The sequence below is a fragment of the Sphingomonas colocasiae genome, from assembly GCF_019880585.1.
GTDB classification, from domain to species: Bacteria; Pseudomonadota; Alphaproteobacteria; order Sphingomonadales; family Sphingomonadaceae; genus Sphingobium_A; species Sphingobium_A colocasiae.
The window spans coordinates 168,341-280,394 of record NZ_JAINVV010000011.1 but is presented as its reverse complement, the minus strand read 5'-3'; the positions used below and the strand labels follow the sequence as shown (position 1 = coordinate 280,394).

At 65.3% G+C, this 112,054-nt stretch carries 108 protein-coding genes and 2 pseudogenes (2 of these 110 cut by a window edge); 50 read left to right on the top strand and 60 right to left on the bottom strand.

Features of this window, described 5'->3' with window-relative positions:
* The 6 genes from K7G82_RS22955 to K7G82_RS22930 all read right to left on the bottom strand — a co-directional run.
* Positions 1-891 carry the 5' portion of a tetratricopeptide repeat protein gene (locus K7G82_RS22955; RefSeq protein WP_222992284.1) on the bottom strand. 2,544 nt of this gene lie to the left of the window's left edge, so 891 of the gene's 3,435 nt are visible here — the first part of the coding sequence; the start codon lies at positions 889-891; its stop codon lies off the left edge, out of view.
* A 344-nt stretch (positions 892-1,235) separates the two neighbouring features.
* The gene (locus tag K7G82_RS22950) at positions 1,236-1,790 is read right to left on the bottom strand and encodes a hypothetical protein (protein ID WP_222992283.1); all 555 of its coding nucleotides are present in this window, start codon (positions 1,788-1,790) and stop codon (positions 1,236-1,238) included.
* Positions 1,791-2,592: 802 nt separating this feature from the next.
* A complete protein-coding gene (locus tag K7G82_RS22945; RefSeq protein WP_222992282.1) occupies positions 2,593-4,173 on the bottom strand; it encodes a sodium:solute symporter family transporter in 1,581 nt (526 codons plus the stop codon).
* A 341-nt stretch (positions 4,174-4,514) separates the two neighbouring features.
* Positions 4,515-5,777 (bottom strand): exo-beta-N-acetylmuramidase NamZ family protein, encoded by a 1,263-nt coding sequence (locus tag K7G82_RS22940; RefSeq protein ID WP_222992281.1) that lies wholly within the window; start codon positions 5,775-5,777, stop codon positions 4,515-4,517.
* Positions 5,774-7,000 carry a serine hydrolase domain-containing protein gene (locus tag K7G82_RS22935; RefSeq protein ID WP_222992280.1) on the bottom strand — a complete coding sequence of 409 codons (1,227 nt, stop codon included), beginning with the start codon at positions 6,998-7,000 and terminating at the stop codon, positions 5,774-5,776. Before K7G82_RS22935 ends, K7G82_RS22940 begins: the two co-directional genes overlap by 4 nt.
* 552 nt (positions 7,001-7,552) lie before the next feature.
* The gene (locus K7G82_RS22930; protein WP_222992279.1) at positions 7,553-8,248 is read right to left on the bottom strand and encodes a TetR/AcrR family transcriptional regulator; all 696 of its coding nucleotides are present in this window, start codon (positions 8,246-8,248) and stop codon (positions 7,553-7,555) included.
* Between the two features lie 368 nt (positions 8,249-8,616).
* Here K7G82_RS22930 and K7G82_RS22925 point away from each other — a divergent pair, with 368 nt between their 5' ends.
* The 5 genes from K7G82_RS22925 to K7G82_RS22905 all read left to right on the top strand — a co-directional run bounded on the left by K7G82_RS22925 (position 8,617) and on the right by K7G82_RS22905 (position 18,114).
* Positions 8,617-10,869: a TonB-dependent receptor gene (locus tag K7G82_RS22925; protein WP_222992278.1), complete on the top strand. Its 2,253-nt coding sequence runs from the start codon at positions 8,617-8,619 to the stop codon at positions 10,867-10,869.
* 148 nt (positions 10,870-11,017) lie between these two features.
* Complete coding sequence (locus tag K7G82_RS22920; RefSeq protein WP_222992277.1) at positions 11,018-12,787, top strand: gamma-glutamyltransferase family protein; 1,770 nt, start codon at positions 11,018-11,020, stop codon at positions 12,785-12,787.
* A complete protein-coding gene (locus tag K7G82_RS22915) occupies positions 12,787-15,231 on the top strand; it encodes a S9 family peptidase (protein WP_222992276.1) in 2,445 nt (814 codons plus the stop codon). Before K7G82_RS22920 ends, K7G82_RS22915 begins: the two co-directional genes overlap by 1 nt.
* Positions 15,232-15,256: 25 nt before the next feature.
* Positions 15,257-17,059 carry a gamma-glutamyltransferase gene (locus K7G82_RS22910; RefSeq protein WP_222992275.1) on the top strand — a complete coding sequence of 601 codons (1,803 nt, stop codon included), beginning with the start codon at positions 15,257-15,259 and terminating at the stop codon, positions 17,057-17,059.
* A 194-nt stretch (positions 17,060-17,253) separates the two neighbouring features.
* The gene (locus K7G82_RS22905) at positions 17,254-18,114 is read left to right on the top strand and encodes a dienelactone hydrolase family protein (RefSeq protein WP_222992274.1); all 861 of its coding nucleotides are present in this window, start codon (positions 17,254-17,256) and stop codon (positions 18,112-18,114) included.
* A gap of 34 nt (positions 18,115-18,148) precedes the next feature.
* On the opposite strand, the gene K7G82_RS22900 is transcribed toward K7G82_RS22905, so the two are convergent.
* Positions 18,149-18,928, bottom strand: a complete 780-nt coding sequence (locus K7G82_RS22900; RefSeq protein WP_222992273.1) for a hypothetical protein — start codon at positions 18,926-18,928, stop codon at positions 18,149-18,151.
* A gap of 189 nt (positions 18,929-19,117) precedes the next feature.
* Here K7G82_RS22900 and K7G82_RS22895 point away from each other — a divergent pair, with 189 nt between their 5' ends.
* The 3 genes from K7G82_RS22895 to K7G82_RS22885 all read left to right on the top strand — a co-directional run bounded on the left by K7G82_RS22895 (position 19,118) and on the right by K7G82_RS22885 (position 20,480).
* On the top strand, positions 19,118-19,279 hold the full coding sequence (locus K7G82_RS22895; RefSeq protein WP_222992272.1) for a hypothetical protein: 162 nt from the start codon (positions 19,118-19,120) through the stop codon (positions 19,277-19,279).
* A 62-nt stretch (positions 19,280-19,341) separates the two neighbouring features.
* Positions 19,342-19,755, top strand: coding sequence for an MbcA/ParS/Xre antitoxin family protein (locus tag K7G82_RS22890; RefSeq protein ID WP_222992271.1), 414 nt, complete (start codon positions 19,342-19,344; stop codon positions 19,753-19,755).
* A 47-nt stretch (positions 19,756-19,802) separates the two neighbouring features.
* A complete protein-coding gene (locus K7G82_RS22885; RefSeq protein ID WP_425517305.1) occupies positions 19,803-20,480 on the top strand; it encodes an RES family NAD+ phosphorylase in 678 nt (225 codons plus the stop codon).
* A gap of 138 nt (positions 20,481-20,618) precedes the next feature.
* Here K7G82_RS22885 and K7G82_RS22880 read toward each other — a convergent pair whose 3' ends face one another.
* The 4 genes from K7G82_RS22880 to K7G82_RS22865 form a co-directional block, all read right to left on the bottom strand.
* A complete protein-coding gene (locus tag K7G82_RS22880; protein WP_222992269.1) occupies positions 20,619-22,013 on the bottom strand; it encodes a hypothetical protein in 1,395 nt (464 codons plus the stop codon).
* 141 nt (positions 22,014-22,154) lie between these two features.
* Entirely contained in the window at positions 22,155-23,306 is a 1,152-nt protein-coding gene (locus K7G82_RS22875; protein WP_222992268.1) for an AAA family ATPase, read from the bottom strand.
* A gap of 43 nt (positions 23,307-23,349) precedes the next feature.
* Positions 23,350-23,979 (bottom strand): glutathione S-transferase family protein, encoded by a 630-nt coding sequence (locus K7G82_RS22870; RefSeq protein ID WP_222992267.1) that lies wholly within the window; start codon positions 23,977-23,979, stop codon positions 23,350-23,352.
* 109 nt (positions 23,980-24,088) lie between these two features.
* Entirely contained in the window at positions 24,089-25,135 is a 1,047-nt protein-coding gene (locus K7G82_RS22865) for an aspartate-semialdehyde dehydrogenase (RefSeq protein ID WP_222992266.1), read from the bottom strand.
* Positions 25,136-25,462: 327 nt separating this feature from the next.
* On the opposite strand from K7G82_RS22865, the gene K7G82_RS22860 reads away from it, so the two are divergent.
* Positions 25,463-27,865, top strand: a complete 2,403-nt coding sequence (locus K7G82_RS22860; RefSeq protein WP_222992265.1) for a serine/threonine-protein kinase — start codon at positions 25,463-25,465, stop codon at positions 27,863-27,865.
* A gap of 22 nt (positions 27,866-27,887) precedes the next feature.
* Here the strand turns inward: K7G82_RS22860 and K7G82_RS22855 are convergent, their stop codons facing one another.
* The 3 genes from K7G82_RS22855 to K7G82_RS22845 all read right to left on the bottom strand — a co-directional run bounded on the left by K7G82_RS22855 (position 27,888) and on the right by K7G82_RS22845 (position 29,434).
* A complete protein-coding gene (locus K7G82_RS22855; RefSeq protein WP_222992264.1) occupies positions 27,888-28,409 on the bottom strand; it encodes an ECF-type sigma factor in 522 nt (173 codons plus the stop codon).
* Between the two features lie 89 nt (positions 28,410-28,498).
* Positions 28,499-28,936: a hypothetical protein gene (locus tag K7G82_RS22850; protein ID WP_222992263.1), complete on the bottom strand. Its 438-nt coding sequence runs from the start codon at positions 28,934-28,936 to the stop codon at positions 28,499-28,501.
* Between the two features lie 42 nt (positions 28,937-28,978).
* Positions 28,979-29,434 carry a hypothetical protein gene (locus K7G82_RS22845; protein ID WP_222992262.1) on the bottom strand — a complete coding sequence of 152 codons (456 nt, stop codon included), beginning with the start codon at positions 29,432-29,434 and terminating at the stop codon, positions 28,979-28,981.
* 193 nt (positions 29,435-29,627) lie between these two features.
* On the opposite strand from K7G82_RS22845, the gene K7G82_RS22840 reads away from it, so the two are divergent.
* Positions 29,628-30,026, top strand: a complete 399-nt coding sequence (locus tag K7G82_RS22840; protein WP_222992261.1) for a PAN/Apple domain-containing protein — start codon at positions 29,628-29,630, stop codon at positions 30,024-30,026.
* Positions 30,019-32,133, top strand: coding sequence for a hypothetical protein (locus tag K7G82_RS22835; RefSeq protein ID WP_222992260.1), 2,115 nt, complete (start codon positions 30,019-30,021; stop codon positions 32,131-32,133). Before K7G82_RS22840 ends, K7G82_RS22835 begins: the two co-directional genes overlap by 8 nt.
* Before the next feature lie 39 nt (positions 32,134-32,172).
* Here K7G82_RS22835 and K7G82_RS22830 read toward each other — a convergent pair whose 3' ends face one another.
* A complete protein-coding gene (locus K7G82_RS22830) occupies positions 32,173-32,676 on the bottom strand; it encodes a GNAT family N-acetyltransferase (protein ID WP_222992259.1) in 504 nt (167 codons plus the stop codon).
* A gap of 49 nt (positions 32,677-32,725) precedes the next feature.
* The gene (locus tag K7G82_RS22825) at positions 32,726-34,114 is read right to left on the bottom strand and encodes a vWA domain-containing protein (protein ID WP_222992258.1); all 1,389 of its coding nucleotides are present in this window, start codon (positions 34,112-34,114) and stop codon (positions 32,726-32,728) included.
* Positions 34,115-34,285: 171 nt separating this feature from the next.
* Between K7G82_RS22825 and K7G82_RS22820 the strand changes: the two genes are divergently transcribed.
* Positions 34,286-35,086 carry a cupin domain-containing protein gene (locus K7G82_RS22820; protein WP_222992257.1) on the top strand — a complete coding sequence of 267 codons (801 nt, stop codon included), beginning with the start codon at positions 34,286-34,288 and terminating at the stop codon, positions 35,084-35,086.
* Between the two features lie 43 nt (positions 35,087-35,129).
* On the opposite strand, the gene K7G82_RS22815 is transcribed toward K7G82_RS22820, so the two are convergent.
* The gene (locus K7G82_RS22815; RefSeq protein ID WP_222992256.1) at positions 35,130-36,191 is read right to left on the bottom strand and encodes a DUF1176 domain-containing protein; all 1,062 of its coding nucleotides are present in this window, start codon (positions 36,189-36,191) and stop codon (positions 35,130-35,132) included.
* A 146-nt stretch (positions 36,192-36,337) separates the two neighbouring features.
* Here K7G82_RS22815 and K7G82_RS22810 point away from each other — a divergent pair, with 146 nt between their 5' ends.
* Together K7G82_RS22810 and K7G82_RS22805 are read left to right on the top strand one after the other, a co-directional pair.
* Positions 36,338-37,948: a serine hydrolase gene (locus tag K7G82_RS22810; protein ID WP_222992255.1), complete on the top strand. Its 1,611-nt coding sequence runs from the start codon at positions 36,338-36,340 to the stop codon at positions 37,946-37,948.
* Positions 37,949-38,103: 155 nt separating this feature from the next.
* Complete coding sequence (locus tag K7G82_RS22805; protein ID WP_222992254.1) at positions 38,104-39,783, top strand: serine hydrolase domain-containing protein; 1,680 nt, start codon at positions 38,104-38,106, stop codon at positions 39,781-39,783.
* 102 nt (positions 39,784-39,885) lie between these two features.
* On the opposite strand, the gene K7G82_RS22800 is transcribed toward K7G82_RS22805, so the two are convergent.
* Positions 39,886-41,280: an aminotransferase-like domain-containing protein gene (locus K7G82_RS22800; RefSeq protein WP_222992253.1), complete on the bottom strand. Its 1,395-nt coding sequence runs from the start codon at positions 41,278-41,280 to the stop codon at positions 39,886-39,888.
* Positions 41,281-41,400: 120 nt separating this feature from the next.
* Between K7G82_RS22800 and K7G82_RS22795 the strand changes: the two genes are divergently transcribed.
* Positions 41,401-42,261 (top strand): DMT family transporter, encoded by an 861-nt coding sequence (locus K7G82_RS22795; RefSeq protein ID WP_222992252.1) that lies wholly within the window; start codon positions 41,401-41,403, stop codon positions 42,259-42,261.
* A 294-nt stretch (positions 42,262-42,555) separates the two neighbouring features.
* Here K7G82_RS22795 and K7G82_RS22790 read toward each other — a convergent pair whose 3' ends face one another.
* From K7G82_RS22790 to K7G82_RS30090, 6 genes are all read right to left on the bottom strand, one after another.
* Positions 42,556-43,809, bottom strand: coding sequence for an SLC13 family permease (locus K7G82_RS22790; RefSeq protein ID WP_222992251.1), 1,254 nt, complete (start codon positions 43,807-43,809; stop codon positions 42,556-42,558).
* A 515-nt stretch (positions 43,810-44,324) separates the two neighbouring features.
* Positions 44,325-46,328: a serine hydrolase domain-containing protein gene (locus K7G82_RS22785; protein ID WP_222992250.1), complete on the bottom strand. Its 2,004-nt coding sequence runs from the start codon at positions 46,326-46,328 to the stop codon at positions 44,325-44,327.
* Between the two features lie 253 nt (positions 46,329-46,581).
* A complete protein-coding gene (locus K7G82_RS22780; protein WP_222992249.1) occupies positions 46,582-47,283 on the bottom strand; it encodes a helix-turn-helix domain-containing protein in 702 nt (233 codons plus the stop codon).
* A 222-nt stretch (positions 47,284-47,505) separates the two neighbouring features.
* Positions 47,506-47,760 (bottom strand): hypothetical protein, encoded by a 255-nt coding sequence (locus K7G82_RS22775; protein ID WP_222992248.1) that lies wholly within the window; start codon positions 47,758-47,760, stop codon positions 47,506-47,508.
* 94 nt (positions 47,761-47,854) lie between these two features.
* Complete coding sequence (locus K7G82_RS22770) at positions 47,855-48,325, bottom strand: MliC family protein (RefSeq protein ID WP_222992247.1); 471 nt, start codon at positions 48,323-48,325, stop codon at positions 47,855-47,857.
* A 232-nt stretch (positions 48,326-48,557) separates the two neighbouring features.
* Positions 48,558-51,446 (bottom strand): M10 family metallopeptidase C-terminal domain-containing protein, encoded by a 2,889-nt coding sequence (locus K7G82_RS30090; RefSeq protein WP_222992246.1) that lies wholly within the window; start codon positions 51,444-51,446, stop codon positions 48,558-48,560.
* A gap of 144 nt (positions 51,447-51,590) precedes the next feature.
* Between K7G82_RS30090 and K7G82_RS22760 the strand changes: the two genes are divergently transcribed.
* Complete coding sequence (locus tag K7G82_RS22760) at positions 51,591-52,283, top strand: GntR family transcriptional regulator (RefSeq protein WP_222992245.1); 693 nt, start codon at positions 51,591-51,593, stop codon at positions 52,281-52,283.
* Between the two features lie 68 nt (positions 52,284-52,351).
* Here the strand turns inward: K7G82_RS22760 and K7G82_RS22755 are convergent, their stop codons facing one another.
* Entirely contained in the window at positions 52,352-52,570 is a 219-nt protein-coding gene (locus tag K7G82_RS22755; protein WP_222992244.1) for a hypothetical protein, read from the bottom strand.
* A gap of 121 nt (positions 52,571-52,691) precedes the next feature.
* On the bottom strand, positions 52,692-53,351 hold the full coding sequence (locus K7G82_RS22750; protein ID WP_222992243.1) for a hypothetical protein: 660 nt from the start codon (positions 53,349-53,351) through the stop codon (positions 52,692-52,694).
* Between the two features lie 203 nt (positions 53,352-53,554).
* Between K7G82_RS22750 and K7G82_RS22745 the strand changes: the two genes are divergently transcribed.
* From K7G82_RS22745 to K7G82_RS22725, 5 genes are read left to right on the top strand one after another with little or no spacing between them, the layout of a single operon-like run.
* Positions 53,555-54,487 (top strand): STM4015 family protein, encoded by a 933-nt coding sequence (locus K7G82_RS22745; RefSeq protein ID WP_222992242.1) that lies wholly within the window; start codon positions 53,555-53,557, stop codon positions 54,485-54,487.
* Positions 54,488-54,502: 15 nt separating this feature from the next.
* The gene (locus K7G82_RS22740) at positions 54,503-55,678 is read left to right on the top strand and encodes an STM4014 family protein (protein WP_222992241.1); all 1,176 of its coding nucleotides are present in this window, start codon (positions 54,503-54,505) and stop codon (positions 55,676-55,678) included.
* Positions 55,675-56,514, top strand: coding sequence for an STM4013/SEN3800 family hydrolase (locus tag K7G82_RS22735; RefSeq protein ID WP_222992240.1), 840 nt, complete (start codon positions 55,675-55,677; stop codon positions 56,512-56,514). Before K7G82_RS22740 ends, K7G82_RS22735 begins: the two co-directional genes overlap by 4 nt.
* A complete protein-coding gene (locus K7G82_RS22730) occupies positions 56,511-57,824 on the top strand; it encodes an STM4012 family radical SAM protein (RefSeq protein WP_222992239.1) in 1,314 nt (437 codons plus the stop codon). Before K7G82_RS22735 ends, K7G82_RS22730 begins: the two co-directional genes overlap by 4 nt.
* Positions 57,821-58,756 carry an STM4011 family radical SAM protein gene (locus K7G82_RS22725; protein WP_222992238.1) on the top strand — a complete coding sequence of 312 codons (936 nt, stop codon included), beginning with the start codon at positions 57,821-57,823 and terminating at the stop codon, positions 58,754-58,756. The genes K7G82_RS22730 and K7G82_RS22725 overlap by 4 nt, the downstream gene beginning before the upstream one ends.
* Before the next feature lie 347 nt (positions 58,757-59,103).
* Here the strand turns inward: K7G82_RS22725 and K7G82_RS22720 are convergent, their stop codons facing one another.
* The 12 genes from K7G82_RS22720 to K7G82_RS22665 all read right to left on the bottom strand — a co-directional run bounded on the left by K7G82_RS22720 (position 59,104) and on the right by K7G82_RS22665 (position 72,054).
* Complete coding sequence (locus K7G82_RS22720) at positions 59,104-60,657, bottom strand: hypothetical protein (RefSeq protein WP_222992237.1); 1,554 nt, start codon at positions 60,655-60,657, stop codon at positions 59,104-59,106.
* 97 nt (positions 60,658-60,754) lie between these two features.
* Complete coding sequence (locus K7G82_RS22715) at positions 60,755-61,030, bottom strand: hypothetical protein (RefSeq protein WP_222992236.1); 276 nt, start codon at positions 61,028-61,030, stop codon at positions 60,755-60,757.
* Positions 61,023-62,495, bottom strand: a complete 1,473-nt coding sequence (locus K7G82_RS22710) for a radical SAM protein (protein WP_222992235.1) — start codon at positions 62,493-62,495, stop codon at positions 61,023-61,025. Before K7G82_RS22710 ends, K7G82_RS22715 begins: the two co-directional genes overlap by 8 nt.
* Positions 62,496-63,160: 665 nt before the next feature.
* The gene (locus K7G82_RS22705; RefSeq protein WP_222992234.1) at positions 63,161-63,778 is read right to left on the bottom strand and encodes a hypothetical protein; all 618 of its coding nucleotides are present in this window, start codon (positions 63,776-63,778) and stop codon (positions 63,161-63,163) included.
* 118 nt (positions 63,779-63,896) lie between these two features.
* Positions 63,897-64,640 carry an arsenical resistance protein ArsH gene (arsH, locus tag K7G82_RS22700; RefSeq protein WP_222992233.1) on the bottom strand — a complete coding sequence of 248 codons (744 nt, stop codon included), beginning with the start codon at positions 64,638-64,640 and terminating at the stop codon, positions 63,897-63,899.
* Positions 64,637-65,668: an ACR3 family arsenite efflux transporter gene (gene arsB, locus K7G82_RS22695; protein ID WP_222992232.1), complete on the bottom strand. Its 1,032-nt coding sequence runs from the start codon at positions 65,666-65,668 to the stop codon at positions 64,637-64,639. Before arsB ends, arsH begins: the two co-directional genes overlap by 4 nt.
* Positions 65,668-66,093 (bottom strand): arsenate reductase (glutaredoxin), encoded by a 426-nt coding sequence (arsC, locus tag K7G82_RS22690; protein ID WP_222992231.1) that lies wholly within the window; start codon positions 66,091-66,093, stop codon positions 65,668-65,670. Before arsC ends, arsB begins: the two co-directional genes overlap by 1 nt.
* 11 nt (positions 66,094-66,104) lie before the next feature.
* Positions 66,105-66,434 carry an ArsR/SmtB family transcription factor gene (locus K7G82_RS22685; RefSeq protein ID WP_222992230.1) on the bottom strand — a complete coding sequence of 110 codons (330 nt, stop codon included), beginning with the start codon at positions 66,432-66,434 and terminating at the stop codon, positions 66,105-66,107.
* An 82-nt stretch (positions 66,435-66,516) separates the two neighbouring features.
* Positions 66,517-67,428: a creatininase family protein gene (locus tag K7G82_RS22680; RefSeq protein WP_222992229.1), complete on the bottom strand. Its 912-nt coding sequence runs from the start codon at positions 67,426-67,428 to the stop codon at positions 66,517-66,519.
* A gap of 35 nt (positions 67,429-67,463) precedes the next feature.
* Positions 67,464-68,219 (bottom strand): DUF3471 domain-containing protein, encoded by a 756-nt coding sequence (locus tag K7G82_RS22675; protein WP_222992228.1) that lies wholly within the window; start codon positions 68,217-68,219, stop codon positions 67,464-67,466.
* Positions 68,198-69,067: a serine hydrolase domain-containing protein gene (locus tag K7G82_RS22670; protein WP_222992227.1), complete on the bottom strand. Its 870-nt coding sequence runs from the start codon at positions 69,065-69,067 to the stop codon at positions 68,198-68,200. The genes K7G82_RS22675 and K7G82_RS22670 overlap by 22 nt, the downstream gene beginning before the upstream one ends.
* 26 nt (positions 69,068-69,093) lie before the next feature.
* Positions 69,094-72,054 (bottom strand): TonB-dependent receptor domain-containing protein, encoded by a 2,961-nt coding sequence (locus K7G82_RS22665; protein ID WP_246623796.1) that lies wholly within the window; start codon positions 72,052-72,054, stop codon positions 69,094-69,096.
* A gap of 459 nt (positions 72,055-72,513) precedes the next feature.
* On the opposite strand from K7G82_RS22665, the gene K7G82_RS22660 reads away from it, so the two are divergent.
* The 3 genes from K7G82_RS22660 (at position 72,514) to K7G82_RS22650 (ending at position 76,643) form a co-directional block, all read left to right on the top strand.
* Complete coding sequence (locus K7G82_RS22660; RefSeq protein WP_222992226.1) at positions 72,514-73,086, top strand: RNA polymerase sigma factor; 573 nt, start codon at positions 72,514-72,516, stop codon at positions 73,084-73,086.
* Positions 73,083-74,051, top strand: a complete 969-nt coding sequence (locus K7G82_RS22655; protein WP_222992225.1) for a FecR family protein — start codon at positions 73,083-73,085, stop codon at positions 74,049-74,051. The genes K7G82_RS22660 and K7G82_RS22655 overlap by 4 nt, the downstream gene beginning before the upstream one ends.
* Positions 74,052-74,426: 375 nt before the next feature.
* Positions 74,427-76,643 (top strand): NACHT domain-containing protein, encoded by a 2,217-nt coding sequence (locus K7G82_RS22650; protein WP_222992224.1) that lies wholly within the window; start codon positions 74,427-74,429, stop codon positions 76,641-76,643.
* Positions 76,644-76,957: 314 nt separating this feature from the next.
* On the opposite strand, the gene K7G82_RS22645 is transcribed toward K7G82_RS22650, so the two are convergent.
* Positions 76,958-77,431, bottom strand: coding sequence for a hypothetical protein (locus K7G82_RS22645; RefSeq protein ID WP_222992223.1), 474 nt, complete (start codon positions 77,429-77,431; stop codon positions 76,958-76,960).
* Between the two features lie 450 nt (positions 77,432-77,881).
* On the opposite strand from K7G82_RS22645, the gene K7G82_RS22640 reads away from it, so the two are divergent.
* Positions 77,882-78,841 carry an alpha/beta hydrolase gene (locus tag K7G82_RS22640; protein WP_222992222.1) on the top strand — a complete coding sequence of 320 codons (960 nt, stop codon included), beginning with the start codon at positions 77,882-77,884 and terminating at the stop codon, positions 78,839-78,841.
* A 15-nt stretch (positions 78,842-78,856) separates the two neighbouring features.
* On the opposite strand, the gene K7G82_RS22635 is transcribed toward K7G82_RS22640, so the two are convergent.
* A complete protein-coding gene (locus K7G82_RS22635; protein ID WP_222992221.1) occupies positions 78,857-79,561 on the bottom strand; it encodes a YjjG family noncanonical pyrimidine nucleotidase in 705 nt (234 codons plus the stop codon).
* A gap of 109 nt (positions 79,562-79,670) precedes the next feature.
* On the opposite strand from K7G82_RS22635, the gene K7G82_RS22630 reads away from it, so the two are divergent.
* Positions 79,671-80,114: a GFA family protein gene (locus K7G82_RS22630; RefSeq protein ID WP_485118496.1), complete on the top strand. Its 444-nt coding sequence runs from the start codon at positions 79,671-79,673 to the stop codon at positions 80,112-80,114.
* 164 nt (positions 80,115-80,278) lie between these two features.
* Here K7G82_RS22630 and K7G82_RS22625 read toward each other — a convergent pair whose 3' ends face one another.
* Both K7G82_RS22625 and K7G82_RS22620 read right to left on the bottom strand, forming a co-directional pair.
* Complete coding sequence (locus K7G82_RS22625; RefSeq protein ID WP_222992219.1) at positions 80,279-80,611, bottom strand: hypothetical protein; 333 nt, start codon at positions 80,609-80,611, stop codon at positions 80,279-80,281.
* Positions 80,612-80,723: 112 nt separating this feature from the next.
* Positions 80,724-81,263, bottom strand: a complete 540-nt coding sequence (locus tag K7G82_RS22620) for a GNAT family N-acetyltransferase (protein WP_343228627.1) — start codon at positions 81,261-81,263, stop codon at positions 80,724-80,726.
* A 335-nt stretch (positions 81,264-81,598) separates the two neighbouring features.
* On the opposite strand from K7G82_RS22620, the gene K7G82_RS22615 reads away from it, so the two are divergent.
* Positions 81,599-84,376 (top strand): TonB-dependent receptor domain-containing protein, encoded by a 2,778-nt coding sequence (locus K7G82_RS22615; protein ID WP_222992218.1) that lies wholly within the window; start codon positions 81,599-81,601, stop codon positions 84,374-84,376.
* Between the two features lie 145 nt (positions 84,377-84,521).
* Here K7G82_RS22615 and K7G82_RS22610 read toward each other — a convergent pair whose 3' ends face one another.
* From K7G82_RS22610 to K7G82_RS22600, 3 genes are all read right to left on the bottom strand, one after another.
* Entirely contained in the window at positions 84,522-84,962 is a 441-nt protein-coding gene (locus K7G82_RS22610) for a hypothetical protein (RefSeq protein WP_222992217.1), read from the bottom strand.
* A 170-nt stretch (positions 84,963-85,132) separates the two neighbouring features.
* Entirely contained in the window at positions 85,133-86,035 is a 903-nt protein-coding gene (locus K7G82_RS22605; RefSeq protein WP_222992216.1) for a hypothetical protein, read from the bottom strand.
* A gap of 95 nt (positions 86,036-86,130) precedes the next feature.
* The gene (locus tag K7G82_RS22600; protein WP_222992215.1) at positions 86,131-87,330 is read right to left on the bottom strand and encodes an aminotransferase class V-fold PLP-dependent enzyme; all 1,200 of its coding nucleotides are present in this window, start codon (positions 87,328-87,330) and stop codon (positions 86,131-86,133) included.
* 346 nt (positions 87,331-87,676) lie between these two features.
* Between K7G82_RS22600 and K7G82_RS22595 the strand changes: the two genes are divergently transcribed.
* Positions 87,677-88,342, top strand: a complete 666-nt coding sequence (locus K7G82_RS22595) for a lysozyme inhibitor LprI family protein (protein ID WP_222992214.1) — start codon at positions 87,677-87,679, stop codon at positions 88,340-88,342.
* 360 nt (positions 88,343-88,702) lie between these two features.
* Here the strand turns inward: K7G82_RS22595 and K7G82_RS22590 are convergent, their stop codons facing one another.
* Positions 88,703-89,146, bottom strand: coding sequence for a helix-turn-helix domain-containing protein (locus K7G82_RS22590; RefSeq protein ID WP_222992213.1), 444 nt, complete (start codon positions 89,144-89,146; stop codon positions 88,703-88,705).
* Between the two features lie 96 nt (positions 89,147-89,242).
* On the opposite strand from K7G82_RS22590, the gene K7G82_RS22585 reads away from it, so the two are divergent.
* Genes K7G82_RS22585 through K7G82_RS22550 form a run of 8 tightly spaced genes read left to right on the top strand, consistent with a single transcriptional unit; the run spans position 89,243 to position 93,054 of the window.
* Positions 89,243-89,566 carry a hypothetical protein gene (locus tag K7G82_RS22585; RefSeq protein WP_222992212.1) on the top strand — a complete coding sequence of 108 codons (324 nt, stop codon included), beginning with the start codon at positions 89,243-89,245 and terminating at the stop codon, positions 89,564-89,566.
* Positions 89,563-89,748: a hypothetical protein gene (locus K7G82_RS22580; protein WP_222992211.1), complete on the top strand. Its 186-nt coding sequence runs from the start codon at positions 89,563-89,565 to the stop codon at positions 89,746-89,748. Before K7G82_RS22585 ends, K7G82_RS22580 begins: the two co-directional genes overlap by 4 nt.
* The gene (locus K7G82_RS22575; RefSeq protein WP_222992210.1) at positions 89,742-90,116 is read left to right on the top strand and encodes a LexA family protein; all 375 of its coding nucleotides are present in this window, start codon (positions 89,742-89,744) and stop codon (positions 90,114-90,116) included. Before K7G82_RS22580 ends, K7G82_RS22575 begins: the two co-directional genes overlap by 7 nt.
* Positions 90,113-90,352 (top strand): hypothetical protein, encoded by a 240-nt coding sequence (locus K7G82_RS22570; protein WP_222992209.1) that lies wholly within the window; start codon positions 90,113-90,115, stop codon positions 90,350-90,352. Before K7G82_RS22575 ends, K7G82_RS22570 begins: the two co-directional genes overlap by 4 nt.
* Positions 90,352-90,537 carry a hypothetical protein gene (locus K7G82_RS22565; protein WP_222992208.1) on the top strand — a complete coding sequence of 62 codons (186 nt, stop codon included), beginning with the start codon at positions 90,352-90,354 and terminating at the stop codon, positions 90,535-90,537. The genes K7G82_RS22570 and K7G82_RS22565 overlap by 1 nt, the downstream gene beginning before the upstream one ends.
* Positions 90,534-91,925, top strand: a complete 1,392-nt coding sequence (locus tag K7G82_RS22560) for a replicative DNA helicase (protein ID WP_222992207.1) — start codon at positions 90,534-90,536, stop codon at positions 91,923-91,925. The genes K7G82_RS22565 and K7G82_RS22560 overlap by 4 nt, the downstream gene beginning before the upstream one ends.
* Positions 91,922-92,695, top strand: a complete 774-nt coding sequence (locus K7G82_RS22555) for a hypothetical protein (protein WP_222992206.1) — start codon at positions 91,922-91,924, stop codon at positions 92,693-92,695. Before K7G82_RS22560 ends, K7G82_RS22555 begins: the two co-directional genes overlap by 4 nt.
* A 14-nt stretch (positions 92,696-92,709) precedes the next feature.
* Positions 92,710-93,054 (top strand): hypothetical protein, encoded by a 345-nt coding sequence (locus K7G82_RS22550; protein ID WP_222992205.1) that lies wholly within the window; start codon positions 92,710-92,712, stop codon positions 93,052-93,054.
* Between the two features lie 40 nt (positions 93,055-93,094).
* Here the strand turns inward: K7G82_RS22550 and K7G82_RS22545 are convergent, their stop codons facing one another.
* Positions 93,095-93,292 (bottom strand): hypothetical protein, encoded by a 198-nt coding sequence (locus tag K7G82_RS22545; RefSeq protein ID WP_222992204.1) that lies wholly within the window; start codon positions 93,290-93,292, stop codon positions 93,095-93,097.
* 26 nt (positions 93,293-93,318) lie between these two features.
* Positions 93,319-93,801 (bottom strand): hypothetical protein, encoded by a 483-nt coding sequence (locus tag K7G82_RS22540; protein ID WP_222992203.1) that lies wholly within the window; start codon positions 93,799-93,801, stop codon positions 93,319-93,321.
* 71 nt (positions 93,802-93,872) lie between these two features.
* On the opposite strand from K7G82_RS22540, the pseudogene K7G82_RS22535 reads away from it, so the two are divergent.
* Positions 93,873-94,202 (top strand): annotated as a pseudogene (locus K7G82_RS22535) (IS5 family transposase); the annotation flags it as partial.
* Positions 94,203-94,375: 173 nt separating this feature from the next.
* Here the strand turns inward: K7G82_RS22535 and K7G82_RS22530 are convergent.
* The 3 genes from K7G82_RS22530 to K7G82_RS22520 all read right to left on the bottom strand — a co-directional run bounded on the left by K7G82_RS22530 (position 94,376) and on the right by K7G82_RS22520 (position 96,603).
* The gene (locus K7G82_RS22530) at positions 94,376-94,705 is read right to left on the bottom strand and encodes a hypothetical protein (RefSeq protein WP_222992202.1); all 330 of its coding nucleotides are present in this window, start codon (positions 94,703-94,705) and stop codon (positions 94,376-94,378) included.
* Positions 94,706-95,026: 321 nt separating this feature from the next.
* Complete coding sequence (locus K7G82_RS22525) at positions 95,027-96,355, bottom strand: type II toxin-antitoxin system HipA family toxin (protein WP_222992201.1); 1,329 nt, start codon at positions 96,353-96,355, stop codon at positions 95,027-95,029.
* A 2-nt stretch (positions 96,356-96,357) separates the two neighbouring features.
* Positions 96,358-96,603 carry a helix-turn-helix domain-containing protein gene (locus K7G82_RS22520; RefSeq protein WP_222992200.1) on the bottom strand — a complete coding sequence of 82 codons (246 nt, stop codon included), beginning with the start codon at positions 96,601-96,603 and terminating at the stop codon, positions 96,358-96,360.
* Positions 96,604-96,839: 236 nt separating this feature from the next.
* On the opposite strand from K7G82_RS22520, the gene K7G82_RS22515 reads away from it, so the two are divergent.
* The 5 genes and pseudogenes from K7G82_RS22515 (at position 96,840) to K7G82_RS29920 (ending at position 100,062) form a co-directional block, all read left to right on the top strand.
* The gene (locus tag K7G82_RS22515; RefSeq protein ID WP_222992199.1) at positions 96,840-97,550 is read left to right on the top strand and encodes a hypothetical protein; all 711 of its coding nucleotides are present in this window, start codon (positions 96,840-96,842) and stop codon (positions 97,548-97,550) included.
* 19 nt (positions 97,551-97,569) lie between these two features.
* The gene (locus K7G82_RS22510) at positions 97,570-98,373 is read left to right on the top strand and encodes a hypothetical protein (RefSeq protein WP_222992198.1); all 804 of its coding nucleotides are present in this window, start codon (positions 97,570-97,572) and stop codon (positions 98,371-98,373) included.
* 106 nt (positions 98,374-98,479) lie between these two features.
* Positions 98,480-99,547 carry an alpha/beta hydrolase family protein gene (locus tag K7G82_RS22505; RefSeq protein WP_222992197.1) on the top strand — a complete coding sequence of 356 codons (1,068 nt, stop codon included), beginning with the start codon at positions 98,480-98,482 and terminating at the stop codon, positions 99,545-99,547.
* A gap of 124 nt (positions 99,548-99,671) precedes the next feature.
* Positions 99,672-99,884 (top strand): annotated as a pseudogene (locus tag K7G82_RS30335) (DUF4915 domain-containing protein); the annotation flags it as partial.
* A gap of 31 nt (positions 99,885-99,915) precedes the next feature.
* Positions 99,916-100,062, top strand: coding sequence for a TIGR03032 family protein (locus K7G82_RS29920; RefSeq protein WP_246623794.1), 147 nt, complete (start codon positions 99,916-99,918; stop codon positions 100,060-100,062).
* A gap of 12 nt (positions 100,063-100,074) precedes the next feature.
* Here the strand turns inward: K7G82_RS29920 and K7G82_RS29915 are convergent, their stop codons facing one another.
* From K7G82_RS29915 to K7G82_RS22490, 3 genes are all read right to left on the bottom strand, one after another.
* A complete protein-coding gene (locus tag K7G82_RS29915) occupies positions 100,075-100,467 on the bottom strand; it encodes a hypothetical protein (protein ID WP_246623793.1) in 393 nt (130 codons plus the stop codon).
* A gap of 349 nt (positions 100,468-100,816) precedes the next feature.
* Complete coding sequence (locus tag K7G82_RS22495) at positions 100,817-102,436, bottom strand: FMN-binding glutamate synthase family protein (RefSeq protein ID WP_425517304.1); 1,620 nt, start codon at positions 102,434-102,436, stop codon at positions 100,817-100,819.
* 63 nt (positions 102,437-102,499) lie between these two features.
* On the bottom strand, positions 102,500-102,739 hold the full coding sequence (locus tag K7G82_RS22490) for a hypothetical protein (RefSeq protein WP_222992194.1): 240 nt from the start codon (positions 102,737-102,739) through the stop codon (positions 102,500-102,502).
* Between the two features lie 465 nt (positions 102,740-103,204).
* Here K7G82_RS22490 and K7G82_RS22485 point away from each other — a divergent pair, with 465 nt between their 5' ends.
* The 4 genes from K7G82_RS22485 to K7G82_RS22470 all read left to right on the top strand — a co-directional run bounded on the left by K7G82_RS22485 (position 103,205) and on the right by K7G82_RS22470 (position 106,104).
* Complete coding sequence (locus K7G82_RS22485) at positions 103,205-103,711, top strand: hypothetical protein (protein WP_222992193.1); 507 nt, start codon at positions 103,205-103,207, stop codon at positions 103,709-103,711.
* 345 nt (positions 103,712-104,056) lie between these two features.
* On the top strand, positions 104,057-104,515 hold the full coding sequence (locus tag K7G82_RS22480; RefSeq protein ID WP_222992192.1) for a hypothetical protein: 459 nt from the start codon (positions 104,057-104,059) through the stop codon (positions 104,513-104,515).
* A 777-nt stretch (positions 104,516-105,292) separates the two neighbouring features.
* Positions 105,293-105,724 (top strand): hypothetical protein, encoded by a 432-nt coding sequence (locus K7G82_RS22475; protein WP_222992191.1) that lies wholly within the window; start codon positions 105,293-105,295, stop codon positions 105,722-105,724.
* A gap of 200 nt (positions 105,725-105,924) precedes the next feature.
* Complete coding sequence (locus tag K7G82_RS22470) at positions 105,925-106,104, top strand: hypothetical protein (protein ID WP_222992190.1); 180 nt, start codon at positions 105,925-105,927, stop codon at positions 106,102-106,104.
* Between the two features lie 73 nt (positions 106,105-106,177).
* On the opposite strand, the gene K7G82_RS22465 is transcribed toward K7G82_RS22470, so the two are convergent.
* Both K7G82_RS22465 and K7G82_RS22460 read right to left on the bottom strand, forming a co-directional pair.
* Complete coding sequence (locus tag K7G82_RS22465) at positions 106,178-106,639, bottom strand: hypothetical protein (RefSeq protein ID WP_222992189.1); 462 nt, start codon at positions 106,637-106,639, stop codon at positions 106,178-106,180.
* An 82-nt stretch (positions 106,640-106,721) separates the two neighbouring features.
* Positions 106,722-107,147 (bottom strand): hypothetical protein, encoded by a 426-nt coding sequence (locus tag K7G82_RS22460; protein ID WP_222992188.1) that lies wholly within the window; start codon positions 107,145-107,147, stop codon positions 106,722-106,724.
* Positions 107,148-108,039: 892 nt separating this feature from the next.
* On the opposite strand from K7G82_RS22460, the gene K7G82_RS22455 reads away from it, so the two are divergent.
* Together K7G82_RS22455 and K7G82_RS22450 are read left to right on the top strand one after the other, a co-directional pair.
* Entirely contained in the window at positions 108,040-108,336 is a 297-nt protein-coding gene (locus tag K7G82_RS22455; RefSeq protein ID WP_222992187.1) for a hypothetical protein, read from the top strand.
* Between the two features lie 208 nt (positions 108,337-108,544).
* A complete protein-coding gene (locus tag K7G82_RS22450) occupies positions 108,545-108,970 on the top strand; it encodes a hypothetical protein (protein ID WP_222992186.1) in 426 nt (141 codons plus the stop codon).
* 64 nt (positions 108,971-109,034) lie between these two features.
* On the opposite strand, the gene K7G82_RS22445 is transcribed toward K7G82_RS22450, so the two are convergent.
* A complete protein-coding gene (locus tag K7G82_RS22445) occupies positions 109,035-109,514 on the bottom strand; it encodes a hypothetical protein (RefSeq protein WP_222992185.1) in 480 nt (159 codons plus the stop codon).
* A gap of 189 nt (positions 109,515-109,703) precedes the next feature.
* Here K7G82_RS22445 and K7G82_RS22440 point away from each other — a divergent pair, with 189 nt between their 5' ends.
* Complete coding sequence (locus K7G82_RS22440) at positions 109,704-110,222, top strand: hypothetical protein (RefSeq protein ID WP_222992184.1); 519 nt, start codon at positions 109,704-109,706, stop codon at positions 110,220-110,222.
* Between the two features lie 89 nt (positions 110,223-110,311).
* Here K7G82_RS22440 and K7G82_RS22435 read toward each other — a convergent pair whose 3' ends face one another.
* From K7G82_RS22435 to K7G82_RS22425, 3 genes are all read right to left on the bottom strand, one after another.
* On the bottom strand, positions 110,312-110,641 hold the full coding sequence (locus K7G82_RS22435) for a barstar family protein (protein WP_222992183.1): 330 nt from the start codon (positions 110,639-110,641) through the stop codon (positions 110,312-110,314).
* Positions 110,642-110,713: 72 nt separating this feature from the next.
* Entirely contained in the window at positions 110,714-111,082 is a 369-nt protein-coding gene (locus K7G82_RS22430) for a hypothetical protein (RefSeq protein WP_222992182.1), read from the bottom strand.
* Positions 111,083-111,143: 61 nt separating this feature from the next.
* On the bottom strand, positions 111,144-111,380 hold the full coding sequence (locus K7G82_RS22425) for a hypothetical protein (RefSeq protein WP_222992181.1): 237 nt from the start codon (positions 111,378-111,380) through the stop codon (positions 111,144-111,146).
* Between the two features lie 263 nt (positions 111,381-111,643).
* Between K7G82_RS22425 and K7G82_RS22420 the strand changes: the two genes are divergently transcribed.
* Positions 111,644-112,054 carry the 5' portion of a glutathione S-transferase family protein gene (locus K7G82_RS22420; RefSeq protein ID WP_222992180.1) on the top strand. The gene runs 234 nt beyond the window's last position, so only the first 411 of its 645 coding nucleotides appear in the window; the start codon lies at positions 111,644-111,646; its stop codon lies off the right edge, out of view.

The following is a 112,054-nucleotide window of genomic DNA, read 5'->3' as shown; positions in this document are numbered from 1 at the left end:
CGCACCGGTTTCTAGTCGACCGAGTAACCGTGTTGATGCACCGGTTAAAATATCCGCAAGCATTTGCAGTCGGTCATCTCGGATGTGGGGGGCTAGGACTGCGACTGCTTGAGCTGCGGCGATCCGATGTTCCGCGTTCTCCCCCTTAAGGCAGGCTGTCAACTGAAGTGCGTCCAGCAAGGCAATATAACGATCAACAAGTGTTCCGCTTTCCGAAACTGCGAGGATAGCGCTTGCGTGGTCAACTGTGCGAGGCGGCATATTCAGGACATGGTATTGGGCGTATGTCCTGACGGATTCGGGCATGTTTGAAGCATTGAGCGACCGCGTCGCAGCTTGCAAATATGCTGGTGGAGTGACGTTAGGGTCGGCCCGGTGCCCCATCATGTATATAAGCCAAGATTCGAGTGTCGAGCCCGCGCCCTCAACAAGTGTGTCAATGTAGTCGCCAGATTCATTACTGCCACTACGTTGAAGTATTGAAATACGCCGGGAAATTAGCCAGAGGGAAAGTCCAAGATTGCGTTCGAGTTCATCGAGAGTCTGAAGACATTTTTTATTGTTTCCAAGGATATACGCATCGTCAAAGACGCGTTCATACTCGCAAAAACGGACAATCTGATCCGGAAAAGCAGCAGCAACATATGAAGTCCAAATGAGATCCTTCACAAACCCTTGGGGCTTGAGCCGTGATGAGCCGCGTACTTGGGCAAGCGTTTTGGGCGTGAGGCTCGGCGCGATTGCTGCCCTGAAAATCTGGTTGCTGGCGAGCTCATCGAATACGGCCTCGGGACTTGCGTCGGCTAGGCGTCCGCGCAGTTTCTGAACTGCAAGGCGCGGCCTCTTGGTATCTCCTACCGCCTTCGCGAAAAACTTGCGCCACCCTGCCATTGCGTTCGATTATCTCCGCGTTCCACGACCGAGGGGCGTGCTGCCCTCTGATTTCGTATCTTCCATTGCAATTGCAGTTGCAAAATACCAAAAAAGCTACCTCACTCGCTCGACCGACGAGTCATTTTTCGTATCTGTCATTCAATTGTAAGTTTTCTTGGGGGGGGGGCATTGCATGCATCGCCGTGATCGGCTGGTTGAGCTGCCGATGTTCGACTCTGGGCCACCATGCCTCATTCGAGCTTGAGATGCTCCCAATCGGCTATCAGGGCTATATATTTTTCAATAAAAACCGATTCTTCGTTACCTTCGAGGGGTGTTGTTTCCGGAGAGAAGAATACTCGTCAAAGAGGATCAATAATGCGCATGTCTCTTGGGTCTAATTCTGTCAAAGTTTGTTGCATAGCCCATAGGCCCAACCTTCCTCCCTCTTCGGTAAGTGCTGGTTCTTCACTGAAATATGGATATACGACGCGCGTATACTTATCTCTTACGCGTGCGTGCAGCGCATCCCGTATGCGAATTGTGCCGCCAAGATTTGCAAGTCGTAAGTTGCCATGTACGCTTTGTGGGATAATCTCGACTGGCTCGTTCGACCAGCGCAGTTTTGCAGTGAGTAAATCGAGAATACCATCCCTCAGCAATGGGTATAGACGCTTAAAACTCCCATTGGATGTCACGCGTTCAGCAGTTAGTTGAGTCAGATCACCGGTTCCAGAGATATGCTTCTTCACATCCGACCAAAATGGTAGGTAAAAATCTCCGCCTTGGCTCCTTGTTCCACCGGCGTCCTTTTTGAGATCGAGTCGGATATCATTCTTAATTATTGATCGCCTTAACGACTGATTTGCGTAGAACAGCTGTAAAGCTTTTCGAAGAGGGATATCCAGGACAGACATGCGTAGTCCACTCATCTACATTGATGCCTATTAAGCACATGGATTTTTGTGAAAAAGCAAGGGAAAGTTACGTAGGGACCTTGATTTTTGGGCGAGCCAGCGCTTCGATGCCGTGACCGTCACCTGCTCGGGAACGCACTCGGATGGAGTTGAGACTGACTCAGGGCGAGGCCACTATCAACGAACGTCTGATATGAGTAGGCGCGAGGAAATGCCCGAGCCTTCGGAATTGTTTCGTTGTAGCTTTGAAAGGGTAATGGTTCTGAAAAAATTCGAGTTCTACCGCGAGGTTGAATCTGCTCGTAACAGGAAGCCTTGCGCTGTATCGTCGAGCCAATCCGCGTCATTGGTTCTCGCAACAGACGATCATTTTCCATCGTATGGCGCCTTGCGCCGGAGAGTGCTGCCTATGGTTCTGTGACGGTAGCTGCACGCCCTTGTTCGAGGCGATCTCATCACCACAACCTTGGCATTCGTAGATGCCGTTGTCGGGCGGCGTCTCTCCAGGCTTCCAGATCTTGTCAAAATTGGCATGCTCGTTTTTGGTTAGCTTTCTGCTGTCCTTATACCAAGCCATCGAAGCCCCCGATGTAAGTCGTAAGAGAAATCTTGATTGGTACCGCTGTGGCGTCAAGTGGAGATACCTCCACAATGGTATTGTTCACCTCGTACCAAGCGAGTGCCCCCCGCGATAAGTGACGAGAAAACATAAACTAATGAACTTAGCACGGATAACGGCAAGGCCTCCGGCCCGTCGCGCCCCCCGGCCCAAATCACATCAATCCTCCACAATCAAACAAACTCACCCAGCCTCCCGTCCCCCACGCCCCACCGCCACCAGAAACGCCACCGCCGTCCCCACGCAAAGCTGGAACGGGAATGCCAGCCCTTGCAGCATCTCGGGCAGGCCCAGCGCCGCCGCGATGGCGGGTTGGAGGAGGAGCACGGTGATGAAGCCCGCGATCAGTGATGCGATCACCGATCCGGTGGTGCCGCGGCGGGTGAAGATGGCGGCGAAATAGACGCCGAGCAGGCCGGCATAGGCGAACACCATCACCTGCAGCGCGAATTCCAGCAGGCCGAGCTTGGCGTAGTGCTGCCAGTAGAATGAGAGGACGGCCACGATCAGCATCGCCAGGCCGATCACGCCCATGCCCGCGCGGCCGGCCTGGACATAATGATGTTCGGGCACGGCGGCGGCGGTGGCGCCGTTGTTGTTGGCCGCCGCCGCCCGGCGCTCGCGCCAGGGGCGGTAGAAATCCTGGATCAGCACGGAAGACATGGCGTTGAGCGCCGAATTGGTGGTGGCCACCGCCGCCGCCATGATGCCCGCCGTCACCAGCCCGCGCAGGCCCTGCGGCAGCCCCGTCAGGATATAGTGCATGAAGATGCTGATCTTCTCACCCGCGAAGGCCTGGCCCGCGCTGTTGGTGGCGCCGCCCATCAGTTCCGGCCGGTCGTAGAAGATATGGAGCAGCAGCCCGATCGTGATGAAGATCGCCACCACCGGCACCGTCGCGAAGACGGAGAGATACAGGCCGCGCGCGCCCGTCTTCGCATCCTTGCAGGCGAGCAGCCGCTGCGTCGTATCCTGGTCCAGCCCCGACGATGCGATATAGAGCAGCGCGATGCCCGTCACGATCGCCAGCAGGGAGAAGGGGCGGGAGAGGTCGGTCGAGAAATCGAACAGGCGCAATTTGTCGACGCCGCCCGGCGCATGCATCAGGCCCTGCAGGATTTCCGCATCGCTGGCCGGGATCGCGTTGCGCAGGAAGATCAGCACTGCGATCGCCGATCCTACCATGATCACGAACTGGAACAGATCGATCCACAGCACCGATCGCAGCCCGCCGACAAAGGTGGACAGGAAGCTGGCGACCACCAGCACCGCCGCCGCCACGAATATGCCGCCGGCGGTGACCGTGCCCGTCATCACCATCGCCACCGCGATCGCCGCCAGATAGACGCGCGCGCCGCCCGCCAGCACGCGGCCGAACAGGAACATGCCCCCCGTCCAGCGCGTCGCCAGCGTGCCGAAACGCATGGTCAGCAGCTCGTAAACGGTGGTGACGCGCGCCGCGTAGAAACGCGGGATCAGCACATGCGCGACGAAGATCGCGCCGATCAGCCCGCCCAGATTGGTGCCGAGATAGGTGAAATCGCCATGATAGCCGAAATCCGGCCCGCCCAGGAACGTCGCCGCCGATTGCGTGGCGGAGAGGACGGAAACGGCGGCGAGCCAGGCGGGCACGGTGCCGCCGGCCAGGAAATAATCATGCGCGGTATCGGTATGGCGCGGCATGAACACCCAGGCGCCCGCCGCCAGGAAGGCGAAATAGCCGAGGATGACGGCCCAGTCTGTCAGGCTGAACGGGAGGGACATTGTGGGCTCCTATCGGCGGGTCGTTCGGGTTCCGTCTTCGTCATCCCGGCGAAAGCCGGGATCCATGCCGGGCTGGTGTCCTGCACCGGCATCGTATGGATTCCGGCTTTCGCCGGAATGACGGGAGGGGGTTAGTGGTTGTTCCTCGGGTTCCTTGCATAGCGTTATTCGCGGTGCTTCCAACCTGTCATCCCCGCGCACGCGGGGATCCAGTTTCTTCTTCTTTTTTCTGATGCTTCACGGAAAAGCTGGATCCCCGCGTGCGCGGGGATGACAAGGGGAGGGTGCGACCGGGTGGGCGTGACGGGTGGGCGGAGGCGTGAGGCCGCATGCCGAGCCCTTCAATACAGCAGATATCGCGCACGGCGGGCCTTGAAGCGGTTGAGGGCGGGTTGCCAGGCGGCGGCGATCCTGCGGGGGTCTTCGCCGGCCTTGATCCTGTCCAGCATCGCGCGGTCGCGCAGCAGGCGGTCCACGCGGTCGATCTCGAACTTGGGGCCGTAAAGTTTCCAGAGGGCGGAGACCGCCTCCACGCCCAGCAATGGCGCGTCCAGACGGTCGCGGTCGTCCACGATCACCTCCACGCCCTCCACGCGCTGGCCGACATGGGGGAAATGCGCGTCGCCTGCGGGCACATAGACGATGGGCATGAAATGCACGCCGGCTATGGCGCGGCGGTTGAGGTGATCGGCCAGCGCGACGCCGTCGATCCAGGGCGCGCCGAAGCGGAGGAAGGAGGGTTCGCTCGGCCCCTTCACATTCACGTTGGTCCCTTCCAGCAGCGCGGTGCCGGCATAGGCGGTCGCCTGGGCGGGGCTGCGCAGATTGGGGGAGGGGTTGATCCACAACAGCCCGGTCTGATCATACCAGTCGGTGCGTTTCCAGCCGGTCATGCGGATCACCGTCAGCTTCGCGCCGATCCGGTCCTCCGCATTGAACATCGTCGCCAGCTCGCCCAGCGTCATGCCCGGGCGCATCGGCTCCGCATGCGGGGTCACGTAATTCTCCTGGCCCGGCAGCGTGACGGGGCCCTGCACCGCGACGCCGTTGATCGGGTTCGGCCGGTCGAGCAGGATCAGCTCCACGCCATGCGCGGCCGATGCCTGGAGGAAATATTTGGTGAGCGTCTGGAACGTCCAGTATCGCACGCCCACATCCTGCAGATCGATCACCACCGCATCGACGCCGGCGAGCTGGCGCGCGCCGGGGCGGCGATCGGCCGGGTTGCCGCCATACAGGCTGACGATCGGCAGGCCGCTGGCCTTGTCCACCCCATCATCGATATGTTCGACATCCAGCGCGGCATCGATGCCATGTTCGCCGCTGAACAGCTTCACCACCTTCAGCCCCGGCACCGCCGCCTCGGCATCCTGCCGCAGCACGTCGATCGTGCGCCGGCCGCGCCCGTCCACGCTGATCGGGTTCGCCAATATGCCCAGCCGCAGCCGCCCGCCATGGCGCGCCGCCACCTGCTTCAACTGCGCAAAGCGCTGATCCTGCAGCACGTCGATACCCGTCCGCACGCGCGCGGCGGCGGGGGTGGCGATCAGGGTGAGCAATACCGCCAGGATCGCGGTGAGCATGGCGGCGGGGGATAATCTCATGGCTGTGGTTCCGCCCCGTCGAGCGCGGCGAGCACCGCGCCATGGATGGCGGGGCGGGCCTGTCCGATCAGGCTGTTCTCGCGCGTCGGGTTGACGCGGTTGGTGAGCAGGATGACGAAGGCGTCGCGCGCGGGATCGATATAGATGGTGGTGCCGGTGAATCCGGTGTGCATGATCGCGCTGGGGGATGCGAGCGGCCCGGCAAAGCCGCCGCCCGTGCCCGGCATGTCCCAGCCCAATGCGCGTTTGCTGTCCGCCGGCAGGCCCTGGGCGCGGCGGAACAGGTCGACGGTGCTCTGCTTCAACAGGCGCTTGCCGCCTAGTCGCCCGCCGTTGAGCCAGAGCTGCGCGAGCCGGGCGAGATCGGCGGCGGTGGAGAACAGCCCGGCATGGCCGGCGACGCCGCCCATCAGATAGGCATTCTCGTCATGGACGACGCCGTGGACCATGGCGTGGCGCAATGTGTCGTCCTGTTCGGTGGGTGGGATGCGGCGCAATTCGGCGCGCGGCGGGCGGAATCCCGTGTCCTTCATGCCCAGCGGGCCGAAGACCTCCGCCTGCAGGAAGCGATCGAGCGGGCGGCCGGTGATGCGCTCGACGATCTCGCCCATCAGGATCAGGTTGAAATCCTGGTATTTATAGCTGGCGCCCGGCGGATCGGCGGCGGGCAGCGCGTGGATCGCCGCCAGAATGGCCGCCTTGTCCCTGGCCTTCCACCAGAAGGGATCGCCCGCCTTCAGCCCGGAACTGTGCGTGAGCAGGTGGCGGACGGTGATCGCGTCATGCCCGGCGGTGCCCGCGAATTCGGGCAGGTAGCGGGTGACGGGCGTGTCCAGATCCAGCCGGCCGCGATCGTAGAGCAGGGCGGCGGCCATCGTCGTGCCCGCCACCTTGGTGAGCGATGCGAGATCGAAGATCGCGTCCACCGGCATCGGCGGCGCGCCGGGCGAGGAATCGATGCGCCCGAACGCCTTCAGCGCGACCAGCCGGCCATGCTGCCCCACCGCCAGAACTGCACCGGGAAAGGCGCGTTCGGCGACGAACCGATCCACCTCCGCAAAGGCGCGGGAGAAGCGGGTTTCCTGGTTGGCGGTGGCGGTGGCGGGGGTTTTGTGCGCCGGCGCCTCGGCCAGGGCGGGATGGGCGAAGACCAGCAGCGCGGCGGTAGCGGCGATGAGCCAATGGGGGCGGGTGTTGGGGATGATGTTCAAACGGCCTGCCATGTCCTTATCCTCCCCGCGCGCAGCGGGGGGAGGGGGACCGCCGGCCGCAGGCCGGTGGTGGAGGGGAAATACGATGCCGTTCGCGCGTGCCGGACCGGATGGCTGCCCGTCTCTTCGGAGAATGCGGGAGAGGGGATGAACCGCATTTCCCCTCCACCATGCCGCTTCGCGCCATGGTCCCCCTCCCCATCTTCGATAGGGAGGAGAAGGGGATCGTGCCGTTTCGAATCGTCATTGCGGGGGAGCGTAGCGGCGAAGCGATCGGGTGGCCAATATCGCGCCGGCCCATGCGAACGCGCATCGCGATCCAGTCCGTCATGCCGGCGGAGGCCGGCATCTCCCGACGGACAAGGCGCGATCTGGTTGGGAGTCCCCGGCCCTTCGACCATGCTCAGGAGAGCCCTTCGCCGGGGTGACGTGGGGAGGGCAGCGATGTTTCCGCCCGTCCGTGAGGGCCGGCCTCAACACCGTTCGGGCTGAGCTTGTCGAAGCCCTGTCCTTCTTGAGCCTGGATGCGGAAGAACAAGAGCAAGGAGCCCGAACGGGTGTGGGTTACCCCGCCGCCTTCACCCGTTTCGCGCGGGGCTTTGCCGTCTTGGGCGCCTTCATGCGCGCGGCCTGTTGTTTCAGCACGCGCATCAGTTCGGCGCTGGGCTCGCGGCCGGTGAGCACCTGATAATAGACGGGGACGAGGCGGAGGCGTTCCAGCGGCTCGTCGTCGATATTGAGCGCCCAATAGCCGATCTGGTGGAAATAGGTGACGCGCGCGCGCACCAGCGCCTCGTCTCCCGAATAGCCGTCGCGCTCCAGGAATTCCTGGATCAGTTCGATCCACGCCTTGTCGACGCGCGCCACCGATGCCGCCACCTCGGCCGATCGCCGCGCCCAGGATCGCACCGCGATATCGAACAGCAGCACGCTGGCATCCTCGCCCAGCCAGATGCCGAACACTTCCACCATGCCGTCGGTCGCGCGCGCCGAACGCGCGCGCACCTGCGCGATCTCGAAATAATTGCGCGCTTCCCAATCGGTGAGCAGCGCATCCAGCAATTCGCGCCGGTCCTGGAAATGCCAGTAGAAGCTGCCGCGCGTCACGCGCATCTGGCGGGCGAGCCGATCCACCTTCACATCGTCTATGCCGCGATCGACCAGGATCTTGCGCGCGGCGGCGATCCAGTCCTCTCGGCCCAGTCGGCGGGCGGGCTTGGCGGGCTTTGCCGGTTTGTCGGCTTTTGCGGCGTCGGTCATCAGGCCGGCAGCGTTGCGCGCAAAGTGCCCGAATGTCCAGCATCCAGTGCCGCCGCCCGCCCGCCATGCCCCGAATCGCGCCGCTGCCCATGCATGTTTTCCATGCACTATCGTCTGTTTGAAGTGATTCACGTCCAAACAGTTCTGTATTTTTTTCTGTGTGTTTCAGCCATGGTCACTGTATGGAAATTTCATTTAAATAATTGAAATACAATAAATATAGTCGGGCGCATCGGGCCCGAAACCGTATATGACAAACCCCGTTGCAAATGCGCGGATTTTATATGACAGTAGTGCATGGAAAAGATGATCGCTGACGGGCCGTCCAGGCATCGCGGCGGGTTCAGGCTGGGGATTGGAACATGCAGATGAAGCGGAGTTTGATGGTTGCGTGCGCGATCGGGGCGATCGCCGGGGCGCACGGGCAGGCCTTTGCGCAAAGCGCGGAGGAGGGCGCGGACACGCCCGACGCCAACGAGATCGTCGTCACCGCCAGCAAGCGCGAGGAACGGTTGCAGGACGTGCCCGCATCGGTCACCGCGCTGGGCGCGGAGACGATCGAGACGCTCGGCATCTCCAGCTTCCGCGACTATGCCAGCCTGGTGCCCGGCCTGTCGCAGCGCGACACCGGCCAGCCCGGCGTCGGCACCATCATCATGCGCGGCCTGAATTCGGGCGCGCAGCAGACGACCAACACCGCCGGCTATTATATCGACGACGCGCCGTTCAGCGCCAGCGGCTATCTGGCGGTGAGCGCGCTGATGACGCCCGAGCCCGAATTGGCGGAGATCGAGCGGATCGAGGTGCTGAAGGGGCCGCAGGGCACATTGTACGGCGCCGGCAGCCTGGGCGGCCTGATCCGCGTCGTCACCAAAAAGCCCGATCCCACGCGTTTCTCGATGAGCGCGCGGGCCGAGGTCAGCCATGTCTCGCACGGGGAGGAAGGCTTCCTGGCGCGCGGCACCGTCAATATCCCGATCATCAAGGATGTCGCGGCGATCACCGCCACCGGCTATTATCGCCGCCTGCCGGGCTTTGTCGACAATGTCTCGACGGGCAAGCGCGACGCCAACCGCGCGACGATCAAGGGCGGCCGCGTGGCGCTGTTCGTGGAGCCCGTGGCCGATCTCACGATCAACCTGGCCGGCCAGATCCAGCAGATCGACATGGTGGGATCGAGCGGGATCAGCACCATTCCCGGCAGCTTCACCCCCGAATTCGGCGGCTATAGCTACGATCCCTTCCGCGATCTGCCCGGCAAGGTGAAATATCGCCTGATCAACGGATCGATCGATTATGCGACGGGCATCGGCAACATCACCGCATCGGCCAGCTACGCCAAATATAATGTGGCGACGCGGGCGGATTACACCAGCGCCTATATCCCGCTGGCGCGCACCACGCTGGGGCCGATTTCCAGCATCGTCTTCGGTGCGCCGATCGATACGATCCTGCCCGCCAGCTCGCGCGCGCAGGCGCTGATCAATCCGGCGGCGGAGAAATATTCGGCCGAACTGCGCTTCGCATCGAAGCGGCTGGGGCCGATCGAGTTCCTGGCCGGGCTGTTCTACACCGATGAGGACAGCGTCTATATCACGCGCGTGTCCGCGCTGAACGCGGCGGGCGCGCCGCTGCCCGCGCCGTTCCAGACGCTGATCCTGGCGACGACCACGTCGAAGTACAAGGAAATCGCGGGTTTCGGAAACCTGACCTTCTACCTGACCGACAATCTGGACGTCACCGGCGGCGTGCGTTACGCGCATAACGAGCAGACAGCGGGCACCGGCGGGCCGGGGGCGCTCAGCTTCTTCCTGCCGCGCGCAGCCTCCACCTTCGAATTCGAAGACAATGCGACGACCTGGCTGGCGACCGCGCGCTGGCGGCCGATGCGCAACCTCAGCTTCTATGCGCGCGCGGCGAGCGGCTATCGCCCCGGCGGCCCGCAGACCAATTCGGCGCCGCCGCCGGGCGCGCAGACGCTGATCCGGCCCGACGGCGTGTGGAATTACGAAATCGGCATGAAGGGATCGGCGCTGAACGGCGCGTTCAGCTTCGATATCGCCGCCTATCATATCGATTGGGACGACATCCAGCTCAACACGCTGGTCAACGGCTTCGTGCTGGGCGGCAATGCGGCGAGCGCCACGGTGGACGGGCTGGAGATGCAGCTGCAGGCGCGGCCCAATTCGCGCCTGACGATCGGCGCCAATATGGGCTATACCGACGCCAAGCTGAAATCGATCACCGCAACCGCCGCCGCCGTGCTGGGCGCGCGGGCGGGGGACCGGCTGCCGCTGACCCCGCGCTACACCGTCGCGCTGATCGCCGATCACAGCCTGCCCTTCTCCGACAGCGCGATCGGCAATGTCGGCGCCACGCTGCGTTTCCAGTCGGACATGCCGTCCACCTATCCCGCGCTCGATCCCGGCCGCACGCAGAAGCTGCCGGATATCACCACGCTCGACCTGCGCGCCGCCGTCACCTTCGACGAGCGCTACACCGCGCAGCTTCGCGTCGACAATGCGTTCGATACGCTGGGCTTCACCAATATCGACGCGGCCGGCGGCGCGGTGGTGATCCGCCCGCGCACCGTGTCGCTGGGGCTGGGGGTGAAGTTCTGATCCGCCGTTGAATTGCCGTCATTCCAGCGAAAGCTGGAATCCATGCGGTGCCGGCACGTGAACCGGAGATCGTATGGACCCCAGCTTTCGCTGGGGTGACGGGTGGGAAATGCTGAACATATCCGTCCCGGAGCTTCAGGAGAGTAGAATGGACCGCCGCCAATTCATCGCGGGCTCCGCCGTCGGCGCGGGGGCGCTGCTGGCGGCGTCGCGCGCCGCCGCCGAGAACCTGCCGCGCGCCACGCCCGATCAGATGCGCAAATATGTCCGCGATCCGGGGCCGAAGACGCCGGTTTCGAACGTGAAGGCGGCGTGCAGCACCGACAATGCGATCGTCACCGAAACGATCCTGAAGGTGATGCGCGAAGGCGGCAACGCCGTCGATGCCGCGATCGCGGGCTGCATGGTGCAGGCGACGGTCGAACCCTTCATGACCAATCACACCGGTACCGTCACCTTCCTCTATTACGAGGCGAAGAGCGGCAAGCTTTACCAGCTCGACAGCACCGGCACCTTCCCGGCCGATCTGCCGCCCTTCCGCCCGGTGCCGCCGATGCCCGGATCGGGCTATGCCGCCTATCCGCCTTCCGCCGTGATCCCGGGCTTCATGCCGGGTCTGAAGGAAATGCATGCGCGTTTCGCCAGCAGGCCCTGGGCGTCGCTGTGCGAGGATGCGATCCGCTGGGCGGAGGAGGGGCACCCCGTTTCCACCTTCGAGGTGCAGGTCAACGAATTCGGCGCCAATTTCTACAATCACTTCGCCGATGGCCGGCGTTTCTTCGCTCCCGGCGGCTTCCTGGTGAAGGTGGGCGATCTGTTCGTGAACAAGCCGCTGGCGCAGACCTTGCGCAAGGTGGCGCAGGAAGGGCCCGATCACATGATCACGGGCGAATGGGCCGATGCCTTCATCGCGCGCGGCAATGCGATGGGCTGGCGGATCGAGAAGCGCCACATGACGGCGACGCCGCCGCGCTGGATCGATCCGCTGCGCTTCGCGCACAATGAATATGAGATCGCCAGCCTTGCCCCGCCGCAGAACCAGGGGCTGCGCATCGCGATCACATTGGGCATCCTGCGCCATCTGGGCATCCGCAAGGTGCAGCCGGGATCTGCCGAGCATCTGTTCTACATGGCGCATGCGCTGCGCCATGCCATCTATCATGCCGGCTTCAGCGGCGATCCGGTGGCGGTGGCCGATTACGACACCGCGGCCCTGCTGGACGAAGCCTTCTTCGCGCATTCGGCGCGGCTGATCCGCGGCATCATGCCCAAGGTGGACCTGTCGCGCCATGTGGCGATGACGAGCGGCGCGAGTTCGCTGGGCGGCGAGGCGACGGGGGCGGGCAACCGGCTGGAGAAGCAGCCGAGCGGAAGCTGCGAACTCGCCGTCGTCGATGCCGAGGGCAATTGGGTGCAGATGATGAACACGCTGCAATCGGGCGGCATCCCCGGCGTGGTCGTCGGCGGCGTGCCGATGGTGGGCAGCCATTGCACCTTCGACCAGCCCGGCACGTCGATGATGCAGCTGCTGGCGCCCAATGCGCGGATGCGCACGGTGATGGGCAACACCATCGTGCTGAAGAACGGCCGGCCCGTGCTGTCGCTGGGATCGCCGGGCAACGTCCATTGCACGGTGCCGCAGGTGCTGACCTATGCGCTCGATTTCAACATGTCGCCCTATGACGCCTCCGATGCGCCGCGCATGCTGCCGCTGACCGACAGCAGCGAGATGGTGATCGAGGATCGTCTGTCGCCCGAAGCGCTGAAGGGGCTGGCGGCGATGGGGGTGAAGGTGCGCGCGGTCGGTGCCTATGACTATCATATGGGATCGTTCCAGATGGCCTATCGCGACGCGAAGGGCGCGCTCGGCGCCTCCGCCGATCCGCGGCGCATGGGTGTGGCGGACGGGCTGCGCTGATGCGGTCGCTCGCTTTCCTGCTGGCGCTGACCCTGCCGGGCTTGGCCCAGGCCCAGGATTCCATGACCGAGGCTTATGGGCGCGCCGCCAGGGTGCTCGACGCCAATCTGACGGGCGCGATCCGCAATGCGGAGGTGACGCCGCACTGGGCGGCCGATGGCAAGAGCTTCTGGTATCGCAGGGATGCCGGCCAGGCTCAGGAATGGCTGATCGTCGATGCGCGCACGGGCGCGCGGACGAAAGCGTTCGATGCGGCGGCGCTGCGTGCGGCCGCGCAGGCGGCGATCGGCGCGGCGACGCTGCCGGGGGTGCTGCCGGTGAGCGCGATCGATGGCGAGAGCGTGACGATCGGTCTTGCGGACGGGATCGTCACGTGTCGTTTGCCGCGACTGGAATGCAGCCGTGCCGCGCTGCCCGTCCGCGCGGCCGACGCGATCTGGTCGCCCGATGGCCGGCAGAGCGTGTTCGCGCGCGACCATAATCTGTGGCTGCGCGGTGCGGACGGGGGCGATCCGGTGGCGCTCACCACCGACGGCGTCGCCGACAATGCCTATGGCGCGCCGTCGGACATGTCGCTGTTCGCGATCCCGACGATGCGTTCCACAGCACCTCGCCCGCCGGTCGGCCTCGCCTGGTCGCCCGATGGCCGCCATCTGCTGAGCGACCGTGTCGACCAGCGCGCCGTGGCGCCGATGCCCTTTATCGAGGCGGCGCCGCTCGACGGCAGCCTGCGGCCGAAACTGTGGCAGCCGCGCATCGCGCTGCTGGGTGAGAGCGAGGCGATCAAGAGTGACCTGACCGTCTTCGACATCGCCGCGCGCACGCACCGGCGCGTGCAATTGCCGGAGGGCTGGCGCACATCGCCCAGCGTCTTCCACTGGTCCGCCGATGGGCGCCGCGCCTATGGCCTGGCATCGACGCGCGCGCAAAAGGCGATCGGCCTGGTCGAGATCGAGCTGGCGACGGGCGCGGTGCGGCTGGTGATCCAGGAAGCGACGCCGGTCTGGGGCCGGTTCAACGCCTTCATTTACAGCGCGCCCAATGTCCGCATCCTGGAGAAGACGGGCGAGGCGATCTGGTTCTCCGAGCGTGACGGCTGGGGGCAGCTTTATCTCTACGATCTCAAGAGCGGCCGGCTGAAGCGCCAGCTGACCACCGGCAAGCGCACGGTGCGCGACATCGTCGGCGTGGACGAGGCGCGGCGGCGCGTGATCTTCACCGCCGGCGGCGCCGATGACGGGGAGGATCCCTATCTTGTCCGCATCCATGCCGTGGGCCTGGATGGCGGGCGGCAGGTGCTGCTGACCCCCGAAAACGCCGTCCATGTCGCGGCGCGCGCGCCGATCGGCAATGCGATGGCGGGCTGGACGTTTCCGGGCATGACGGCGCCGGGAAGCGCGGCGAAGGCGCCGGCGGCGACCGGCGCGCTTTCGCCCGACGGCGCGATGATCGTCGAAAGCCATTCCGCGCTCGATCGCCCGCCGGTGAGCGTGCTGCGCTCGGCGATTGACGGGCGGGTGATCGCCACGCTCGAAACCGCCGATGTCTCGCAGGTCGCGGCGGCGGGCTGGCGCGCGCCGACGCGCGTGCGCACGCTGTCCGCCGATGGCAGGACGCCGATCTGGGGCACGGTCTGGTTCCCGCCCGATATGCGGCCGGGCCGCAAATATCCGGTGATCGACGCGATCTATGGCGGCCCGCAGGTGACCAACGCGCCCGCCGACTATCGCGAGGCGGTGGTGACGATGAACCCGCGTTCGCGCGCCAGCCTGGCCGAACTCGGCTTCATCGTCGTCACCATCGACGGGCGGGGCACGCCCGGCCGGTCCAAGGCGTTCAACAATGAAAGCTACGAGGATTTCGCGGCGCCCGAACTGGCCGATCATGTGGCCGGCATCCGCCAGCTCGCCGAACGATTCGGCAGCTTCGATCTCGATCGCGTCGGCATCTATGGCCACAGCTTCGGCGGCTATACCTCCGCCTATGGCATCCTGGCCTATCCCGATTTCTACAAGGTCGCGGTCTCTTCGGCCGGCCCGCTCAATTTCCAGGGCTTCTATCCGGTGGAGGGCATCTTCCCCGTGCCCGATTACGGCAATGGCCGGACGGCGCGGCCCGATGCGGGCGCGGTGCCCGCCAATTACGCGAAGCTGGACCTGATGCCGCGCGCCGCCAATCTGAAGGGCAAGCTGATGCTCGTCTATGGCGAGCATGACGAGAATGCGCTGCCCAGCGTGACGCTGCAATTCGTCGACGCGCTGATCAAGGCGAACAAGCCCTATGACCTGATGTACCTGCCCAATCAGGGCCACGGATTCTTCCGCACCAGCCCCTATTATACCCAGCGCATGTGGGATTATTTCGTCGAGCATCTGCTCGGCGCCACGCCGCCCGCCGATTTCCGCCTGCAATTCAACGCGGCGGCGCCGGCTGCTGGTTATTGAACCCCTGTTTCCAGACGAGGATAAAATGAAAGTGACGCGCCGCACCGCAATGAAGGGCCTGATCGCGACCGGAGCCGCGACCGGCCTTGCCCCGCATCTCGCCGCCGCCGCGAGCAAGGTCGATCTTTCGCCCGCGCGCTGGCCGAAGGGCGAATATGATCGCTTCATGACCGCGCAGGGCGTCGATCGCACCCGCGCGGGCGCGGCCAGGGGCACGCATGGCGCGGTGACCGTCGCCTATAACGGGCTGGCGGCGCGCGCGGGGCTGGAGGCGCTGAAACAGGGCGGCAACGCCATCGATGCGGTGATGACGGGCGCGCTGGCGCAGGTGGCGCTCACCATGGGCGCGCCGATCAGCTATTTCGGCATCATGTCTCTGGTCTATCACGAGGCGAAGACCGGCAAGACCTATACGATGAACGCCGAATGGAACACGGTGCGCGGCGAGAGCGATCCGATGTCCATCCCCGGCCAGATCGATTTCTCCAGCACGGAGGCGCTGCAGGGCAAGGGCGCGCCGAGCGGCCGCACCGCGCTGGTCGGCGGCTTCATGAAGGGGGTGGAGGCGGCGCATCGCCGCTTCGGCAAATTGCCCTTCGCCAGCCTGTTCGATCCCGCCATCCATATCGCCGAACAGGGCATGCCGGTGACGCCGCTGCTCGACAGCGTCTTCAAGTTCCGCGACAAGGATATCCGCCGCCTGCCCGAAACCCGCGCGACGCTGGTGAAGCCCGACGGCAGCGCCTATGCGCTGGGCGACAGTTTCCGCCAGCCCGCGCTCGCCAGGACGCTGCGCGCGGTGGCGCGCGACGGCGCCGACTATATGTATGGCGGGCCATGGGGCGAGCGGCTGATCAAGGCGATCCAGGCCGATGGCGGCAAGATGACGCTGGAGGATCTGAAATCCTATCGGGTGATCTGGGCCGATCCGCTGGAAGCGCCGTTGCGCGGCGGTTATTCGGTTCGCACCTCGCCCGTGCCCAATTTCGGCGGCGTATCGCTGATCGAGGCGCAGAACCTGGCCGATGCGGCGGGGCTGTGCGGCGGCGAACATTGGACGAAATCGTCCGACGCGCTGCGCAAGGCGGCGGAGATCACGCAGCTTTTCGCCATCTCCATGTTCCCGAAACAGGCGCAGGAGGCGATCTATCCGGGCATCGACTTCAGCGACGCGGCGCGCGTGACCAAGGATCATGCGGCGGCGCTGTGGAAGCAGATCGAGGGCGGCAAGACCTTCACCAAATGGAAGCGCAATTCCCCGATGCATTCGGACGACATCGTCGCGATCGACAGCGAGGGCAATATCGCCGCGATCACCCATTCGATCAATTGCGTGAACTGGGGCAAGACCGGCATCTTCGTCGACGGCATCTCGATCGGCGATCCCGCATCGTTCCAGCAGGCGATGATCGCGCGCGTCACGCCGGGCGAACGCCTGCCGGCGCCGACCGAGACGGGCGTGCTGTTCAAGGATGGGGTTCCCGTGCTGGGCTTCGCATCGATGGGCGCGGGCCTGCACCAGCGGACCTTCCAGGGACTGCTCAACTATACCTGTTTCGGCATGGACGTGGAGGAGGCGATCAACACCGCCGATTTCTATCTGCCCGCGGTCGACCCCGCGACGGGAGAAACGACGCTGACCGTGCCGGAGGGAAGGTTCGACGAAAAGGTGCTGGCCGGCACCGGCCTTGCCTGGCGCGTCATCCCGCTGGAGGAGGCGCGGCTGGGCGGCGAGGGCAAATGGGTGGCGATCAGCCGCGATCCGAAGACCGGCGCGCTCCACGCCGCATCGCACAACCGCAACAACAGCGCGGCGGTGGCGTATTGAGGGGGTGTTCGACACCATCACCGTTTGGACTGAGCCTGTCGAAGTCCTTGTCCTTCTTCGGCGCGGAGCCAAGGAAGAACAGGACTTCGACAGGCTCAGTCCGAACGGCGTGTGGAAGGCTCTTGCGCCCAGTTGACAGACGCCCCGCACAGGCGGAGCATCCGCGCCCGTGACACCCATCGCGGAGAGGCGGCATGTGCGACAATGATATCCATCCGGGTCTGGTCGAAAACTGGACGCTTTCGCGCAGGGGCTTCGTGGCGACGGGGCTGATCGCCGGGCTTTCGACCGCCGCCCATGCCGCCGCCGCCAAGGTCACCGAAAAGGACGTGACGGTGACGACGCCCGACGGGCAGGCCGATGCGGTGCTGTTCCATCCGGCGGGCAAGGGGCCGTGGCCGGCGGTGCTGATGTGGCCCGATATCATGGGCCTGCGCCCGGTGTTCCGCGAAATGGGCCGGCGGCTGGCGTCCGACGGCTATGTCGTGCTGGTTCCCAATCCCTTCTATCGCAACAAGCGCGCGCCGGTGATGGCGGGGGCGATCGATTTCAACGATCCCGAAACGCGCAAGATCCTGATCGGCTATCGCCAGGCGATGACCGACGATGCGGTCGATCGCGACGCCGTCGCCTATCTCGCCTTTCTCGACGCGCAGCCGCAGACCGCGAAGCGCAAGCGCGCGGGCGTGCAGGGCTATTGCATGGGCGGCCCGCTTTCCTTCCGCACCGCGGCGGCGGTATCGGGCCGGATCGGCGCGGTCGGCAGCTTCCATGGCGGCGGCCTCGTCACCGATACGCCCGCCAGCCCGCATCTGCTGATCCCGAAGACGCATGCGGCCTATCTGATCGCGGTGGCGAAGAACGACGATGCGCGCCAGCCCGCCGCCAAGGACGAGCTGAAAAAGGCCTTCGCGGCCGCGAAACGCAAGGCGACGGTGGAGGTCTATCCCGCCGATCATGGCTGGTGCGTGCCGGGCAGCCAGGTCTATGATCAGGCCGCCGCCGAAAAGGCGTGGAGCGAGTTGCTCAAGATGTACAAGAGCAGCCTGGTTTAGATGGCGCCGTCATCGGACAGGCCGGGCCGGTGATTTAAAGACGACGTAGGGGTAGCACTTTCAGATTCGAGCAAAAGTGCCGAACCTGCCTCGGCGCCAGCCATATCATCGCCTGATTGTAGCGCACCGCATAATCGCGAATGGCGCGTGCGCATTCGGGGGCGTTGTGTGGGGTCCCAAGACCGATGGCGAAGGACGTGAAATTGCGGCGAAACCATTTTCCCGTATTTTGGTAGCGATGACCCTCAGGCGCATTGTCGCAAGCCTCAGGGTAAAAGCTGCTGTCCAGGCCGTCATGCGGAATCGCCGTCAGCCCTATGGGGGTCGCGTCGCCGCGTGCCACATCGGTGCGCGCGTCCGCTACAGGATCGCGCGCGGCAAGCTCGACTGCGCATCGACGAGCCTCGGTCGCTATCCGGCGGTTCTCGCGTTGCTCATATTCGCGCGCGACTCGCATGCGATCGTGGCGCTCAAGCTGGGTGGCAATGAAGATCGCGGACAAACAGATCGCATCGAACGCGGCCACCGCGATAAGCAATGACGGCAGTGTCCATCGGTTCTTTCGATCTCCCTGTCGGGGGGCACCCGCCATCCATCCCCATCCGATGATTCCCCACCAGGCAGGAACGCTGAACAGGATCGTATAGGTTTCGGCATCCGTCTCCGGGAGCATCGCCATTAGAGGAGCGGTGCCCATTGCAAGGATGAAGATGCCGAGTGCCGGGCCGGGGATCAGGTGCCTGGCCCAGCAGATCCCGACCGCGACCGGCACTGCGACAAGCGATATGACGATGGTGACGATCAGATCGGGCAATCGGCAAGCCTTTCCGCACGGCAGTGGCGACCGCCCGCCGTCATGAGGATATCTGCATCGGATTATACATGCTCTGCAATGACTGGCGCTGGAGTCGATCGGGAGCGGCAATGTCCATGTTGCGATGCAACAATTCGATTGGTGCGTGTTGCCTGTGAGTGATATGCTTGTCCGCTCAAGGAGGCTTTCATGATCAAGGCCGCCATTCTCATGCTTCTCGCGGCGATCGCGATCGCCGCCGTTCTGCTTGTTCCCCGCCGGATCCGGCGCATGCGCCGCCGCGCCGCGCGTCGCCAGCACGAGGCGGGCATCATCCGGTTGCCGATCGACGAGCAGGACAGCGGCGGATAACATTGCACCCGCGTTGCCATATGGCATGATCTATCCTATATGATGCCATATGGAGATTGGCCATGCTGGCATTGAAGCCCGTTGATACCACGCCCCAGGCGTTTCGCGCGGACCCCATCACGCAGGAGGAGGGGGAGGCGATGTTTCGCGCCGTGCTCAACCTGTTCGGCAAATGGAATGTGACCGACGATCAGGCGGCGGCGTTGCTCGACATGCCGCTGCGCACCTATCGGCGCTGGAAGGCGGAGGGGCCGGGGCGGCTCTCGCGCGACGGGCGGGCGCGGCTGTCCAACCTGATGGGCATCCACAAGGCGCTGCGGATGATCTTCAACGAAGCGCAGCGCGGCTATGCCTGGGTGCGCGCGGCCAATCAGGGCTTTGCCGGCGCCAGCGCGCTCGATGTGATGCTGGGCGGCGAGCTGACCGATATCATGCGGGTGCGGCGCTATCTCGACGCCGAGCGCGGCGGGTGGTGACGGCGGCGGAGGAGAGTCCGGTCGCGAGGGTTGAATGGAACGGGGCGGTGCGGATCATCCGCAGCCTGTTCCCGCCGATCGACCTGTTCGAGGATATCGCCGATCCGGCCGATTGGCCGCTGCTGCTGTCGGCGGAGCAGAAGACCAATCCGCGCATCATGGAAACGATCGGCAATCTCGATCTGGTGCCCGCCGGGCGGCGCGTGGGCGGGCCGGGCGCTTCCTATCTGATGGCGCCGTTCACCCATGTCAGCCCCGATCGGCCGAGCCGCTTCTCCGACGGCAGCCATGGCGCGCTTTATGTCGCCGAAAGCTACGAGACCGCGTTGTTCGAGACGATCCACCATCATGGCCGTTTCATGGCGCGCACGGCGGAGGCGCCGGGCTGGACCTCGCAATTCCGCGAAATCGTGCTCGATATTTCCGCCGACCTGCACGACCTGCGCGGCGCGGACCCGGCGAGCGACCCGATCCTCGACCCCGACGACTATGCCCCCGCGCAAAAACTGGCCGCCGCGCTGCGCGGCGCGGGCGCGGACGGCATCATCTATCCGAGCGTCCGCCATCCGGGCGGCGAATGCGTCGCGCTGTTCCATCCCGATTGCGCATCGGCGCCGCGCCAGGGGCGGCACCTGGATTATCACTGGAACGGCGCCACGGTGGATCTGGTCCGCGACGCGGGCAGCGGGGCGGTGTTCAGGGTTGTCGAGGGCGGGGCGGGGTAAGTGACGCCCTGATTTACAGGCAGGCTCCAACTTGTCATCCCCGCGAACGCGGGGATCCAGCTATTCCGTGAAGCATCCGGAAAAAGAAGAAGAAGCTGGATCCCCGCGTTCGCGGGGATGACATCGTGCTTTTCCCGATCAGCATCCGTGATCGGCGCCCGCGCCGCGTGGGCGCCGGCGTTCCTCATTGTCGAGCCGGCGGAACGGGTCGCGGAGGAGGTCGCGGTCGCGGCGGTCGTCGCGTTGTTCGTGTTCCTCGCGTTCTTCCTGTTGCTGCTGCTGTTGTTGCGGCTGGCCGGCGCGGTTGCGGGCGCGGCGGGTGTCCATCATCTCGATGCGGCGGCGGGTCGCCTCGTTGCGCGCTTCGACGGCGGCGTCGCGTTCGCGTTCGGCGTTGCGGATATCCTCCTCCTTCGCGCCGGGGCGGTTGCGCAGCGTATCGAGCTTGCGTTCGGCCGCCTCCGACGCCGCCTGCGCGGATTCCACGCCTTCCAGCACCTTGTCGAACAGATCGTTGAACCGGTCCTCCGGCATCGACATCAGCTCGCCATCGGCGCGCGGGGGCAGGGGGACGGTGGCGGTGGTCGGCGGCTCGGGTTCCGCGATCGGGCGCGGTTGCAAGGCGCTGCCGCCGGGCGTCGCGGTCCGCCCGCTGTCCGGCGCGTTGCGCCATTCGGCGCCCACCCAGGCGTCTCCGCTTTCACTGCTATTGGGGAAGCGCTCGTAAGTTTCCCGCCCCCCGGCGTCGCAACAGGCGGCGGTCACCCGGAGCGTCGCCGGGCCGACATCGAAGCGGATCGAGATGCCCTGCGCCTCGCTGTAATGGAGCGAGGGGATCACGCTGCCCGATCCCTGGACCGACCAGCGCGCCAGCCGCACGCCGTCCGCCGTCTGTGCGCAGCCGCAATCGCCGACGATGATGAAGTCGTAGCGTTCCTGGCCCTTGTCCCACACCATCCGGTAGAAGGTCTTGCACGGGCCGCGCGTGTCGTTGGCCTGATCGGTCTCGACGCCGTCGCGCTTGAAGAAATCGCGGATATCGTCCCTGGCGCGGTCCATCGCCTTTTGCCGGACCGATTCCAGGATCTTGTCGGCCAGCTCGCGCCCGAAAAAGCGCGTCAGGTCCTGCGCGGTGCCGGCGCCGCCCGCGGCGCCGGAGAGCGTGCCCCACAGCATCTGGCCCGAGCCCACCATGACCTCGCGGCGGTCCATCACCAAGGTCTGGCTATGCGCCAGTTCCACCGCCGCCTTTGCGCATTTGCTCATCCGCTGGCCGCGCATCTGCGCGACCCCGGCGGAGACGCGATCGGCGATCTGCTTCTTGGTGCCCGTGGCCGCCGGGCCGATCAGCCGCTCGACGATATCGGTGGTCAGGTTGCGCACCGCCCACTCGGAATAGGTCTCCTCGCCGTCGCGCTGGTCCAGCCAGCGATCGGCATGGGTTTCGACGGGCGTGCGATCCGCCCGGGCGGGCGCGGGCAGCGCGATCAGCGCGAAGGCGGAGAGCAGAAGCGCGAATGCGGACAATCTCACGGGAACACCTCCCTGTTCGAGACTTGCCGGGATACGCGGCCCGATCAATGTACAGGAGCCAGGCCGGTCGAACCATGGGTAACGCGCCCCGTTTATACGCGCGCCGCGCCCGGCGCTGTGCGGCCGGTCACAGGCATGCGTTCAGCGCTTCGGCCAGATCCAGCGTGGCGCCTCTCCGCCCTCGGCATGCGTTTCGCCCAGCCGCTTGGAGAGTGCGATCTCGTGCATCTTGTGTTCGGTGCGCAGGCCGTGGATCAGCCTTTCGCTGTGCGAGACCAGGATGATCTGGCAGCGACGCGATGCGTGGACGAGCAGCCGGGCGAGCGCATCGAGCAGCGAGGGATGAAGGCTCGCCTCGGGCTCGTTGAGGATCATGATCTCGGGCGGGCGCGGGGAGAGCAGCGCCGCCACCAGCAGCAGATAGCGCAGCGTCCCGTCCGACAATTCCTTGGTGTCGAGCGGCCTCAGCAGGCCGGGCTGGCGCATCTCCACCACGCCGTAATCGCTGCCTTGCACCGCGATGCGCGATCCGGGAAAGGCATCCTCCACCGCGTCGTGCAGGGCATCGGCATCGCCCACTGCCAGGATCGTCGTGATCGCGGCGGCCAGATCGGCGCCGTCGCCCGCCAGCACCGGCGTATAGGTCATCACCTGCGGGCGGCGCGCCGGCGCGTCGGCATCGGTGCGCAGATTGTCGTAGAAGCGCCAGTTGCGCATGCGCTCGCGCATCAGCAGCAATTCCAGCCCGTCCTGCGGATCGGCGCAATGCGTCACCATGCTATCGAAGGGGAGGAGATTGCCCAGCGCATCGCGCCACTCGCCGCTCTCCGCCCGGCGCAGTTTCACCGCCGGTCCGCGCCGTTCGGCGAACAGGCTGAGCCGGCCGGGCAATTCGCCGGTCCACATCGATTCCAGCTTGATCTCCGGATCGCGCTGAAAGGGATACATGGGCTCGGGCAGGCCCAGTTCGATGGCGTAGCCGAAATCCTCGCCCGAAAAACCGAGCTTGAGCGCGATCGGCACCGAGCGCACCGTGCCCTGCACGGGGCGTTCGCCGCTCAGCATCTCGCGGCTGAACCGTTCCGGCCCCGCCCATAATGTGGAGGACAATCCGCCTTCGGCCGCGAGCGTGGCGATCAGCCGGCCCTGCGCGGTCTCGGCGAGCAGGCGCAGCGCGCGGTAGAGGCTGGATTTGCCGCTGCCATTGGCGCCGGTGATCAGCGTCAACTGCCCCATCTCCAGCACGATATCGCGCAGCGAGCGATAGCCGGCGACGGCCAGGCGCCCGATCACGCCGGTGCGGCGATGCGCCGCAGGCGCATTTCCAAACAGACTCTCACACCACCAGCGCCATGTCGCTTTGAAGTTCGGCGGCGCGCAGGAATGCTGGCCGTGCGGTCAGGCGCGCCAGATAGTCGCGGGTGCGCGGTTCGAAATCGGCGGAGACGCCCAGCCGGTCGGCCAGATACAAGGCGTAGCCCACCGCGATATCGGCCATGGTGAAGCGGCCGCCGCACAGATGCTGGGCGTTTTCCAGCGCGCGTTCGACGCTCTGGGCGCGCTTCAGGAACCAGAGCCGGTAATCCTCCGCCACCTGCGGGCTGCGCCGGTCCTCCGCTTCGAAGCGCGAATAGCGCAGAACCAGAGTGAGCGGGAAGGTGAGCGTCGCGTCGCTGCGGTGCAGCCAGTTGAGGTAGAGCGGATAATCGGGCTCGGCGGGGGTGAGGCGCAGCGACGCATCCTCCGCCAGTTCGCCGATCAACTGGCACATCGCGGCGGATTCGGTCATCACCGTATCGCCGACGCGCAGCGCGGGCACGGTGCCGAGCGGATTGATGTCGAGATAGCCCTCCACGCAATAGCGCGGCGGGAAGGGCATCTTTTCCAGTTCATAGGAAAGCCCGGCTTCCTCGAGCGCCCAGAGCGGCCGGAGCGAACGGGAATCGCGGCAATGATAAAGCTGCATCGGCGGGCCTCAGGTGGGGATGCACTCTCTGGCCCAGCCGGCGGCAGGGTTCAACCTGGGAGCGGGGGAATCTCTCCTCCCCATCTGCGATGGGGAGGAGAGGGAGGCGTCACTTCTGCGCGAGCAGCACTTCGGCGATCTGCACCGCGTTGAGCGCGGCGCCCTTGCGCAGATTGTCGCCCGCCACGAACAGGACCAGGCCGTGCTCGACCGTGGGATCGCGACGCACGCGGCCGACGAACACCGGATCCTTGCCGGTCGCGTCGAGCGGGTTGGGCACCTCGGTCACCACCACGCCGGGGGCGACGCCGAGCAGCGCGAGCGCGGCCTCGACCGAGATGGCGCGATCGAACTCGGCGTTGATCGACAGCGCATGGCCGGTGAAGACGGGCACGCGCACGCAGGTGGCGGAAACGGTGAGCGCCGGCAGGTCGAGGATCTTGCGGCTCTCGTCGCGCAGCTTCAGCTCTTCCTCGGTATAGCCGTCTTCCTCCAGCACATAGTTGAGCGGCACGACGTTGAAGCCGATCGGCACCGCCCACTTCTCGGGCTGGCCCAGATCGACGGCATCGCCGTTCATCGCGAGCGCGGCGCAATCGGCGGCGCCGGCGGCGATCTGCTTGCGCAGCACCTCCACGCCCTCCATGCCGCCGCCCGACACCGCCTGATAGGTGCTGGCGACCAGCCGCTTCAGCCCCGCTGCCGCATGGAGCGGCTTGAGCACGGGCATTGCCGCCATCGTCGTGCAATTGGGATTGGCGACGATGCCCTTGGGGATATTGCGCAGCGCTTCCGGATTGACCTCCGCCACCACCAGCGGAACCTCCGGATCGGCGCGCCAGGCGGAGCTGTTGTCGATCACGATCGCGCCCGCCGCCGCGACCTTGGGCGCGAGCGCGCGCGAGGTCGATCCGCCGGCCGAGAAGAAGACCACGTCCAGCCCCGCATAATCGGCGGTCGCGGCATCCTCCACGACAACCTCGCCTTCGCGGAAGGGCACGCGGTTGCCCGCCGAACGGGCCGATGCGAACAGCCGCAGCGAGCCGAGCGGAAAGTCGCGCTCGGCCAGCAGGCTCAGCATCATGCCGCCGACCAGGCCGGTGGCGCCGACGATGCCGACATTGGGCCGGGCGGGCAGTGCGTGGGATTGAGTCATGATCGTACGTCTCCTGTTGGTGCGGAGGCGCGGGATCGTGCTGGCTTGTGGATTTCAAGACCGCCCCGCGCTTCGCGGGGCTCTGTCCTGTTGTGCCTTACGTCAAACCGTCAGCACACCAAGGACCGCCCCGCAGCAGCGGGTCGGCTTAGTGCTAATCGATTTAATCATCGAGCTGGACATCGCGGCCCCGTTAGCGGCGGCGATGGGCGCTGTAAACAGGAAAGCGCCATCGGCCATTTCTTTACGCTTATGGAACGGGAGCGGTTGAGCCCGCGCGCGCGATCCGCCAAGTCTGTGCGATCGCAGGCGATTCCGGGACGGGCAATGCAGGCAAGCGAATGGACGCGTCTCTCGGCGCTGATCGACGAGGCGATGGAGCTTGCCGAGGATGCGCGCGACGCCTTTCTGGCCGGCTGGCTGGCCGACGATCCCGCGCTGCTGGAGCGTGCCAGGGACATGCTGGCGCGGATGCAGGACGATCGCTTCCTGGAACATGCCGGCCCCGCCGAAGCCATGGCCGAGGGCATCCCCGCCGGCCGGCGCTTCGGCGCATGGCGGATAGACGGCGTCATCGCGCGCGGGGGCATGGGAACGGTCTATGCGGTTTCGCGCGCGATCGGCGGGTTCGAACAGCGCGGTGCGCTCAAGCTGGGCCATGCCGACGGCCGGATCGACCGGGCCCGCTTCGAGGCGGAGCGCCAGCTTCTCGCCGATCTCGATCATCCCGGCATCGCCCGCATCCTCGATGGCGGCATGGAGGCCGATGGTAGCCCCTGGATGGTGATGGAACGCGTCGATGGCGGGCCGGTCGACCGCTGGTGCGACACGCATCGCCTGGCGCTCGGCCGGCGGATCGCGCTGGCGATCGAGGTCGCGGAGGCGGTGGCGCAGGCGCATCGCATGCTGGTGCTGCATCGCGATCTGAAGCCCGGCAATGTGCTGATCGATGCGGGTGGCCGCATACGGGTGATCGATTTCGGCATCGCCAAGCAGCTGGCGCTGAGCGACCGGACGGAGGGCGCGTTGCCGCTTTCCGCCCCCTATGCCGCGCCGGAACTGCTGACCGGCGAGCCGGCGGGGCCGCCCTGCGACGTCTATGGCGCGGCGGCTCTGCTCTACGAACTGGCGACGGGCCGCCCGCCGATCGACCTGGAGGGCGTTCCCGTCGCGCTCGGCATCGGCCGGGTGCTCGAACGCGATCCCAGGCGACTGACCGAATTGCGCGCGGCGGTGCCGGTGCTGGCCGATGCGCCGGCGCGGCTGGTTTCCGATCTGGACGCCGTGCTCGCCCGCGCGCTGCGCAAGGAGCCGAACGCGCGCTATCCCACGCTCGACGCCTTTGCGGAGGAGCTTCGCCGCGTGCTGGACGGGCGCGCGGTGACGGCGCGCGCGGGCGAGCGCGGCTACCGCTTGCGCCGCGCCGCCTGGCGCGCGCGCTGGCCGATCGCGGCGGCGGCGGCGATCGTGGTGGCGCTGGCCGGCGGGCTGGCCGCGACGCTGATCCAGAAGCGCGAGGCGATCGCCGCGCGCGACGCGGCGCTGGCGGAGGAGGCGCGCAGCGAGGCGGTGCGCCAGTCGCTTTACCTGCTGCTTGCCGAAAGCGGCGAGATGGCGGGTGCGGAGGCGGGATCGCGCGACGTGCTCGATCGCGCGACGCAGCGCATCGTTTCGCAATATGCCGGCCGGCCCGGCGGCGCGGCGCCGGTGCTGCACGCGCTGGGCGAACTCCATTTCTATCTGGGCGACTATGCGGCGGCGAAGGCGGCGCTGCTGCCGGTGGTGACGGCCAGGGCGGGAACGGTGCCGCCCGAAACGCTCGCCGCCGCGCGCTATGATCTGGCGCAGGCACTGGTCCGCATGGGCGATCTGGATGCTGCCCGCCCGCAGCTTGCCGCGGCCCAGGCCTTTTGGGCGGCCGATCCCGCCAAATGGCGTGCGCGGTTGATCGACAGCCGGCTGGTGGAGGCGCAAGTGCTGCGCGCGGACGATCCGAAGGCGGCGGCGGCGCTGCTGCGCACTGCGCTGGCCGATCATCTGGCGATGCACGGTGCGGACAATCGCCAGACCGGGGTTTTCCACAATAATCTGGGCGTGTCGCTGCAGGGGCTGGGCGATCTGGCGGGCGCGGGCGGGGCGTTCGAAGCCGCGCGCACCGTCTGGCGGCGGACCGGGCTGGTCGAAACGCCCGACGCGCTCAACACCGCCAATAATCTGGCGGCGATCGAGGCGCTGGCCGGCCGGCCCGAACGCGCCGAACCACTGTTCGCCGAGGCCGTCGCGATCCGGCGGAAATTGTTCGGCGCGTCGGCGGCGACCGCCGCGCTGATCGCCAATCACGGCAAGGTGCTGCTCCAGACCGGCAAGGTCGATGCCGCGCTGGCCGCGCTCGGCGAAGCCGTGCCGATGGCGGAGGCATTTGCGGGCGCGGGATCGATGCATCATGTCGCGGCGCTGGCCGGGCGTTCGGAAGCCGAGATCGCGGCGGGGCGTGGTGCGCCGCTGGCGACCGCGCGCGCCGCCATCGCGGCCGCCGAAGCCGGCAAGGCGCCGCCGCCAGGCATCGCCATGGCGCTGCTGGCGCTGGCAAGGGCTGAAGGGGCGGCGGGCGACAGGGCGGCGGCGAAGGCGACGCTGGCGCGCTTCGATGCAATGCTGCCCGCGCTCGGCCCGGCCGCCGCCCGGCTGGCCGAGGGGGCAAGGCGGGTGCGCGGGCGTTATCTGGATTGACGGGGGCGGCCGGGCGTGCGGCTCAGGCGGCTTCGGCGCTTTCCATCTCGATCAGCATCAGCGCCTTGGCCTTGGTCCAGTCGCGGCGGACGGTGCGTTCGGTGATGTCGAGCATGTCGCCGATCTCGCGTTCCGAATAGCCGCCGAAGAACCGGTATTCGACGATTTCGGCAAGGCGCGGGGCGAAGACCGCCAGCCGTTCGAGCGCATCGTTGAGCGCCAGCAGTCGCTCGTCGCTTTCCCAATAGATATCGGGCAAGTCATCCTCGAACGCGGCCAGCACGGCGCCACCGCCGCGCTTGGCGGTCAGGCGCGCCTGCGCGTGATTGATCAGGATCTGGCGCATGGCGCGCGCGGCGGTGCGCAGGAAATGCCGTTCGTCGGCGAAGCCGTGGCTGGCGCGCAACTTCAGGAAACATTCGTTGACCAGCGCGGTCGATCGCAAGGTTTCCCCCGCGCCGTAGCGCCAGTGAAGATCGCGGGCGATCCGCCGAAGCTGGGGATAAAGCGTCTCGGCCAGTGCGTCGGGGGAATCGGCGGGCATCGGGCCATTATGCGGATACGCTTCCTGCTTTCCACCCAAAGCGTGACGCACCGGACGGATGAACCCGCCCGGTGCGGCGTGTGCCACGATCAGCCAGGCATTTGCGCAAGGCAATCACGGATGACGGGCAAGGCCTCTTCCAGCCTGGCGCGCGACACGAACACGCGCGTCGTGCCGCTGATCAGTTCGGCGCGCTTGTCGGCGCCGATGCCGGCGGCATCGTCCCGGCGCGCGGCTTCGCCGGTCCACCAGGCGACCGCCTTCATCGTGATCCGCGCCAGTTCGGGCGGCGTTTCCCCGGCGGGCAGGATCCGCGACGATGCAGACGCCGCCGAAAGCAGGCCACGGCAGCGATAGGCGAATTCGACATCGGCCGGGCCGACGCCGGCTGTGGCGGCGGATGAGTGTGCGGCGGCGTTCGGGGGCGTCGCGCCATTGTCGGCGGCGTTCGTCGATGGATCGCCGCCGGAACAGCCGGCAAGCAGCAGGCCGGCGGCGATGGCGAGGAAAGGAAGGGATGTACGCATCAGGGCTCCTTTGCGGTTCGGATCGGTTTTGCGCGGGCGACGTTATTTGCCATCGGTATAGACAAGGGTGACGATCGATCCGCCTTCATCGTCCGGGGCCGCCGTCACCTGCATGCCGCGGCCTTCATCGCCGGCGGTTTCGTTGCCTTCGCTCATGATCATGATGCGTGCCGGGCCGCTTGCCGTCTCCATGTCGGCCTTCAGCCCCGCCGCCTCGCCCTTGCTCCTGTAAAAGGCGATGATCGCCGCGCTGTCCGCATTGGGAACGGCCATCGCCATCATGCCCTTGCCGGGATCCTGCGGATTGAGCGTCGTCGTCGTTACCCGCGCGCCGGGATAGAGCGGCGCGAAGGGCGGCAGATTGGCGGGCGGGGCGACCTCACCGGCGCCCGGCCCGGCAAGCTTCACCTCGGGCCGGCCCGCCGGGCCTTCCTCCGCCGGCGTGCCCCCGCCGCAGCCGGCGAGCAGCACCGCCGCCGCCATGATTCCGAAACGCATTGCAATCCTCCCGACATGGTGTCGCGGGCTGACGATCGGACGGATCGCCCCGCTTGCAGGGAAAGAACCGGATCCGTGCGGCAGAGCGGACATGGTCGATGCATTTTTCGCTGCATGTCCGCTTTCGCGATCGCTTGCTGTTCTGTCCTTCGAAAGCGCGCGCGGTGCCGCTGGCAGTTCGGAGGAACGATCGATGACACGGAAATATCGGGTGATGGCGGTGTTGGCCGCACTGGGCGTGTGCGGTGTGGCGGGCATGTCGGCGATCGGACAAGCCAGGCCCGCCGCGCCGGGTGGGAAGCCGGGGGTGAACTGGCAGACGATGCACAATACCGATCTGTTCGGCGGCGACTATCGCGAGATCGTCTACGACCGGCCCGGTTCGACCTGGCAGCAATGCATGGCGACGTGCGAGGCGGATCGCCAGTGCAAGGCGTTCACCTATGTCCTGCCCGGCCGCCAGCCGCATGGCGAATGTTTCCTGAAGGGCGGCGTTCCCGAGCCATCCACCTCCGAATGCTGCGTTTCGGGCGTGAAGACGATGTCCGCCGCCAGCGGCGGCACGCGCGGGGCGCATCGCCGCGATGACTGATCGGGCGCGGCGCGGGGCCATCGGCATCGTTTCGCTGATAGCGCTGGCAGCGGCGGCTCCGGTCGCCGCCGGGCAGGGCGGTGCACCGCCGGCGGCGGCGGGCGATATCGTCGTCGGCGAATGGGTAGGCCGCTGCGGCGCGATCGGCACGCTGGTTCCCGCCGCCGATTGCGCGGTGGTCGGCGCCGTCATCCGGCCGCATCTGGACGAGATGTCGCGGGTGCAGCAGATGATGGACGGTCTTCGCGGTTGGCCCCAGGCGCCGGGCCTGAAGCCCGATCCCGCAACCGGCAAATCGGTGATCCTCTATGTCGATTACGACCGGTCGAAAGGCGGCGTCATGGCCGACACGGTCGGCGGCTATTCGAAGGAATATGGCTGGATCAGCTTCACCCAGCGTGAAATGGGTGAGGCCGCGCCGCGCGTGGAGACCCGGCCCGGCCCGCTGTTCCAGCCGGCCGCCGGCGATCCGCGGCCGCCGCAACTGATCACGCGGGAAGGCTATTCGGGGTGGCGCCAGCTGATGCAGTTCAGCGCGCACGAACTGTTCCACGCCTATCAGGCGACATCGCCCTTCCACCGAAGCTATTATTCCTTTTCCAGAAGCAGCACCGATTATTCGGTCTCCTGGATTCATGAGGGAACGGCCGAGGCGGCGGGCTATCTCTATCAGGCGCAGCGGCTGGGCCAGCCCGGCCAGGCGCGTGACACCAGCTATGCGCGCGCGCTCAACCGCACCGCCGACAAGGGCTATGATCGCGGCGAATTCTGGTATCTGCTCGCCCGCAACCGCAATGCCGGTGCGCCGATGAAATTCCTGTTCGATCTGCACAAGTCGACCGACGCGATCCCGGCGGGCGGCTATGAACAGTCGATCAGCTGGCTCGATACGCAGTTGCGGGCGGCGGGCGGGGGCCTGCGCGAGGATTATGGCCGGGTGATCGCCCAGGTGACCGATCCCGGCCGATATGTGCCCGATGGCGTGAATGCGTACGAATTCCCTGAATTCGAGGCGAATTCGCCTGACCAGGCGGTGGAGGTCCGCACCGATCCGGTGGAGATCGCCGGGCTCGCCGCGAGCGGATTCTACACGATCATGCGGGGCAAGCATCTCCAGCCCGCCGAGGACCGCGAACTGCCCGGCAGCCGGCTGGTCTGGTTCGAACTGCTGATCGACAAGCAGGAGGGCGACGAGCGCGTCGGCCTGGCGGTGGCGGATCAATGGGTCGATCGCAAACCCTTCACCCGGCTGATCCTGCCCGAAGGCCAGGATATCGGCTATTTCCCGCGCGCCACCAATATCGATGCCGCCGCCCCGGCGGAGACCGGGGCGGCGAGCGCGCGCTTCAATCTGCTGACCCGGAACGTCCATCTGCGCGGGCCGGGCTGCGCGAGCGTCGGCAAGACCTATCCGGTCAGGATCGATCTGGAGAGCAATCCGCTGGGCACGAACCCGACGCCCGAATTCAAGGCGCAGCGCGGCCGCTTCACCGGGGGCGATTATGCCGCGCCGGCGGGGCCGGGGCCGGACACGCTGATGGTGAAGGCGCGCGGGGTGAAGGGCGATGTCTGGGCGCCCTTCGCGAAACTGGACGTCAGATCGCGCTGCAACATCGTCATCATCTCTGACGACAGCCGCATGACCTATGACGATGATGCGAAGGCGACACGGGTGGAGGGCGGCGACGGCCAGGCGCCGGCCTATATCGATGCGAAGGGCATGGTCGGCCTGAATGACGAGACGGGCCGATGGATGCGCTTTCCGCACACGGCGATCGGCGGGGGCCATCCGGGGACGATGGCGTTTTTCGACGTGCCGCTCGACAAGGACGGGCTGAAGCTCAATGCGCTCAACCAGGGGCCGCTGATCCTGGTCGAAGGATTGAAGCTGATGCGCCGCGATGTCGCACGCTCGCGGCAGCGCGCGACCGAAAGCCCGGCGCCCTGCCCGTCGGGCGGCGGCCAGTGCATCCGCTTCGTCCATCCCTCGCAGCCAGAGGCCGGCATCTTCTTCGATCGGGCGGGCGAACCGGTCGGCTTCGAAGTGGATGGCGTGATGACGCGGATCGAATATGACGGCGATCCCGTGGTGGTGCCGCCCGCCTGACGCGGCCGTTGACCGTCCCGGCGGGCGGCATTGGCCCGGCTATTGCCGCCGCAGATAGAGATCGCAATCGGCATCTCCATCATAACCGCGCTCGGCCAGTACGAAACCGGCTTTCTCCAGCAGCCGGACCGATCCGATATTCGCCGGTGCCACCGTCGCCCGCAGCGGATCGATCCCGCGCGTCCGGCCGAACGCGACCAGTGCGTCGAGCAATTCGGTGCCGAGGCCCCGGCGCCAATGCGCGGGCGCGAGGCCGTAGATCAGTTCCTCGCTGCCGTCGCCCGGCCGCGCGAATCCCGCCCAGCCGATCAGCTTCCCCGTTTCGCGCAGCACGACCGCGCCGGTGCCATAGCCATGGCGAACGAGATTCTCGCCCGAGCGGACGACCCAGAGCCGCGCCATATCGTCGCTGAGCGGTTGGCCGTCGTCGACATGGCGATGGACGCGCGGATCGGCGAAAAGCGCGACCAGCGACCCGGCATCCTCCGGCGCGAACGGACGGACGATCAGCCGGGATGTTTCGAGCCTGTCGTTCAGCAGCATGCGGCGCCTTGTGCCGATGGACGGCCACGGAGTCGATCCGGTTGGATCGCTACCCCTGTCGCGGCGTCACCCCCGCGCCCAGGCAACGGCCGCGATCGTAATTGCCGACCATGCGGATCACTTCGCCCGGCCGGGGTTCGATGCGGCGGCCCTCGGCGATGCCGGCGAGGACGCGGCCGATCAGCTGGTCGAGCCGGGTGACCGCGTAGCAGGCGAGATTGGGTTCGGCATGGGGATTGCCGACGCCGCTGTCGTCGGTGAGGAAGATGTAGCGGCCCTGGGTGAGTGCGGCCATCGTTCGCATCACATATTCGGCGCTCTCCTCCACGCCGCTTGCAGCTACCGGCACGATCTGGACGCCGCGTGCGCGCAGCCTTTCGGTGGAGGCGAGGGTGGGGCCGAAATCCTCCTCATGCGGGGGTGCGTCGGCGACCAGCAGGATCGCCTTGGCCGCGCCCGGCCGCCATTGCATCCGCTCGGCCGCCGCCATCGCCTGAGCCACGGCCTCCGGCGTGTCGCCGCCTCCGCCCGCCTCCTGCTGCGCCAGCGTGGCGCGCACGCTGCGGATATCGGCGGTGAGCGGGGTCGAGCGCACGACATAATCGTCGCCTTCGTCGCGATAGACGATCACCGAGATGCGCAGATCGAGATTGCCCGCCTCGCGCTTCAGCCGCGCGACGATCGAATCGATCTCGGCCTGGAGATAGGCCATCTCGTCGCCCATGCTGCCGGTGGTATCGATCACCAGCGCCAGGTCCATCGCGGTGACGGCGGGCGCGGTGCCGGGCAGCGCGATGGCGATGCTGCGCGCGCCCCGCCCACCTAGGTCGAGCGCGCGGGCGGCATTGCCCGCGGCGGAGGCGACGCGGACGGTGGTGCGCGCGGGCACGCGATCGAAGGCGGGATAGAAGGATGCGGTGCCGTCCGCGGCGGCGACCAGGCGCAGCGGCGATCCGCCGCGCTGCACGTCGACGCGCGCGAAGGGAACCGGGCGGCCGCCGGCATCGACCACCTTCACCGCGACGCGCCTGCGCGTGTCGACGAACGGCAGGTCGCGTTGGCCGCTCTCCTGCAGGAAACGCTCGGCATAATCGGCATAGAGTTCGGGATTGAGCAGGTCGTCATGATCGCCGGCGGTGAGCAGCCCCGATTGCGCGGGCGGCTGCGGGCGAGGTGGCACGGGCGGTGGCGCGGCGGGTTCGACGGGCTCGGTCGTCAGGGTCTCGGTCTTGCCCTTGACGATCCCGGCGACATTCCACTCGCTCCTGCGCGCGGTGACGCGCGGGGCCTCGGCGGCGTCTTCGACGGCGGCATAGTCGGCGACGGCGTCGCGGCCGTCGGCGGATCGCGGTTCGGGCTTGCCGCAGCCGGCGAGCCAGAGCGGGATGGCGAGCAGGGGAAGAAGGGAAAGGTGACGAACGGAGGGGGCATTCGACATAAACGGCATCCTTCACGCTGGGAAACCGTGTGAAACATTATCACAAAGATAGAGAATGCAAAGAGGGTGAAACTCTTAGAAAAATTGGGGTCTGGTGCCAGATCATCTCCTTTGTGCGCGGCTTCATGTTGGGCGTAGCATGAACGGGTACAGATAAATTGGGGGTGGGCGATGACGGTATCGGACCGGGATCAGGCGGCGCCGGCATCGGCGGAAGATCTGGGCCTCACGCGGCGCGGGCAGTTGACCGCGATGATCGCGGCCTTTGCCGGCTATGCGCTGGCCGCCGAACTGGCGGCCGCGCGGCCCGGCCGGCGCATGGCGGCGCGCGACTGGATCGATCGCCAGGACGAGATCGCGCGCGCACTCAAGCGCGGCACGCTCTCTCCACGGGCGTGGATGGACGCGGTCGTGGGGCTGGCCGGCGAGATCGATGTCGCCGAACTGATGGCGAGCCTGGATCAGGCGCGCGTGACGGCGGCGGCGATGCCGCCCACCAACGATCCGCAAAAACGCCATGTCCGTTTCCTCGATGCGGATGGCGCGCCGCGCAAGCTGGCCTATGGCGCGGCGCTGTTCGATTTCGCGCCGCACAATGTGATCACCCCGCACGGTCATCGCCACATGGCCTCCGCGCATCTGGTGGTCGCCGGCGCCTTCCGCGTCCGCAATTTCGATCGCGTGCGCGACGCGCCCGGCGCGATGGTGATCCGCCCGACGCGCGATTTTCGTGCGCGCACCGGCACGCTTTCGGCCATGTCGCCCGATCGCGACAATATCCACTGGTTCGTGCCCGATGGCGGCCCGGCCCGGACTTTCGATGTCGTCATCTCCGGCCTCGACGCCGGTGCGCCCGATTACGAGATCCAGGCGATCGATCCGCTGGGCGGGCGCCGGCTGGCCGACGGCACGATCCGCGCGCCGATCATGTCGTTCGAGGCGGCGTCCGCACGCTATACGGCGAGGATGTGAAGGGGGCGGAACCGGGCATCCATCGCCCCGGTCCAGGCGAAGTTTACTGCACCGACCGGAACAGGCTCGGCCAGTCGCCGGGATAGCGGCCGCCGCAATTGCGTTGCAGGTCGAGCGCGGTGAGCCGGAAGGCCGCGCCGTCCCAGATCCAGCTTGCCGATATGCCGCAATCGGCCAGGCCGCGCCCCTTGGCGGCGGTCGATACCGTGCCGCCTTCCGCATCGAACCAGGCTTCGGTGAAATAGGAAAGGCTTTCCCCCTCGGCATCCGCGCCGAGATAGGGTGTCGGCAGGATCAACTGGCGGGATGCGCCTTTGCCGCGCGGAACGACGAAGGCGAGCGACGATCCCTGATAGGCGCCCATGATGCAGGGGACGAAGGCGATCGCCTGCATGTCGTTCAGCGCGTTCGCCTCGGCCGTCATCGCGCCCGGCATCTCCTCGCAGCCTTCCTTTTCGAACAGCGCGGCCTGTTCGGCGCGCACCCTGGCGATCAGCCGGTCGGCTTCGCCCGGCGACAGCCGCGCGGCGATCGGGCGCTTGGCGATCCTGGGGATGGCGGGCGGCGCGGGGACGGCGCTTGCCGGGCGCGGGCCCGGCCGGATCAGCGCGGTCGCGCCGCCCACGCGCCCCTGGCGATCGTCGATGCGCAGCAAGGCGGCGGTGAAGCCGTCGAGCGGGATCTCCGCGCCGCCCGCGCGCAAGATGACGCCGTCGCGCAGCCGCGCGACCAGCGCGCGGATCGCGGCAGGGTCGTCGGTGGTCAGTGTCGTGCCGTCGCCATCCTCGGTCGTGAGCGTCCATGCCGCCATGTCGAGCCTGAGCGGTGTGCCGTCGACGGCGAGATCCTTGGCAGTGAAGGCGGTTTCGGTCGCGATCGTCGCGGTCGGCTGGCCGTTCGGGCCGCCCTCCCGCTCGATCTTCAGTTCGGCGCGCGACGCGCCGTCGTCGAAGCCCTTGGCGACGCAGGAGAGCCCATTGTCGCAGGCGACCAGCCAGGATCGATATTCGTCATAGGACTGGATGGGCGCTGCCGGCGCACCCCATGAAGATGCCGGAATCGCGGCCAGCATCAGCGCCGATCCCATATGGACGAAGATATTCATTGGTCTGGCCTTTTGAGGATGTTTTTTTGATGAATCAGGACAGGATTTTCAATAATGACCGATGGCGCTGCTGGGGGCGCCGCATTGAAATCGAAGAACGGGCCATCGGGACGGTCAACGCATCCCGGGCCATCGGGAGGTTAGCCGTGACATCTTTCGCTCGACGTACATCCATCGCCCTCGCACTCGCGCTTGCCGCCGCATCGGCGACCATGCCCGCAGCCGCGCAGCCGCGCAAGGCGGCCGCCCCGGCCGCAATGCCGATCTCGCCCACGAAGATCGACGAAACCGTGGCGCGCGCGATGAAGGCATTCGAAGTGCCCGGTATGGCCGTCGGCATCGTCAAGGACGGCAAGCTGATCTATTCCAAGGGCTATGGCGTGCGCGAGCAGGGCAAGTCCGCCAGGGTCGATGCCGACACGCTGTTCCAGATCGGATCGAACACCAAGGCGTTCACCGCCGCCGCGCTCTCGATCCTGATCGACGAAGGCAAGATCGGCTGGGACGACAAGGTGATCGATCATCTGCCCCAGTTCCGCATGTACGATCCCTATGTGACGCGCGAATTCACGATCCGCGACCTGCTGACGCATCGCAGCGGCCTGGGGCTGGGCGCGGGAGACCTGATGGTCTTTCCCGAAAGCGACATCACGCGCGACGAGATCATCCACGGCCTGCGCTACCTGAAGCCCGTTTCCAGCTTCCGCTCGCGCTTCGATTACGACAACACGCTCTATATGGTCGCGGGCCAGATCATCCCGGCGGTGACGGGCAAGACCTGGGACGAATTCGTCGAGACGCGGATCCTGGCGCCGCTCGGCATGCAGCCCTGCTCCTCCACCTATGGCCGGATTCGCGACCGCAGCAATCTCGCGTCGCCCCACATCGTGGTCGAGGGCAAGCTGACCGCGATTCCGGTGATGAACATCGATGCGATCGGCCCGGCGGGCACGATCAATTGCAGCATCAACGGCATGGCCAAATGGCTGATGACGCAGCTCGATGCGGGCAAGAGTCCGTCGGGCAAGCAGCTGTTCAGCGCGGCGCGCGGCACGGAGATGTGGACGGTCAACACGCCGCTTCCCGTCAACCCGCGTTCCACCGAGATGATGCGCACCCATTTCTCCGGCTACGGCCTGGGCTGGGGGCTGGAGGATGTGTTCGGATATAAGAAGGTCGCGCATACCGGCGGGGTCGCGGGCACCGTCACCTGGGTGGCGATGGTCCCCGAACTCAAGCTGGGCGTGCTCGTCTTCACCAACCAGCAATCGGGCGCGGCGATGACGTCGGTCGGCAACCAGATCCTCGACGCCTATCTGAAGGCGCCGGCGCGCGACTGGGTGGAGATCGCGTCCGCGCAGACCAAGACGCGCAACGACGGTGCCCGCGCGGTGGAGGATGCCGCCGCCAAGGTGCTGGCGAGCGCCGGGCCGCCCTCGCTGCCGCTCGACACCTATGTCGGCACCTATAACGATCCGTGGCGCGGCGACGCGACCGTCCGGCGCGAGGGTGACGGGCTGGTGCTCAAGTTCAGCCGGACCAAGGATCTGGAAGGGCCGCTGCTGCCCTATAGCGGCAATATCTTCATCGCCCGCTGGAAGGACCGCAGCCTGGAGGCCGATTCCTATGTCCGCTTCGAACAGGGCTATGACGGCAAGGTGACGGGCATGAAGATGCAGGCGGTGTCGCCCGCGACCGATTTCAGCTTCGATTTCCACGATCTGGATTTCACCAAGGTGGAGAAGCCGGCGAAGTGAGGCCGGGACGTTGTTGAGCGGACGGCATTGTCCGTCCGCTCATGTCATCCCGGCGAAGGCCGGGATCCCCTTGCCGTTGTAAAGGCAGTGAACGGGAAGCGGGATCCCGGCTTTCGCCGGGATGACGAACGAAACAGAGGCAAGGGAGAGTTCGAATGGATGTGACGCGGCGGGATATGCTGGGGGTCGCTTCGGCGGCGACGATGATCGCGGTGGCGGAGCCGCTGGCGGCGGCCACGAAGGCGGCGGCGGGCGGCCCGCTCGCCCAGGTCGTCCAGCGGCTGAAGGCGTTCGCCGATGCCGATCTGGCGGACAAGGGCTTTCCCGGCATGACCGTGGCGCTGATCGGCCCCGGCGGCGCCCAGGCGACCTTCGTCGCCGGGCTCGCCGATCTCGATCGCCGCGTTCCCGCCGCCTCCGAGCATCTTTTCCAGATCGGCTCGATCTCCAAGTCGCTCACCGCCATGGCGCTGTTCGTGCTGGCCGATCGGGGCAAGCTGAACCTGGACGCGCGCGTGCAGGATCTGCTGCCCGATTATCCGCTGCCCCCCGAAACGCTCACGCTCACCCAGTTGCTCGATCACAGCTCCGGCATCCCCAATCTGCTCGAGGATCCGATGCAGATCGACATTCCGGGCGGGCGGCTGTGGACGGGCTTCGCGCCGGGATCGCGCTATTCCTACTGCAATCTCGGCTATGCGCTGCTCGGCGCGGTGATCGAGCGTGCTTCGGGCATGAGCTATCCCGCCGCGATGGACGCGCTGGTGCTGAAGCCCCTGGGCATGAAGACGGCGGTGCCCGCCTTCCGCATTTCCGATCGCGCCGCCTATGCCAGCGGCCATGTCCGCTTCCGCGACGACATGCCGTGGCTGCCCAGGGTGCGGCTGGCGCAGGCGCGCTGGTTCGATTTCTCGCACGCGGCGGGATCGGTCGCCGCCAGCGGCGCGGATATGGTGCGTTTCCTCCAGTTCCTGCAGGGCGTCGCCAAGGGCAAGGGCGCGCCGCTCTTCTCCGATGCGCTGGCCGAGCGGTACCGCAAGCCGACGATCGATTCGTCGCCGGCCGGCGCGCGTTACGGCAACGGCCTGATCACGCTGGCGGTCGATGGGCGGCCCTGCTTCCGCCACACCGGCGGCGTGCATGGCTTCAGCTCCGCCTTCACGCTCGATCAGGAGGCCGGCGTCGGTTGCTATGCCAGCGTCAATGTCGGCGGCGCGGGCGGCTATCGGCCGACCGAGATCACCGAATATGCGATGGCGCTGTTGCGCGCGGCGAGCGCTGGCCAGCCGCTGCCGCCCGTCCGCAGCCCCAAGGCCACGCCGCCCGTGAAGGACGGCGCGCGGATGGCAGGCCAGTGGCGGAGCGCCGACGGCATGGCGCTGACGATCGTCGAGCGCGGCGGCGCGCTGTTCGTCGCCAGCGGCGGGCGCGAGGCGCGGCTGCGCGCCGGCGGGGAGAACAGCTTCGTCACCGATCATGCCGGGCTGGCGCCCTACAGCTTCGTGCTGGAGGGTGAGGCGCTGCGGCTGGGCGGCAGGCTGTTCGGGCGCAGCGCGGCTCCCGCCGCCCAGCCGCCGAGCCCGCGTCTGGCGGGGCTGGTCGGCAGCTATTACAGCCCGAGTTCATGGGGCAATCGCCCCAAGGTCTTCGCGATCGGCGACCGGCTGTTCCTGGGCAATGAGGAACTGGTCGCGGCGGCGGACGGCAGCTGGCGCTACAAGGATCCGGAAGCGTCGTGCGAGCGCGTCTGGTTCCTGAACCCGATCGGCGGCCGGCCGCAGATACTGAGCCTCTCCGGTTCGCGTTACGGCCGGTTCCACGATACGGGGCTCTAGAAGCTCTACTTCCGTCTGGTTCGAGCCTGTCGAGAACCCGTTCCCATAGGGCGCGGCGCCTTTCGGCAGGTTCGAAGCGGGTTGGATGGTCAGGCTACGGCGTCAGGCACCGTCTATCGCGCGGCGCAGGACGTCGTCGATGCGCGGATCGTCCATCTGGGTCACGTTGAAGCGCATGAAGCCGCCCGCGCTTCCGGACGGGCTGAAGACATTGCCGGGGGCGAGCACCACGCCCTCAGCCATCGCGCGGCGCGCGACGATCGCGGACTCATGGCCGTCGGGCAGCCGGCACCAGAGATAGAAACCGCCGCGCGGATCGATCCAGGGGGTGATGCCCAGCAGGGCGAGCCGTGCCGCCGCCTCGCCCCTGGCATGGGTCAGGCGGCGGCGCAGTTCGTCCATATGCTTGCGATAACCGCCGCCCGCCAGCACATGCGCGATCATCTCGGTCGCGATCGGGCTCGGCCCGCCGAAGCTGGTCGCGACCTGGAGGTCGACCAGCCCCTCGATCCAGTCGGCGCGCGCCGCGATATAGCCGCAGCGCATCGCGGCGGAGAGCGTCTTGGAAAAGCTGCCGATGCGCACGACGCGGCTCAGCCCGTCGAGCGCGGCGAGGCGGGGGGAGGGGGCAGGCTCGAAATCGGCGAAGATGTCGTCCTCCACCACCGTCACGTCATGCGCCGCCGCGACCGTCAGCAGCCGGTGCGCGGTCTGGGGGGAAAGCGTGGCGCCCGTCGGATTGTGGAGCGCGGAATTGGTGATGTAGAGGCGCGGGCGTTCCGCCGCGGCCGCCGCCTCGAACGCCGTCACGTCCGGCCCGGTCGGGGTGTAGGAAATGCCGACGATCCGGGCCTGGTGCGCGCGCAGCAGCGCCTGGAAATTGAAATAGCAGGGATCGTCCACCAGCACGGTATCGCCGGGGCGCAGCAGGAAACGGCAGATCAGGTCGATCGCCTGGGTGCCCGATCCCGTCAGCATCAACTGGCCGGGATCCGCCTCGATCCCCTGTTCGGCGAAGCGGGCGAGCAGCAGCCGGCGCAGCGCCGCCGATCCGCGCGTGCTGCCGTAATCGGACAGGATATTGTCCTCGACACGGGCGAGCGCGCGCAGCGCGCGCCGCATCGGCGCCTGCGGCATCCAGTCCGCCGGCAGCCAGCCGCAGCCGGGCTTCAGCGCCGACGGATCGGCATCGAGCGATTCCCGCGACACCCAGAGCGGATCGATATCGCGGTCGCGCCGTTCCCCCATCTCGCCCAGCGCCATCGGCGGCATGTGCGATCCCGTCACGTAGAAGCCCGAACCGCGCCGCGCATGGATCAGCCCCTCGGCCGCCAGCCGGTCATAGGCCTCGACCACGGTGGAGGGGGAGACGCGCATCGTCTCCGCGAAGCGGCGCACCGATGGCAGCCTGTCCCCGGCGGCGAGCGCGCGGCTCGCTAGCCTGGCGCGCACCGCGTCCATCAATGCTTCGGTGCGTGTCACCGGCTGGCCGTCCATCGATCGTCCTCGAATCCGTATGGCCATGAGTGGCCATACAGTTTGTTAGTTTTGTACTGCATTGTTCCTGTCTCGGCCACCCGCGATCGGTTAGCGCCCGCCGCCTGAAAGCGAGGTATTATGGAACGTGGTACGGCCGGCTGGGGCAGCGGATTGCTCGGCGTCATCATCTTCAGCGGATCGCTGCCGGCGACGCGTGTGGCGGTCGCGGATTTCTCGCCCTTGTTCCTGACCTCCGCGCGCGCGGCGATCGCGGCGCTGCTGGGGGCGGCATTCCTGTTCGGGCTGCGCCAGGCCCGGCCGGCCCATGCCGATATCGTGCCGCTCGCCATCGTCTCCGTCGGTGTCGTGCTGGGCTTTCCCTTGCTGACCGCTTTGGCGCTCCAGCATATCGATGCCGCGCATTCGATCGTGTTCGTCGGCCTGTTGCCGCTCTCCACCGCGATCTTCGGCGTGCTGCGCGGCGGCGAGCGGCCCAAGCCGGCCTTCTGGCTGTTCTCGACGATCGGCGCGGCCGCGGTGGCGGGCTTCGCGCTGTATCGCAGCGACGGCGGCTCCATGGCCGGAGACCTGCTGATGATCGCGGCGATCCTGCTGTGCGGGCTGGGCTATGCCGAAGGCGGCGTGCTCTCGCGCCGGCTGGGCGGCTGGCAGGTGATCAGCTGGGCGCTGTTGCTGGCGCTGCCGCCGATGGCCGTGCTCGCGCTCGTCACCATGCCCGGCGGTTTCGCGGATGTGGGCGTGCCCGCCTGGCTGGGCCTCGGCTATGTCTCGGTCTTCTCGATGCTGGTCGGCTTCATCTTCTGGTATCGCGGGCTGGCGCTGGGCGGCATCGCGGGCGTCGGCCAGCTCCAGCTTCTCCAGCCCTTTTTCGGGCTCGTCCTGGCGGCGCTGCTGCTGCGCGAACCGGTCGGCTGGACGATGGTGGCCTCCACGGTGATCGTGGTGCTGTGCGTGGCGGGGGCGCGACGGTTCGCGTGAGTGCCGAAGCGCGACCAGCCCCGCGCATCGGACGGGGTTCTCGACACGCTCGAACCGAACGGACCTGGGCGATCATGTCCTTCCCCCGTTTGCTTCGAGCTTGTCGAGAAGTGAGCGCGCGGAGGCGGAAGGCGGACAGGGCTTCTCGACTTTGCTCGAAACCGACGGAATCCGGGAGAGCGTGTTCCGATACCGTTGACTTCGAGCTTGTCGAGAAGCGGAAGGCGCGGAGACCGGCAAGGCGCCTCGACTTCGCTCGAAGCAAACGGTGTGAAGCCCTCTAGGGTCCGGACGCTAGGACGGCAGCACGAAGATCGCCCAGGCGAGCAGCGGCCCGGCGAGCGTGATCACCGCGCTGTAGAGCAGCAACTGGCGGAACAGCGCGTCGCGGCGTTCGGGCGTCGCATTGGCGACGACGAGCGCGCCGTTGGTGGAGAAGGGCGAGGTATCGACGATCGTGGTCGAGATGGCGATCGCGATGACGGTGCCGATCGGATTCATCTGGCTGGCGGCGAGGAAGGGCAGGGCGAGCGGCACGACGATGCCGAGCAGCGCGGTGGAGGATGCGAAGGCGGAAACGATGCCGCCCAGATAGCAGAGCAGCAGCGCGCCGATCAGCGGCATGCCGATGGCCGCGATCGCATCGCCCGCCACCGTCACCGTGCCCAGTTTCTGGAGCAGCGCGACATAGGTGACGACGCCGCAGATCAGCAGCACGGTGGACCAGGCGACCCGATCGACCGCGCCCTTCTGCGATTGCGGCGCCGCGATCGCCAGCAAGGCGGCGGCGGCGGTCGCCAGCACGCCGATATTGGCGTCGAAGCCGATCGCGATCGCCGCGACGATCGCCAGCACGATCAGCGTCAGCACGCGTTCGCGGCGCATCGCCCCCGTCGGATCGGCGGTTTCATGCGCATCCGCTTCCAGCGGCTCCGGCGGATCGCGCAGCAGACGGTAGCCGCCGAGCACGATAAACACCGCGATCGCGACGGCGGCGTTGAAGGCGAAGCTGGCGAGGAACAGGGCGGTCGGCGCAGGATCGATGCCGGCTTGCGCGACGACGCCGTTGGTGATGCCGCCATAGATGGATGTGGGTGAAAAGGCGCCGGCCTGCGCGCCGTGGATCACCATCAGCCCCATCATCAGCGGGCTGATCCGGTGGCGCGCCGCGAAACGCAGCGCGACCGGCGCGACGATGGCGACGGCGGCGGGCCCCAATGCGCCGAAGGCGGTGAGCGCGGCGGCGGCGGCGAACACCACCCAGGGCATCATCACCGCGCGCTCGCCCGTCAGCCGCGCCAGCGCATGCACCATCCAGTCGATCGCGCCGTTGCGTTCGGCGATCGCGAACAGGAAGGTGATGCCGACCAGCGTGACGAACAGGTCCGCCGGAAAGCCCGCCAGCACATCCTTGGCCGGCGCATCGGCGATCAGCCCGCCCACCGCGAAGGCGGTGGCCAGCGCCAGCAGCCCCATGTTGATCGGGCGCAGCGTGGCGACGGCGAACACCGCCGCCAGCACGCCGACCGAAATGACGTGAACCGGCATTCCCCCTCCCGTTCCTTCATGCGATCTCGAAGATGCCGACGCATCCTCGATCGGTTCGCTCAAGCGCCGCGCGGGCTGATGCCGGGGTTCGACGAGTCAGGCTCATCGAGACCCGGTACCGTTCCCGCAGCGACGACGCGGCGTCGCGCACGCTGCAGCCTGCAAGCACATGGCCTGAAAGCAAAGGCAAATCTGAGATCGGCGGCGGCGATTCCCCGTGTCTCCGCGTGAACCCGTCATCCCCGGCCGCGACCGCGCCGGGATGGTTCACGCGGAGACGCGGAGAGAGGGTGTTCAAATACACTCTCGGGCGTCCGGGAACGCGTACGCAACTGCACAGGCCCTTGGGAAAGGGCAGTGGCCGGATAGGCAGTCCGGATCGTCGCCGAAACCGGAATTTGCTCCGGAATGGAGGTGATCGACGCGCTATGCCCTGAAAAGAAATGGCCCCGCCGATCGCCCGGCTGCGCGCCGGAACGATCGACGGGGCATTGCCCGCCCCCGCGGGTGTATCGTCAATAGTTGGTGTTGAAGCTGATCAGCCCGCCCATCGTGGCGAACCACAGGAAGCCGAGCAGCGCCGCGGCGACGAGGACGGCGCGGGTCTTGTCACCCCAGCCGCGATCGGAGCGCACGGTCAGCCACAGGTTCCACAGCCCGATCGCGGCGCCGGCGATCGGCACGATGCCCGCGAACTGGAGCGTGCGCAGCCAGCCGTCGAGCCCGCTATTATAGACGTCGAGCCGGGTTTCGAGCAGCGGCGACAGCACCGTGTACCAGCAGGCGAGATAGGCGAGGTCGGCGCCGGCCGCCACGCGCGTCAGCCGCTGCGCCAGCGCGGGCCGGCCGGTGACGGTGGCGGGCAGCTGGTGCTTGCGGCGCAGCCAGGCGGCGACCGGCCACAGGATCAGCGTCGCCAGCAGCGTCAGCAGCGACAGCACGATGATCATGGTGTTGAGCATCGCGTTGCGCAGGAACGGCGCCTTCTGCATCACCGATGTGGGGTTGGTGCTGTCCGCGATCGTCAGCCGCCCGCCGGTCTGGCTCACCAGCAGTTCGCGGGTGCCGCCGATCTCGCGCCACAGATTGGGCGCGACTTCGCGGAATTTCTTGTCCTCGACGGATGACAGGCTGATCGTGCCGTCCTCATTGGCGGTCACCTGATCCTGCTGGATCAGGTAGAACAGGCTGATAAAGCCCGATTCCACGCGGCGCGAGCTTTCGTAGCGGCCGGCCAGCGCCTGCGCATCCTGCGCGGCGGAGGCGATGGCGGGCGGATCCTTCTGCTCGGGCGCGGGATAATAGCGATCCATGAACATGTCGAACAGCCGCTCGCGCGCGCCATAGACCGCGCCGTTCTCGCCCCGGCTGTTGAAGCTGACGAAGATGCCGACATTCTTTTCGGGCAGCAGGTTCATGTCGGTGTGGAAGACGATGGTGTCGCCGCCATGGCCGATGAAGAGCTGTCCGTTGCGGTGGCCGCGGAAAAAGCCGTGCGCCATGGTGTCGAAGCCGTCGGGCAGCTTGATCGTGGAGCTGTGCATCAGCGCGGCGGTTTCGGGCTTCAGGATCTGCATATCGCCGAACCGGCCGTTCTGCAGATGCGCGATCATGAAATTGGCCATGTCCGCGCCGGTCGCGCTGACGCTGCCGGCGGGGCCGGTGGTGATCAGCTCGAACTTGTCGGGCGCGCGGTTGCTCTGCGTATAGCCCTTGGAGGCGTTACCCGCGAGATTGGCGGGCAGCGGCTGGCGGAAGCTGGTATGCGCCATCTGGAGCGGGCCCAGGATATTGCGCTCGATATAATCGTCGAACGGCATGCCCGAGACGCGCTGGACGATATAGCCGGCCAGCGACGTGCCATAGTTGGAATAGGCCGGCACTTCCCCGGCGGGGAAGAGCATCGGGCGCTGGTTTTCCTTGAGATAGGCCTCGTTGGTCTTGAGCCGCTTGGGATCGGTCTCCAGAACGTCCTTCAGCCCCTCTTCGAAGCCGCCGCGATGCGTCATCAGGTCGTTCATCGTGATCGGGCGATTGCCGCGCGGCGTGATCTTGAAGTCGAGATAGCGGTTGATATCGGCGTCGAGATCGATCTTGCCCTGTTCGACGAGCTGCATCACCGCCGTCCAGGTGAACAGCTTCGATGTCGAGCCGATGCGCGTGGTCGTGAGATCGGGATCCATCGGCTTTTTCGCCGCCATGTCGGCATAGCCATAGCCCTTCTTGGCGATGACCTGCCCGTCCTTGACGACGACGACGGTCGCGCCCGCGATCTTGCCCTGCTTGAGCGCCGCCGGGATATTGCCGTCGAGCCAGGCGCCGACATCGGCGGCGGTCAACTCGGGCGTGCCCGTGGGGAGCTGGACCGGCGCGGCGGGCGCGGTGGTGGCGGGCGCGCTCAGCGCGGGCGCCGCCGTGCTGGGCGCCGGCGCGACGGCCGGCGCCGTCTGCTGCGAGACCGCCGGCCATGCCGCGACGGCGGCGGCCAGCAACCCTCCCAGGATCAAACCTCTTCTCATCGACAAACTCCTCCCCATTCCAATGGACCTGGTGGCCCGGACCATGCGGCGCCGTGGCCGGACATGCCTCCGCCGGCTGCGGAAACGGTCCGGCCCACCACATCGCCCGATTCGCCCGCGCGATACGCCGTGGTGTTATAGGTGTGTGACACACCTGCTGGGGACATTCAATCGGGATTATTTCATATATTAAAAATCATGATCCTGATGGGCGAAAAATGGCCCGGATCGGCGATGGGAAAAGCCGGGCGGTTCAGCGCCGCGCCGGGCGGGACGGCAACCCCCGGGGCGCCAGCGCGGTGCGGGCGAGTTCCATGACGACGGGATCGCCCTGCAGCACGCGCATCGCGCGCGAATGCGCTTCGGTGCCGGCGGTATGTTCGTGCTGCGCGGGTTCGAGATGCGAATAGATGCACAGCAGCCGTGCCGGTCCGTCATGGCTGATATAGCGATGCTTGAGCGCGGCGTCGAAATAGGCGCTGTCGCCGGCCGCGAGCACGACGGGTTCATAGCCCTCGCAGTGCATCTCCACCTTGCCGTCGATCACGAACACGAATTCCTCGCCGCCATGTTTCTCGGCATCGGAACCGTCGCCCTTGGCGTTCACTTCGACCAGGCAGGGATAATAATGTTTGTTGGCGATCTCGGTCGCCAGGAAATGGTGGAGGTTGCCGCCGAAATCGACGGTGGGGGCGGTCCCCTTGCGATTGACGACGCGCCGGCCGTTCTTGCTGATCCGCGGCTCGACGGGCGTGAAGAGATCGCTGATCGGCACCGCCAGCCCTTCGGCAAGCTGCATCAGCTTGCGATGGGTGAGCGTGGTCTGCCCGTTCTCCACCTTCCACAGCATCGACGACGACAGGCCGGCACGGCGCGCGGTTTCGGCGATCGACCATCCCCGGCGCGCGCGCAGCCTTTTCAGGCATTCGCTCAACACCGAAGTCTCGTCGCTCATTGGTTTCCGGCCTCCTTCGCCGCCTGCATGTCTGCCGAACAGGTAGGCGCGTGGATTTCACCTTGCAACATCGGTGCTCGATCGGGGCCCTATATCAAGGTGCAGGGATGCTGACGCATCCGTATCCTGGAACGCTCAAGCGCCGCGCGGGATCACTCGAAGTCGGTCAGGTCGTATCGGCCCATGCCGACGCTGAAATCAGGCGACCGCTTAAAAGTGAAGTTATGACTTCGCCTCATGACCCATCAGCGAATTGGCTTGCTCCAATAACTTCCTTGTCGGTTCAAGCGGAGCGAGGTCGAGATCGGACAACGCATCGACAAGCTGATCGTGGGCCAACCCAAATTCATTGTGGGCTATGAAATCTGCTACGATGTGCGCCTGCTTCGATCCAAGCCTATCCAGCTCAATCTCCACCGCGCTGCCCAGCACCCGGGCCAGATCCCGCCATTTTCGTCGCTGATCGAAGATGCCCATCCCACGATGATACGACCCTGATCAATCCCGTTCAACGCGAGATCGGTCTCTCGGTCTTCTGTGGGTTCATGGCCCAATCGAGACGGCGGGTGCCTCAGTTCCTGCCCGTGCAGGTAGCGATCACCGTTTCGTCGGCGGCGTCGGACGTGCCGGCCTTGCCCTCCAGCAGCGTGCCGTCATTGCCCTTGTTCCACCAGACCAGCGTCTTGCCGGGGCTGCGGCCCTTGTCGGTGATGTAACGCGCGCCCGATGCCGATCGGGCGATCGCCATGTCGTAGGCGGCGCCGTCCACCGTGACCCGCGCCTTCGGGTTCCGCGCGTCGCCATTGTCGTAAACCACCGAGACCGCGATCGCCGGCTTGCAATCATAGGCGGCGGTGATCGTCGCGGGCATCTCGCCCGTCGCGGCGTTCGCATCGTCGGCCGGTTCGCCGGCGGCGATGGCCGCGCCGTTTTCAGCCGCATTGCCGGCCGCATTGTCGGCGGCGGGGGCGTGGGCGGTGTCGCAGGCCGCGAGCGCCATGGTGAGCGCGATCGCGGCCAGGGTGGCGGCTGGTTTCGACATCGGTTTCTCCTTCCTGGAGCATCCTGAAGTCAGGCCGACTCACCCGACGACTCGCGGAATGCGGACAACAGATCATGAATGGCACGGGTTGGGGAACCGGATTCCGCGCGATCCGCCGGCGGATCGCCGAACCCTCCGCCCGGCCATGCCGGCATGGCCGGGCGGGGGCGTCACCGGTGCGTTTCGATCCGCTGTGCCGGGCGAAGGCGCGCCTTCGCGCACGGCGCGCGGTTCAGGCCCATCCGGCAGCGATGCCCATGGCCAGGTCGAGCGGTGCGGAGGGCTGAAAGGCCAGTGCGGTTTCGGTGGCGGTGATCGCTTCGGATCCCAGCATCACGCCGTTCCCGTCGAAGCGGAGCGTGCGGCTGTCGGTCAGCGCGCCCGTTTCGTCCGCGAAGATCAGCGTCAGCCCCACGCTGCCGACGGGGATGAGCGCCTCGATCCCGTCGATCCGGTTGGTCAGGATCACATAGGATCCGCTGAGCCGGCCGGTGAATTCGTCGGCGGGCGCCGTCAGCGCGACGATGTCGCCGCCCCGCGCGAAATCGCCCTGCAGCGCGATGGTGGTGCCGGCGTGGACCGTGATCCGCTCGGCCGCGTCGTTGCTGCCGAATATCTCGTAATAGCCCTGGATCGCGCCGGCCGTGCCGCCCGCCGGGATGATGATGCGGTTGTTGGCGGCCTGCGATGCCGGGGGCTCGGCCGCATGGGTGATGCGCAGGGCGTTCCATTGGTCGAGGCTGAGGCCGGCGACGCCCTCGATCTCGATCGTGCCGCCGGCATGGCTCAGGATGGTGCCGCCCGTGTCCGATGCGGTCGCCGCGGTGAAGGCGCGGCCGCGCAGGTCGAACCGGTCCTGCGCGGTCGAGAAGCCGAAGATCCGGTCCGCGCCCTGGCCGGCGCCGCCGAAGCGGAAGATATCCGCGCCGTCGCCGCCGTTCATCGCATCATCGCCCGCGCCGCCGATCAGCAGATCGTTGCCCGCGCCGCCATGGATGACGTCGTCGCCGCCCAGGCCGGACAGGCTGTCGTCGCCATCCAGGCCGCGCAGATAATCGGCGGCGGCGGTGCCGGCGATCGCGTCCGCCGCCTGGCTGCCGGCGATTTCGGCGGCAAGCGGATCATGCAGGAAATCGGCGACGGTCGCTTCGCCGTCGACGCGGATCGTCATGACCTCGCCCGACATGGTGGTGATCGTCACCGTCGTCCAGTCGGACGAGGACCAGGGATTGACGAAGCGCTCATGGGCGAAATGCACCGGCTGCACGGCGCGCAGGTCGATGATGTCGGTCCCGTGCTGGAAATAGCGCAGCCAGTCCATGTCGGACGCGATCGATTCCGCGGGCGCCAGATACAGGAAGGTGTCCGCCCCCTGGTTGCCGAGCAGCAGGTCTCCGCCCAGGCCGCCATACAGCGTGTCGTCTCCGTTCGCGCCGTCGATGTAATTGTCCGCGTCATTGCCCCAGAGCCGGTTGCCCTGATCGTTGCCGCGAATGCCGATCGCCGCATGGCCCAGCAGCACGCCGTTCTCCACCCAGGCCTGGAGCGAATAATCGACCGTGGTGCGAACCTCGTCCGTGCCTTCGCCGGGCCGTTCGGAAATACGATCATCGTCGCTGTCGACATAATAGACATCGTCGCCCGCGCCGCCCATCATCGTGTCGCCGCCCGCGCCGCCGTCGATCGTGGCGTCGCCCGCATCGCCGATCAGCAGATCGCCGTCCGGACCGCCATGGAGCGTCACGCCCAGGCCGTTCGATAGCTGGATGCCGGTCGCGGGGCCGCCGGTCACCGGTGACGCATCCAGGATGATGTCGCTGTTGGCGACCGTGCCGGTGGTGCGGATGACGAGTTCGCCGCCCGCGGTCTGCGCCCGGACGATGCTGCCGTTGCCGCTGGCGGCGATCGAGACGCTGGTCGGCGCCAGCCGGCTCAGGTCGATCCTGTCCACGCCGCTCTGGAAATCGGCGATCGTGTCGCTGGCGAGGGCGGTGGAGTCGCTTGCCAGCGCATAGGCGAAGATGTCCGCCCCGGCGCCGCCCGTCAGCGTATCCGCCCCGCCGCCGCCGAAGATGATGTCGTTGCCGTTGCCGCCGGCCAGTCTTTCGCCCGCGTCGCCGCCATGGACGACATCGTTGCCGTCGCCGGAGTCCAGCAGATGCTGGCCGATGCTGCCGCCGCGCCCGTCATACAGATCACCGCCGCCGCCGAGCGCGATATCGCCGTCGATCAGCCCGGCATTGCGCACCTGGTCCGGCCCCGATCCCAGCGTCCAGTTCCCATGCCATTCCGCGCCCGCGCTGTTGGTGATCAGGTCGATCCCGTAATCGCGGATCAGGCTGCCTTCGACATAGCCGCTGTTCTCCAGCGTCAGGCTGACGCGATAGGCGTCGCTCGCGATCAGCGCGATCTGTGCGATGATCCGGCCGGAATTGATGACCGTCGCGGCCGAATGGACGTTGCCGCTGTCGGGAAAGATGTAGATGCCGACGGTCGGCTGCGCCGGGTTGCTGGCGGCGACGTCGATCGTGCCGCTATTGTCGATGAACAGCCCGGTGCTTTGCCCGGCCCGGATCCCCACCACGCCATAGGGATATTCGAAGGGCGATCGGCCGCCCCGCACGATCAGCTCGCCGCTGTTGACGATCCTGGTATAGCCTTCGCCGATCCACATGCCCACGGCCTCGCCGGCATCGGACAGCGCCTCTATCCGCCCGGCATTGAGGATCCGCTTGCCGCCCAGGCCGATCGCGCGGACGGTGCCGACGCCGTGCACGCGGATCGTTCCGTAATTTTCGAGCGGGACGAGGCCGCCGACCGATATGCCGGTGGCATCGGCATAGCTGAAGCCCGGCGCCAGCGATCCGGTGACGCTGATCAGCCCGTGATTGACCAGGCGGCTGTCGAAATTTTCATAATAATCGACCTTGCTGGCAAGTTCGATCGCGAAAATGCCGTTCTCGCCCGGGGCGACGAGCGTTATCGTTCCATTGTTCGTCAATGTCGCCAGCGGGGTGCCGACGGGCAGGACAGTTATGCGGGGGGCGATTATTTCATCGCCCGCGGCGATCGTCGTATCCGTGTTGAAGGTTACGCGATCGGGATACTCGGTGACGCTCACGAACCACTCCCCGCAACAATTGGATCTGTCCTTTCACGGTTGATCGCCAAAGGCAATCTTCGTTTTCCTGCCCGAGCCCGGCGGGTGCGGCGGCATTTGATTTGTCGATCACGGCCTGTAGTGTCCGGACGGGGAGGGGGCAGCATGACGACCGCACAGGAAGGGCAGGCCGACAGGGATACGCTGGAAGTCTATGGCCGGATCATGGACGCGATCGTGACCCAGCGGCTCGCGCCGGGGCAGAAAGTGTCGGAGAATATCCTGACGCGCATGTTCGATGTCAGCCGCACGGCCGCGCGCAACGCGATGGAGCAGATGACCGCGCAGCAATTCATGGTTTCGCCCTCGCCCCGGATCACGCGCATCGCATCGCTGACGCTGAAGGATGTGCGGGAGAATTTCACGATCCGGAAGATCGTGGAGCCCAGCATCCTCTCGATGATCTCACCCCAGATCGACGATGACGAGTTCAAGCGCAGGAACGACGCGATCTTCCATGACGGGCCGATCGCCACCGACGCGGATGCGCTGCGGATCCTGAAGGCGAACCGCGATTTCAACGTCTATATCGCGCAGCAGACGCAATTCCCGCTGCTGATCAGCTGGGTCCGCCAGCTCGAGGAAACGACGATGCGGATCTACTGGATCTATATCAAGCTGACGGGGTTCATGCCCTTTCCATGGGAACAGCATCGCAACCTGCTCGATCTGGTGCGCGACAACCAGACCGAGGAGATCCGCCGCCATGCGATGATGATGATCTCCGCCTGCGAGGACCGGCTGCTCAACGCCATCTTCACGCACGGCAAGCTCAACGAGCATAGTCTGAATTTCTAGAACGGCGTGCGGAAAGGGCGTCCTGGATCAATCGATCCGGAAATGGGGGCGGGCATCCGGAGCATCCGTCAACGGGTCAGGACAAAGGCCATCAATGCGGTAAAAAACAGGCCCATGATCATGTTCGTCAAATAGACGCCGAAGCCAAGCCAATATCTGACCGGCTGCTCCAGCCTGTCCGCTGACCAGGCGATCCCGATCAGTTTTCCGGTTCGCAATGCATGCTGAAGCAGCCATGCGAAGCCAAGGGTGAAAATCAGGCAGAAGGCGGTGGCGATATATATCATGCTCCGATCCCGATAGAGCGGGCGCTTTCCGCCAGCGCGCCCGAAAGCCTCGGCTTTGGAATGGGAATTACGATGGCGGCGAGGGCTTCACTGCGCGATTGTCGAGATTTACCGCAATAGATCAATTCCGCTGGCAGCGGTTCGCGAAATCGGCCTGCATTGCATCGAGCCTGGCGAGAAGCTCCGCGAAGCCGGATTTGAGCGCGCTCAATTCGCCGGCCGGATAGGCGCCCTCATGAACGACGGGCTTGCCGGGTTTGCCCGGCGCCGTCCCGCCCAGCGTCCACCGCAGCGCGCCATCGTCGCCGGGCAGGCCGAGCAGCTTGTCGATCCGCGCATAGGCGCTGAAATGACGGGGGTTGTCGTAGGACTGGCCGGCGGGAACTTCGATCGCGCGCCGGTGGCCCAGCTGTACGCGGATCGGGCCGGCCATCGGTTCCGCCGTGCGGAAATAGAAGGCCGCCATGCCATCGGCGAAGTTCATCGGTTTCGGCCGGGGGTGCCAGGTCACCGACACCGTCAGCGGCGCTTTCGGATCGGCGGTATGCACATCGGTCCAGCCCGCATTGTCGGTCAGGCTGGCGCCGGCGGCGTCGAGCTGTCGCGAGGCATGGATCTTCGTCGCGCCGACGGATTGCTGCGCGCGGCAATTCCAGGCCGGGCGGGGCGAGGGTTTTTGCGGGGCGGGCACAAGAACGGTCTGGGCATCCGCCGGGGGCACGGCCAGCGCCGCCGCAGCGGAGAGGGCGAGAGCGGCGCGCCAGCGGCGCCGGGCCGGCATGGGCTGGGGGGCATTCATGAAGGAACGATAATGGCGGGCCGACCGCGCCGCAACGGTATCCGCAGGGACAGGCCGATCCGAAAACCGGGGCCGTTCCCGGCGCAGCCGTCACGGAAGTGTCGTCCGTGCCAACGCCTCGTTGCGTGGAGGTTCGCCGCCGGTCTATCACCCCCATATCAATCATCCGATCGGGGAGGATGCCGATGACGATCCATGAGAATCTGACGACGTTCGGCGGCAAGCCGGTCATCGATTTCAAGCGCCCCGGCGACATCGCGGATTTCGCGGCCGTCGCGCCGCGCGTGCGCTGCGAATATGACGACAAGGAAACGCTCGTCGATTTCCTGTCGGTGCTGATCGACCAGCCCGGCGCCGCCGCGACCACTGCGCTGGTGCTCGGCCTCTGGATGGAAAATGGCGAGGCCTATGAGGTGACGCCCGCGCGCGCGATCGAATTGCTGGTGGCGATGAAGGATCGCCTGCCCAATCTCGAGGCGCTGTTCGTGGGAGACATCATCTCGGAGGAAAACGAGATTTCGTGGATCACCCAGGGCGATCTCGCACCGATCTGGGCGGCCTTTCCCGGGCTCCGGGAAGTCGGCATCCGCGGCGGCAATGAACTGCGCCTGGGCCGCGTCGTCCATGGCGGGCTGCGCAAGCTGGTGGTGCAGACCGGCGGATTGCCCAAGGCGGTGCTGCGGGACGCGCTGGAGATCGACGCCCCGATCGATCATCTGGAATTGTGGTTCGGCATAGAGGATTATGGCGGCGACACCGCGATCGCCGATCTCGAACCGCTGATGGCCGGCGGCCTGTTTCCGAAGCTGGCGACGCTCGGCCTTTGCAACAGCGACTATAGCGACGACATCGCGGCGCGGCTGGCGACATCGCCGCTGCTGGACCGCATTTCCGCCCTCGATCTTTCGAAGGGCACGTTGACCGACAAGGGCGCGCAGGCGCTGATCGCATCGGGCCGCCTGGGGACGCTGGAACGGCTGGACATCAGTTTCCACTATGTTTCGCCCGCAGTCGTCGCGGAACTGGCGCGCGCCACGCCGAAGCTGATCGCCGACGATCCGCAGACGCCCGACGACTGGGATGGCGCGCCGCATTATTACGTCGCCGTATCGGAATAGCCGGAGCAGATCAGCGTGCCCGGCAGCGCCGCCCCGTTCAGATTGGTCACCATCGGCGCCGCATCGGGGCCCAGGCGCGACAGCTTCGTCGAAAGCTGCGCGGGGGTGACCGCGCGGATGCCCCACAGCCTGTCCTGGGCGGAGGCGCTGGACGGGCGCGACTGGCTGGAGGGGCGCGCGGGCGGCGACTGTTTCGTGCGCTTCGATTCCCCCGATGCCGATCGGGCCGCGCTCGCGGCGCTGTACCGGCGGGGCGAACGGGCGGCGGCTGAGGCGGGGATCGAGACGCTTTCTGCGGCGGCGTTCGCGGCGATGCGCGACGGCGATATCGGATCGCCCGCGCAGCTTGCCTTCGGGCTTGCCGATGCCGCGCGCGAACTGGTCGCGTCGGGGAAGGCCCGGGGCGCGGCCTTTTCCGCCGAACCGCCCGACATCGGCTGTGCGTTCGACAAGGCGGCCGCGCGCGATCGGCTGGCCGCATCCGGAATCGCGGTGCCGGCGGCGCTGCCGGCGGAAGGCGGCTTCGACGCGCTTGCCGGCGCGATGGCGGCGGCGCGGATGCCCCGCGTGTTCGTCAAGCTCCGCCACGGATCGGCGGCGGCGGGCATGATCGCGCTCGCGCGCAACGGGCCGGATTGGGTGGCGACGACGACGGCGGTGATCGGCGAGGACGGCCGCCCCTATGCGACGCGCGCGATCCGCCGGCTGAACGACCGGCGGGAGATTGCGCGCATCGTCGATCGGCTGGCGCCGCTCGGCCTGCATGTCGAACAATGGGTGCCCAAGATCGGGCTTGCCGGCCGCATCGTCGATCTTCGCCTGGTCGTGATCGGCGGCACGCGGATCTTTCCCGTTCTGCGCGCCAGCCGGCACCCGATCACCAACCTGCATATCGGCGGCGAGCGCGGCGGCGCCGATGCGCTTGCGGCCGCGATGGGCGATGCGGCCTGGCGGGATCTGCTGGAAACGGCGCGGCGGAGCGCACGGTGCTTCCCATCGGCGCTGTCGGTGGGCATCGACATGGCGGTGCTGGCCGGCGGCCGGCGGCATGCCGTGCTGGAAGTCAATATCTTCGGCGATCATATCCGGGATTTCGCGATGGACGGGCAGAGCGTCCACCAGGCGCAGGCAGCGCATATCGCCGCGATCATGGCGGCGCGGCGCGCATCCGGCGGGCGCGAGGCGGCGTGACCCCCGGCATCGACGCGCGGGCCCTGCTGGGCAGCCACGACATCATGTTCATCACCATCGACACGCTGCGCCACGACGTCGCGGCCGATGCGTTGCGCGCTGGCATGACGCCGGCGCTGGCCGCGATCCTGCCGGGCGGCGCCTGGGAGAAGCGGCATTCGCCCTCCAGCTTCACCTATGCGGCGCACCAGGCGTTTTTCGCGGGCTTCCTGCCGACGCCCGTCACCCCCGTCCGGCAGGACCCTGCCGCGCACGAACGGCTGTTCGCGGCCCGCTTCGCCGGCAGCGAGACGACGAGCGCGCGCACGCTGGCGTTCGATGCGCCCGATATCGTGACCGGCTTCGCGATGAACGGCTATCACACGATCTGCATCGGCGGGACGGGCTTCTTCAACAAGCAGACGCCGCTGGGATCGGTGCTGCCCGGCCTGTTCTCCGAAAGCTGGTGGGATGAAAGCCTGGGCGTCGCCGATCCCGCATCGCCCGCCAACCAGGCCGATCGCGCGATCGCCAGCATGGCGGCGCGGCCGGCGGGCGAGCGCCTGTTCACCTTCGTCAACGTCGCGGCCTGCCATCAGCCCAATTGCATCTATCTGCCCGGGGCGACGCACGACACGCCCGCCAGCCAGGCGGCGGCGCTCGCGGCGTTCGACCGGGAATTGCCGCGACTGCTCGCCACCGCGCAGGCGCGGGCGCCCGTGCTGCTCGTCATCTGCTCCGATCATGGCGAGGCCTATGGCGAGGACGGCTATCACGGCCATCGCCTTGGCCATGCGGTGGTGTGGGATGTGCCCTATGCCCAGGCCGTGCTGCCGTTTCGCGGCGGCGGCGCATGACCGTGGCGGACCTGGCCGAACTCGGGCCGCTCTACCAGGATTATGCCTATGGCTATCCGCACAAGAGCGCCTATCGCGCGCTGGAGCCGCCGGTGCCGCTCGGCCGCATCTGGGCGGACGAACCGAAGGACCGGCTGTTCCTTTACGCGCATCTGCCCTTTTGCGAGATGCGCTGCGGCTTCTGCAACCTGTTCACCACCGCCAACGCGCCGGATGATCGGATCGCGGCCTATCTCGCCGCGCTCGATCGGGAGATGGATGCGGTGCGCGCGGAGATCGGCCCCGTCCGGATCGTCCAGATGGCGGTGGGCGGGGGCACGCCCACCTTGTTGGGGGCGGCCGCGCTCGATGCGCTGTTCGACGGGATCGCCGCGCGCTTCGGCGCCGATGCCGCTTCGGTGCCGACCGCGATCGAAACCTCACCCGATACCGCGACGGCGGAGACGATCGCGATGCTCGCCGCGCGCGGCATCGAACGGATCAGCATCGGCGTCCAGTCGTTCATCGAGGATGAAACGCGCGCGATGGGGCGGCCGCAGCGCCCCGAAGCCGTGCGGCGCGCGCTCGACACCATCCGCTCCTTCGCCTTTCCCCGCCTCAATATCGATCTGATCTACGGCGCCGAAAACCAGACGCCGGAGAGTTTCCGGGGGTCGCTGGCCGAAGCGCTCGCCTGGGCGCCGGAGGAAATCTACCTGTATCCGCTCTATGTGCGCCGCGGCACCGGCCTGGACGGCAAGGCGGCCGTCGCCGACGAGCACCGCCGCCGGCTGTATCGCGCGGGCCGCGATTTCCTGGCGGAGGCGGGCTATGAACAGGTTTCGATGCGCGCGTTCCGGCGCACCCGCGCATCGGCGTCGGGCGAATTCTCGTGCCAGGAGGATGGGGTGATCGGCCTGGGCGCGGGCGCGCGTTCCTATACCGCGACCCATCATTATGCGACCGATTATGCGGTCAGCCGCCGGGGCGTGCTGGGCATTCTCGACGATTACGCCGCGCGCCCGGCAGACATGTTTCGCGCGGCGCGGCACGGCATCGCGATCGATGCGGGGGAACGCGCGCGCCGCTTCGTCCTGAAATCGATCCTGCGCACCGAAGGCCTCGATACGCGGCGCTTCCGCTCGCTGTTCGGGGAGGCGGCGGAGATGCTGATCCCGGTGCTCGATCGGCTGGCGGCGATGGGCCTGATCGTGGGGGAGGGCGGCATGCTTCGGCCCACGGCCGCCGGGCTGGAACATGGCGATGCGATCCCGCCGCTTTTCTATTCCGGGCAGGTCGCCGCGCGCATGGGCGGGGCCGTGCCGCGATGAGCGCCGCCGCGCCCGCGCTGACGATCCGCTATCGCGGCCCGCTTTCCGGCTGCAATTACGATTGCGGCTATTGCCCGTTCGCCAAGACCAGCGACAGCCGCGAAACCCTGGCGGAGGACAGGGCCGCGCTCGATCGCTTCTGCGATTGGGTGGCGGACCGCGACCGGCCGGTATCGATCCTGTTCACCCCCTGGGGGGAGGCGCTGGTCAGGCCCTATTATCGCGCGGCGATGATCCGGCTTTCGCGGCTTGCGCATATCGGCACCGTCGCGATCCAGACCAATTTGTCGCGCGCGCCCGATTGGGCGGCCGCCGCCGATACCGCGCGCATCGCCTTCTGGATCACCTGGCACCCGACCGAGGCCGGCCTTTCGCCGTTCCTGGCGCGGCTGGCGGTGCTCGACCGGCTCGGCATCGGCTACAGCGTCGGCGTGGTCGCGGTGCGCGCGCATTTCGACGCGATCGCGCGGCTGCGCGCCGAACTGCCGCCGCACATCTATCTCTGGATCAACGCCGAAGAGAGCCTGCAGGGCTGCTATACGGAGGACGAGGTGGAGCGGCTGGCCGCGATCGATCCGCTGTTCGAACTGAACAACCGCGCCTATGCGAGCGCGGGGCTCGCCTGCGCGGCGGGGGAGGCGAGCATCAGCGTGCGCGGCGACGGCACGGCATGGCGATGCCATTTCGTCCAGGTTCCGATCGGCAATATCTATGATGCCGGGTTCGAACAGAGCCTGTTTCCGCGACCCTGCCCCCGGGCGGAATGCAACTGCCATATCGGCTATGGCGAACTGGACGCGCTCGATTTTCCGGGCCTGTTCGGCGCGGGGCTCACCGAACGCCGCGCTTCGTTCCCGACGCGCGCGGCGGCGCAGGCGCGGCTCGCGCGGTTCGACGCGATACCGCGCCAGGGCGGTTTCCCATCCGGCTGAATCGGATCGGCCACGCCAGGCTATTGTTTCGCCGCGATTTGGCTTCGCCGGCCTGCAACTCCGCGTTGTCGGATGAAGCCGTCCGGCCAGGCTGTAGACTTACAGGCGCGGCCTGCCCGCTTCCCACTCATTCTTCACCGTCCGCGATCGGAAAGGCACCGATGGGAGCGGCCATTCCGCTAGCGCCTCAAACTTGGCCGTCCCGAACGGCTTCGGGTATTTCTGAAAGCTGCCTCTATCCCCGACGTGTGGGTTGCCCTCACTTGGGACATTCCTGCCGCTCCTAGGTGATGTGTCGAATGGCAAGTCCTGCCAGAAGTCGACGTCCAGCACTGCGCCGACCGCCGTCAAACATCGACGGAGGCTGACCGAGAGCGGTCAGGCAGCTCGCGGCTCGATTTGCGTCCTAATGGACGACGTGGAGTCACCATTGGAGCGAGCGCCAGCACGAGATGCGCGATATCGGCGCTGAGCGGGTTCGCCGGATACCGCGCGATCAGACCTTGAGCATCGACAAGGTGTGAGCGGGCCGCTGCAGGGTTGCGAAGACCCACGTTCGCGGCCGCTAGTAACAATTCAATGTGGACTTGCTCAGCCGTGGTGCGAAAGTTTGATCCGCGGACCGATCCAAGCAAATCCAAGACCTCTCGCCAAGCTTCGCCTTTGAGCAGGAGGCGCGCGGCGTGGAGCCGGGCCCGAACCGATCCGATAGCGGTTTCGCGGCAAGCGCCCTCAAGATATGTATCCAGAGCCCCTTGCCGATCGCCGAAGCGCACCTCCAGTAGCTTCGCGATGTTGCTTAGCAATGCCGTCCCGGCCCAGGCGAGCGCGGCGGGATCATCGACGGACTCGGCCTTTTGCCAAGCGACGCGTTCGAGACGGAGCGCCTCGTCGTCCCGCCCTTGTCGATAGCGGACCAGCGCCAAAACGTTGAGCAGCCGCGCGGTCATCATCGGATCTTGAGTTGCCGCGGCGAGCCCCGCCTCCGCGAGTGCCTCTGCCCTGGCGGTGGCTGCGGCGTCTTTGTTCTGCGCGTGGACGTTAGCTAGCTCGAGCGCGAACCGGGCCCTGATCGTATCAGGGGCATCGCTCGAATCGAATTTCTCGAGCGCCGCCACGGCTCGCCGACCTAGCGCCCGCGAATGCGCGCATCGGGCGAGCATCATCGCGGCTGTCGCTCCCTCCGTATCGAGTTCTTCCGGATCAAGCAGGGTAATAGTCCGCAAGCAATACTCGAAGAAAAAGGAGTCTGGCCAAGTCGCACTCAGTGATACGAATGCAAGCGCGAACCCGCCCAAAAGCGCGGTCCCGTCGGTAGAGCAGCGTGCGTCGATACAAAGGCGCCGGCAATGATCCCAAGGAGACTGGTCGAGCCGTGCGCGAAGGTCGATTAGAAGTGCGTTCAGCCACTGCTGGTCCGCCTCGTCCGCAGGCGCCGCGAACTGTATCGGGAGCGCCAGCCATGGAATTTCGCCGCCGTTAGGAAAATGTCGCGATGCGCTCGTTTGCGAAAGCTCGGCCGGGCTGAAGCGGAATGCAGCAAGCGTAGTGCCAGACGCGGCAATCAATTGCGAAGCGGCGTCCAGCGACCTGATCTCGCGAAATGGGACATACGGACCCGCTCCGTTCCCAAACGGTGCGATCGTTTGGCCAGGGTGAACCCGCTCCGCCACCGCCTTGTTCACCGCGAGCGCCTTACGGTCAAATGCCCCGAGGCCGACGAGAGCCGGCTGTGGCAATGCGATGGCCCCGAGCTGCCGCGCGAGCATTTCACCAACGGTCTCCGCGATGATCTCCGTTGTGGCGGTCGCCTTCTGCCCGTCATCGAGATGATGGGACTGGGGGCGGAACCTCGCCGCGATGTCCACCGCGACGCTTTTGACCGGCGCAGCGTTCTCCATCACGAGCCTCAGGGGATCGTTCGTGCCCTCAGTGGCCCACTCAACGGCATCGAGGACCGGAGACCAGATGGGCTTCAAGCTCAATTGAGCGGCGAGCTCATTCGAAATTGAATTGTTGACGTAGGCGCTCGGCGAGGCTCTCCCGACCTTCTTGGAGCTTGCGCCAGCTCTCATCATCGATCGAGACCTGACCGACTTGTCCGCGGCAGTCGCAGTTGACCCCGACGCAGCCGCACCGGCAATCGCATTGCTCGGTGCCTGCGTTCATCGGGTCGAGCGAAGCAAGCACATCTTCGATGTTGCCAGTTGAGTACTCATTGATGAGCCGGGTGAGATCATTGAGCGGCACGATGGTGCGCTTCGGGTCAGGCATCGACTGTCTCCTTGGGACTAGCGTTCATCATCTGGTCTTCAAACTGTTGATAGGCATGGGCTAAGCTCGGCGGAAAATACGCCTGGAAGCCCGCGCAGTCGTTCTGGAGAATGGTGCCCGCGGCCTCGCGGGCCTGCGCGGCGCACCCGGAGGTATGGATTAGCGCGTAGGGACAATCCGAGCAGGCATCGAGCGCGCCGGGATGCCGCCCGAACCATTCGGCCACGCGCGGCGCATCGAGGTGAAGCCCTTGCGAATCGTAAGTCCCGATCCGCTTGTCGCTGAACCCAACATCCTCCCAACAGCCGTGAACCTCACCCAAGCAATCAAACATCAACTGCCCTTCCTCCGCGGCGCAATTGGCGGTCTTGCGGTGCACCAGGCCGTCGGATCCGGGGGTCAGACAATGAATGAGAAAATCTCTCGCGAAGTGTTCGTAGCTATGCACCGCTATCCCGGCGCTTCGGGCGGCGGTGGTGTGCTGCACTAGCTCGGGCCAGCCCGGGTTCGGCTGCTTCCCTGGCGATGTTACCACCGCGCACGAGAATGAGAAATGGGGCAGATCGCTCCACTTCTGCTCGGCAAAGAACCGGCCGAGCCGTTCGACCTCAGGCAGGATTTCGGCGTCGGTATTCATGCGGACGCTGATTTGCACGCCCAGTTCCAAGCAGCCGCGGATGTTATCGATGATCCCGTCGAACGTTGAGAGCAGCCTTGGACCCTGTCGGCGGCCATTATGCGTCTCGGCAGTTCCGTCGAGGGTGATCTGGATTTCGTGGATCTGACCGGGACCGAGGCCAATCAGGTCGCTGTGAGCCTCGAGTTCGGTCCCGTTGGAAATCGCCCACAGGGAGACCCCGCGCTTCGCTGCCTCCACCGAGATCGTCCGAACCGCAGCGACCGTTGCCCGTGACAGCGGCTCGCCGCCGAACAGACCAATGTGATCGTAGTGTGGGTTCGCCGAGACCGTTCGCGGGGTTGCCGCGCCAGTCAGCATGTCCACTTCGCGCGCCAGCGCCCCCGGATAGGCGAACTTGTCGATTACGCTGAAGGCGTCCGCAATCTGTTCGTCCGTCAGAACGGCCGCGAACTTGCCGTGGCCGGCGTGGGCCTTGTGGGGCTGAAAGCAATAAAAGCAGCGCAGATTGCATTGATAAGTCGGCACGAACGCGATCGAAGGCACCTTGTTCGCAAGACCTCGCGTGCGCATACGCTGGGCGATGAGCTGGAGCATTTCGCGCTCGCCGCTGGCGGATTGGTTGGTAACGTAGCCGCGGCTGCGCAAGACACTCAGGGTCTGGGTATCAAACAAGCTGGTGGGCGCGGGCTGGCCGCGATGCTTGAGAAGCATTTGGCCAACTTCGAGCGGGACCTTGTCCAGCGCACCTGTTACGCCATGCGAGATCAAAGCGCTTCTGGCGTCGCCAAGTTCGGTCACTATCAGGTAGGTGGAAACTCGCAGCATGGTGCCCCCTGTTAAGCAAACCATATCATCAGCAAATGATCTCGTCGAATCCACGCCGCTTCATTGATTCTCGGAACGGCTCTTTTTATCAGAACAGTAAGTGACTCGCCTTTACAACTATTTGCTTGGCGAGACAGAGCGCCTGAACCAAATTGGTAGCCTTTCACGTAGGAAAGGTGCCGTGCCCAATATCTGCTCATTGCAAGGATGTGGCCGGGGAATTGGGCCGACTCGGTGAACCCTTCTGCCTTGCCGTGAGCTAAGGGCCTTGCCTCCGCGCAATTCGAAGCGCCTAGCTCTTCAGAGTAGTTTGGTCAGAGTCTCCCCAATCACAACTTTTCGATTTTCCATGTCCTGCAATGTCGGCTTTCAGGATGTCTCAATAGTGTCCGCAACGGCCGAAATTGGGGAGCGTTTCCCACATGGTAGACATGCAGCCGCCTATGCGCTGAGCGAATGGCCGGTTCTGGCAGAAGCCGCCGGCCCAGGCCCGATCGGCGAACGACGCATTCTGGTCGGGAGCCGCCATGTCGCCCGCCGTGATCAACGTCAGCTATCCCATTGCGCCGTTCCGCAAGCGGTCAGGCAGAAGCCGCCCAATCTCAGTCGTTCGGTCCCTCTACCGAAAGCGGCTGCTTTAGAGAATTTATAAGCTTGAAATCGCTCTAGAATATCTCCGACGCGGCGACGGCTTCGCCGTGGCGGCGGATGCTGAGGTGCGCGAAACGGGCGGGCAGGCGATCGATGCCGCTGCCGCCGATATCGATCCACGACGTGACCTCCAGATCGTCGGGCAGCGCGCGGATATTGGTGCAGCCGCGAAGATCGAGTTGCGCGACCGATCCCATGCCGGCGGGCAGCGCGGACAGCTTCGTGCAATCCCGAACATTGAGCCTGCCGCCGCGCAGCCGCAGATCGGCGGGCAGGGCCTTGAGCGCGCCGCAGCCCGCCAGATCGAGAAACGCCACGTCCAGCCCGGCGGGCAACGCCTCGATCGCGGTGCATCCGCTCAGGTCGAGCGATCCCGTGCGCAGGCCGGACGGAAGCGAGACGAGCGACCGGCAATCGACCAGCGACACGCGGATATCGGCCTCCAGCTGATCGTCCAGCGCGACAAGGGGATCGCCCCGTCGTTCGAAGATACGGGGATTGTTGCTTGAAGGCGCGGGTGAGGGGGCGGGCGGGGGCGGCGGCGCGGGCGCGGGACCGGTCGGCGCCTTGCGTGCGCCGCCATCCTGGCCACCGCCGGTCAGGATCGCCAACAGGCTTTGCAAAAGGGACATGATTTCCTCCCCGGTCAGGCGGCGCGACGCGCCATGTCAGGTCTATCGATCGCAGACATTGGATGCCGGGTCGAGTCCGCCGGCGGACGGCGCAGGCGCCGCGCATATTCCAGTGCGGTCAGCGCCGGCCGATCGCGACGGCCGAATGGTCCTCGGCCGCCATGCTCGGGCCCGCCGCCTTGCGTTCGGAATATCGATCGACCAATTGCCGGGCGTGCGGGCGCATCAGCACGGTGATGCGCACCAGTTCCTCCATCACATCGACGATCCGGTCGTAATAGCCGGACGGCCGCATCCGGCCCGCCGCGTCGAACTCCTTATAGGCCATGGCGACCGACGACTGGTTGGGGATGGTGAACATCCGCATCCAGCGGCCGAGCAGGCGGAGCGTGTTGACGGCGTTGAACGATTGCGATCCGCCGGAAACCTGCATCACGGCCAGCGTGCGCCCCTGGGTGGGGCGCATGCCCTTCATCTCCAGCGGCAGGTGATCGATCTGCGCCTTCATGATGCCGCTGATCTGGCCGTGGCGTTCGGGGCTGCACCAGACCTGCCCCTCCGACCATAGCGACAGGTCGCGCAGTTGGTGGACGGCGGGATGGTCGTCGCCGGCGACCTGGTCGGGCAGCGGCAGGTCCGACGGATCGAAGATCCGCGTTTCGGCGCCGAAAAATCGAAGCAGCCTGGCGGCTTCCTCGACGGCGAGGCGCGAGAAGGAGCGTTCGCGCAGCGAACCGTAGAGCAGCAGGATGCGCGGCGGCGGCTGATCGTCGCCGATGCCGAGCGCGGGCCGGGCCAGCGCGAATGCGGGATCGAGTGCGGGAAGATGGCCGGGATCGGGCAGGGGGCGGATGCGGTTCACGAAACGGTCTTCCTTTCATACCAGCCGCGACTGCGCTTCGCGATCGCGACGACCGAGAGCATCACCGGCACTTCGACCAGAACGCCGACGACGGTGGCGAGCGCCGCGCCGGACTTGAGCCCGAACAGCGAGATCGCGGCGGCGACCGCGAGTTCGAAGAAATTGGAGGCGCCGATCAGCGCGGCGGGCGCCGCCACGCACCAGGCGACGCCGAGCCGGCGGGACAGCCAATAGGCGATGCCGGCATTGAGATAGACCTGGATCAGGATCGGGACGGCGATCAGCGCGATGACGAGCGGTTGCGCGACGATCCGATCGCCCTGGAAACCGAAAAGCAGGATCAGCGTCGCCAGCAGCGCCATGAGCGAGGCGGGGCCAAGGCGACGAAGCAGCCGCTCGAGCGCGGGCGCGCCACCCGACGCGAGCAATGACCGGCGAAGGGCCTGTGCGACGATCACCGGCACGACGATATAGAGCGCGACCGACAGCAGCAGCGTGTTCCAGGGCACCGTCACCGATGCCACGCCGAGCAGCAGCGCGACCAGCGGCGCGAACAGGAAGACCATGAGCAGATCGTTCAGCGCGACCTGGCTCAGCGTATAAGCCGGGTCGCCATCGCACAGGTTCGACCACACAAAGACCATGGCGGTGCAGGGGGCGGCGGCGAGCAGGATCAGCCCGGCGATATAGGACGCGATCTCGCCGGCCGGCAGCAGCGGCGCGAACAGCCAGCCCAGGAAAACCGTGCCGAGCGCCGCCATCGAAAACGGCTTCACCGCCCAGTTGACGAACAGGGTGACGCCCACGCCGCGCCAGTGGCGGCGAACCGCGCCGAGCGCGGCGAAGTCGATCTTCAGCAGCATCGGCACGATCATCAGCCAGATGAGCGCCGCGACCACCAGGTTCACGCGCGCGATCTCGGCTGCGGCGATCGCGGCGAAGGCGCCGGGCAATGCCTGGCCCAGCGCGATCCCGGCCAGGATGCACAGCGCCACCCAGAGCGAGAGATAGCGTTCGAATGCCCCCATCAGCGCAGCCGCCGGCCCGCATCGTCGATCACCCGCTCGCCATCCTCCTTGGCGAAGGCGCCGCGCTGCGGCGCCGGCAGGATATCGAGCACCGCCTCCGACGGGCGGCACAGGCGCACGCCGAGCGGCGTGGCCACCAGCGGACGGTTGATGAGCACCGGATGCGCCATCATCGCATCGACAAGCGCGTCGTCGCTCAGCCCTTCGTCGTCCAGGCCCAGTTCGGCATAGGGCGTGCCTTTTTCGCGAAGAAGCTGGCGCGGCGTGATCCCGGCCCGCGCCATCAGGGCGATCAGCATGGCTCGCGACGGCGGCGTCCGAAGATAATCTATGACGTGCGGCTCGATACCGGCATTGCGGATCATCGCCAGCGTGTTGCGCGACGTGCCGCATGCGGGATTATGATAGATGACGATATCGGTCACGGGGCAGCCTTTCAGCAGCAGGTGAGCTCGGCGAGCAGCGGCTCGCACAGTTCGGCCCGGCCCTGGCAACAATCCCTGGCGAGGAAGGTCATGAGCGCGACCAGCGTGGAAACGTCGGCGCGCTGGATCTGCTGGCGGCCGCGTTTCTCGGCGATGACGAGCCCCGCTTTCGCGAGCACGGCGAGGTGCGTCGAAAAAGTGCTCTGGCTCAGGCCGCTCGCCGCGACGAGCGCGCCGGTCGACAATCCTTCCGGCTCATGCCGGATGAGCTGTCGGAAGGTTTCCAGCCTGGTCGGGTGCGCGAGCGCCGCCAGCGCGGCAAGGGCTGAATCGGTATTCATTCATCGGAAAATACCGATGTTTTTGGATGGGTCAATTGCCATCGGATATTCCCGATGAATTGAGCGGCCCGCCGGCGCGGTTTCAACGGCAGGGGCCGGCGTCCTTCAGATAGGTGCGCAGTTCGTCGGTCGCATGGCGGACGCGGATCGCGGCATAGCGCTTGCCGAGCGCCACCGTCGTCCTGCGCGGATCGCCCGAAAAACCCTCTTCGTTCATCCTGCCGTTGCCGCCATTGGAAACGTCGCCGGCGCGCAGCAGCTTCATCCGCACCGATCCGGGTTTGGCGGCCAGCGTTTCGGCGGTGTCCCACAATCCGCCATGGCCGCCGGCGGGAATGCCCGCCGCCATGCTTTCCGCCTCGATCTGCCGGCGCGCGCGATCATAGCCGCCGCCGACGAAGAACACGCGGACGCCCCGGCCGGCATATTCGCCGTCGAGTTTCGCCGCGAGCGTCCGCAATTCCTTTTGCCCGTTGCCGTGATCGCCGAGCAGGGCGACGCGCCTGAAACCGCCATCGACCAGGCTGCGCGCGATCTCCTCGTTGAGTGCGATGAAGGTCTGCGTCGATATCCCGATGCTGCCCGCGAAGGCGGCGTGGGGATCGCCCCTGGGGCTGCTGTTGGGCGCGAAGGGCTGGACGGGGGCGACGATCGCGTCGCCCAGGTTGCGCGCGATCGCCTCGCCATAGGCGCGCGCGCGGAAGATATGCTTGCCCAGCACGACATGCGGGCCGGTCTGTTCGCCGCCGGCGCTGAAGATGATGCCGACCGGGCAGCCCGCATCGAGCTTCGCGCGCACTTCGTTGGTCGTCATGTCCTCCAGGAAGACGCCGGGGCCCCGGCCCGCGGCGAATGCGGCGCCGGAAACCGCCTGCGACGCGAGCAATGCGGCCACGGCAAGCAGATGCGCCGATCCGGCGGGCGTCGCTTTTCGCGCCGAGCGCCCCTGATGCGGTTTCGTGCGATATGGATTGCGCCGGATTATCGTCTGCATGGCCGATCTCTCCCGATGTCCGATATGTCGTGGTTTCAGTTCCCGGCGGCGCGCGAAAACAGCATGTTGTAGTTTCGCGCGTCGCCGTAGATCAGGCTCGATATCTTTCCGCGCCGATCCCGAATGAAGTTCACCAGCCCGTCCGGCTGGAAGGTGAAGATGTCGCCACTGATATGATCGAGCGTAAGCCCAGGCGCCCTGGCCAGCTGCAGGAGGATCCGGCCCCTGGAATATCGAACCGAAAAACAGCCATTCCCGTCCACGCTGCAATATCGCCCGGCATAGTCCGCCATATTCGCATGCGGGCTGAAATCGACCTTGTGGAGCGCGATGCTCTCACCCTGCTCCGTTTCGAAGGTCAGCCTGTTCCCGTCGCCGAACAGATAGGATCCGCCATTCGCCTTCCATTGCCCCGGCGCCGTCGCCTGTGCCTGGCGGCCATCGATCGAAAGCAGGCCGCCGGCGCTGGCGAAGCGCACCGGCTGGCCGGATACGCCGTTCACATACAGCCCGTCGGGCCGGCGCGGTTGTGCCTGATCCACCCCGGGCGCGCGATGATCCGGCAGGAAGATATCCGCGACGCGATGCCCGATCGCGACGGGGCTGACGTCGCCGGCGTTGCAGAGCAGGGCGATGGAAAGGCGCTGGGCCGGATAGCGGGCAAGCCATGCGCGATAGCCGCCCGTCGCGCCGCCATGGCCGATTTCGCGCAGGCCCCGATAGCGCGTTTCGAACAGGCCCGCGGCATAGCTGATCCGGCCGCCGCCGTTCAGGGCGATGCCGCCTTCCATCTGGCTGGTGAAGCCGGGACCCAGCCGACGGCATCGAGCGCGGCGTTCCAGCGCTGGAGATCGCGGACGGTCGTCAGCAGCCCGGCATTGCCATAGGCATCCTCGATCGTCTGGGCGACGACATAGGCCTTGCCCTCCCGGTTATAGGCATGGGCGCGGCGCGGCACGACCGTCGCGTGATCGTCGCGCCAGCGCGTATCGTCCATGCCGAGCGGCGCGAAGATCCGCGCCTTCGCGAAGGCCGCCAGCGTCTCTCCACTGGCTCTCTCCACCACGATCGCGAGAAGATTGTAGTTGCTGTTGCTGTAGAGATAATGGCTGCCGGGCGCGAAATTCGGTGCGGTCTGGCGCGCGAGAATGTCCAGCACATCGGCGTTGGTGGATGCGCGGCTGTTGCGCGGCCATCCGCCGATCACCGAAACCCCGCCCCAGTCGCGCAGGCCGCTGACATGGTGGAGCATGTGCCGGATGGTGATGCGCGCGCCGTAATCGGGCAGTTCCGGCAGATATGCGCGGACATCGTCGTCCAGCCGGAGCTTGCCGTCGCGCGCCAGGAGGAGGATCGCGGCGGCGGTGAACTGCTTGGACGCCGATCCCGCCTCGTAGATGCTGTCGATCCGCGCCTCGACGCCGAGATCGAGGTCCGCCGCGCCATAGACGCGCTCGGCGCGCGTTTCGCCGTCCTGCATCACCGATACCGCGCAGCCGGGGCTGGCCGCGCCCGACCATCGGGCGAAAACCGCATCCAGCCGGGCGATCCGTTCCGGGGCGGTTTGCGCCGGGGCAATGGCGGGCGACAGCAGACCGATGCCGATCGCCGTTATCGGATACAAGCCACGCTTGATCATGGAATTTCTCCCGGCCGAAAAGCCCTTCAGAATTTCAGCTTCACGCCGCCGGAAAAATAGCGCCCGACCGGATCGTAATTGTTGCTCCGGTAGCTGGCGAGCGCCGGCGCCCTGTCGAACAGGTTGTTGACGTTGGCGAAGATCGTGAACCGTTCCAGCGTGGCGCGCAGGCCGAGATCGACATAGGTGCGACTTGCGATCCGGTTGTTGGCGATGTTGAGCAGGCTGTTGAACAGGCCGCCATCGACATAGCGCAGCCGCAGATCGGCGCCGAGCCGGCTGTCCTCATAACCGATGCTGGCGGAGGCTTTCCATTTCGGGGTGGTGAAGCCCACGCTGTCGCCGACATCGCCCGCACGGTCATAGACGTTCACGCCGTCGTTTATCTGCAGCTTGAACACATGCGTCGCCAGCGCGCGGATGCGGATGCTGGCGTCGCTCGCACCGCCCAGCCGCTCGAGCGGCAGGACATAGGATGCCTCCAGGTCCAGCCCGCGCGTCTTGTACGCCGCCAGGTTCTGGCGGGTGCTGTAGAATGTCGTGATGTTGCCGGCCGCGTCGCGCGCGATCAGCGCGCACAGCGCCGTATTGCCGTTGAAACATTGCGTCAGCAGATCCTGCGCGCCGACGGTGCCGATCACATCGGCGATGTCGATCCGGTAATAATCGGCCGAGATGCGGAAACCGGGCGCGAAGGACGGCGAATAGGATCCGCCGATCGTCAGCGTATTGGCCGTCTCCGGCTTCAGGTCCGGATTGCCGCCGGTATAGCGGATATAGGAGACCGAGACATTGTTCCTGAACGGATCGGCGATCGTGCCCGTGCTGGTGCTGACCCCGGTATAGAGTTCGGTGATGCTGGGCGATCGGATGTCGCGCGAATAGACGGTGCGCAGCAGCAGATCGTCGAACAGCCGCAGCGTGCCGCCGGCCTTCCACGTCCAGATGCCGCCACTGGTGCTGTAGTCGCTGTATCGTGCGGCGCCGTTGAGTTCGAGCGCGGCGCCCTTCACCTTGAGCAGCGGCAGGACGACCTCTCCGAACGCTTCCTTGACGGTGAAGCTGCCGTTGAGCGCGCCGATCGAATAGAGGAACGCGCCCGCATTGGTCAGCGGATCGCGGTAATCGGTCGTCATCTCCTCGCGTCGCCAGTCGACGCCCAGCGCGATCGAGACCGGCCCGGCCCAGGTGGAAAAGGGATCGCCCCGCAACGCCGCGCTCGCCGCATCGAGCTTGGTCGTCTGGATCACCTTGCTGCCGCCAAAGGCATAGGCGATCGCTTCGGGCGAGGCATTGCCTCGCCCGAACAGGTTGAGCGGGCGGCAGGGCGTGTTGGGATCGGTCAGCGCGATCCGGCAGACGATCTGATCGGTGGCCGGATTGCGGACGGCATCGAGCGCGTTGTTGAAGGTGAGGAGATTGCGCTGGTTGTAGGTATATTGTTCGTTGCGCAATTCGCCATGATCGTAGGAGGCGCTGTATCTCCAGCCGCCGCCCAGCGAACCCTCTATGCCCACCGCGCCTTCCACCGCGTCGCGCTGATAGCGGTAGCTGACGCCGCCGGCCGGCCCGATATCGTCGAAGATGCGGCCGAACCGGAAGGTCGCCGGCCCCGATGCGAGCTGCGCGCGGAGCGCGGGGGAGAGGAAGGGATTGTCGCGCGAGATCGCGAAGCCGCCGCTGGTGGCGCTGGCGCGAAAGGCCTCGGGAAACATCTGGTAGCCATCGGTCCAGATCCGCGTCCAGCTCGCATCGACCCAGAGTTTCGCGGCGTCGCTCAGTTCGAAGCTCGCCCGCGCGAACAGGTTCAGCCGCTCATAGGGGGCGCTGACCGGATAATAATCGCTGGTGCTTCGGCCATTGCCGCCGATGGTGGTGGTGCTGTTGCTCTGGCTGCCGGGAATGAAGGGGCTCAGGCTGCCGTCGGGATTGAAGACCTGCCCGGCGAGTGCACCGCTGCGGATGATGCCGCCGGGCGCCGCGTCGACGAAATTGACGTCGCGCGCCAGCAGCAATTGCCCGTTGGGGAGGGTGAATGTGTTCGCGTCCAGATTGGGGCGCGATCCGTCGTTGCGGCCGAAGATGCCGGCGTCGTGCAGATATTCGCCCGCCGCCATGACATGCCCGCGTCCGCCCGCGAAACGCGTTCCCCAGCTGATCTCCGCGCCATGGCGCGCGCCGTCCCCGCGTGAGGAAATGCCCGTGCGCGCGCCCACCGACAGCCCTTCCAGCCTGTCGTCCAGGATGACGTTGACGACGCCCGCCACCGCGCCCGATCCCCAGGCGGCGGAGGCACCGCCGGTCACCACCTCGACGCGCTTGATCAGGCTTTGCGGAATGCTGTTGAGATCGTCGCTGCCCACGAAGCGATGGCCGTTGAGCAGCGTGAGCGTGCGGACATCGTCCAGCCCGCGCAGATCGGCTGCGGCCCGGCCGCTGGAGGCGTTGGCGCCGGTGGTGGAGGGGGAGATCGTCGCGCGGAATTGCGGCAGCTCGTTGAGCGCCTGGCCGACGCTCACCGGATTGCCCAGCCGCAGATCGGCGGGGTTGATCACCGTCGTCGGCGTCGGTGCGTCGAAGCCCGCACGCGCGATGCGCGATCCGGTGATGACGATATCGGCCTTTTCGCTGTCGGCCAGGGCGGTTCCGTCAGCGTCCTCGCCCGATGACGCGGCCGCGACGGGGGCGCCCTGCACGATCGCGATCGCGCCCGAGCTTTGCCGCTGCGCCTTGAACCCCGTGCCCGCCAGGATCGCGGCGAGCGCCGCCTCTGCCGAGACCGCCCCCCTCGCACCCGCCGATCGTGCGCGCCGGACGTCGTCGACCTTGTAGATGACCTGCAGGCCCGACTGGCGGGCATAGGCGTCGAGCGCGGATTTCAGGCTGCCCGCGGGCACGCGATATTCGCGGAGCTGCGCCTGGGCGGGCGCCGCGATCGCCGCGACGCAAACCCCGCATGCCAATGCCGCCGCCATGTTCCTGATCATCGTCATCCCCCTGATTGGCCGGCCACGTTCCCATGGTCCATCGAGGGGGCAAGACAATCGGGTATCGCAAAGCCGTAATGTCGCAAATTTCGTTCGCCGGATGAGGAGAACGGGATCATCTCCTCCCTGCGCTTCAGCGCGGGGAGGGGGACCGCGGCGCGAAGCGCCGTGGTGGAGGGGAACTGCGGTGCGCAATTCCTTGCTGTATCCAAAAGAAATTGTTCGGAAAATAGGACTCGAAGCCCCCTTGTTGCGTCGGCATCGCATTTCCCCTCCACCACCAGCCTTTGGCTGGTGGTCCCCCTCCCCGCGCTGAAGCGCGGGGAGGAGAGGGCTTGTCGCGCAGACCCGATCGTCAGATCTTCCGCACATAATCGCAACCGGACATTACGGCTTTGCCGCGCCCGATTGTCATGGGGCATATATCGAACCAGATGTTGAGAGGAATCCGGCGGGCGGATGATCGACAGCAAGACCCTCAATGCCTGGTTCTGCCAGGAGGTGCTCCCCCTCGAACGGGCGTTGACGGCCTTTATCCGGCGCAATTGGAGAGTGGCGGACGAGGTGGTCGATATCCGGCAGGAAATCTACGAACGCGTGCTCAGCGGCGCCAGCAACGGCCTGCCGGCCCATGCGCCGTCCTTCGTCTATACATTGGCGCGCAACCATCTGATCAATTCCGCCAAGCGCGCGCGCATCGTGTCCTTCGATCTGGTCGCCGATCTCGAAAGTGTCGATCGCGATGTCGACATGCTGGCCGCCGACCGCCACCTGACCGCGCGCGACGAACTGCGCCGCGCGCAGGAGGGGCTGGCCCGCCTTTCGCCGCGCTGCCAGGAAGTGGTGCGCCTGCGCAAGCTGGAAGGGCTGAGCACGCGCGAGGCGGCGGAGCGGCTGGGCGTGGGCAAGGATGCGGTGGAACGTCAATTGGTGATGGGCATGCGCGCGCTCGTCGACTTCATGGCCGGGGGCACGGGCAAGATCGTCTGGCAGAATCGCCAGCGCGCTCGCAAGACGCGGGGTGAACCATGAGCCCCGCCGCCGAAATCGAGGATCGCGCCGCACAGTGGCTGATGCGCCGGGAAGAGGCCGACTGGTCCGATGCCGAGCAGGCCGCGCTCGATGCCTGGCTCGACGCGTCGATGGCGCACAAGGCGGCCTATTGGCGGCTCGAACATCATTGGCGCAGGGCGGACAAATTGCGCGCGCTGGGCGGCGGCACGGTCGAGCCCCTCGAAACGCGGCGGGAACGGCCCCGGCGCATCTGGTGGACCGCGATCGCCGCATCGCTGCTGGCGGTGGCCGGCGCCGGCGCCGCGATCTACGGCTTCGGGCCGGAAAAGCCGCAGGCCATCGCGGATGCGCGCTTCACCACCCCGGTCGGCGGGCACCGGATCGTGCCCCTGTCCGACGGCAGCCGGATCGAGATGAACACGGCGACGCTGGTGCGCACCGCGATGACCGGGGAAAACCGCGAGGTCTGGCTGGACACGGGCGAGGCCTATTTCGAGGTCGCCCACCGCGCGGGGCAGCCCTTCATCGTCCATGCCGGCAGCCGCACGGTGACGGTGCTCGGCACCAAATTCTCGGTGCGGCGCGACGGCGAGAAGGTGACCGTTTCGGTTCTGGAAGGGCGGGTGCGGGTGGATGATGCGAGCGCGCAGACGGTGCCCGCCGCGATCATCACCGCCGGCGACATCGCGATCGCGCGCGGCCCATCGACCCTGCTTGCCGCCCGATCGGAGGAACGCGTGGAAAGCGCGCTCGCCTGGCGCAACGGCATGCTGACCTTCGATCAGTCGACGCTCGCCGAAGCCGCCACCGAGTTCAACCGCTATAATCGCAAGCGCATCGAGATCGCCGATCCGGAAGCGGCGGATATCCGCATCGGCGGCACCTTCCGCGCATCGGGCGTCGACGATTTCGTGGCGCTGCTGCGCGATGCCTATGGGCTGAAGGTGGAGGCGGATGCTGCGGTGATCAGGATTTCGAGTTAGGTCGCAGGCTTAGGGGGCGACTGCAACTGGGTGGGCTTTTGCCTGACCGCTTGCGGAACGGCGCAATGGGATAGCTGGAGTTGATCACAGGGGGGCGACATGGCGGCTCTCGACCAACTTAAGCCGTTCCCCGCGCGCGCATGAATGGCCGCTTCCGCCCGAACCTGCCAGTCCCATTCCATTGAGCAGTCTGGCCGCACTGCCATTGGCAGTCGTTTCAGAGGTCGTTTTCTAATCCGGGAACCGGACTAACCGAGGGACTTCCCAGGCGCCCAGGACTCGCAACTCGGCTGCCACAGCGCCTTTACCGATCAGTTTGCAAAATGGCCGATGCTACGCCAATGATGGCCTACGTCAAAATAATGGGGGTGGTGGATGTCTTGGGCCAAGCTGGAAAGCGAAGTTCGAGCCGTAGTAAATTTACGCTACGGGAGGGCTGCGGAAGCTATTAGACTAGATAATGGCGTAAATCACGATTGCGTCTGCAAGATATCTGAGCGCAATTGGGTCATTGTTGAAATAACAAGAAATGATAACGTAGATAAAATAAGAGTTGATGTCAACCGCCTCGTCATGACTAGATCGCAAAAATTCACTCAGAATCATATTATGTGTGAATGTATAATTGTTTTAGGATTTGAACCGACACCATCTATGCGTGACGCTGCAGAATCGAATGGCATACAAATTTTAAGTGCGTCCAGATTCATTTCAATATTTTTTGACCAAGGTCGGTACAACAGTGTTCGCAATGATGTGCAGTTCGGCAGCGCGGTCGATATAATTTCAGGAAATCCTGATACGAGACCATACATTCCTGTATCTTACGATGATAAGACGCGATCAAAATCATACGACATTAACGAAATTTCTCGCAAGCTTACGTCAGGCCAGAACGTTGTTTTAACGGGGTCTTTTGGTTCTGGAAAAAGCAGATGTTACAAAGAAGTATTTTCGGTGATTTCGAATCAAGAAAACACTTACTGTATATCAATAGACCTCAGAGAAATCGGGGCACTGGCATCAGATCATCAGATAATACGTGCTCATTTTGAACAAATCGCCCTTGACGATCTCGGCGAACCTGCGATTCGCCTTTTAAATACTGGTAGACTCATCATTTTGCTCGATGGATTTGATGAAATGGGTGGCGCTCAATGGAGCGACGATCCGCAAAGGTTGAAGGAAATTCGACGGCGAACGCTGGCCCCCGTACGTAAATTAGTTGAGAAATCAAGGGCGACATTCATATCCGGTCGCGATCATTATTTTAATAATGATGAAGAATTACTAGATGCATTAGGAATTGATGCTGACAAGAGCGTGCATTTGGAGTGCCAGGAAGAATTTTCTCAGGAACAGATTAATCAATTTTTGAATAGCTATGAAATTGATACAGCCCTTCCTGATTGGCTTCCGAAAAGACCTCTTCTTTATCAGATAGTTGTTGAACTGACTGCTGCAGGTCAGCCTATTATGATTGACAAAGCAAATGGTCATGCTGAGCTATGGGACCACATCGCTAAACTAATTTGCCGCCGAGAGGCTCGTATAAATCTTAACTTTGAAGAAGATATGATTTATGATCTTTTGAAAAGAATTGGACGTCAAAGTCGAAAATATAGAGATGATGTTGAGCCTGTAACTTTGGAAGATTTGAAATCTGCGTATAAAAATATACGTGGATACGAGCCTGCAGATGAGGATGCTGTATTGTTACAAAAGCTTCCGGGGCTAGGAAGAATTTCATACGATTCCAATGATCGTCGGTTTGTAGACAAATATCTTGTAGATGGGTTTAGAGGTAGCGACCTATCCACTTTTTTGCATATACAAGATGAGGATTTATCCGACGATACTTGGATCAACAGCCTTGAGGCGCTGGGCCTGTCCATAGTTGGCAAGGAGATTTCCGAATGTTCACTATTGTCTCCAGTTCTTGCGCTTGCAAAGCGCGCCGCAGATCGTGGAAATAGTGTGCTTGCGGCGGATCTTATTTCGGCAATAGGATTTTCCGACTATGAAGAAATTGACGGCGGCGGGATGGTTATATCCGGAGCAGAGATAAGAATTCTCGATCTATCATTATGTAGATATAAGAATATAACTTTCGAATCTTGTATTATTCACCATTTGCAAGTTCCATCATACAAGGCTGAATTTATCAGAATTAAATATTGTGAAATTGGAAAAATCATCGGAGTGGCAAACAGGCAGGGGGTGCCAACATGGATTTCAGAATCTAATATTGGAGAGTTTGATAATATTGGCAATATAGCAAGTATTAAAAATTTGAAACTTTCTACCGCACAAAGAATTCTATGCGTCATTTTGCATAAAACGTTCTTTCAGCCCGGTCGGGGCAGGCAAGAAGAAGCTTTGCTTCGCGGTTTGGGGCAGGTCGACCAAGATAATAACACCCGGGATATTCTCAGAATTCTCATCCGAAATGGTTTTCTGAGCACTGAGAGGGGACGCCATGGTCATCTTTATGTGCCGGATATCCGCAAGAAACCAATCGCTTCCAAGATAATTAATCTGCAGGCTCAGTGTGGCGAGGCGGTCTGGGACGAGGTTTCGGCTTTGACTTAGCCGGGGCATGGAACGGCAGCTATCGAGTTTTGCTGACGCGAACCAGCCGGTCCGCAATCAGCCAGCGATGGCACGCCTGAGCCCGTGATCCCGCGTCACTGGAATGTCCGCTGTCGAGTTAAGAAGCTGCAATTCGCGAGAGGTGTAGCGAACGGTCGCTTTGTCCCAAGTGCGGGCAACCCCACACGTCGGGGATAGAGGCGGCTTTCAGAAATACCCGAAGCCGTTCGGGACGGCCAGGTTTGAGGCGTTTTCATACGCGAGGATAAAGGCCGGGGTGGCAGGATGAAGGGATGTTGCCTCGCGTTGTTCGCTCACCGCCTTGAAAGATAGTGGTAAGCGTCCTCGATCGTCTCGTGCGCCCACGGAATTGACGATAAGGGCTCGGTGCTGTTTTCTCCCAACTCCAGCGTTCGAACTGCTTCGCGGCAGCCATCGCCGACAACGACGGCAAAGTGGGACCTGTCCGATCCGGTCTGGTGCGCTGCGTCGTAGACGAGTTCGAGCATGTCGCCCCAAACGTAATCCAGTTTTCGAAAATCCAGGATCAGATTGATTGCATCGGCCCCAGCGGCTCCGGCGAGAGCGGCGGCATACATGAATTTGGCATCCGTATTGCCGGCGGAGCCAGGGCGATAGATGCCATCGTAGGCGACGATGAGAATGCTGGCGTGCGCTCCGTTCGCAAGCTGGTAGCTGACCTTGATGTCACTCAATTCGCTCAGCGAGAATGGCGTAAGTTCAATGTCCCGCGACGTCCGTCTCCACCCAATCAGATAATCCGCCATATATTGATTGATGGCGGGGAATGTCCCGACTGGCAATGGCGGGCTCGCATCGATTCCAAATGCGGAACTGCAGGTAAGAGGCTTGATTATCTTCAGTCTGGCTCCTTTTTCTCCCAAGCACTGGGATGCCGCTGCTGAAACTCGGCCAAGAATAGATCGCGTGCGCGCCTTAGCAGTGCGATGCCCTCCGCGTCGCAGTCCGATGCCTCCGCATCGTCGATCACGCCGAATAGGCCCGTGAGCACGAAGCCATAATAATCGGCATCTGTGTAGGGTGGGGAGTTCTCATCGGCTGTCGGCATGGCGTCAGCATGTTCGACAGGTTGGAAGTCCGCAAGTGGGGTGTCAGCAGACGGGCCGCTTCATGAGGCCCCACCCCGGGACATTACGGCTTTAGCCGCTTCGATTGTCGATCCTGCCGGGATTCCATCAAATCGGGCAGGCTTCGGAATGAAACGCATCGGACTCATCTCGCTGTGCCTTTCGGCGAGCCTCGCCATGGCGACGGCGGCGCGGGCCGACGAACCCTTTCTGAAGCTCTCATCGCATGACATGACCTCCGCCGAGGGGCTCGCCTATCGCATCATCGTCGCGCCACCCGAGGGGCCGGCGCCGGCGACGGGTTATCCGGTGATCTATGTGATGGACGGCAATGCCTGGACGCCGATGGTGTCGGAGGTGATCCGCACCAATCTGGATTTCGGCGGGCGCAGCAAGGTGGAGCCGGCGGTGGTCGTCGGCATCGGCTATCCGGTCGACGGCGTCTTCGACATGAAGCGCCGCCCGCACGACCTGACCACGCCGACTGATCGGCCGCGCCCCACCACCGGGGTCGTGCCCGCCAATAGCGGCGGCTATGAGGCGATGATCCGCTTCGTCCAGGATCGGGTGAAGCCCGATATCGAGAAACGCTTTCCGATCGATCGCACGCGCCAGACCTTGGCGGGCCATTCATTGGGTGGACTGTTCACCCTGCGCACGCTGATGAACCATCCCGACTGGTTCCAGACCTATCTCGCGCTCAGCCCCTCGATCTGGTGGCACGATGCGGCACTGATCGGGGAAGCGCTTGCGCTTGCGCCAAGCCCGGCGCAGGGCGCGGCGCGCGTCTATATCGGTGTCGGCGAGGCGGAGGAATATATGTCCGCCAGCTATCAGGCGGAGATGGAGGCCGAGGTGCGGGCCCGGCTCGCCGCCGATCCCAAGGCGTTCGGCGGCGGCAGCGTGCAGGCGATCATGGCGCGCCGGCGCGGCCAGGACTATCATATGGTCGAAAATGCCCGCGATATGGCCCGGATCCTGGGCGACAAGGGGCTGAAGGTCCGTTTCGACCTGTTCCCGGAGGAAGACCATTTTTCCGGCCTGCCCGCGCAATTCGGCCGCGCCGTCCCGTTCGCGCTCCGCAGATAGGCGATCCTGCCCGGATCACCCCGATGCCAGCGCGGCCTGGATCTCGTCGAGATGCGCGACCTCGAATGTCGGGGCGATATCGGCGCCGCGTTCGGCCCTGGCCGGATTGTACCAGCAACTGTCGATTTCGAACCGGCATCCGCCGGCGATATCGGCATCCAGGCGATCGCCCACGATGATCGCCTCGCTTTTGGCGAAGGACCGGAACTTGCCGGCCGAATATTCGAAGAAGCGGATATCGGGCTTGGCATATCCGCAGGTTTCGGACGTCGCGACGAAGGACAGCCATTGGCCGAGCCCCGAATTGGCGATGCGCCGGGCCTGCACGGTTTCGATGCCGTTGGTGATGATGCCGATTTCGCCGATGGCGGACAGCGCCGCGCACAGGCGATCGGCGCCGTCGACCAGCACCACGGTTTCGGGCAGGCAGGCGAGATAATGCGCGCTCGCCGCATCGGGATCGGCATCGATCCCGAGCGTCGCGAAGGTTCGCCGGAACCGTTCGACCTTCAGCGCGTCCTTGTCGATCCGGCCCTGCTCGAATTCGCGCCAGAGCGCGGCGTTTTCGCTCTGGTAATGCGGGAGGATCGACGGGGCCTCATCGCCGAGCCCCATGATCGACAGCGCCCGCGCGAACGACAGCGCCTCCGACGCCCTGAAATCGAGCAGCGTATCGTCGAGGTCGAACAGGAACCGGCGGTATTTCATCGCCGCGGCCATATCCGATCGCCAGACGGGGCGGCAAGATCGCGGGCGCGTCCGCTGATCGGGCGATCCGCTGCCACCGGAATCCGGGAGCGGCAACCGAAAGCGCGACAACGCCGATATCATGGAATATGCCGGCGGGATGGAGAGGCGGGCCACTTGCCACTGCGGAAACCTTGCCTTGCTGTGCACCGGCGAGCCCATCAAGGTTTCGCTCTGCCATTGCCTCGATTGCCAGCGGCGGACCGGATCGCTGTTCAGCGTCGCGGCGTTCTTTCTCAAGGATCAGGCACGACCGGCCGGTGGCCCGGCCAAGGTCTTCCGCCGGGGATCGGCCAGCGGCTTCGACGTCGATTTCCACTTTTGCGGCGAATGCGGTTCCAGTCTCTGGTGGGAGCCGCAACGCATGCCGGATCGGGTCGGTGTGGCGGTGGGGGCCTTTGCCGATCCCGGATTCCCGATGCCGGAACAGGCGGTCTGGTGCGACGAGCGGCATCGATGGCTTGAGCTTCCCGATGCGATCGCGGGACATGATCGCAGCCCGGCGCGGGGCGGACAGGGCGGATAGCTGGTGATGGCATCAATGGCGGGCGTGGGTTATGTTCGCCGGAACCTTGGTCGAGCCGGTGGGTCAGGCTCGGCAAGGTGATCAGCCGGGGCCTGGAGACAGGCAGAAGAGCATCCACCGCTCCCCCGGCACCAGTTTCCCGCTGATGCCCCATTTGCGGCCGTTCAGGCGTCCGGCTGCCATTCCATGTAAAGGCCTACATCCCCAGCCAGACCGACAACGTTGAGACGTTCCATCGTGTCGGACATTAGCTGCAGCATTTGCTTATGTGGCAGCGCCGAGGCGGGTGCGTTCTCCGGTCCCAAGAAAGCGACCTTTGTCCCGACGAATAGAACGTATCCATCGTTTTCTCCGCCGAAATTGCCCCAGTACGTAGCAAGGCCGGCCCTCCTTGCCGCGATCTGTCGAGGGTCGGTGCGCGCCTCAAGATCTTCAATCTCATCGGGTAATATCATGAAACGTAGGCCGTAAAAGGCGACACAGGCGCTTGCGCTCATATTCCCTCCATTGTCGAACGCTCACATAAGCTGTCAGACTGCTCATCACCCAATGTCGCCCGTCCTCGGCAATCTTCGCCGGTCCACCGTTCAGGCGACGACGCCTCCTCCATCAGCCGCGATCCCAATCGCCCCGATCCAGCCGATAGACCGCCGTATCGCGGACAAAGCCCGTCCAGGTCCGCAGATCGGCCTTGCGGATCTCCACCTGTTTCGCGCCGAGTTTCTCGACCGCGCGCATCGAGCGGGTGTTGCGGGTGTCGACGCGGAACTGGATGGCGGCGAAGCCATGGGCGAAGGCGCGATCGATCATCAGGCGCTTCATCGCCGCATTGAAGGGGCCGCCGCGCATCCGGGGCGCGATATAGGTGGCGCCGATCTCGATCTGGCCGGGTTCGTCCAGGCCGATATAGCTGGTCATGCCGACCAGTTCTTCGTGATGGAGAACCGCGAACATCACCCAGTTCGGCCGCGCGCGGATGAAGGCCAGCGAACCGTCGAAACGATCGCCGACCATCGCGATGGGATAGATGTGCCAGATATCCGGATCGGCAGCACACGCCGCGCGCAGCGGTTCGACATGCGCATCCGCGAACGGCAGCAGCGTCACCGGCGGCGACGTCATGCCGGTTGCGAAGCCATCGATGCCCACCGATCGGTCTCCCCTCATCCCGTTGCGCGCAGGATCGCGCCCGATTGCAGCGAAATTGCGGCGAGCCGTTGGCGCGGCCGGGCGGTGTTGACGATCCGGACCGGCGGGGCGAGAGGGGCGGCGGGGACTCGCGGGATTGCCACGCTTTCCGCCGCGGTCGCGCCATCCAGGCGGCGCCCGGCGACATCCGGACCCAGCCCGAAATATCCGGATCGGAAATTAATGCTGCCAAAATTTCAAATAAGGCTGCTTTAATCCCGATTATAAATGTACTATCGCACCCGTCGGCGCCCCGACAATGCGAATGAACGCGCCGGGGCAAAGAGGGGATTACCATGTCTTTCACGCGTAATTTGAAGAGCTTGGCCGGTGTCGCACTCTGGGTGATGGCGGTTCCCGCCCTTGCGCAGACCGCGCCCGCCGATCAATCGCCGGCGCAGTCGACGGACGCCCCCGACGGCGTCGATGCGGCCGAGGATGAAGGCCTGATCACGATCACCGGATCGCGCATCAAGGGCAATTTCGAGGCGCCCACGCCCGTTCTCGCGATCGGCACCGAACTGATCGATCAGCGCGGCACGACCAACATCGCCAATGTCCTCAACGAAATCCCCGCCTTCACCGGCACGCTCACCCCGGCTTCGACCAATCTGAACAGCCGCCAGAACGGCGTGAACGTGGTCGACCTTCGCGGCCTGGGCACCAATCGCAACCTGGTGCTGATCAACGGCCGCCGCGCCACCCCCTTCGATGAATTCGAGAATGTCGATCTGAACGTCGTCCCCTCGCTCGCGATCCAGCGCGTCGACGTGGTGACGGGCGGCGCATCGGCCGCCTATGGTTCGGACGCCGTCTCCGGCGTGATCAACCTGATCTATGACGAGCGCCTGGAAGGGCTGAAGCTCAACGCGCAATACGGCATTTCCGACAAGGGCGATGCCGACAACCTGCGCCTTTCCGCCGCATGGGGCGGTGCGTTCGGCGGTGGCCGCGGGCATTTCCTGCTCGCCGCCGATTATGACGACAACAAGGGCATTCCCAAGGCCTCCGCGCGCAAATGGCAGCGCCGCAGCCCCGCCATCGTCAGCAATCCGGCCAATACCGGCGCCAATGACGGCATTCCGCAGTTCATCTTCCGCGACAATGCCGTGCTGTTCCTTGGCAGCCCCAACGGCGTGACGCTGCCCGGCGGCGCGACCGGCAATCTCGAATTCTTCCCCGACGGCACCGCGCGGCAGCGCGTGCTCGGTGAAATGGGCGGAACGCTGATGATCGGCGGCAGCGGATCGCGGCTGGCCGATCAGACCGCGCTGGTCGTGCCCACGCAGCGCTTCAACGTGCTGGCTGCGGTCAATTACGACGTGGCCGACGGCGTGAACGCATTTGCCGAAGCCAGCTTCGCGCGGTCCAAGTCGCGCGGCGCGCTCGTCAACGCCTTTTCGTTCGGCGATGTGACGATCACGCCCGACAATCCCTATCTGCCCGCCAATGTCGCGGCGCTGGGAGAGAGCTTCAGCCTGTTCCGCACCTTCGAGGAATTCCCGCCGATCACCTCCGCTTCGGTGACGGAGAGCATGCGCTTCGTCGGCGGGCTGAAGGGCAATATCGGTTCGAAATGGAACTGGGAAGTCTCCGGCCAGTACGGCCGCACCGATTTCAGCAACAAGCAATATAACAACATGATCGTCGGCAACCTGATCCGCGCCGCGGATGTGGTGCGGATCGGCGGCGTCGATTCCTGCCGCGTCAACGTGAATGCCGATCCGGCGGACAATGATCCGGCCTGCGTGCCGATCAACCTGTTCGGCAAGGGTTCGCCCAGCCAGGCCGCGATCGATTACATCACCGAAACCGGCATTTCGAACACGCGCATCGAACAATCGGTGTTCGCGGCCGAAATCGGCGGCGAGCTGTTCAACGGCTGGGCAGGCCCGATCCTGGCGACCGTGGGCGGCGAGCATCGCCGCCAGAAGCTGCACCGCACCGTCAACGCGCCCAACGCGAACGAGGAATTCCTGATCGTCAATGCGCAGCCGCTCGACGGCAAGTATGACGTGACCGAAGGCTTCGCCGAAATCGCGGTGCCGCTGCTCGACGGCGCGCAGAAGCTCGATTTCAACGGCGCCGCGCGCTACACCCATTATTCCACGATGGGCAATGTGGTGACGTGGAAGGCCGGCCTGACGTTCGAGCCCGTCAGCTTCCTGCGCTTCCGCGGCACGATCTCGCGCGACATCCGCGCGCCCAGCATCGGCGAATCCTTCGTGGAAACGGTGCTGCTGTTCACCAACCTCAGCAACCCGTTCGTGGGTGGCAGCGGCACCTCGCTCGTCAAGGTTCCGCTTTCGGGCAATCCCAACCTGAAGGAAGAACGCGCGCTGACCAAGACGTTCGGCGCCGTGCTGACGGCGGGCAGCTTCCGCGCCTCGCTCGACTGGTGGGATATCGATCTGAAGGGCGCGATCGGTTCGCTGGCGCCGCAGGATATCGTCAATCGCTGCTATGCCGGCGAACAGGATATCTGCTCGCTGATCACCTTCGGCCCCGGCCAGACGCTGGAGGAAGTGAAGCAGCAGAACCTGAACCTGGGTACCTACAAGCTGCAGGGCCTGGATTTCGAGGCGCGCTACGGCATGGAACTGGGCGCCGGCAGGCTGAACCTGGGCGCCGTCGCCAGCTATCTCATCCACAAGAAGATCGCACCCTCGGGCGGCGCGCCGCTTGACGTGGCGGGCGAAGTGGGCGGGCGCAACGCCGGCGGCATGCCCGATTTCAAGGCGACGCTCTCGGCCAATTACGAGACCGATCGCTGGGGCACCTTCCTGCAGGCGCGCTATATCGACGGTGGCGTGTACGACGTGACCTTCGGCCCCGAAGACCTGTCGAAGGAAGACAACAACATCGGCGCGGTCGTCTATGTCGACATGTCGGTGAAGTACAAGCTGGACGGCCTGGTCGGCAAGAATGCCGAAATCTATGCCGGCGTCGACAATCTGTTCGATCGCAAGCCGCCGGTCGCGCCGGTCGACTTCATCTCCAACTCCGCGACCAACGCGTCGATCTACGACGTGATCGGCCGCAAATTCTACGTCGGCGTTCGCGCGAACTTCTGACGACGGGATAAAGGCGCCGGCGGCGACGGACGTGCTTCGGCACGGCCGCGCCGCCGGCGCTTTTTTGTGTGGAGTGGCGAGGCGTTACGCCGGAGGCGGGACGCAAGCAGTTGCTGTTCGTTGCGCTCGCATTATTCGGACGGAGCTATCCGGATGCTGATAGATCGGTGCGGTGCCTGTCCCATATCGGCCGGATAACCGGCGTAATCATCCATTGCTCTTCCGGATCGGCTGTCTCGGGGCATGACCAGTACCAGATGCTATGGGCGTGAAGCGGAATATCCGCTTCCAGCAGATCGGATACCACCGTCCATCGCGGATCCAGGGAAATATCGCACCCAAGATCTTCAAAGGATTGCAGGATAATCCGCATCAGGGCGAAGCGCTCATCTTCGTCCAACTCTCCGGATCGGTAGCCGGAGATGAACGCATCGATTCTCTCGGGATCGGCGACCTCATAATCCCAATCCTGCATCGCGTGGTGATTGGGGAGTTCGAACCTGATGGCGAGCGCATCGATCGCCGCACGCGTCGGGAATCGCCAGAGGTGTTCGGGTATCATGGCCGGGGGTTTACGATCCCCCATCAGTGACCGCTACTGGGTGGTTTGCTGCCCGGCTGGTTTCCTTCCCGACAGCCGACTGTCGACTTCAGGCGTTCAATCCACGTCCTCACCACACGGAATGACTGGGAGTGGGTGGAGGAAGATGGCTCCCAGCATCATATGCGCCCAAGGCTGGATGTGCCGGACATGTTTCACTTCATCTGTACAATCAGTTCCTTGGCGGCGGCGAGTTGGGTTTCGCAATATGCGGCGCGTTCGGGCTCATCCAGACTGGTGAAGGACGCCGGAATCGGATCCTGCAGGAATTTCTTGCCCAGTTGGCGCAGGCGCGGCTTGATCATCTGCATGAACGGATCCTCATCCTTCGTGAAGACCAGCAGCTTCGAAACCCATTGCTCCATTTCCGGCCGGATCGCGAATGCCTTGCAGATATTGTAAGTGAAGCCCAGTTGCGCCCACAGCATCCAGCCGTATTTCTCGGGGATCTCGAGATGACTCATCCTGGGATCCTTGCGATTGTCTCGAATGATGGCCCGGACGGATGATTTTGCGCTTTCGATCATGACGGTTTTGGCTTCATCGACAGTCCAGTGCAGTTGAAACCGCGTGGGCGGATCGGCCAGGTTGGGCAATTCGGCGAGGATGGCGCGACCCGCGGGGACGATATAGTCGCAGGGGTTCCAGTCCGTTTCTGGTTCCGGCGAATCCGATATGTTGGTGTCCTTGAAGGCGCTGAGGGCAAGATCGCGTAGGTATTTCCGCGTGGCGTCTGTCACGTCCGGACTGTCGACATCAAGCGTCTCAAGCCTGTCGAGCCAGGCAGTTTTTTCCGCTTCGCTCGCAAAGGCGCGGCACGCGTTGAATTCCACGCCGATCTTGAGCCACAGGAATTGAGTGCGCAACTGTTCGTAGCTGGCCGTGTTTCCGTCGCGCGCCAATCTCGTCAGCTGTGTCCATGCGAGCTTGCTGGCCTTGTCGATCAACATACGCTTGCTCAAGGTGAAACCGTTCGTTTCTTCGATCGGAACCGATTCCGCACAAGCGACGCCGGGAAGCGCCAACAGGCACGCAGCGGCGGTGATGGCTTTCCTCATATCGATCCTTCCCCCTGACCGGATCGACTCTAGGGGCGGTTTGCGGCGCGGCCAATCCCGGCACCGCCCATAAAGCTCCGAAACGGATCGGGTTCTCACGCGCTCGCGGCAAGCACCTTCAGCGCATCGGCCAGCCGGTCGATCTCGTCCTCGCTGTTGTAATAATGCGGCGATGCGCGGACGAGGTCGGGCAGCTTGCGCCGGGTCGCGTCGATCGGCGTGCTGGTGGGGACTGAGATCGACAGGTTGATGCGCTCGGCCGTCAGCCGGGCGGCGATCTCCGACGCGGCGATGCCGTCCAGCGTGAAGCCGATGATCGCGGCGGGATCGGGGCCGAGATCGTGTACCGTCGCACCCGGGATTTCGGCGAGGCGCGCGCGCAGGCGGTCGCCGAGCAGCCGGCAGCGTTTCTCGATCCGGTCCAGTCCGATCGCCAGCGCATAATCGATCGCGACGCCCAGGCCGAGCCGGGCGGCATGATCGGATTCCCATGTCTCGAACCGGCGCGCATCGGCGCGCAGCCGATAGCCGGCATCGCCCGCATATTCGGCGCCGAACAGATCGATCATCGCGGGTTCGGTGCGCTCGATCAGGTTCCGGCGGATATAGAGGAAGCCGGTGCCGCGCGGGCCGCGCAGGAATTTGCGGCCGGTGGCGGCCAGCATGTCGCAGCCGATCGCCTCCACATCGATCGGCAATTGCCCGGCGGCCTGGCAGGCGTCGAGCAGATAGGGGATGCCGTGCGCGCGCGCGATCCGGCCGACTTCGGCGGCGGGATTGACCAGCCCGCCATTGGTGGGGATCCAGGTGATCGCGATCAGGCGGACGCGATCGTCGATCATCGCCTCCAGCGCCTGGGGATCGAGCGTGCCGTCCGTCCGGTCCGGGATCGTCTCCACCACCGCGCCCGTCCGCCGCGCGACCTGGAGATAGGCCAGGTAATTGGCGGCATATTCGGCGGTGGTGGTGAGGATGCGGTCACCGAGGGCGAAGGGCTGCGCGTAGAAGGCCCATTGCCAGGCGACGGTGGCGTTCTCCGCCAGCACGACCTCGTCGACATGCGCGTTCAGCAGCCGGGCGACGCTGCGATAGACGCCCTCGATCCGGTCCGCCTGTTCGGCCTTGGCCTCGTAACCGCCGATCTCCGCCTCCCGCCGCAGATGATCGGTGACCGCCGCCAGCACCGGCGCTGGCATCAGTGCGGCGCCGGCATTGTTCAGATGGATGCGATGCGCGGTGCCGGGCGTGTCGGCGCGCAGGCGGGCGAGTTCGTCGGGGGTGAAATCTTCGGTCATGGTTCAGGCTTTAGAGCATTGTGCTGCGGTTGGGCATCCGGGACTCCTGGTACGCGGCGGATGCATCAGGAAAACCGTTCGCTTCGAGCAGCGTCGAGCCTGTCGAGACGCGCCCGTCGAGAAACCTGTGCCGGGTGTGTGGACATGCTTCTCGACTTCGCTCGAAGCAAAGGGAGGGGGCGGGCGAACAGCGTAGAGCCGTCGAGACGTTGCCCGAACAGGCGTCTCGACTTCGCTCGAAGCAAACGGAAAGGGGGGGCGAACCGGATCGGGTGAGGGGGGTGTGGGGCGATGGCTCCCCTTCGGCATTCGTGCGTTATGATGCGGCCATGAAGAGGATGCGCCGATGACCGCGATACGCCAGATCACCGCGATGAGATTGCCCCTGCTTGCCCTGTTGTTCGCCGTCGCCGGCTGTGGCGGCAGCGGCACCTCCACGCCGATGGCGGATGCGGAGAATGGCGCCGCGAACGGCGCGCCCGCGATGGCGGCCGATGCCTCGCGCGGGCCGGTGGCGGATATGGCGGGCGGGAATGGAGCGGCGGACATCATGGGCGCGCCCGTCGACGCCGCGCCCGTCGGCGATGTGCCGGCCGGGGCCGGTCCTTCGGGGGACGGCCCGGCCGATCCCGCCACGGCGGCGGACGGCCGCGATCCCGGTGACCGGCTGAGCGAGGAACAGGTGCGCGCCCAGCACAGCCCCGCGCTCGACGCCTGCCTCAATTCGGGCGACGCGGCCCGGGGTGTCTCGGTGGCGATGGGCGGATGCTTCCATGCCGAACTGAAAGTGCAGGACGATCGGCTGAACGCCGCCTATCGATCAGCGCTGGCGAAGCGGGACGCCGCCGGCCAGGCCCGGCTGCGCGCCGAGGAACGCGCCTGGATCAGGCGCCGCGACGCCGAGTGCCGCGCGGTGGCGGTGGGCGGCACGATCGACATGGTCGAAATCCCCGCCTGCCTGCTGGAAGCGACGATCCGCCGGCGCGTGACGCTGCAGCCGATGGCGGGATAGGGGCGGAGAGCCTTCGGCTTCCGATCCCTTTTTCTCTCCGCGTCCCCGCGTCTCTGCGTGAACCTGTTGGGCTGCGCGTCGTCACGGCGAATTGGTTCACGCGGAGGCGCGCGTGGGATCAATATTGATTTCAATAGGTTGGTAGTAAAGCGTCCCGATCTTATCCCCGTTATCCACAGGGCGAATAGGAAAATTCCTATTTCAATGTAGGAAATTTCCTTTCATTGATATGGAACGAAACGGGAACGAAGAATCGGAGGGGAATCCGCTTGCACCCACAGCCGCAACTGCTTGCCGAACCGGGCTGCGAGATCGGGTGCCCGGTGTGCCCGCGCGCCTGTGCGGTCGCGCGGATCCAGTTCAGCTGGTGGGCTCGGGAGGAGGAGCGGCTGCTGCGCGATCGTGCGCTTTCGGGGATGTCGGATCAGTGGCTTGCCGATTACCAGGAAGCCCAAGAACATCTGCAACGGTGCCGGCAAGATATCGCGCGCGCGTCTCCAGCGAACCCCGCGGCATGCCCGGAAGAACCGCGAGCAGCGCGGCTTCGAGCTCATCTGCACTAGGAATCTCGGCACGCTCGGCGGCGGGGGTCAGGCCGAAGATCGAAAGATCATGGCCCATCGCCTGCGCCAGATTGGCGAGCACCTTCACCGTCGGGTTCCTGTTGCGCCCGTTGATGATGTCTCCCACCGCGTCGCGCCCTTCGCCCGCCGCGCGAGACAGGCCGCGCTGCGAGAAATCACCCTGGGTGGTCGCCTGGCGGAGCACGGCGACGATGCGATCGATATCGACGGAAGCGGACATGATGTGTCCATCGCATGACGGATATACCCGGCGCAATTTACGGATATATCCGTCGATCGCTTGACACGACGGATATATCCGTCGCATGAATCGGGCATGGACGAATCAACTCCACAGCAAAAACGGATCGCCGGCCCGATCGGCCGGGCAGGGCGCTTGCCCGATGCCGTGCGCGCCATCCGCGCCCGGCATTACGGGCCGGAACGCGCCGCGCCTGGCGTGATCGCCCGCGATCTGGGCCTTTCCTACCAGAAGGTGGCCGCAATTCTTCAGCCGCGTCAGGCGTTCCCTGCCTTCACCGCCGACGCGGCGCTTCTCCCCGCGCACCCCACTCCCCTGCGGGGAGAAGGGGGAGGGCCGCCATTCGCGCAGGCCCTCCCCATCCCATCCCCAACCCCGTTCGAGGAGACTGGACGATGAAAGCGCGTGGACGGCGCGGCCCGGCGATGACCGGCCGCCAATCCGAATTCGTGATGAGCCTGTTTCGCGAGGGCCGCAGCCTGGATCAGGTGCGCGCCGCGACCGGCGCCAAATGGGCCGACGGCACCTATCTGAAGCTGCGCGACATCGCGGCGCGGGGCGAGCGGGGTGTGAGATGCTGACCGCGCGCCAGGCCGAACTGCTGGAGTATCTCCGCGCCCAGGCGGCGAACGGCCGCTGCCCCACATTCCGCGAGATGCAGAAGGCGATGGGATTCAACAATCCCGCCGGCGTCTATCACCTGCTCGCCGGGCTGGAGGCGCGCGGCGCGATCCGCCGCGCCCGCCGCCGCGCCCGCGCGATCGAGGTGGTGGCGCCGTCCCCCACCCAGCGCGGCGATGCGCCGCCCACGCTGGAACATGTGCCGCTGGCGGTGCTGCGCGCCGAACTGGCGCGGCGCGGCTATGCGCTGTTGCGGCCGGTGCCGGCCCCGGTATCTGCGCCGATCCGTCATGACGTCAGCACCACGCAAAAGGCCGTGAATCCATGAGCGGCGCGCGCGGCACGCGCCGCCGCTTCGGCGACGGGCAGGATGATGATGGCGGCCCGGCCGGCGATATCTGGGATCTCGCCTGGAATGGCGACGCGGCCGGCGACGATGACGACGACGAGGAGGGGGAGGGCTGGAGCGAGGAAGGCTGGATCCCGGAGGGCTGGGGCGCGCGCATCGTCGTGCGCCGCGCGCGTGACGACGACGGATCGATCCTGGACGTGGACGTCACCTGATGGGCGTGCTGCTCCATTTGCCGATCGTGCCGGACGCATCGCAAGCCTGGGACGCTTATGATGCGCTGGTGCGCCGTGCCAACGCGGATCGCCGGCTCTGGGGCGATGCCGAGCATTGCCGCGCGATGGCGCGCGCGCATGGCGCCTGGTTCACCGCCTATATGCGCGCCGATGGCGCGCGATGATCGCGGCCGAAGCGGGGCAGGCGCTGTCGAATGTCGACAGCGAGGCGGCGTTGTGCGGCGCGCTGCTGCGTGACAATGCGCGGGTGGACGCGGTGGCGGACCGGCTGGCGCCCGAGGATTTCAGCGAGCCCTTCCTGGCCGATATCTATGCGGTGATCGTGCGGGAGGTGGCGCTGGGCCGCCCCGCCAGCCCGATCACATTGCGCCCCTATCTGATCGATCATCCCAGCCTGGGCGAGGCGGGGGGCATCACCTATCTCAATCGGCTGGCTGCCAGCGATGCCGCCTCGTGGAGCGATCCGGTGGCGCTGGCGGGGCAGATCCGTGCGCTTTCGGCACGGCGCGCGCTGGTGATGGGGCTGGACGCGGCATCGGCGCTGGCCGCCGATCCGGCCGAAAGCAACGCGGCGGTGATCGACCGTGCGGAAGCCGCACTTTCCGCCGCCACCGCCACCCATGCCGCCGCCGCCGAACTGCCCGCCGCCCGGTGCATCCAGGCGATGCTGGCGGATATGGACGGGCCGCGACGCGGCGTGCTGTGCGGCCGCATCACCGCGCTGGATGCGCTGATGGGGCCGATGCGCCCCAAACAGCTGAATATCGGCGCGGCGCGGCCGGGCATGGGCAAGACGGCGCTCGCGCTCTCCTACAGCTTGGGCGCGGCGCTGAACGGGCATGGCGTGCTCTATGTCTCGCTGGAAATGTCCGCCGGGGAACTGGCGATGCGGCTGGCGGCCGATCTCTGTTTCGACGAGCGGGGCGATGGCGCCCCGGTACCCTTCGATGCGATCCGCGACGGCACGCTCACCACCGCGCAAAAGCTGGCGGTGGCGCGCGCGGCGGATCGCATCGCCGATGCGCCCTTCATCGTCGCCGATCATGGCAGCGTCACCATCGGGCGGCTCAACATGATCGTGCGCCGTTACCAGCGCCGCATGGCCGCCGCCGGGCAGCGGCTGGACCTGGTGGTGATCGATTATCTGCAACTCGTGCAGCCCGACATGAAGGGGCGATCCAATTACGAGGCGGTTTCCGAGGTGAGCCGCGGGCTGAAGGCGATCGCCAAGGATCATGACGTCGCCGTCTTCGCGCTCGCCCAGTTGAGCCGCGCGGTGGAGCAGCGCGAGGACAAGCGCCCGCAGCTCTCCGATCTGCGCGACAGCGGCCAGATCGAGCAGGACGCCGATGCCGTGCTGTTCCTCTATCGCCACGACTATTATCTCCGCCAGGCGGAGCCGGAGCCGGGCGACGCCCGCCACGCGGCGTGGCGCGACACGCTTTCCGCCTGCGAAGGCATGCTGGACATGATCCTGGCCAAGCGCCGCAACGGCCGCACCGGGCGGGCGCAGGCGCGGTTCCACGGCGCCAACCAGGCGGTGCGCGGATGAGCGGCTGGATCAGCCTGCATCGCGGCTGGCGCGATTGCGACGCGTTCGAGGAACCGCGCGATCCCATGTCCGATGCCGATGCCTGGGCGTGGCTGATCGAACATGCCGCCTGGAAACCGATCCGCCGCGCCGCCGGCCAGGGCCAGTCGATCCGGCTGGAGCGCGGGCAGCTCCATGTCTCCGATCGCTCGCTCGCCACCGCCTTTCGCTGGGATCGCAAGCGCGTGCGCCGCTATCTCGATCGGCTGGCGGCGCATGAGATGATCGTGGCGGTGCGGGGCCAGTCCGGCACCGTCATAAGCCTGTGCAATTACGACAGATATCAGCAGCCGCCGGAACCCAAGGGGGCCGGGAAGGGGCCGGCCGGGGGCCGGGCCGGGGCCGCACAAGAACAAGGAAAACAGGATTCCGGTTCTGACGAACCGGTCGCCCCGCCCGCCGGCACCGTGAAGGCCGTTTTCGACGCCGCCGTCACGCTCCTGGCCGCTTCGGGGCACCAGCCGCGCGCCGCACGATCGATCGTCGGCCGCTGGCGCAAACAGCATGGCGACGCCGCCGTGCTGGCCGCGCTGATCGACGCGCGGGAGCGCGCGATCAGCAACCCCGTCGAATGGATCCCGCGCCGGCTGAACGCCGCCCCGGCATCACGCGGCGGGGCAGGGCGTGCGGGCCGGACGGGCGAAACCCCGGCCGCCGCCGCCACGCTCGACAGCTTGCTCCACCAGGCCGCCCGCTACCGCAACCGGGACAATGCGGGCGGCACGCCATGAAAGGATGGGAAACCATGGGAAAGACGCGGGACGATATGGGGGAACGCCTTTCCGCCGAGGAGATGGCGACCGCGACGGTCGCGCGGGAATTGGCGGCGAAGGAGACGAACGCGGCGAACGCCAGGGGCAAGGGGCGGAAGATGGAGAGTGGTGCGGAAACGGCAAGCCGACCCGGCCGCCGGGGCCGCCCCGCCAACATCATGACCACCCGCCGCCGCCAGGTGCTCGAACAGTATCAGGCCGCCGCCGCCGCCGGTGAACCCGTCAGCCTCGCCCGCATCGCGCGGGCGTGCGGGATGTATGATTATCGCAAGGTGCGAAGGGTGATCGCGGATCTGCGGCGGATGGGAGTGGTGTGAGGGGGGAGGCGCAGTTTGGAGAGATTATGCAGGCTCGCAGTCAGTAGACCTCTTCGAGTTTCCATCCGGTCAGTTGCAGGGCCAATATACCAAAATCACGCATCGACCCGTTTTGTGGTGACCATCGGTTGGCATAGTCATAAGCACCGTTGCTGGCGCGTTCGAGCATCCACTGACTACCATCGGCACCGAGTTCGCATTTCGTAGGCGGTTCATGGAACGGGATTGCCGTCGCCATGAATTAGGCCGTGAACCCATAAACCGTCAGCTACGAATGCACTGAAATCCGTCATCGCGTCGCTTTGCCGAGGCAAACAGCGGTTCAATTTGCCAAGTTCTGATTTCATCATCGGACAGGCAAATCTTGTCCGTGATCCGTTCCCATTGCTGTCCTGCCCACAGCCTGCCCGCTTCGTCTTTGCGGATAACCATGAGCAGCTTTACGTTGCGCCATCGGTCAATGTGCAGGCCGGCCAAGCTGATCTCAACTGGCCCTTTAATTGAAGGCCCCGATAGAGTTTTCAAGGCCGTAGAGTTAGCTCGGTAAACACCGCCAAGGAAGAAATCGTCCGGCTTATTCGGGAAGGATACGGTCTCGTCCGGTTGAAATTGGAACCGATCTACTCGGACGATCACCAAGCTGCGCTCGAACTCGGGAGGGGCAAGGATCGGCTGCGAAACGGCAACCGTGTGCACGCTGCTTACGGCATAAAAGAACGCAATTGCAAAGAACATCATCCGAGCCATGCGAACTTCGTATCGAGAAGGCAGATCGTGCGCCAGTCGGGCTTTCGCATAGCCTGAAAATCTGACTCAGCATTGGCATGAGCCGATATGATCTGACCGACTTCGAATGGCGCGTGATCGAGCCGCTGCTGCCCAACAAGCCGCGAGGGGTGCCGCGCGTCGATGATCGGCGCGTGCTGAATGGCATCTTCTGGGTGTTGCGATCCGGTGCGCCATGGCGTGACCTGCCCGAGCGATGCGGCCCGCGCACCACCTGCTACAACCGCTTCGTGCGATGGCCGAAGGCGGGCTTCTGGGATCGGATGATGGACGCCATCACCGCCGCCCACCACGGCGACATCCAGATGATCGACAGCACCTCCGTTCGCGCTCACCAGCAGGCTGCGACGGCAAAAAGGGGGATCGAGATCATTGTCTCGAATTGCGGTGCCAGTTTACCAAATGCATGAAATGGAGATTAAGGGATGGTGCACAAATGCAAGCGCCACGCAGATCTGAGGCGCCGGGCCGGTGGTCGTTAGATCATCTGGGTCTCCCAACCTTAAAGCCGCATCGGCTGCAATTTGGACGAATATCATGATCCCGGCACGCCAGAGGGCGTGCAAATGCCGGCGGCGACCGGATAATAGCCCGCGACTTCGAAATGCGGGGATGGCCCATCCTTGTAGATCACCGCATAGCCGTTGCTTCGGGCGTGCAGGTCTTCGAAAACGAGCCTGATCCCGGTTCTGGGCGAAGAGGCGCTGGGCGGTTCGCCGTTCGGGCCGGCCGGGCGGCTCACGATTTCGAAGTGTCCGCCGGCCAGGGCCTTGGCGGTGGTCGGCGCTTTCAGCGATCCGGTCGTCGGTGAGGTGATTTCGACGTCATATTCGAGGCCTCCGTTCGCGTGCGGCTTCAGGGCCATATCGAATGTATCGAAGGCTTTGCCGTCGCCGCCGAAAACCGCGCAACTATATGCGAGCGCGCGATATCCGCGGTCCGCCGCCGATATGGGCGATCCCATGGCGGAGAGAGCGATGACGGACGCTGCCGCCAAGGCAGGCAAGCCAGGGAAACGTGTCATGATCTGCACCTCGCAAGTCTCAACCGGCCCCGATCATCAACCACAGCCTCGCTGGCCGGAACATGAACGGGGTTTCGCCGGTGTCGCCCGAACGGAATGACGGTGCCCGGCGCATGATAGGCGATCTCGAAGATGCTGACGCATCGTCGATCGAAGCCGGGATCACAGTTCCTCGAGCGCGCCGGCCAGATGCGGCAGGCGGTTGGCGATGGCGGCGGCGATGCTTTGGTGGACGGCGTCGGCGAAGTCGTCGGGCATCGCGGCGCGCGCCTGTCCGGGCGCATCGGGCGCGCGATCGAGCAGGTCGGTGATCGCCGCGCGCATCGCGTTCGCGCCAAGCCCCGCCGCCTTGCCCGTCTGGACGAAATGGCGGCCCATCACGTCGGACACCCGGTAATGTCGGTTCTTCCCTGCCGACATCGCCAGCCGGAACCTGTTCGGCGCGATCTCGCCCTTGTCGAAGGCGGGCTGTGCTGAGAGCACGTCGTAAAAGGGCGTGAGGGCATAGCCGCCGCCGGGCTGCAGGAAGATGCTGAAATTCTTGGCATGGCCGTCGGTCGCGCCGATCAGCCAGAACAGGATCTGGCTCTTGAAGAAGGCGGCCTGATCCGCGCCGGGATCGTCGGCACCCTTCAGCAGGCCCAATATGTCGCGCATCGCCGGCCCGCCGTCGCTCTGGTATTTCAGCGTCGGGGGCAGGCCCAGCGCCTGGCAGCAATCCTCCTGCGGCAACCGCAGGATCGTGCCGTCGTCGCGACGGCGCCGGTCGAAACGCTCCACCACCAGCACCCGGCGCGCGCCGAAGGTGGCGATATCGGTGCGCGCGACGGAAAGGCCGAAGGCTCGCATCAGCGCCAGGCAATAATGTTCGTTGTCGACGCTGTCGGTCATGTCGATCATGCCGTCCGCGCTCGGGATCCGCCCCAGTTGCGGCTTCAGGATATGCGTCGTCGGCGTTGTGCCGATGGGGCGGAGCCATTGCCCGTCGCTGCGCAGCAGCGCCGTCTTTTCCTGCGCGCCCGCGATCGAGATGCGGAACGCCCGATCCCGGTCCACCCCCAGCGGCGCCTGCGCCAGATCGGCGAGCATCGCCGCGATCGCCGCATCGCTGACCGGTTCGCCCTCCGCACGGGCTTCGCCGCGTTCACCGCCGCCTTCGGGCAGGAACTGCATCGCGCCGACACAGTCACGCCCGATCGCGTCCAGCAGGCTGTAGAAATCGGTGCCTGCGGCGCCCATGCGTTCGGCGACGCGGCGGCGCACCGCATCCCTGTCGGGCAGCAGATTGTCGAACACCGCCGCCACCGCCGCGCCGCGATAGGGGGCCGGGCTGAGCGGCAATGACAGCGAGACCGCGAAGCGATGCTCCCATGCCAGCCAGTCCCCGTCATAGCGGAAAGCGATCGCGCCGCTGGCGGCCTTTTCCAGCCGGCCGGCCATGCGGCCGTTGATCAGCACGTCCAGCGGCACATGCGTCTTGCCGCGCGCCATGGCTAGAAGACATCCTCGATCGCGCCGCCGCGCTGGCGCGGCACGATCTGGATGTCGAGATCGAGCCTGGCGATCACGCCGAGCAGCGTTTCCAGCTTCGTGCCCGCGCTGCCGCCCTCGATCGCGGATATGGTTTTCTGCTGCGTGCCGGTCAGGCCCGCCAACTCCGCCTGGGTCATGCCCCGGCGCAGCCGCTCGCTTCGAATGATCGCGCCCAACTGGCCGGGCAGCCTGACGATCTGCTGCATCGAACCCTCCAATCGGCGCCATATACCCTGAAAGGTATGAAATCGCAATATAACCTGTGGGGGTTAAAATTGCATTATACCCTATGAGGTATAAGTAGGGAATATACCTTTCAGGGTATGTGGCTGCCTTGTTCGTTGGCGATATCGCCGCCAATGCCGGGTGCGACTAATCGCCCTCCGCCGCGATTGCCATTTCCGTTCGAATGATCGACACTTCGGGCGCGGAGGGGAAGGCGATGAAAACAGCGATTTTTCTGGCGGCGGCCCTGTTTGGCGGCACCGCGATTCCGGCGGCCGCGCAGGATGCGGATGCGCCCGGGCTCGGCGAGGTTGTCGTCACCGCCAATCGGCTGAATGCGCGCTATGCCCAGCAGGATCGTCCGGTGGTGGGGCTGCGCAGGCAGGCCGATTCCGTGGTGGTGCAGGCGGCGTTCTCATCGGACTCGCGCGATGCGGAGACGCGCAAGCGCGAAATCCATGCGATGCTGCTCGCCGCGCTGGGGCGGGCGGGCGCCGCCGGGGTGGAACTGGTGACGGGCAATTTCGAGCTGATCCCGGTCACCAAAGACAATTACCAGGATCTGCCGCTGATCTCCGCCGGCCGCGTCGATACCAGCCAGGCGAATGTGATGGTGAAGGTGAAGCTCGCCGGATCGATCGCGGCCGCGGGGGAGAGGCTGGACGGCTTCATCAAGGGCGTTCCGCGCACCGGGCGCGGCGCGATCGACAAGGCCGGCGCATTGACGCTGACCATCCGCAATCCCGATCAGTATCGCGATGCCATCGTGAAGCTGGTGGCGGAGAATGCCCGGCACAATGCCGCGATCTTCGGCCCCGATTACGCCGTGCAGGTGAACGGCATCGACGGGCAGGTTTCCTGGTCGCAGGTGAGCGGCACCGATGTGTTCCTGTATCTGCCCTATCGCTACACCATTCTTCCCAAATGACCCTGTCCGGAGAGACGGCATGAAAGCGATCCCCTTCGCAGCTTTTGGCGGCCTGGCCCTGTTCGCGACGATCCCCTTCGCGCCCGCGCTGTTCGCGCAGGACGGCGCCGGCGAAATCGTCGTGACCGCGCAAAGGCTATCGAACAGCGTTTCGCCCATCCAGCTTGCCAGCCCCAATCCGCCCGTGATCGGCCTGAAGCGGATGGCGGATTCGGCGGTGCGCACGATCGAGATCGTCTCGGACTCGCGCGAGGCGGGCATGCGCAGGCGCGAGGTGCAGGCGATGCTGCTCGACGCGATCGATCGCGCGAAACGCGACGGCTTCAACCTCGTCACCGGCCAGTTCGAACTGGTGGAGGTGACGCGCGCCAACTGGCAGGATCAGTTTCCCGGGCTGGCGGGCAAGCCGAATGCCACCGAAGACGATGAAGACGAGGATGATGAAGATGAAGACGATGCCGCCCCGGCGGCGTTCGAGGATGACGGCAGCACCGCGACCGTCCGCCTGAAGGTGAAGACGAAGCTGGACGGATCGATCGGCAGCGCCCAGCAGAAGATCGGCGCGTTCGTCAAATCGGTTCCCGCCAATGGCCGCGCGCAGATCCAGCCAAGGGGCGGCCTGGCGCTGACGATCATCAATCCCGAACAATATCGCGACGAGATCTATCGCCGCATCGCCGCCGGCGCGAAGCATGCGAACAGTTTTTACGGCCCGGACTATGGCCTGGACGTCACCGGCCTGGATCAGGGCATCGCCTGGAAGCAGGTGAGCAATACCGAGGTGTTCCTTTATATCCCCTATGGATTCTCGATCAGGAAATAGGCGGGCCCCATCGACAGAAGCCGATCGTCGAAATCGGATCGGCGCATGGCGCGGCGGCCGATAGGGTTTGCCGATCGCGGTCTTTCTCCGTGGGGAGATAGTGTCGATGCGGATTTCGGCTGTGGGCGCGGCGATCGCGCTGGTGATGGCGGCGATGGGCGTCGCGGGCGCGCAATCGCCGCCGGCCGCTTCCCCGGCCCCGCCGGTCGAGGCCGCCCCCGCGCCGCCCGCCGGCGTGACCGCCCCCGCGCCGCCCGCCGGCGTGACCGAGCGCATGGTGATGCTGGGCAGCGGCGACTGGCAGGTGAAGGGGGCGCTCACCATGCCGCAGGGCAAGGGGCCGTTCCCGGCGGTGGTGCTTGTCCACGGTTCCGGCCCCGGCACGCTCGACATGAATGTGGGCGGCAGCACCATCTATCGCGATCTCGCCTGGGGGCTGGCGGCGCGCGGCGTGGCGGTGCTGCGCTATATCAAGCGCACCACCGCGCATCGCGAACGCTTCAAGGCGCTGGGCCGTCCGCCGAAACTGACCGAGGAATTCGTGGAGGACGCGTCGAGCGCGGCGCAACTGCTCAGGCGCACGCCGGGCGTCGATCCCGCGCGCGTCCATGTGTTCGGCAACAGCCAGGGCGGCATGCTGGCCGCCACCATCGCCAATGCCAACGGGCTGGCGGGCGCGCTGATCATGGCCAGTTCGCCCCGGCCGGTGGGCGACATCATCATCCAGCAGGCCGATTATGTGACCGGCATCTCCACCGATCCCGCCGAACGGACGCGCGCGGCGGAGGTGCGGCGCAACGGCGAACGCATCAACGCGATCACCCCCGCGAGCGACGCGGACGAAGTGATCCACGGCAGCCCGGTCTGGTACTGGCGCGACATGGCGGCGATCGACCCGATCGGCCAGGTGAAAAAGCTGGCGGCGCGCGGCGGGCGCGTGATCATCATGCATGGCGACCGCGACTATCTGGTGACCGAGGAGGATTGGGCGGCCTGGACGCAGGCGCTGGATCGCCAGCCGCGCGTCACCCTGAAGCGCTATCCCGTGCTCAACCATATCATGCAGGAGGGGGAGGGCCGGATGACCCCCGCCGAATATAAATGGACCCGCCCGGTCTCGCCCGCGTTCATCGACGATGTCGCGGCGTGGATCAAGGCGGGGAAGGGGCGGTGACGGGTTTGGTATATTGTCGATATATACCAATCCATTAACTGGAAGAGTTCGTCGGGAATCTTGGAAATAATCCGCAGCCGGCGATGCCGTTGCATGTCGCGCCCGAAAGCGGCAGGCTGATGCGATGTTGCCTGCTCCGCCATTCGTCGCCCTTGCCGCGACGATGATCGCGATGTTCGCGCCGATCCCGGCCGAGGCGAAGGCGCCGGCCTGTCCCGGCTTTGCGCGCGGGCTCGCCTTTGTCGGCGATCATGCCGTGATCGGCCTGTCGCTCCCGCGCGAGAACCGCACCTTTGCCGGGCTGCCGCTGCAGGATGCGCTGGCGCGCCGGAGGGCGGAGGCGCGCTGCGGCCTGGCGATCGTCGATCTTGCGACGGGAGACATGGTGCAATGGGCGCATCGGCGGCGTGGTGCGCGAGCTCTACGACGTCGCCGCGCTGCCCGGCATCCGCAATCCCGCCGTGATCGGTTTCAGGACCGAAGAGGTGCGGAAAGTGATCTCGGTGGAGGAATAGGGGGCGCTCGGTTCAGGGCGCGCCGCGCGGCGAGGGTGTGCTCCCGCCGTCCGCGCTTGCCGGATCGCGGCCCGATCCCTCTTCGGCGCGGACCGGCTGGTGCTGGCGCCGGCCGGTGGCGAGGCCGCTGGCGGCGTCGCGCGGAGCATGGGCGGTGGCGGATGTATCCGATCCGGCGTCCGCGCGGATCGGTTCGTGCTGGCGGCGACCGGTCGCGCGGCCGGTGGCGGCATCGCGGGGTGCGGCCGTCGCCCGAAGCATCCCGCTCCCGGCGCGGGCTTCGCCGAACACCGCCGGCGATGTGCTGTGCGGCTGCGCGGCGGGGTAGGCGAACGCGGTTCCGGCCAGCCCGAGCGCGACCATGGGGACGAGGGCGGCGGCGGCAAGGCGTGGTGGGGCTTTCATGGGCATCCTCCGTGATCTGGATGCACCATGCCTAACCCCGCCGGATGGTGCGGTCTGTGATCGGCGACACAGGCGGAATGCGATTTTTTCGTGCCGGGGCGGCTTTTCGCTTCGGGGAAGGGAAATGCGATGGGTTATCCGGCGCCGCAGCTTCGGGACATCTTGTGAAAATCCGCTTCGAAGGCAGCGCGCGACGGAGGCATCGTCCTTCCCCTCCACCACGCCGCTTCGCGTCGTGGTCCCCCTCCCCACGCTGCGCGTAGGGAGGAGAATTCTTGCGGCCTCAAATTTCCAGCAAAATCCTGGACAGAGGTGCGCAGCCGGGGGTGAGGGTTGCTTGCAACGGCCTTCAAACCCCCGCCGGCATCATGTCGAAGCTGTCGGCGCGCGCCAGGCGCCAGGCGGCGCTGTAGAAATCGCGGTTCGATGCGCCGGAGAGGAGTTCGCCTTCCTCCAGGAAGATATGGAGCTGCGAGAACAGCCGGATCTCGGTGAGGCTGACGCGGCGGACCAGATGGTGCGGGCCGAGGCGATTGGGATGGTCGAGCCCGGCGGTCGCGATCATCTCCGACAGGGCGAGCATCGTGTTGCGGTGGTAATTGAACACGCGTTCCGCCTTGTCTGGCACCACCAGTGCGCGCTGGCGGATCGCATCCTGGGTGGCGACGCCCGCCGGGCAGCGATTGGTGTGGCAGGAGAGCGACTGGATACAGCCGATCGCGAACATGAATCCGCGCCCGGCATTGGTCCAGTCCGCGCCCAGCGCCATCACCGTCGCGATATCGAAGGCGCTGACGATCTTGCCCGCCGCGCCCACCTTGATCTTGCCGCGCAGCCCGGCGCCGACCAGCGTGTTGTGCACGAACAACAGGCTTTCGCGCATCGGCATGCCGACATGATCGGTGAATTCCAGCGGCGCCGCGCCCGTGCCCCCTTCGGCGCCGTCGACGACGATATAATCGGGCAGGATGCCGGTGTGGCGCATCGCCTTCACCATGCCCATGAATTCCCAGGGCTGGCCGATGCACAGCTTGAAGCCGATCGGCTTGCCGCCGGAAAGACGGCGGAGCTGGCCGATGAATTCCATCATCTCGATCGGCGTGGAAAAGGCGCTGTGCCGCGCGGGCGACAGGCAATCCTTGCCGATCGGGATGCCGCGCGTCTCCGCGATCTCCGCCGTCACCTTTTCCCCCGGCAGGATGCCGCCCCGGCCGGGCTTCGCGCCCTGGCTGATCTTCAGCTCGATCATCTTCACCTGCGGATCGGCCGCCTGTTCGGCGAAGCGGACGGGATCGAAGGCGCCGTCGGCGGTGCGGCAGCCGAAATAGCCGCTGCCGATTTCCCAGATCAGGTCTCCGCCATGTTCGCGGTGATAGGGGCTGATCGATCCCTCTCCGGTATCGTGCGCGAAACCGCCCAGCTTCGCGCCGCCGTTGAGCGCGCGGATGGCGTTGGCGCTGAGCGCCCCGAAGCTCATCGCGGAGATGTTGAAGATCGACGCGCTGTAGGGCTGGGTGCAGGCGTCTCCGCCGATGCGGATGCGGAAGCCGGCGGGATCGGCCACGGGCACCGGCTGCGTCGAATGGGCGATGAATTCATAGCCGTTGCGATAGACGTCGACCAATGTGCCGAAGGCGCGATCGCTCACCTCGTTCTTGGCGCGCGCATAGACGAGCGAGCGCTGGCTGCGCGAAAAGGGCGTCTGTTCATGCTCGTCCTCGAGCAGATATTGGCGGATGCCCGGCCGGATCTCTTCGAAGAACCAGCGCAGCCGGCCGACGATCGGATAATTGCGGCGAACGGAATGGAGCGGCTGGCGCAGATCGTACAGCCCGATCAGCGCCAGCCCCGCGCCCAGGATCAGCAGCGGCCAGGCCCAGGGCGCGGGCAGGCACAGGCCCGCGACCAGCGCGAGGAACATGCTGAGGGCCAGCGGGGTGAAACGGGTGAGGCGCAAGACGGGCTCCATGGGTGACGCGGGGCAGTGATGAACGGAGTATAGGGAATGGGCGCGGCGGCGCACCCGGCGAACTCATCCGTCGGGGATTTCCACGCCGACTGCCGCGCTGGGCTTTGTCGGACTAGCCCAGATCAGCGCCGTCATCGCGGCGAAGGCGACGAATGCGGTGATCGCCCAGCCCTGCCATGGCCGGCGGGTGAAGGCGAACAACAGGCTGTACGCCCCGACCACCGCCGCGACGATGACCAGGCCGAGCATGTCTTCGAGATGATGGGGCCAGTGGAGGAGCGTGCCCATGGGATCGTCCGGCATGACGGGGGTTCCGCGATCATGCCGCGCGCGGCGGTTCCGGCGGGCGGGGCTCGTCGGGCGGGGCGGGGGTTTTCGGCCGTGGCGTGAACGGCAATATCTTCGCGCGTGCCCAGTCGCGCGCGCAATCGCCTGGCTGCTGTTCGCCGGGCTCCGCTGGATCCGCGGATTCATCCTGTGTCGTGCGTGTCATGTCCGGCTCCGGGCGCCGCAATCCGGGCGCACCGCATCAAATGATCGAGGAAACACCCCGGCCCCGCGACATGCAGGCCCGGGGCGGCTAGCCTTCGAGCAGCCGGCCCGCGTGATGCGTCAGGCGCAGGGGAGAAAAGGCGTCGTTCATGACGGGGCGAAGATGGTCCCGGTGGCGGGAAAGTCAAGCCGGTGGGGGTGGGTAGAAAAAGGATCCAAGATCCATTGATTTCGCGGTGAATGCGGCGCAGGATCGTGATCCGGGGAGGGGCTTTCATGAAACAGCTATTTGCCGTGGCACTGGGCTTCGCGATCTGCGCGTCGCCGCTTCATGCGCAGACGATCGGTGGCGCCGCCCGCATCAGCGGGGCGGGGCCGGTGGCGACCGGGGGCTTTGCCGGCGCGCGGATCCGCATTCCGTTCGGCGGCGCGTGCGGCGAGCGCCGGGCCATTCGCGCCGGGCTGGCGCTGGCGCCGATGCTGCGGCGGGATGGGCAGGGGCAGGCGGCGAGCACATTGCGGATCGGCGAAGGGCTGGAATTCCGCTTTCGCGGCGATGTGCCCGTCGCGCATCTCTCGCTGGCCGGCCAATATCTCGGCCCCGCGCGCTATGCGCCGGGCGGCGAAACGCCGGCGGGGGCGCGGCGCAATCTTTCAGGCGGCGGAACCACGGCGGCGATCGTCATCGGCTTGGCGGTGCTGGCCGGCGGCGGGCTGCTGCTCGCGCTCAAGGATTCGGGCGATCCCGACAATTGCACCGGCGGCCAGTGCAACAATAATTGAACGGTTGATCCGCACGATCCCGCACCGCATCGGGGTTGGCGATCTTTCCTCTGGCGTCCTTGTCACGCGCCGGCGCGTGTGTTTCTGCACGTCACCTTATCGCTGTCGCCTTTGGCGAAGCTTTCTGTCAGCGTGCACTCAATCACTGCTCGAGTGGGTTTAGGGCACTGTTATCGAAAAGATCCCAATGACTGGTACCCAGTTTGAATAGCGTTTTTTTGACAGTGGCTTAGCTCGAATGCTTCCTCCGCGTCCGGCCTGGGGGGCAGGCCGCATTAGGGGGAGGATACGATGCCGGTGATGTCGAGGCGCGTCCGTTTGCTCCTGATCGCCGCGGGCGGGGTTTTGCTCATCGGCCTGCCATCGCAGGCGAGCGCCAGTTGCGACGGGGGCTGGCCGAAATGCTGGGAGCCGGAGATCAGGATCGGCTCCGGCGGTGGTGGTGGCGGACCGAAGAAAGGCGCCAAGTCCGCGTCGTCGACGGTGCTGGAGCCCGATCCTGTCTATCAGGCGCCCGGCTGCCACGCGCCCTATCGCGCACGCAACCTCACCAACCGGCGGATCAACGTGATCGTACTGGAGCGCTGGAAGCAATCGGGGCCGGGATGCAACATCACTGGAGAGGAAACGCCCCGGCACCTGATCCTCGACCCACGTGAGAGCGAATTTCTGGGTTGCTCGACACAGATCAGTTCGATGGGCAGCTGCACCGACATCCGCAAATGGCGGATTCCGGAGCAGAAAAAGAAGAAGATACCGAAGAAAAAATGGAGCCGTCCGGACGATAACGGACCGCGCCATTAGATCACGGCCGATGAAGGTCCGGCAAGATTCCGGCCGGATGTTCAGCATGCCGTCACACCCATCATTGGCGGTTTGCGGCCCATCCGTTTTTCAATAGGAAAACAGGCGCAATCACGAACCGCTGGACGAGAGATTGAAGGGGCAGGATCACGTGACGTATGGCGCGCCGGAAATTACGAACATGTCAATACACAACATGTTTGAAGTCGACGAAGATGGTCAATTCTATTACGCTATTCGAGAAATTAACGCCAGAGTACCCGTTAGTGCTGAAGACTATGACAATACTGTCGCAAAATACGAATTCAGATCCAAAATATCGCTATTTCTATTCGGATTATCGGTATTCGCGTCACTTATATGGATTTTCTTTCGCGTTGCGCGAAACCTATTTTCTCTGACTGACCTCCTTATAATCGCATTGCCGATAGTGATTTTTGTTCTATCAATTGCAATTGTAACTCATTTGTCTATTAAGCCATTAAATGACAGGCTCTTTGCCTATATAAGAGCCAACAAGGATGTCGATGGATTTTCTGAAGATTATAATAGATTGTCTAAATCGATGTCCAAGCCGAGAAGAATCGTCGCAAGATTATTAGGATTTATCATCGGATCTATAATTTTCTATTTCTCCATGAAAGCCTGAAGCTTTCAGCGTCGCCATTGCAGGCGCGACGGCGCCTTTCACCATTGCCGTCGCGAGGCCGGTGTGTGTGGAGTGTCCGGCGATCTCCGCCATTGCCCTGGCGGAGCGGCGCTGCCAGCATAGCCCGCATGCGCATCGGCCCCGACGACTATGAACGCATGCGGCGATGGCTCGGTTTCATGGCGGCAAGGGTTTTTCCGCCCGAGCTGCTGACGGCGGAGACCGATCCGTTGACCGCGCTGGATCGCATCACCGCCGGCTCGGCCGCGCGGGCCCGGCGCGGCCTGGGCATGGCGATCGGGGATATCGTCGAGTTCACGAGCGGCTGGTCCGCCGCCGAGGTTTCAAAAATCGATGACCTGTTGTCGCGGCAGGAACTGCCGACGCTGACGGCGGTGCGATCGCGGTTCTCGAGCGCCATTCAGCGCGTGCTCCGGCGCGGGCGGATCAAGACTGACGATGAGTTCCACGCGGTCCGCAACGCGGCCGATCAGCCGGGCACGGATGCCCCCGCCTTATGGTCGCTTCTGGCGGCCTATGAGGCGGAACGGTCGCGGTGATCGGTTTTCCTTCGTCATGCCTAGGGCGCACTGAAACCAGGCGGTCGTCAGCCGGGCGGAGTGGAAAGCCGGCGCGATCCTGTTAGGGCTTGGGCATGTTGGTGGAATCGATCGCCATATACAGGGGCCCGGGCGGCGATGAACGCGGCCGCGTTTGCCGAAGAGATGACGGCCTGTTCCAATATGCGCTCGAACGCCTCATGCTGGAAACCGATGAACATTATGCCTATTGGAGCCCGTCGGGGGAGAAATCCGGCATCTATGGCGGCGAAGCGGCGGTAACGGCGGCGCTGCTCGCCAGATTGCCCGGAGCCGAAAGGATCGACGGCGGTCAGCAGGTGAGCATCAGCCTCGATATCGGATACTGGCCTGATCCATGAATCGCGGCTGCGTGCCGTATCGATGAATTGCCTGCCGGCATCATGGCCGGGCGTGTGCGATCACCGCCCCCCGCTAACGCCCCGGCCCCGCGCCGTCGGGATCGTTCCTGCACGTCACTTCACCGCTCTCCCCTTCGGCGAAAAACTCGGTCAGCATGCCGCGATTGACGACGAAGCGGCCCTTGAACAGCCCGGCGCCGTCGCCCGAAAACCAGACCCTGGCGGCATGGCCGGGGCGCGGCGGGCGTGAATTGATTTCGACGAAACCGTTCATTCCGTCGAAGCCGGTGCCTTTCACCGTCCATCGGCGGGACGCCGCGGTTTTTTCTCCATAATCGTCGCCCAATATGTTGGATGGATCGTCGAAGCGCACGCTGTTCGGCTTTCCCGAAGTTCGCGTGCCGAGAATGATGTTCACCGTCTGTGGCTCGACCGGCGGGCCACCCTCCGGATCGCCCGCGAATACGCATTCGAGCCGGAACTCGCCCGAAGGCGCCGGCGCCGCGAGCGCGAGGACGATCAGCATCAGGCTCATCGCGCGTTTCTGGCATTGTCAGGGGCTGGCGGCAATCGGGGCACGCGCATCCTCGTCACGCGGCATGGCCGGGAATGGGTGGCTAGCCGCCCTTTGCCCGACCTTTCAGGCTCGCCCTTGCCGCCGTCGCGAATGCAGCGAGGTGAACCAGCAGGGCCAGAAGCAGATACAGGCTGCCCAATGCGGACGCATCCCCTGCCGGTCCGTCATGGATCATCAGCTCCGATACGCGCAGGAACAAGGACATGCATTGCAGGTACGCGATGATCGCGGCCGGGATGAATATGAGATGGGGCAGCCATCGCGGCGCGAATTGCCAAGCGGCCGCCCATGCGATTGCGGACAGCGCGAGCGGCGACAAGGTTGCCGCAAGCCACAGAGCCCAAAGCTGAACCGGGCTCACCTCGGCTCTTGCATGAAAGCTGATGGTGTCGATCGCAAACGGCGCGGCAAACAGCGTCGCGCCTGCGATCCCAGCGCCATATGCGGCAAAACCGAGCCCCTTCATCGCGTCAGCATGACCTTGCCTCCAAATGCCCGCAAGCGCGGCGTTTCCTGACCGACCGGATTCGGCGTCCGTCTACAGCACTTGGATAGGCGGGAGTGGTCGTTAGGCATCGCCCGCTTCAAATATTACCTTGCGAACAAATGCTGGAAATTGACTGGTTTGCGATAATGCGTTGTGGGATACTTTGATAATGTCTGTCCTTCGCGCTCATCTCTTCGACGTCTCTCGCGATGAACTCCTCAAGCGCCTTGCTCGTGGTCTAAACCAACTGACGATTCGCAACCGCGCTCACTACGATGGTCGGGATGCACACTCGTGTTTGGTCGAAGGCAACGAGGCAATTCATCGCCTGACAGGACATTTGCACGATCTGCTGGACCCGAGAGAGCCGCTGACGGAAAGCCGTAAAGATGGAATAGTTGATGCGCTAATCCTGCTATCGCCACCAACACTGGACAGGATAATGAACCCGCTTCCAATCGGCTCCTAATGGGTGGATTCTGGAAAGGCCGGTTCCAGCACAGAGGGCTTAATAGCTGCAGGTATGAGGTTGGGCGCCGATGCAAAAGCTGTCCCGACAACGGAAATTCGACAGCAAGATGATTGCGAGCTTCCGGATCGCTGCTAAGGAATAGTTCTTGGATCGACGATGGTATCCGGCGTGAGGGCTAAAATGTACAGTGCGGCTGCAAGATTCGTGATTGCAGCAGCTCTCGTGGCGGCATGGTCTGCGGCAGTGAGCGCGGAATTGCCCCCGAAGTCGCCTGCATATGTCGCCGCAAGGACGACTTTTTACTTGTGTCCGAACCTCATTAGGACGGATGCTCCACCGCCGGCCGTTGAATTGGAAAAACTGGACCTCGAGATAGCATCGCCGCAGGAACCGGGAGCTATGACGTTCAAGTCCACCCAAGACGGAGTGTCGCTACTGTTCACCTATGACCCTGTTAAAAAGCGATGCATCACAAACTATGCGGGGTCCGGATACGAGCAGGTCGCCCGCATGTCACGCGAGGCTGCGACGCGGACAACATTCAAACGCATTACCGGCGGGGACAAAGATGGGGCAAAGGCAATTGTGTTGGAGGGCCCAATTGAACTGGACAAGACCAGGATCGCCCGAGTGATCATCATTGAGAACTACACGAATGGTTCTTCGGCAATCAGCTACAGCGAGCGGGCTAAGTAGCCGACTTGTGGTGCGCGCGTCCGCTTCCGACCCGGAAGCAGAGCTCTACGTCCAGATGACTGCATGACGGGTTACAGGCGACCAGCTTGAGCGCCGCGACGACCGCAATTGGGGCGCTTGCTGGCTGGCAGGACTCAGCGGTCGTCCATGGCCAGCGGATGGCCAGTAGCGGGTAGAAAGCGGACATTGCGTGAGCTAGCCTGCATTCATGTCAAAGCAGAGCGCGCGGGATCAACTGACCCTCCATTTGGAGGGCGGCGAGGACGTAAATCAGTTCGACGCTGTCGTCCGGGCGGCTGGCTTTTCTGGAGCGACCGGCTACATAATTGATGCTCGGCAGATGCAGGACTTTTTAGGCGCGTTGGCCGTTTTTCCGATCTCGGATCCGGTTCGATTGAGCGTCGGCACTGAGTTTCCCGACGGACCTTTGCTCTCCATTACGATACAGCCAGCCGATCGGCGCGGGACGTTGAGCGTTCATGTTTCGCTGGCAGCCGACGATGATCGAAGCCGAAAGGTATCGACTCACTTCCGCTGCGTGCATTCGGATGTCGAGCACTTTGCGGATCAGCTTCAGATTGCGCTTGGGTCAGGTGGTACCGCCGTTTTAGCAGCGGCTGAGTTTCTCGGTTGAATGGCCGCAATTTGGGCGTTCCCCGCCATCCCGCGAAGGGCTGTGGCGGGCATGGGCAGATCCTTCAGGACGATGCGGATCGCACGCCGGCCAGGATCGCCTTGGTCGCGATGCAGAGATCGCCCGCGAATGCCGTGCCCGGCGCCATCCGAAAGGTCGATGCGCCGTTTCCCCGGGCCGGGTTCCGGTGCAGCGCGATCGTCCTGGGGCCTGACACGAATCCGCCCAACTCGTACCAGATCACCCAATAACGCCCCGCCTGATAGGCGCGCAGGAAGCGCCGGTTGGGAACGGGCCCGTCGACAACATCGGTGCTGTTGAACGGACCGCCGGCATCTGACATCGGTATCGCGGCATCGAAGAACCGGGTGAGTTCACTCACCACATCGGCGGGAAGCCCCTTGATGGAATGCGCGATCGTCGCGCCGCCACCCAGGTCGCAGGGCGGAAGGACGGGCATGTCCGGCCGATTGCGCTCCTTCCAGACTTCGGGGGGCAAAGGCGCCGCCTGAAGCGTGGCGCCCAGCAGCATCGTTGCGATCATTCCGATCTCCCTTGTCGCGCGAAGGCCGCGATCGTCGCCGATTGTGGCGATCTCCGGCCGCCGCGTCGATGCCCCATTCGCAGCGATCGACGCCGGTCCGCATCTCACGCCCGCAGCGGAAGCCCGGCTCCGCTCCAACGCGCATCACGGTCGCCGCCCGAACAGGCAGAAGCGGGTGGAAAACTGACCATGTCATACTTAGGATTCGAGCAGACGCATCAGAGAGATTATTGTGAAATCATGGTGACTGATATTCGGGCTCGCGCGCAGCGCCTGATCAACGGATCATGGGAATTCATTCCTGGGGTCACTCCGTTCGATGGCCATTGCACATACGGGCTGTTTGGCTTCTTGGCCGACGTGCGAAACTATTCAGCGGTGACGCCAATCTCTCAGCCCAGAGGTTTGCCGGAAGGTGTAGATCCTCCATCAGAAGATTACGACGGGCCCCTCGATGAATGGCTCGGTGAGCATGACTATTCATGGTTGCTGTTGTCGGAGCTACTGAGCGTTGACTATAATCAAACCATGGAAGATCGACGTTTTTCAGGCATGATCGACGGAATGATAAGCGGTTCCCATACCGTGCCAGCCGGTAGTGGCGTCCGCATGACGTTACGAGCCTTCCTCGGCGAAGCCTATTTCGAAGAGCTTGATCGGTTGACACATAGCGGAGTGGAGCGGATCGTTTTCGGATTTGACAGCTAGCTACGGTCGGCAGCGAATATCGCGAAATAGGCCGTTTCCCGCCATTCGCTTCGCGGGTGACGGTGGATGACGGGAAGCGACATCGCCGCTCAGGCGCGGCCGGCAAGGAATGGAGACACATCCTCGGCGATCTCCAGCGAAGCCTGATCGGACGTGATGCGCGCGACCGCTCCGTATCGGGCAAGCGCGCTGAAGACCCTGGCCATCTCGTCGAACGCCGCTTCGCCTGCCTGATCCAGCCCGGTCACCACGACGCGCAATGGCCGCTCGACTTCGTTGATATCCCCGGCGATCATCGAATCGATCAGGGCGGGAACACAATCGCCATGCCAATCCGGCGCGCCCAGTTTCCGGAGCAGCGCCGTGTAGAAATCGGCGGGCGCCGTCCAGTGCCGGGCATCAAGCCTGACGATATTCACGCATGCCTTTCCGCGCCGATCGCGCTCAATTCATGATTGACGGGCTCATGGCCTGGGCGAAGGGGCGTTACCCTAGGTCAGATTCGCGTCGACAAACATTTCCGCGAACTGCTGGGGCGATAAATGCACATCATTCCTGGCGGCGATGCCGGTGTTGTGCGCCCACCTCTCCCGGATAAGGTCGGGCATGTTGGCCGGGAGTTCCATCGTCGCGGCAATAGCGGATTGCCAGCTACCGTCCCCACCGAACAATTGTGTCAGCGTTGGCGCCATCGCCGTCAAAGCAGGCTCGCTTTCGATCGGAAGCTCATCAATTGACCACAGAACATATGCTTCAAGAAAGCGCAGCAGCGGCTTTCCCGCATAACGTCCGGAAGCAACGCCCGGTGGCGGCTCCAGGGGTTGGGATATTTTCTTCGACCATGGCCACTTCATGAACATCTCCGAAAGCCTCCCGGGAATATGAATCTTGGCGGCCCCACGCCAAGGCCGCAATCCCCCGCTAAACCTCCCCCTGCTTGTTGCGGTCCTCGCCCTCCTTCTCGCTTTTGCCGATCCGTTCGATCACTTCCTGCTTGCGGGGATCGAACAGGATGGAGAAGGCCAGGCCGATCGAGAGCACCACGCCCGCCATTCCGCCCCGGCCGCCTTTCCGCGCCGATTTGCGCGCGGCGATGATCGCGAAGGGCAGCGAAACGGCGATGAGGACGATCAGGCCCGCCACGATCATCGATTGCATGAACCGCCCCTCCACCGCGCCCATCGCACCGACGGGCCGTTCAGCCGAAGATAGGGCGGCGTCCGGCGATCGGCCAGTGGGCGCCCCGCCCTCCCGATCGCGCGCCCGGCGCCCGGCGCAAAGGCGGTTCCCATCGGGCCCAGGCCGGTGCAGTTTCCGCCCGCGCGATTATTTCGTGCCCACCATGTCGATTCCGGGCGCGCCCGTTCGTCGTGAGGATGGAAGCGCCCTGTCCGGCGGCGCGGGCAAGGAAAGGAACCGTCATGACGATCACCATCACCGCATTCGAACGCTCGCCCGATGGCGGCAAGGGGCTGGCGCGCGATACGCGGGTGCGCTGGGCGCTGGAGGAAGCGGGCCTGCCCTACGCGGTCCGCCTCGTCCCATTCGTGGCGATGAAGGCGCCGGCGCATCTGGCGCTCCACCCCTTCGGCCAGATCCCCACCTATGAGGAGGGCGATCTGGCGCTGTTCGAAACGGGATCGATCATCCTCCACATCGCCGGGCGGCATCCCGGCCTGTTGCCGGCGGACGAACAGGCCCGCGCCCGCGCGATCACCTGGATGTTCGCCGCGCTCAGCAGCGTGGAGCCGCCGATCCACGACCTCACCACCGCGAAGATCCTGGAGGGGGACCGGCCCTGGGCGGGCGCGCGCCTGCCGCTGGTGATGGAC

What these genes read in the sequence shown, in the direction of transcription:
- K7G82_RS22950 (WP_222992283.1), bottom strand. Translation starts at nt 1,790, where the DNA reads ATGTCTGTCCTGGATATCCCTCTTCGAAAAGCTTTACAGCTGTTCTAC.
- K7G82_RS22945 (WP_222992282.1), bottom strand. Translation starts at nt 4,173, where the DNA reads ATGTCCCTCCCGTTCAGCCTGACAGACTGGGCCGTCATCCTCGGCTAT.
- K7G82_RS22940 (WP_222992281.1), bottom strand. Translation starts at nt 5,777, where the DNA reads ATGAGATTATCCCCCGCCGCCATGCTCACCGCGATCCTGGCGGTATTG.
- K7G82_RS22935 (WP_222992280.1), bottom strand. Translation starts at nt 7,000, where the DNA reads ATGGCAGGCCGTTTGAACATCATCCCCAACACCCGCCCCCATTGGCTC.
- K7G82_RS22930 (WP_222992279.1), bottom strand. Translation starts at nt 8,248, where the DNA reads ATGACCGACGCCGCAAAAGCCGACAAACCGGCAAAGCCCGCCAAGCCC.
- K7G82_RS22925 (WP_222992278.1), top strand. Translation starts at nt 8,617, where the DNA reads ATGAAGCGGAGTTTGATGGTTGCGTGCGCGATCGGGGCGATCGCCGGG.
- K7G82_RS22920 (WP_222992277.1), top strand. Translation starts at nt 11,018, where the DNA reads ATGGACCGCCGCCAATTCATCGCGGGCTCCGCCGTCGGCGCGGGGGCG.
- K7G82_RS22915 (WP_222992276.1), top strand. Translation starts at nt 12,787, where the DNA reads ATGCGGTCGCTCGCTTTCCTGCTGGCGCTGACCCTGCCGGGCTTGGCC.
- K7G82_RS22910 (WP_222992275.1), top strand. Translation starts at nt 15,257, where the DNA reads ATGAAAGTGACGCGCCGCACCGCAATGAAGGGCCTGATCGCGACCGGA.
- K7G82_RS22905 (WP_222992274.1), top strand. Translation starts at nt 17,254, where the DNA reads ATGTGCGACAATGATATCCATCCGGGTCTGGTCGAAAACTGGACGCTT.
- K7G82_RS22895 (WP_222992272.1), top strand. Translation starts at nt 19,118, where the DNA reads ATGATCAAGGCCGCCATTCTCATGCTTCTCGCGGCGATCGCGATCGCC.
- K7G82_RS22890 (WP_222992271.1), top strand. Translation starts at nt 19,342, where the DNA reads ATGCTGGCATTGAAGCCCGTTGATACCACGCCCCAGGCGTTTCGCGCG.
- K7G82_RS22870 (WP_222992267.1), bottom strand. Translation starts at nt 23,979, where the DNA reads ATGCAGCTTTATCATTGCCGCGATTCCCGTTCGCTCCGGCCGCTCTGG.
- K7G82_RS22865 (WP_222992266.1), bottom strand. Translation starts at nt 25,135, where the DNA reads ATGACTCAATCCCACGCACTGCCCGCCCGGCCCAATGTCGGCATCGTC.
- K7G82_RS22860 (WP_222992265.1), top strand. Translation starts at nt 25,463, where the DNA reads ATGCAGGCAAGCGAATGGACGCGTCTCTCGGCGCTGATCGACGAGGCG.
- K7G82_RS22855 (WP_222992264.1), bottom strand. Translation starts at nt 28,409, where the DNA reads ATGCCCGCCGATTCCCCCGACGCACTGGCCGAGACGCTTTATCCCCAG.
- K7G82_RS22850 (WP_222992263.1), bottom strand. Translation starts at nt 28,936, where the DNA reads ATGCGTACATCCCTTCCTTTCCTCGCCATCGCCGCCGGCCTGCTGCTT.
- K7G82_RS22845 (WP_222992262.1), bottom strand. Translation starts at nt 29,434, where the DNA reads ATGCGTTTCGGAATCATGGCGGCGGCGGTGCTGCTCGCCGGCTGCGGC.
- K7G82_RS22840 (WP_222992261.1), top strand. Translation starts at nt 29,628, where the DNA reads ATGACACGGAAATATCGGGTGATGGCGGTGTTGGCCGCACTGGGCGTG.
- K7G82_RS22835 (WP_222992260.1), top strand. Translation starts at nt 30,019, where the DNA reads ATGACTGATCGGGCGCGGCGCGGGGCCATCGGCATCGTTTCGCTGATA.
- K7G82_RS22830 (WP_222992259.1), bottom strand. Translation starts at nt 32,676, where the DNA reads ATGCTGCTGAACGACAGGCTCGAAACATCCCGGCTGATCGTCCGTCCG.
- K7G82_RS22825 (WP_222992258.1), bottom strand. Translation starts at nt 34,114, where the DNA reads ATGTCGAATGCCCCCTCCGTTCGTCACCTTTCCCTTCTTCCCCTGCTC.
- K7G82_RS22820 (WP_222992257.1), top strand. Translation starts at nt 34,286, where the DNA reads ATGACGGTATCGGACCGGGATCAGGCGGCGCCGGCATCGGCGGAAGAT.
- K7G82_RS22815 (WP_222992256.1), bottom strand. Translation starts at nt 36,191, where the DNA reads ATGAATATCTTCGTCCATATGGGATCGGCGCTGATGCTGGCCGCGATT.
- K7G82_RS22805 (WP_222992254.1), top strand. Translation starts at nt 38,104, where the DNA reads ATGGATGTGACGCGGCGGGATATGCTGGGGGTCGCTTCGGCGGCGACG.
- K7G82_RS22800 (WP_222992253.1), bottom strand. Translation starts at nt 41,280, where the DNA reads ATGGACGGCCAGCCGGTGACACGCACCGAAGCATTGATGGACGCGGTG.
- K7G82_RS22795 (WP_222992252.1), top strand. Translation starts at nt 41,401, where the DNA reads ATGGAACGTGGTACGGCCGGCTGGGGCAGCGGATTGCTCGGCGTCATC.
- K7G82_RS22790 (WP_222992251.1), bottom strand. Translation starts at nt 43,809, where the DNA reads ATGCCGGTTCACGTCATTTCGGTCGGCGTGCTGGCGGCGGTGTTCGCC.
- K7G82_RS22785 (WP_222992250.1), bottom strand. Translation starts at nt 46,328, where the DNA reads ATGAGAAGAGGTTTGATCCTGGGAGGGTTGCTGGCCGCCGCCGTCGCG.
- K7G82_RS22780 (WP_222992249.1), bottom strand. Translation starts at nt 47,283, where the DNA reads ATGAGCGACGAGACTTCGGTGTTGAGCGAATGCCTGAAAAGGCTGCGC.
- K7G82_RS22775 (WP_222992248.1), bottom strand. Translation starts at nt 47,760, where the DNA reads ATGGGCATCTTCGATCAGCGACGAAAATGGCGGGATCTGGCCCGGGTG.
- K7G82_RS22770 (WP_222992247.1), bottom strand. Translation starts at nt 48,325, where the DNA reads ATGTCGAAACCAGCCGCCACCCTGGCCGCGATCGCGCTCACCATGGCG.
- K7G82_RS22760 (WP_222992245.1), top strand. Translation starts at nt 51,591, where the DNA reads ATGACGACCGCACAGGAAGGGCAGGCCGACAGGGATACGCTGGAAGTC.
- K7G82_RS22755 (WP_222992244.1), bottom strand. Translation starts at nt 52,570, where the DNA reads ATGATATATATCGCCACCGCCTTCTGCCTGATTTTCACCCTTGGCTTC.
- K7G82_RS22750 (WP_222992243.1), bottom strand. Translation starts at nt 53,351, where the DNA reads ATGCCGGCCCGGCGCCGCTGGCGCGCCGCTCTCGCCCTCTCCGCTGCG.
- K7G82_RS22745 (WP_222992242.1), top strand. Translation starts at nt 53,555, where the DNA reads ATGACGATCCATGAGAATCTGACGACGTTCGGCGGCAAGCCGGTCATC.
- K7G82_RS22730 (WP_222992239.1), top strand. Translation starts at nt 56,511, where the DNA reads ATGACCGTGGCGGACCTGGCCGAACTCGGGCCGCTCTACCAGGATTAT.
- K7G82_RS22725 (WP_222992238.1), top strand. Translation starts at nt 57,821, where the DNA reads ATGAGCGCCGCCGCGCCCGCGCTGACGATCCGCTATCGCGGCCCGCTT.
- K7G82_RS22720 (WP_222992237.1), bottom strand. Translation starts at nt 60,657, where the DNA reads ATGGAGAACGCTGCGCCGGTCAAAAGCGTCGCGGTGGACATCGCGGCG.
- K7G82_RS22715 (WP_222992236.1), bottom strand. Translation starts at nt 61,030, where the DNA reads ATGCCTGACCCGAAGCGCACCATCGTGCCGCTCAATGATCTCACCCGG.
- K7G82_RS22710 (WP_222992235.1), bottom strand. Translation starts at nt 62,495, where the DNA reads ATGCTGCGAGTTTCCACCTACCTGATAGTGACCGAACTTGGCGACGCC.
- K7G82_RS22705 (WP_222992234.1), bottom strand. Translation starts at nt 63,778, where the DNA reads ATGTCCCTTTTGCAAAGCCTGTTGGCGATCCTGACCGGCGGTGGCCAG.
- arsB (WP_222992232.1), bottom strand. Translation starts at nt 65,668, where the DNA reads ATGGGGGCATTCGAACGCTATCTCTCGCTCTGGGTGGCGCTGTGCATC.
- K7G82_RS22685 (WP_222992230.1), bottom strand. Translation starts at nt 66,434, where the DNA reads ATGAATACCGATTCAGCCCTTGCCGCGCTGGCGGCGCTCGCGCACCCG.
- K7G82_RS22680 (WP_222992229.1), bottom strand. Translation starts at nt 67,428, where the DNA reads ATGCAGACGATAATCCGGCGCAATCCATATCGCACGAAACCGCATCAG.
- K7G82_RS22675 (WP_222992228.1), bottom strand. Translation starts at nt 68,219, where the DNA reads ATGGAAGGCGGCATCGCCCTGAACGGCGGCGGCCGGATCAGCTATGCC.
- K7G82_RS22670 (WP_222992227.1), bottom strand. Translation starts at nt 69,067, where the DNA reads ATGATCAAGCGTGGCTTGTATCCGATAACGGCGATCGGCATCGGTCTG.
- K7G82_RS22665 (WP_246623796.1), bottom strand. Translation starts at nt 72,054, where the DNA reads ATGATCAGGAACATGGCGGCGGCATTGGCATGCGGGGTTTGCGTCGCG.
- K7G82_RS22660 (WP_222992226.1), top strand. Translation starts at nt 72,514, where the DNA reads ATGATCGACAGCAAGACCCTCAATGCCTGGTTCTGCCAGGAGGTGCTC.
- K7G82_RS22655 (WP_222992225.1), top strand. Translation starts at nt 73,083, where the DNA reads ATGAGCCCCGCCGCCGAAATCGAGGATCGCGCCGCACAGTGGCTGATG.
- K7G82_RS22650 (WP_222992224.1), top strand. Translation starts at nt 74,427, where the DNA reads ATGTCTTGGGCCAAGCTGGAAAGCGAAGTTCGAGCCGTAGTAAATTTA.
- K7G82_RS22645 (WP_222992223.1), bottom strand. Translation starts at nt 77,431, where the DNA reads ATGGCGGATTATCTGATTGGGTGGAGACGGACGTCGCGGGACATTGAA.
- K7G82_RS22640 (WP_222992222.1), top strand. Translation starts at nt 77,882, where the DNA reads ATGAAACGCATCGGACTCATCTCGCTGTGCCTTTCGGCGAGCCTCGCC.
- K7G82_RS22635 (WP_222992221.1), bottom strand. Translation starts at nt 79,561, where the DNA reads ATGGCCGCGGCGATGAAATACCGCCGGTTCCTGTTCGACCTCGACGAT.
- K7G82_RS22630 (WP_485118496.1), top strand. Translation starts at nt 79,671, where the DNA reads ATGGAATATGCCGGCGGGATGGAGAGGCGGGCCACTTGCCACTGCGGA.
- K7G82_RS22625 (WP_222992219.1), bottom strand. Translation starts at nt 80,611, where the DNA reads ATGAGCGCAAGCGCCTGTGTCGCCTTTTACGGCCTACGTTTCATGATA.
- K7G82_RS22615 (WP_222992218.1), top strand. Translation starts at nt 81,599, where the DNA reads ATGTCTTTCACGCGTAATTTGAAGAGCTTGGCCGGTGTCGCACTCTGG.
- K7G82_RS22610 (WP_222992217.1), bottom strand. Translation starts at nt 84,962, where the DNA reads ATGGGGGATCGTAAACCCCCGGCCATGATACCCGAACACCTCTGGCGA.
- K7G82_RS22605 (WP_222992216.1), bottom strand. Translation starts at nt 86,035, where the DNA reads ATGAGGAAAGCCATCACCGCCGCTGCGTGCCTGTTGGCGCTTCCCGGC.
- K7G82_RS22600 (WP_222992215.1), bottom strand. Translation starts at nt 87,330, where the DNA reads ATGACCGAAGATTTCACCCCCGACGAACTCGCCCGCCTGCGCGCCGAC.
- K7G82_RS22595 (WP_222992214.1), top strand. Translation starts at nt 87,677, where the DNA reads ATGACCGCGATACGCCAGATCACCGCGATGAGATTGCCCCTGCTTGCC.
- K7G82_RS22590 (WP_222992213.1), bottom strand. Translation starts at nt 89,146, where the DNA reads ATGTCCGCTTCCGTCGATATCGATCGCATCGTCGCCGTGCTCCGCCAG.
- K7G82_RS22585 (WP_222992212.1), top strand. Translation starts at nt 89,243, where the DNA reads ATGGACGAATCAACTCCACAGCAAAAACGGATCGCCGGCCCGATCGGC.
- K7G82_RS22580 (WP_222992211.1), top strand. Translation starts at nt 89,563, where the DNA reads ATGAAAGCGCGTGGACGGCGCGGCCCGGCGATGACCGGCCGCCAATCC.
- K7G82_RS22575 (WP_222992210.1), top strand. Translation starts at nt 89,742, where the DNA reads ATGCTGACCGCGCGCCAGGCCGAACTGCTGGAGTATCTCCGCGCCCAG.
- K7G82_RS22570 (WP_222992209.1), top strand. Translation starts at nt 90,113, where the DNA reads ATGAGCGGCGCGCGCGGCACGCGCCGCCGCTTCGGCGACGGGCAGGAT.
- K7G82_RS22565 (WP_222992208.1), top strand. Translation starts at nt 90,352, where the DNA reads ATGGGCGTGCTGCTCCATTTGCCGATCGTGCCGGACGCATCGCAAGCC.
- K7G82_RS22560 (WP_222992207.1), top strand. Translation starts at nt 90,534, where the DNA reads ATGATCGCGGCCGAAGCGGGGCAGGCGCTGTCGAATGTCGACAGCGAG.
- K7G82_RS22555 (WP_222992206.1), top strand. Translation starts at nt 91,922, where the DNA reads ATGAGCGGCTGGATCAGCCTGCATCGCGGCTGGCGCGATTGCGACGCG.
- K7G82_RS22550 (WP_222992205.1), top strand. Translation starts at nt 92,710, where the DNA reads ATGGGAAAGACGCGGGACGATATGGGGGAACGCCTTTCCGCCGAGGAG.
- K7G82_RS22545 (WP_222992204.1), bottom strand. Translation starts at nt 93,292, where the DNA reads ATGGCGACGGCAATCCCGTTCCATGAACCGCCTACGAAATGCGAACTC.
- K7G82_RS22540 (WP_222992203.1), bottom strand. Translation starts at nt 93,801, where the DNA reads ATGGCTCGGATGATGTTCTTTGCAATTGCGTTCTTTTATGCCGTAAGC.
- K7G82_RS22530 (WP_222992202.1), bottom strand. Translation starts at nt 94,705, where the DNA reads ATGGCCCTGAAGCCGCACGCGAACGGAGGCCTCGAATATGACGTCGAA.
- K7G82_RS22525 (WP_222992201.1), bottom strand. Translation starts at nt 96,355, where the DNA reads ATGGCGCGCGGCAAGACGCATGTGCCGCTGGACGTGCTGATCAACGGC.
- K7G82_RS22520 (WP_222992200.1), bottom strand. Translation starts at nt 96,603, where the DNA reads ATGCAGCAGATCGTCAGGCTGCCCGGCCAGTTGGGCGCGATCATTCGA.
- K7G82_RS22515 (WP_222992199.1), top strand. Translation starts at nt 96,840, where the DNA reads ATGAAAACAGCGATTTTTCTGGCGGCGGCCCTGTTTGGCGGCACCGCG.
- K7G82_RS22510 (WP_222992198.1), top strand. Translation starts at nt 97,570, where the DNA reads ATGAAAGCGATCCCCTTCGCAGCTTTTGGCGGCCTGGCCCTGTTCGCG.
- K7G82_RS22505 (WP_222992197.1), top strand. Translation starts at nt 98,480, where the DNA reads ATGCGGATTTCGGCTGTGGGCGCGGCGATCGCGCTGGTGATGGCGGCG.
- K7G82_RS29915 (WP_246623793.1), bottom strand. Translation starts at nt 100,467, where the DNA reads ATGAAAGCCCCACCACGCCTTGCCGCCGCCGCCCTCGTCCCCATGGTC.
- K7G82_RS22495 (WP_425517304.1), bottom strand. Translation starts at nt 102,436, where the DNA reads ATGGAGCCCGTCTTGCGCCTCACCCGTTTCACCCCGCTGGCCCTCAGC.
- K7G82_RS22490 (WP_222992194.1), bottom strand. Translation starts at nt 102,739, where the DNA reads ATGCCGGACGATCCCATGGGCACGCTCCTCCACTGGCCCCATCATCTC.
- K7G82_RS22485 (WP_222992193.1), top strand. Translation starts at nt 103,205, where the DNA reads ATGAAACAGCTATTTGCCGTGGCACTGGGCTTCGCGATCTGCGCGTCG.
- K7G82_RS22475 (WP_222992191.1), top strand. Translation starts at nt 105,293, where the DNA reads ATGCGCATCGGCCCCGACGACTATGAACGCATGCGGCGATGGCTCGGT.
- K7G82_RS22470 (WP_222992190.1), top strand. Translation starts at nt 105,925, where the DNA reads ATGCTGGAAACCGATGAACATTATGCCTATTGGAGCCCGTCGGGGGAG.
- K7G82_RS22465 (WP_222992189.1), bottom strand. Translation starts at nt 106,639, where the DNA reads ATGAGCCTGATGCTGATCGTCCTCGCGCTCGCGGCGCCGGCGCCTTCG.
- K7G82_RS22460 (WP_222992188.1), bottom strand. Translation starts at nt 107,147, where the DNA reads ATGAAGGGGCTCGGTTTTGCCGCATATGGCGCTGGGATCGCAGGCGCG.
- K7G82_RS22455 (WP_222992187.1), top strand. Translation starts at nt 108,040, where the DNA reads ATGACGTTCAAGTCCACCCAAGACGGAGTGTCGCTACTGTTCACCTAT.
- K7G82_RS22450 (WP_222992186.1), top strand. Translation starts at nt 108,545, where the DNA reads ATGTCAAAGCAGAGCGCGCGGGATCAACTGACCCTCCATTTGGAGGGC.
- K7G82_RS22445 (WP_222992185.1), bottom strand. Translation starts at nt 109,514, where the DNA reads ATGATCGCAACGATGCTGCTGGGCGCCACGCTTCAGGCGGCGCCTTTG.
- K7G82_RS22440 (WP_222992184.1), top strand. Translation starts at nt 109,704, where the DNA reads ATGTCATACTTAGGATTCGAGCAGACGCATCAGAGAGATTATTGTGAA.
- K7G82_RS22430 (WP_222992182.1), bottom strand. Translation starts at nt 111,082, where the DNA reads ATGTTCATGAAGTGGCCATGGTCGAAGAAAATATCCCAACCCCTGGAG.
- K7G82_RS22425 (WP_222992181.1), bottom strand. Translation starts at nt 111,380, where the DNA reads ATGCAATCGATGATCGTGGCGGGCCTGATCGTCCTCATCGCCGTTTCG.